This window comes from Nocardia sp. NPDC055002 (assembly GCF_053608825.1).
The window spans coordinates 57,672-173,014 of record NZ_JBSGWE010000003.1 but is presented as its reverse complement, the minus strand read 5'-3'; the positions used below and the strand labels follow the sequence as shown (position 1 = coordinate 173,014).

Annotated in this window: 103 protein-coding genes and 2 tRNA genes (2 of these 105 cut by a window edge); 52 read left to right on the top strand and 53 right to left on the bottom strand. The window is 67.6% G+C overall.

All coding sequences use genetic code 11. From position 1 onward, the window contains the following. Positions 1 to 465, top strand: partial view of a helix-turn-helix transcriptional regulator gene (locus ACWF99_RS13100; protein WP_378635579.1) — the 3' portion only. 300 nt of this gene lie to the left of the window's left edge; the window shows 465 of its 765 coding nt (coding positions 301–765); the start codon falls outside the window, past its left edge; the stop codon is at positions 463 to 465. On the opposite strand, the gene ACWF99_RS13095 is transcribed toward ACWF99_RS13100, so the two are convergent. The 3 genes from ACWF99_RS13095 to ACWF99_RS13085 all read right to left on the bottom strand — a co-directional run bounded on the left by ACWF99_RS13095 (position 391) and on the right by ACWF99_RS13085 (position 3,253). Further along, positions 391 to 1,026, bottom strand: a complete 636-nt coding sequence (locus tag ACWF99_RS13095) for a nucleoside triphosphate pyrophosphatase (protein ID WP_452536600.1) — start codon at positions 1,024 to 1,026, stop codon at positions 391 to 393. The two genes, ACWF99_RS13100 and ACWF99_RS13095, sit on opposite strands and share 75 nt — an antisense overlap. 127 nt (positions 1,027 to 1,153) lie before the next feature. Beyond that, positions 1,154 to 1,483: an acyl-CoA carboxylase epsilon subunit gene (locus tag ACWF99_RS13090; RefSeq protein ID WP_378635581.1), complete on the bottom strand. Its 330-nt coding sequence runs from the start codon at positions 1,481 to 1,483 to the stop codon at positions 1,154 to 1,156. 129 nt (positions 1,484 to 1,612) lie between these two features. Continuing rightward, positions 1,613 to 3,253 (bottom strand): acyl-CoA carboxylase subunit beta, encoded by a 1,641-nt coding sequence (locus ACWF99_RS13085; protein ID WP_378635583.1) that lies wholly within the window; start codon positions 3,251 to 3,253, stop codon positions 1,613 to 1,615. A gap of 190 nt (positions 3,254 to 3,443) precedes the next feature. Between ACWF99_RS13085 and ACWF99_RS13080 the strand changes: the two genes are divergently transcribed. Beyond that, entirely contained in the window at positions 3,444 to 4,232 is a 789-nt protein-coding gene (locus ACWF99_RS13080) for a biotin--[acetyl-CoA-carboxylase] ligase (RefSeq protein ID WP_378635586.1), read from the top strand. 36 nt (positions 4,233 to 4,268) lie between these two features. Here ACWF99_RS13080 and ACWF99_RS13075 read toward each other — a convergent pair whose 3' ends face one another. Further along, the gene (locus tag ACWF99_RS13075) at positions 4,269 to 5,237 is read right to left on the bottom strand and encodes an acyl-ACP desaturase (RefSeq protein WP_452536035.1); all 969 of its coding nucleotides are present in this window, start codon (positions 5,235 to 5,237) and stop codon (positions 4,269 to 4,271) included. Between the two features lie 148 nt (positions 5,238 to 5,385). On the opposite strand from ACWF99_RS13075, the gene ACWF99_RS13070 reads away from it, so the two are divergent. Genes ACWF99_RS13070 through ACWF99_RS13060 form a run of 3 tightly spaced genes read left to right on the top strand, consistent with a single transcriptional unit; the run spans position 5,386 to position 7,972 of the window. Next, positions 5,386 to 5,919 carry a PH domain-containing protein gene (locus ACWF99_RS13070; protein ID WP_378635591.1) on the top strand — a complete coding sequence of 178 codons (534 nt, stop codon included), beginning with the start codon at positions 5,386 to 5,388 and terminating at the stop codon, positions 5,917 to 5,919. Positions 5,920 to 5,960: 41 nt separating this feature from the next. Continuing rightward, a complete protein-coding gene (locus ACWF99_RS13065; protein ID WP_056818039.1) occupies positions 5,961 to 6,659 on the top strand; it encodes a response regulator transcription factor in 699 nt (232 codons plus the stop codon). A gap of 5 nt (positions 6,660 to 6,664) precedes the next feature. Further along, entirely contained in the window at positions 6,665 to 7,972 is a 1,308-nt protein-coding gene (locus ACWF99_RS13060; protein WP_378635594.1) for a sensor histidine kinase, read from the top strand. Positions 7,973 to 7,988: 16 nt separating this feature from the next. Here the strand turns inward: ACWF99_RS13060 and ACWF99_RS13055 are convergent, their stop codons facing one another. Then, positions 7,989 to 8,531, bottom strand: coding sequence for a GtrA family protein (locus ACWF99_RS13055; RefSeq protein ID WP_378635597.1), 543 nt, complete (start codon positions 8,529 to 8,531; stop codon positions 7,989 to 7,991). A 39-nt stretch (positions 8,532 to 8,570) separates the two neighbouring features. On the opposite strand from ACWF99_RS13055, the gene ACWF99_RS13050 reads away from it, so the two are divergent. From ACWF99_RS13050 to ACWF99_RS13030, 5 genes are all read left to right on the top strand, one after another. After that, positions 8,571 to 9,794, top strand: coding sequence for a 5-(carboxyamino)imidazole ribonucleotide synthase (locus ACWF99_RS13050; protein ID WP_452536033.1), 1,224 nt, complete (start codon positions 8,571 to 8,573; stop codon positions 9,792 to 9,794). A gap of 44 nt (positions 9,795 to 9,838) precedes the next feature. Then, positions 9,839 to 10,345 carry a 5-(carboxyamino)imidazole ribonucleotide mutase gene (purE, locus tag ACWF99_RS13045; RefSeq protein ID WP_452536031.1) on the top strand — a complete coding sequence of 169 codons (507 nt, stop codon included), beginning with the start codon at positions 9,839 to 9,841 and terminating at the stop codon, positions 10,343 to 10,345. A 56-nt stretch (positions 10,346 to 10,401) separates the two neighbouring features. Further along, entirely contained in the window at positions 10,402 to 11,064 is a 663-nt protein-coding gene (locus ACWF99_RS13040; protein ID WP_378635605.1) for a TetR family transcriptional regulator, read from the top strand. A gap of 169 nt (positions 11,065 to 11,233) precedes the next feature. Further along, positions 11,234 to 12,394 carry an acyl-CoA dehydrogenase gene (locus tag ACWF99_RS13035; RefSeq protein WP_067447997.1) on the top strand — a complete coding sequence of 387 codons (1,161 nt, stop codon included), beginning with the start codon at positions 11,234 to 11,236 and terminating at the stop codon, positions 12,392 to 12,394. 144 nt (positions 12,395 to 12,538) lie between these two features. After that, a complete protein-coding gene (locus ACWF99_RS13030; RefSeq protein ID WP_452536029.1) occupies positions 12,539 to 12,976 on the top strand; it encodes an SgcJ/EcaC family oxidoreductase in 438 nt (145 codons plus the stop codon). Between the two features lie 3 nt (positions 12,977 to 12,979). On the opposite strand, the gene ACWF99_RS13025 is transcribed toward ACWF99_RS13030, so the two are convergent. Next, positions 12,980 to 13,264 carry a GNAT family N-acetyltransferase gene (locus ACWF99_RS13025; RefSeq protein WP_378635610.1) on the bottom strand — a complete coding sequence of 95 codons (285 nt, stop codon included), beginning with the start codon at positions 13,262 to 13,264 and terminating at the stop codon, positions 12,980 to 12,982. 19 nt (positions 13,265 to 13,283) lie between these two features. Then, positions 13,284 to 14,657 carry an FAD-binding oxidoreductase gene (locus ACWF99_RS13020; RefSeq protein ID WP_378635612.1) on the bottom strand — a complete coding sequence of 458 codons (1,374 nt, stop codon included), beginning with the start codon at positions 14,655 to 14,657 and terminating at the stop codon, positions 13,284 to 13,286. A gap of 339 nt (positions 14,658 to 14,996) precedes the next feature. Here ACWF99_RS13020 and ACWF99_RS13015 point away from each other — a divergent pair, with 339 nt between their 5' ends. Next, positions 14,997 to 15,308: a hypothetical protein gene (locus ACWF99_RS13015; RefSeq protein WP_378635615.1), complete on the top strand. Its 312-nt coding sequence runs from the start codon at positions 14,997 to 14,999 to the stop codon at positions 15,306 to 15,308. Positions 15,309 to 15,373: 65 nt separating this feature from the next. After that, positions 15,374 to 15,877, top strand: a complete 504-nt coding sequence (locus ACWF99_RS13010) for a GtrA family protein (protein ID WP_452536028.1) — start codon at positions 15,374 to 15,376, stop codon at positions 15,875 to 15,877. Between the two features lie 24 nt (positions 15,878 to 15,901). Here ACWF99_RS13010 and ACWF99_RS13005 read toward each other — a convergent pair whose 3' ends face one another. From ACWF99_RS13005 to ACWF99_RS12995, 3 genes are read right to left on the bottom strand one after another with little or no spacing between them, the layout of a single operon-like run. Further along, a complete protein-coding gene (locus tag ACWF99_RS13005) occupies positions 15,902 to 16,543 on the bottom strand; it encodes a Type 1 glutamine amidotransferase-like domain-containing protein (RefSeq protein WP_378635620.1) in 642 nt (213 codons plus the stop codon). Next, a complete protein-coding gene (locus tag ACWF99_RS13000) occupies positions 16,543 to 17,382 on the bottom strand; it encodes a maleylpyruvate isomerase N-terminal domain-containing protein (RefSeq protein ID WP_452536026.1) in 840 nt (279 codons plus the stop codon). The genes ACWF99_RS13005 and ACWF99_RS13000 overlap by 1 nt, the downstream gene beginning before the upstream one ends. Beyond that, on the bottom strand, positions 17,379 to 17,831 hold the full coding sequence (locus tag ACWF99_RS12995; RefSeq protein WP_378635626.1) for an HIT family protein: 453 nt from the start codon (positions 17,829 to 17,831) through the stop codon (positions 17,379 to 17,381). The genes ACWF99_RS13000 and ACWF99_RS12995 overlap by 4 nt, the downstream gene beginning before the upstream one ends. Before the next feature lie 405 nt (positions 17,832 to 18,236). Here ACWF99_RS12995 and ACWF99_RS12990 point away from each other — a divergent pair, with 405 nt between their 5' ends. The 4 genes from ACWF99_RS12990 to ACWF99_RS12975 all read left to right on the top strand — a co-directional run bounded on the left by ACWF99_RS12990 (position 18,237) and on the right by ACWF99_RS12975 (position 22,362). After that, the gene (locus ACWF99_RS12990; protein WP_379220494.1) at positions 18,237 to 19,355 is read left to right on the top strand and encodes a Re/Si-specific NAD(P)(+) transhydrogenase subunit alpha; all 1,119 of its coding nucleotides are present in this window, start codon (positions 18,237 to 18,239) and stop codon (positions 19,353 to 19,355) included. Then, entirely contained in the window at positions 19,355 to 19,657 is a 303-nt protein-coding gene (locus ACWF99_RS12985; protein WP_056818017.1) for an NAD(P) transhydrogenase subunit alpha, read from the top strand. The genes ACWF99_RS12990 and ACWF99_RS12985 overlap by 1 nt, the downstream gene beginning before the upstream one ends. 17 nt (positions 19,658 to 19,674) lie before the next feature. Beyond that, positions 19,675 to 21,093, top strand: coding sequence for an NAD(P)(+) transhydrogenase (Re/Si-specific) subunit beta (locus ACWF99_RS12980; RefSeq protein WP_378635814.1), 1,419 nt, complete (start codon positions 19,675 to 19,677; stop codon positions 21,091 to 21,093). Between the two features lie 165 nt (positions 21,094 to 21,258). Continuing rightward, the gene (locus tag ACWF99_RS12975) at positions 21,259 to 22,362 is read left to right on the top strand and encodes a mechanosensitive ion channel family protein (protein ID WP_452536025.1); all 1,104 of its coding nucleotides are present in this window, start codon (positions 21,259 to 21,261) and stop codon (positions 22,360 to 22,362) included. Between the two features lie 24 nt (positions 22,363 to 22,386). On the opposite strand, the gene ACWF99_RS12970 is transcribed toward ACWF99_RS12975, so the two are convergent. From ACWF99_RS12970 to ACWF99_RS12955, 4 genes are all read right to left on the bottom strand, one after another. After that, positions 22,387 to 23,385 carry an ABC transporter substrate-binding protein gene (locus tag ACWF99_RS12970; protein ID WP_452536023.1) on the bottom strand — a complete coding sequence of 333 codons (999 nt, stop codon included), beginning with the start codon at positions 23,383 to 23,385 and terminating at the stop codon, positions 22,387 to 22,389. A gap of 102 nt (positions 23,386 to 23,487) precedes the next feature. Beyond that, entirely contained in the window at positions 23,488 to 24,156 is a 669-nt protein-coding gene (locus ACWF99_RS12965) for an isochorismatase family protein (RefSeq protein ID WP_378635635.1), read from the bottom strand. A gap of 33 nt (positions 24,157 to 24,189) precedes the next feature. Continuing rightward, complete coding sequence (locus ACWF99_RS12960) at positions 24,190 to 25,323, bottom strand: isochorismate synthase (RefSeq protein WP_452536022.1); 1,134 nt, start codon at positions 25,321 to 25,323, stop codon at positions 24,190 to 24,192. 9 nt (positions 25,324 to 25,332) lie between these two features. Further along, the gene (locus ACWF99_RS12955; RefSeq protein ID WP_452536021.1) at positions 25,333 to 26,118 is read right to left on the bottom strand and encodes an SDR family oxidoreductase; all 786 of its coding nucleotides are present in this window, start codon (positions 26,116 to 26,118) and stop codon (positions 25,333 to 25,335) included. An 87-nt stretch (positions 26,119 to 26,205) separates the two neighbouring features. Here ACWF99_RS12955 and ACWF99_RS12950 point away from each other — a divergent pair, with 87 nt between their 5' ends. Continuing rightward, complete coding sequence (locus ACWF99_RS12950) at positions 26,206 to 27,855, top strand: (2,3-dihydroxybenzoyl)adenylate synthase (protein WP_452536020.1); 1,650 nt, start codon at positions 26,206 to 26,208, stop codon at positions 27,853 to 27,855. Between the two features lie 52 nt (positions 27,856 to 27,907). On the opposite strand, the gene ACWF99_RS12945 is transcribed toward ACWF99_RS12950, so the two are convergent. From ACWF99_RS12945 to ACWF99_RS12910, 8 genes are all read right to left on the bottom strand, one after another. After that, positions 27,908 to 28,123 (bottom strand): phosphopantetheine-binding protein, encoded by a 216-nt coding sequence (locus tag ACWF99_RS12945; RefSeq protein WP_358061797.1) that lies wholly within the window; start codon positions 28,121 to 28,123, stop codon positions 27,908 to 27,910. 3 nt (positions 28,124 to 28,126) lie between these two features. Further along, complete coding sequence (locus ACWF99_RS12940) at positions 28,127 to 28,966, bottom strand: siderophore-interacting protein (protein ID WP_452536019.1); 840 nt, start codon at positions 28,964 to 28,966, stop codon at positions 28,127 to 28,129. Then, positions 28,963 to 30,192, bottom strand: coding sequence for an enterobactin transporter EntS (entS, locus tag ACWF99_RS12935; RefSeq protein WP_452536018.1), 1,230 nt, complete (start codon positions 30,190 to 30,192; stop codon positions 28,963 to 28,965). The genes ACWF99_RS12940 and entS overlap by 4 nt, the downstream gene beginning before the upstream one ends. Continuing rightward, entirely contained in the window at positions 30,189 to 31,187 is a 999-nt protein-coding gene (locus ACWF99_RS12930) for an ABC transporter substrate-binding protein (protein WP_378635651.1), read from the bottom strand. Before ACWF99_RS12930 ends, entS begins: the two co-directional genes overlap by 4 nt. Before the next feature lie 56 nt (positions 31,188 to 31,243). Further along, positions 31,244 to 38,554, bottom strand: a complete 7,311-nt coding sequence (locus ACWF99_RS12925) for an amino acid adenylation domain-containing protein (protein ID WP_452536017.1) — start codon at positions 38,552 to 38,554, stop codon at positions 31,244 to 31,246. 96 nt (positions 38,555 to 38,650) lie between these two features. Continuing rightward, positions 38,651 to 39,457, bottom strand: coding sequence for an ABC transporter ATP-binding protein (locus ACWF99_RS12920; RefSeq protein ID WP_452536016.1), 807 nt, complete (start codon positions 39,455 to 39,457; stop codon positions 38,651 to 38,653). A gap of 12 nt (positions 39,458 to 39,469) precedes the next feature. Then, positions 39,470 to 40,525: a FecCD family ABC transporter permease gene (locus ACWF99_RS12915; protein WP_378635657.1), complete on the bottom strand. Its 1,056-nt coding sequence runs from the start codon at positions 40,523 to 40,525 to the stop codon at positions 39,470 to 39,472. Continuing rightward, on the bottom strand, positions 40,522 to 41,520 hold the full coding sequence (locus ACWF99_RS12910; RefSeq protein ID WP_378635659.1) for an iron chelate uptake ABC transporter family permease subunit: 999 nt from the start codon (positions 41,518 to 41,520) through the stop codon (positions 40,522 to 40,524). The genes ACWF99_RS12915 and ACWF99_RS12910 overlap by 4 nt, the downstream gene beginning before the upstream one ends. Positions 41,521 to 41,676: 156 nt before the next feature. Between ACWF99_RS12910 and ACWF99_RS12905 the strand changes: the two genes are divergently transcribed. Further along, complete coding sequence (locus ACWF99_RS12905) at positions 41,677 to 42,393, top strand: hypothetical protein (protein ID WP_378635661.1); 717 nt, start codon at positions 41,677 to 41,679, stop codon at positions 42,391 to 42,393. Between the two features lie 119 nt (positions 42,394 to 42,512). Here ACWF99_RS12905 and ACWF99_RS12900 read toward each other — a convergent pair whose 3' ends face one another. Beyond that, a complete protein-coding gene (locus ACWF99_RS12900) occupies positions 42,513 to 44,078 on the bottom strand; it encodes an MFS transporter (protein ID WP_452536015.1) in 1,566 nt (521 codons plus the stop codon). Between the two features lie 97 nt (positions 44,079 to 44,175). Between ACWF99_RS12900 and ACWF99_RS12895 the strand changes: the two genes are divergently transcribed. Then, positions 44,176 to 45,333 carry a DUF5925 domain-containing protein gene (locus ACWF99_RS12895; RefSeq protein ID WP_452536598.1) on the top strand — a complete coding sequence of 386 codons (1,158 nt, stop codon included), beginning with the start codon at positions 44,176 to 44,178 and terminating at the stop codon, positions 45,331 to 45,333. 17 nt (positions 45,334 to 45,350) lie between these two features. Here ACWF99_RS12895 and ACWF99_RS12890 read toward each other — a convergent pair whose 3' ends face one another. Next, positions 45,351 to 45,926, bottom strand: a complete 576-nt coding sequence (locus ACWF99_RS12890) for a TetR/AcrR family transcriptional regulator (protein WP_378635667.1) — start codon at positions 45,924 to 45,926, stop codon at positions 45,351 to 45,353. A 104-nt stretch (positions 45,927 to 46,030) separates the two neighbouring features. On the opposite strand from ACWF99_RS12890, the gene ACWF99_RS12885 reads away from it, so the two are divergent. Then, on the top strand, positions 46,031 to 47,725 hold the full coding sequence (locus ACWF99_RS12885) for a nitroreductase family deazaflavin-dependent oxidoreductase (RefSeq protein WP_378635669.1): 1,695 nt from the start codon (positions 46,031 to 46,033) through the stop codon (positions 47,723 to 47,725). Here the strand turns inward: ACWF99_RS12885 and ACWF99_RS12880 are convergent. Next, complete coding sequence (locus ACWF99_RS12880; protein ID WP_452536014.1) at positions 47,715 to 48,968, bottom strand: MFS transporter; 1,254 nt, start codon at positions 48,966 to 48,968, stop codon at positions 47,715 to 47,717. The two genes, ACWF99_RS12885 and ACWF99_RS12880, sit on opposite strands and share 11 nt — an antisense overlap. 65 nt (positions 48,969 to 49,033) lie before the next feature. After that, positions 49,034 to 49,879 carry an NAD(P)H-binding protein gene (locus tag ACWF99_RS12875; RefSeq protein ID WP_378662352.1) on the bottom strand — a complete coding sequence of 282 codons (846 nt, stop codon included), beginning with the start codon at positions 49,877 to 49,879 and terminating at the stop codon, positions 49,034 to 49,036. 94 nt (positions 49,880 to 49,973) lie between these two features. Here ACWF99_RS12875 and ACWF99_RS12870 point away from each other — a divergent pair, with 94 nt between their 5' ends. Next, positions 49,974 to 50,906, top strand: coding sequence for an AraC family transcriptional regulator (locus ACWF99_RS12870; RefSeq protein ID WP_378635676.1), 933 nt, complete (start codon positions 49,974 to 49,976; stop codon positions 50,904 to 50,906). Positions 50,907 to 50,913: 7 nt separating this feature from the next. Continuing rightward, positions 50,914 to 51,330: an acyl-CoA thioesterase gene (locus ACWF99_RS12865; protein ID WP_378635679.1), complete on the top strand. Its 417-nt coding sequence runs from the start codon at positions 50,914 to 50,916 to the stop codon at positions 51,328 to 51,330. A gap of 24 nt (positions 51,331 to 51,354) precedes the next feature. Here the strand turns inward: ACWF99_RS12865 and ACWF99_RS12860 are convergent, their stop codons facing one another. From ACWF99_RS12860 to pdhA, 7 genes are all read right to left on the bottom strand, one after another. Then, positions 51,355 to 51,570, bottom strand: coding sequence for a hypothetical protein (locus tag ACWF99_RS12860; RefSeq protein ID WP_358179757.1), 216 nt, complete (start codon positions 51,568 to 51,570; stop codon positions 51,355 to 51,357). Between the two features lie 126 nt (positions 51,571 to 51,696). Next, positions 51,697 to 52,500, bottom strand: a complete 804-nt coding sequence (locus ACWF99_RS12855) for an SDR family oxidoreductase (RefSeq protein ID WP_452536013.1) — start codon at positions 52,498 to 52,500, stop codon at positions 51,697 to 51,699. A gap of 163 nt (positions 52,501 to 52,663) precedes the next feature. Further along, positions 52,664 to 54,040: a uracil-xanthine permease family protein gene (locus tag ACWF99_RS12850; RefSeq protein ID WP_452536012.1), complete on the bottom strand. Its 1,377-nt coding sequence runs from the start codon at positions 54,038 to 54,040 to the stop codon at positions 52,664 to 52,666. A gap of 85 nt (positions 54,041 to 54,125) precedes the next feature. Next, positions 54,126 to 54,824 (bottom strand): hypothetical protein, encoded by a 699-nt coding sequence (locus ACWF99_RS12845; RefSeq protein ID WP_452536011.1) that lies wholly within the window; start codon positions 54,822 to 54,824, stop codon positions 54,126 to 54,128. 107 nt (positions 54,825 to 54,931) lie between these two features. Beyond that, on the bottom strand, positions 54,932 to 56,266 hold the full coding sequence (locus tag ACWF99_RS12840) for a dihydrolipoamide acetyltransferase family protein (protein WP_452536596.1): 1,335 nt from the start codon (positions 56,264 to 56,266) through the stop codon (positions 54,932 to 54,934). Next, positions 56,266 to 57,240, bottom strand: a complete 975-nt coding sequence (locus tag ACWF99_RS12835; RefSeq protein ID WP_378635691.1) for an alpha-ketoacid dehydrogenase subunit beta — start codon at positions 57,238 to 57,240, stop codon at positions 56,266 to 56,268. Before ACWF99_RS12835 ends, ACWF99_RS12840 begins: the two co-directional genes overlap by 1 nt. Beyond that, the gene (pdhA, locus tag ACWF99_RS12830; RefSeq protein ID WP_378635693.1) at positions 57,237 to 58,319 is read right to left on the bottom strand and encodes a pyruvate dehydrogenase (acetyl-transferring) E1 component subunit alpha; all 1,083 of its coding nucleotides are present in this window, start codon (positions 58,317 to 58,319) and stop codon (positions 57,237 to 57,239) included. The genes ACWF99_RS12835 and pdhA overlap by 4 nt, the downstream gene beginning before the upstream one ends. 171 nt (positions 58,320 to 58,490) lie before the next feature. Between pdhA and ACWF99_RS12825 the strand changes: the two genes are divergently transcribed. Continuing rightward, positions 58,491 to 58,982, top strand: a complete 492-nt coding sequence (locus ACWF99_RS12825) for an Lrp/AsnC family transcriptional regulator (RefSeq protein ID WP_378635695.1) — start codon at positions 58,491 to 58,493, stop codon at positions 58,980 to 58,982. A 22-nt stretch (positions 58,983 to 59,004) separates the two neighbouring features. Here the strand turns inward: ACWF99_RS12825 and ACWF99_RS12820 are convergent, their stop codons facing one another. Further along, positions 59,005 to 60,207, bottom strand: coding sequence for a benzoate/H(+) symporter BenE family transporter (locus ACWF99_RS12820; RefSeq protein WP_452536010.1), 1,203 nt, complete (start codon positions 60,205 to 60,207; stop codon positions 59,005 to 59,007). Positions 60,208 to 60,494: 287 nt separating this feature from the next. Here ACWF99_RS12820 and ACWF99_RS12815 point away from each other — a divergent pair, with 287 nt between their 5' ends. Then, on the top strand, positions 60,495 to 61,301 hold the full coding sequence (locus tag ACWF99_RS12815; RefSeq protein ID WP_452536594.1) for a sulfurtransferase: 807 nt from the start codon (positions 60,495 to 60,497) through the stop codon (positions 61,299 to 61,301). 20 nt (positions 61,302 to 61,321) lie between these two features. On the opposite strand, the gene ACWF99_RS12810 is transcribed toward ACWF99_RS12815, so the two are convergent. After that, entirely contained in the window at positions 61,322 to 62,215 is an 894-nt protein-coding gene (locus tag ACWF99_RS12810) for an alpha/beta fold hydrolase (RefSeq protein ID WP_452536009.1), read from the bottom strand. 79 nt (positions 62,216 to 62,294) lie between these two features. Between ACWF99_RS12810 and ACWF99_RS12805 the strand changes: the two genes are divergently transcribed. After that, positions 62,295 to 63,068, top strand: a complete 774-nt coding sequence (locus ACWF99_RS12805; protein ID WP_378635703.1) for a helix-turn-helix domain-containing protein — start codon at positions 62,295 to 62,297, stop codon at positions 63,066 to 63,068. Between the two features lie 17 nt (positions 63,069 to 63,085). On the opposite strand, the gene ACWF99_RS12800 is transcribed toward ACWF99_RS12805, so the two are convergent. Then, positions 63,086 to 63,772, bottom strand: a complete 687-nt coding sequence (locus ACWF99_RS12800; protein ID WP_378635706.1) for an HNH endonuclease family protein — start codon at positions 63,770 to 63,772, stop codon at positions 63,086 to 63,088. An 89-nt stretch (positions 63,773 to 63,861) separates the two neighbouring features. Next, complete coding sequence (locus ACWF99_RS12795; RefSeq protein WP_378635708.1) at positions 63,862 to 64,224, bottom strand: hypothetical protein; 363 nt, start codon at positions 64,222 to 64,224, stop codon at positions 63,862 to 63,864. 197 nt (positions 64,225 to 64,421) lie between these two features. Between ACWF99_RS12795 and ACWF99_RS12790 the strand changes: the two genes are divergently transcribed. Further along, complete coding sequence (locus ACWF99_RS12790; RefSeq protein WP_452536008.1) at positions 64,422 to 67,295, top strand: SNF2-related protein; 2,874 nt, start codon at positions 64,422 to 64,424, stop codon at positions 67,293 to 67,295. Further along, entirely contained in the window at positions 67,296 to 68,045 is a 750-nt protein-coding gene (locus tag ACWF99_RS12785) for an SWIM zinc finger family protein (RefSeq protein WP_378635713.1), read from the top strand. It begins immediately after the preceding gene. A gap of 37 nt (positions 68,046 to 68,082) precedes the next feature. Here ACWF99_RS12785 and ACWF99_RS12780 read toward each other — a convergent pair whose 3' ends face one another. From ACWF99_RS12780 to icmF, 3 genes are all read right to left on the bottom strand, one after another. Then, on the bottom strand, positions 68,083 to 68,490 hold the full coding sequence (locus tag ACWF99_RS12780) for a DUF3224 domain-containing protein (RefSeq protein WP_378635715.1): 408 nt from the start codon (positions 68,488 to 68,490) through the stop codon (positions 68,083 to 68,085). Positions 68,491 to 68,543: 53 nt separating this feature from the next. Continuing rightward, positions 68,544 to 69,611 carry an amidohydrolase family protein gene (locus ACWF99_RS12775; RefSeq protein WP_452536007.1) on the bottom strand — a complete coding sequence of 356 codons (1,068 nt, stop codon included), beginning with the start codon at positions 69,609 to 69,611 and terminating at the stop codon, positions 68,544 to 68,546. Positions 69,612 to 69,692: 81 nt separating this feature from the next. Then, positions 69,693 to 72,902 carry a fused isobutyryl-CoA mutase/GTPase IcmF gene (gene icmF, locus ACWF99_RS12770; protein ID WP_452536006.1) on the bottom strand — a complete coding sequence of 1,070 codons (3,210 nt, stop codon included), beginning with the start codon at positions 72,900 to 72,902 and terminating at the stop codon, positions 69,693 to 69,695. A 135-nt stretch (positions 72,903 to 73,037) separates the two neighbouring features. Here icmF and ACWF99_RS12765 point away from each other — a divergent pair, with 135 nt between their 5' ends. Further along, the gene (locus ACWF99_RS12765; protein ID WP_452536005.1) at positions 73,038 to 73,997 is read left to right on the top strand and encodes a DUF2157 domain-containing protein; all 960 of its coding nucleotides are present in this window, start codon (positions 73,038 to 73,040) and stop codon (positions 73,995 to 73,997) included. A 32-nt stretch (positions 73,998 to 74,029) separates the two neighbouring features. On the opposite strand, the gene ACWF99_RS12760 is transcribed toward ACWF99_RS12765, so the two are convergent. Beyond that, entirely contained in the window at positions 74,030 to 74,581 is a 552-nt protein-coding gene (locus tag ACWF99_RS12760; protein ID WP_378635724.1) for a hypothetical protein, read from the bottom strand. A 140-nt stretch (positions 74,582 to 74,721) separates the two neighbouring features. Between ACWF99_RS12760 and ACWF99_RS12755 the strand changes: the two genes are divergently transcribed. Then, positions 74,722 to 75,516, top strand: coding sequence for an enoyl-CoA hydratase (locus ACWF99_RS12755; protein WP_378635726.1), 795 nt, complete (start codon positions 74,722 to 74,724; stop codon positions 75,514 to 75,516). Here the strand turns inward: ACWF99_RS12755 and ACWF99_RS12750 are convergent. From ACWF99_RS12750 to ACWF99_RS12715, 8 genes are all read right to left on the bottom strand, one after another. Continuing rightward, the gene (locus ACWF99_RS12750; protein WP_378635728.1) at positions 75,513 to 76,565 is read right to left on the bottom strand and encodes a hypothetical protein; all 1,053 of its coding nucleotides are present in this window, start codon (positions 76,563 to 76,565) and stop codon (positions 75,513 to 75,515) included. The genes ACWF99_RS12755 and ACWF99_RS12750 overlap by 4 nt on opposite strands. Before the next feature lie 25 nt (positions 76,566 to 76,590). Then, positions 76,591 to 77,178 (bottom strand): MarR family winged helix-turn-helix transcriptional regulator, encoded by a 588-nt coding sequence (locus ACWF99_RS12745; protein ID WP_378663174.1) that lies wholly within the window; start codon positions 77,176 to 77,178, stop codon positions 76,591 to 76,593. A gap of 38 nt (positions 77,179 to 77,216) precedes the next feature. Continuing rightward, positions 77,217 to 77,288 (bottom strand) — tRNA-Cys (locus tag ACWF99_RS12740). 65 nt (positions 77,289 to 77,353) lie between these two features. Continuing rightward, complete coding sequence (locus ACWF99_RS12735) at positions 77,354 to 78,412, bottom strand: ABC transporter ATP-binding protein (RefSeq protein WP_452536004.1); 1,059 nt, start codon at positions 78,410 to 78,412, stop codon at positions 77,354 to 77,356. Further along, entirely contained in the window at positions 78,409 to 79,962 is a 1,554-nt protein-coding gene (locus ACWF99_RS12730) for an ABC transporter permease (RefSeq protein ID WP_452536003.1), read from the bottom strand. Before ACWF99_RS12730 ends, ACWF99_RS12735 begins: the two co-directional genes overlap by 4 nt. Continuing rightward, a complete protein-coding gene (locus ACWF99_RS12725; protein ID WP_452536002.1) occupies positions 79,963 to 80,985 on the bottom strand; it encodes an iron ABC transporter substrate-binding protein in 1,023 nt (340 codons plus the stop codon). Positions 80,986 to 81,078: 93 nt separating this feature from the next. Further along, complete coding sequence (locus ACWF99_RS12720) at positions 81,079 to 82,434, bottom strand: metallophosphoesterase (RefSeq protein ID WP_452536001.1); 1,356 nt, start codon at positions 82,432 to 82,434, stop codon at positions 81,079 to 81,081. Between the two features lie 57 nt (positions 82,435 to 82,491). Continuing rightward, positions 82,492 to 83,118, bottom strand: coding sequence for an Rv0361 family membrane protein (locus ACWF99_RS12715; protein WP_378635744.1), 627 nt, complete (start codon positions 83,116 to 83,118; stop codon positions 82,492 to 82,494). A 157-nt stretch (positions 83,119 to 83,275) separates the two neighbouring features. Here ACWF99_RS12715 and ACWF99_RS12710 point away from each other — a divergent pair, with 157 nt between their 5' ends. Then, positions 83,276 to 83,671 carry an antibiotic biosynthesis monooxygenase family protein gene (locus ACWF99_RS12710; protein WP_452536000.1) on the top strand — a complete coding sequence of 132 codons (396 nt, stop codon included), beginning with the start codon at positions 83,276 to 83,278 and terminating at the stop codon, positions 83,669 to 83,671. Between the two features lie 84 nt (positions 83,672 to 83,755). Here the strand turns inward: ACWF99_RS12710 and ACWF99_RS12705 are convergent. The 3 genes from ACWF99_RS12705 to ACWF99_RS12695 all read right to left on the bottom strand — a co-directional run bounded on the left by ACWF99_RS12705 (position 83,756) and on the right by ACWF99_RS12695 (position 85,551). Continuing rightward, positions 83,756 to 83,828: transfer RNA gene (locus ACWF99_RS12705), tRNA-Arg, on the bottom strand. A gap of 113 nt (positions 83,829 to 83,941) precedes the next feature. After that, positions 83,942 to 84,664, bottom strand: coding sequence for a DUF305 domain-containing protein (locus ACWF99_RS12700; RefSeq protein ID WP_452535999.1), 723 nt, complete (start codon positions 84,662 to 84,664; stop codon positions 83,942 to 83,944). Beyond that, positions 84,664 to 85,551, bottom strand: a complete 888-nt coding sequence (locus tag ACWF99_RS12695; protein WP_378635748.1) for a DUF3105 domain-containing protein — start codon at positions 85,549 to 85,551, stop codon at positions 84,664 to 84,666. Before ACWF99_RS12695 ends, ACWF99_RS12700 begins: the two co-directional genes overlap by 1 nt. A gap of 89 nt (positions 85,552 to 85,640) precedes the next feature. Here ACWF99_RS12695 and argS point away from each other — a divergent pair, with 89 nt between their 5' ends. From argS to ACWF99_RS12595, 20 genes are all read left to right on the top strand, one after another. Beyond that, positions 85,641 to 87,302 carry an arginine--tRNA ligase gene (argS, locus tag ACWF99_RS12690; protein ID WP_378663186.1) on the top strand — a complete coding sequence of 554 codons (1,662 nt, stop codon included), beginning with the start codon at positions 85,641 to 85,643 and terminating at the stop codon, positions 87,300 to 87,302. Positions 87,303 to 87,336: 34 nt separating this feature from the next. Then, a complete protein-coding gene (gene lysA / locus ACWF99_RS12685; protein ID WP_378635753.1) occupies positions 87,337 to 88,758 on the top strand; it encodes a diaminopimelate decarboxylase in 1,422 nt (473 codons plus the stop codon). Continuing rightward, complete coding sequence (locus ACWF99_RS12680) at positions 88,755 to 90,095, top strand: homoserine dehydrogenase (RefSeq protein WP_358071802.1); 1,341 nt, start codon at positions 88,755 to 88,757, stop codon at positions 90,093 to 90,095. Before lysA ends, ACWF99_RS12680 begins: the two co-directional genes overlap by 4 nt. Further along, complete coding sequence (thrC, locus tag ACWF99_RS12675) at positions 90,092 to 91,183, top strand: threonine synthase (RefSeq protein ID WP_452535998.1); 1,092 nt, start codon at positions 90,092 to 90,094, stop codon at positions 91,181 to 91,183. The genes ACWF99_RS12680 and thrC overlap by 4 nt, the downstream gene beginning before the upstream one ends. Before the next feature lie 25 nt (positions 91,184 to 91,208). Then, positions 91,209 to 92,135: a homoserine kinase gene (gene thrB / locus ACWF99_RS12670; protein WP_378635758.1), complete on the top strand. Its 927-nt coding sequence runs from the start codon at positions 91,209 to 91,211 to the stop codon at positions 92,133 to 92,135. 267 nt (positions 92,136 to 92,402) lie between these two features. Further along, a complete protein-coding gene (gene rho, locus ACWF99_RS12665; protein WP_452535997.1) occupies positions 92,403 to 94,583 on the top strand; it encodes a transcription termination factor Rho in 2,181 nt (726 codons plus the stop codon). Between the two features lie 221 nt (positions 94,584 to 94,804). Beyond that, a complete protein-coding gene (gene rpmE, locus ACWF99_RS12660; RefSeq protein ID WP_067447685.1) occupies positions 94,805 to 95,041 on the top strand; it encodes a 50S ribosomal protein L31 in 237 nt (78 codons plus the stop codon). Positions 95,042 to 95,135: 94 nt separating this feature from the next. Beyond that, positions 95,136 to 96,206 (top strand): peptide chain release factor 1, encoded by a 1,071-nt coding sequence (prfA, locus tag ACWF99_RS12655; protein WP_062984459.1) that lies wholly within the window; start codon positions 95,136 to 95,138, stop codon positions 96,204 to 96,206. Between the two features lie 37 nt (positions 96,207 to 96,243). After that, on the top strand, positions 96,244 to 97,122 hold the full coding sequence (prmC, locus tag ACWF99_RS12650) for a peptide chain release factor N(5)-glutamine methyltransferase (RefSeq protein WP_452535996.1): 879 nt from the start codon (positions 96,244 to 96,246) through the stop codon (positions 97,120 to 97,122). Positions 97,123 to 97,371: 249 nt separating this feature from the next. Further along, positions 97,372 to 98,037 carry an L-threonylcarbamoyladenylate synthase gene (locus ACWF99_RS12645; RefSeq protein ID WP_358117219.1) on the top strand — a complete coding sequence of 222 codons (666 nt, stop codon included), beginning with the start codon at positions 97,372 to 97,374 and terminating at the stop codon, positions 98,035 to 98,037. A gap of 13 nt (positions 98,038 to 98,050) precedes the next feature. Then, positions 98,051 to 99,181, top strand: a complete 1,131-nt coding sequence (locus ACWF99_RS12640; protein WP_378635767.1) for an MraY family glycosyltransferase — start codon at positions 98,051 to 98,053, stop codon at positions 99,179 to 99,181. Between the two features lie 28 nt (positions 99,182 to 99,209). After that, a complete protein-coding gene (locus ACWF99_RS12635; protein WP_378635768.1) occupies positions 99,210 to 99,668 on the top strand; it encodes a hypothetical protein in 459 nt (152 codons plus the stop codon). A 383-nt stretch (positions 99,669 to 100,051) separates the two neighbouring features. Further along, positions 100,052 to 100,777, top strand: coding sequence for a F0F1 ATP synthase subunit A (gene atpB, locus ACWF99_RS12630; protein WP_378635819.1), 726 nt, complete (start codon positions 100,052 to 100,054; stop codon positions 100,775 to 100,777). Between the two features lie 78 nt (positions 100,778 to 100,855). Then, positions 100,856 to 101,104 (top strand): ATP synthase F0 subunit C, encoded by a 249-nt coding sequence (locus ACWF99_RS12625; RefSeq protein WP_378635771.1) that lies wholly within the window; start codon positions 100,856 to 100,858, stop codon positions 101,102 to 101,104. 5 nt (positions 101,105 to 101,109) lie between these two features. After that, entirely contained in the window at positions 101,110 to 101,667 is a 558-nt protein-coding gene (locus tag ACWF99_RS12620) for a F0F1 ATP synthase subunit B (protein ID WP_378635774.1), read from the top strand. 19 nt (positions 101,668 to 101,686) lie between these two features. Further along, positions 101,687 to 102,499 (top strand): F0F1 ATP synthase subunit delta, encoded by an 813-nt coding sequence (locus tag ACWF99_RS12615; protein ID WP_378635776.1) that lies wholly within the window; start codon positions 101,687 to 101,689, stop codon positions 102,497 to 102,499. Between the two features lie 67 nt (positions 102,500 to 102,566). After that, a complete protein-coding gene (gene atpA, locus ACWF99_RS12610; protein WP_101464193.1) occupies positions 102,567 to 104,207 on the top strand; it encodes a F0F1 ATP synthase subunit alpha in 1,641 nt (546 codons plus the stop codon). 59 nt (positions 104,208 to 104,266) lie between these two features. Further along, positions 104,267 to 105,238 carry a F0F1 ATP synthase subunit gamma gene (locus ACWF99_RS12605; protein WP_452535995.1) on the top strand — a complete coding sequence of 324 codons (972 nt, stop codon included), beginning with the start codon at positions 104,267 to 104,269 and terminating at the stop codon, positions 105,236 to 105,238. 25 nt (positions 105,239 to 105,263) lie between these two features. Then, entirely contained in the window at positions 105,264 to 106,712 is a 1,449-nt protein-coding gene (gene atpD, locus ACWF99_RS12600) for a F0F1 ATP synthase subunit beta (RefSeq protein ID WP_056817894.1), read from the top strand. A gap of 6 nt (positions 106,713 to 106,718) precedes the next feature. After that, positions 106,719 to 107,096, top strand: coding sequence for a F0F1 ATP synthase subunit epsilon (locus tag ACWF99_RS12595; RefSeq protein ID WP_452535994.1), 378 nt, complete (start codon positions 106,719 to 106,721; stop codon positions 107,094 to 107,096). 156 nt (positions 107,097 to 107,252) lie between these two features. Here ACWF99_RS12595 and ACWF99_RS12590 read toward each other — a convergent pair whose 3' ends face one another. Then, complete coding sequence (locus tag ACWF99_RS12590) at positions 107,253 to 110,756, bottom strand: indolepyruvate ferredoxin oxidoreductase family protein (RefSeq protein WP_452535993.1); 3,504 nt, start codon at positions 110,754 to 110,756, stop codon at positions 107,253 to 107,255. A 1,160-nt stretch (positions 110,757 to 111,916) separates the two neighbouring features. On the opposite strand from ACWF99_RS12590, the gene ACWF99_RS12585 reads away from it, so the two are divergent. Both ACWF99_RS12585 and ACWF99_RS12580 read left to right on the top strand, forming a co-directional pair. Then, positions 111,917 to 114,715: an AAA family ATPase gene (locus tag ACWF99_RS12585; RefSeq protein ID WP_452535992.1), complete on the top strand. Its 2,799-nt coding sequence runs from the start codon at positions 111,917 to 111,919 to the stop codon at positions 114,713 to 114,715. Between the two features lie 222 nt (positions 114,716 to 114,937). Next, positions 114,938 to 115,343, top strand: partial view of an SDR family NAD(P)-dependent oxidoreductase gene (locus tag ACWF99_RS12580; RefSeq protein ID WP_452535991.1) — the start only. It continues 20,381 nt past the right edge of the window; the window shows 406 of its 20,787 coding nt (coding positions 1–406); its start codon is at positions 114,938 to 114,940; its stop codon lies off the right edge, out of view.

The following is a 115,343-nucleotide window of genomic DNA, read 5'->3' as shown; positions in this document are numbered from 1 at the left end:
GCAGGTCGCGCCTGGGGTGCCCGGATGGACATCGGTACCCAGCCGGTGGAAACCCTCGCCGACGCCAGGGACATCACCATGTCGCTGATGTCGGAGCTCGGGTTCGCACCCGAGAAGGAACCCGCCGGTGAGACCTCGGAGCACGTCCAGATCAACCTGACGGCCTGCCCGCTGCGGGAACTGGCCCGCTCACACGCCGAGGTAGTGTGCGGTGTGCACATGGGCCTCATGCGGGAGGTGCTCGAACGCAACGGCGCCCGTGGCCGGGTGGACGTGCAGCTGCACCCCTTCGTCGAGCCCGAGCTGTGCACGGCCCGGCTCGATCTGACGATGACCGCGCCCGACCGCACCCCGGCCGTGGAGCCGGGGGATCAGCACGTGGTCGCGCCGTCAGTCCCGCGGGTCCCGCCACAGTTGCGTGACACCGACGCCGACGTCTTCGAGCAGTCGGCGCAACAGCGGTAATCCGATCCCGATGACGCTGGACGGATCGCCTTCGATCCGGTCGACGAACCAGCCGCCCAGCCCGTCCAGGGTGAACGCGCCGGCGACCTTCAGCGGCTCACCGGAAGCGATATAGGTATCGAGCTCGTCCGGTGTCGGCTTCGCGAAATGCACCGTGGTGCTGCTGCATTCGGCCGACTCGGCGACGATCTCGCCGTCGCGCAGCCGCAGCACGCAGTGCCCGGTGATCAGATCCGCGCTGCGGCCCGCCATCGTGGCCCAGCGCTCGCGCGCCACCTCTGGGGTGTGCGGTTTGCCTTGGAGCTGCCCGTCGACGAGCAGCATCGAATCGCAGCCGACGACGACACAGTCGGCACTGAATTCGGGAATCGACGCGGCGACGTCGGCCGCCTTGGCGCGAGCCAGGGCGACGACGACATCGTGCGAGGAGGTACCGGCGGGCAGTGCCGCCGACACCGCGTCCTCGTCTACGCCCGAGACCTGCACCACGGGGTCGATGCCCGCGGTGCGCAGGATCCCGAGCCGGGCAGGCGAGGCTGACGCCAGAACCAGCCTGGTCACCACAGCATCAGCTCCGGTGACCGCCGCACCAGCTTCGGTCACCTCAGCACCAGCTTCGGTCACCTCAGCACCAGCTCCGGTGACCGCCGCACCAGCTTCGGTCACCTCAGCACCAGCTTCGGTCACCTCAGCGCAGGTGCGACAGCATCGGGTACACGTACGGCGAGAACGGGTTCGTGCCCCGATGCATCATCGTCGATGTGCCCCACGCGTCGGCCGGTCCGTTCGATCCGCCGACGGGTGCGCTGGCGGCCGCCGCGCTCAGGACGGCGACCAGCGCCGCGATGTCCTGATCGGTGGGCGAACCCTTGAGAATGCGGAACAGCGGTTCCCCCGCGGCATCGACGGGGGCTTGCGCCTCCGTGCCCGCCGGCAGTTCGACCTCTTCGACGAGCGGTTCGACGACGAGCTCGAGCTCGGCGACTGTCAACACGTCTTCTTCTGCCACAGTTGTCACAGTGCCAGATCCTTCCTGCACTTACTTCGCTTCACAGCGCGGTTGCCGCGATCATTCCCGGTGCGGCCGCGCCGATCAATAGTTGTGTTCCACAACAAGTGTGCGCGGCCTATCCGGGATATCGCGTTTTCAGAGCGGAATGTTGCCGTGTTTCTTCGGCGGCATGGTCACCATTTTGCGCTCGAGGAGCCGCAGCGCCGACACGATCTGGCCACGGGTGTGCGAGGGCGGGATGACCGCGTCCACGTAACCGCGCTCGGCGGCGACGTACGGGTTCACGAGAGTGTCCTCGTACTCGTTCTGCAGCTCGAGGCGCAGCGCGTCGACGTCGTCGCCGTTCTTGGCGGCTTCGAGCAGCTGCTTGCGGTAGACGAATCCGACGGCGCCGGAGGCACCCATCACGGCGATCTGGGCGGTGGGCCATGCCAGGTTCACATCGGCACCCATGTGCTTGGAACCCATGACGTCGTAGGCGCCGCCGTAAGCCTTGCGAGTGATGATCGTGATCTTGCCCACAGTGGCCTCACCGTAGGCGTAGAGCAGCTTCGCGCCACGGCGGATGATGCCGTTGTATTCCTGGCCGGTGCCGGGCAGGAAGCCGGGCACGTCGACCAGGGTGATGATCGGGATGTTGAAGGCGTCGCAGGTGCGCACGAAGCGCGCGGCCTTCTCCGAGGCGTCGATGTCGAGGCAGCCGGCGAACTGGGTCGGCTGGTTGGCGACGATGCCGACGCTGCGCCCGTCCACCCGGCCGAAGCCGCAGATGATGTTCATCGCGCGCTCGGCCTGGACCTCGAGGAACTCGTCGTCGTCGAGTAGACGACGGATGACCTCGTGCATGTCGTAGGGCTGGTTCGGCGAGTCCGGGATGATCGTGTCGAGCTCGATGTCCTCGTCGGTCAGCGAATCTTCGATCGCCCCGTTGATCGGGTCGGTGGGCGCGTGGCGCGGGGACTCGGCGCGGTTGTTGCTCGGCAGGTAGCTCAGCAGGTCCTTGACGTAGTCGAGGGCGTCCTGCTCGCCGGAGGCCACGTAGTGGGCCACACCGGACTTCACCATGTGGGTGTGCGCGCCACCCAGGTCCTCCATCGAGACCTCTTCGCCGGTGACGGTCTTGATCACGTCGGGTCCGGTGACGAACATCTGCGAGGTCTGATCGACCATCACCACGAAGTCGGTGAGCGCGGGGGAGTACACGTGACCACCGGCGGCGGCGCCCATGATCAGCGAGATCTGCGGGATCACGCCGGAGGCCTGCACGTTGCGGTGGAAGATCTCGCCGTAGAGGCCGAGGGAGACGACGCCCTCCTGGATGCGCGCGCCCGCGCCCTCGTTGATGCCGACCAGCGGACGGCCGGTCTTGATCGCCAGGTCCATCACCTTGACGATCTTCTCGCCGTAGACCTCGCCGAGGGAGCCACCGAACACGGTGACGTCCTGGGAGAAGATGCACACGTCGCGGCCGTCGATGGTGCCGTAGCCGGTGACGACGCCGTCGCCGAGCGGGCGGTTGTGCTCCAGGCCGAAATTCACGCTGCGGTGCTTGGCGAGGGCATCGAGTTCGACGAAGGAGCCTTCGTCGACCAGGGCGAGGATGCGCTCACGCGCGGTCATCTTGCCCTTGGCGTGCACCTTGTCGACCGCGGTCTCACCCATCGGGTGTTGCGCTTCTTCCAGCCGATTCCGCAGATCAGCCAGCTTCCCGGCGGTGGTGTGGATATCGGGGGCGCCCGCCGATTCCGATGCGGGCTGCTGCTGGACACTCGTCATGGGTTGCGAGTGTAACGAGTGACACCTCCGCGCACCACGGCAGTCTCGCTTACCGGCCAGTAGAGAAACCCCAGCTAGGCGTACCTCCGCATTCGCTCCGGCCATGCGCAGTCTGAGGATGGGCTACGCCCACAGCGCCATTTCGGTACGGTCATGATCGTTCACAGAGAACTCCAGTAACGTGCCGAGAATGAACAGGGCACCCATCGATGTACCGCGTCTGCGCAGCTCGCAGGGACTGTCGTTCTACGACCGGATCGATGTAGTCGAATCGACAGGATCGACCAACGCCGACCTGGTCGCTCGCGCCGCCGACCCGTCCGCCGACCGTCAGGCTCTGCTCGCCGAGGAACAGGTGAGCGGTCGCGGCAGACATGCCCGCGCGTGGGTGAGTCCGCCCCGCGCGCAGATCTCGTTGTCGATCCTGGTGCGCCTGCCCGGCATCGACCCCGCCGCGCTCGGCTGGTTGCCGCTGCTCACCGGCATCGCGGTGGTCGACGCGCTGCGCGGCACGGCCGGTGTCGCACCGGAATTGAAATGGCCCAACGATGTCCTGCTCGACGGCCGCAAACTCGCGGGCATCCTGGCCGAGGTCGCCGCGACCGGAATCGCGCCCGCGGTGGTGGTCGGCATCGGGATGAACGTCGACCTCGCCGAATCGGAACTGCCTGTCGCCCACGCGACTTCGCTGAGCTTGGCCGGTGCGCAGAACGTCGACCGCACCGCGCTGGTCGCGGCGATCCTGGCCGAGTTCTCGCGCCGCTTCACCGCGTGGGAGCGGTCGGGCTGGGACACCGTCGATCTGGTGGCCGAATACCGTGAGCGGTGCGCCACCATCGGTATGGAAGTGCGAGCCGAACTCCCCGGCGGGACGGTACTCACCGGGGTGGCGAGCGATGTCGACGACACCGGGCGGCTGCTCATCGGTGAGCGGGCGGTGTCGGCCGGCGACGTTTCCCACCTGCGCGGACAGTACTGACGACGGGCCCGCAGCCGGGCCCGTCGCCGAGACGGATCAGTGTGCGCCCGCACCCGCGGTCGCGCGCTCGGCCACCTCGCGCTCGCGCGCCAGCAGCCGGTCGCGCTGCTCCTCGAACCGCAGCACGTCCTTCTCCAGCTTGTCGATGAACAGCGCGAGTTCATCGCGCGCTGCCTCACCACGCGCACCGAAGTCGTTGCGGTCGAAGACGTTCCACTGCTTGAGCACCGGGCGTACCACCTCGTCGAGGTGCTGGCGCAGATCGTAGATGCCGTGCTTGGCCATCAGCACGCCGTTGCGCCGCCAGTTGGGCATGCCCGCGCCCGGCATCTGGAAATTGGTGAGCACCTTGGTGATCGCGGGCATCGCCTGGTCGGGAGCCAGGTCGAGGGCCGCCGCGCACAGGTTGCGGTAGAAGATCATGTGCAGGTTCTCGTCGGTGGCGACGCGGGCCAGCATCTTGTCGGCGATCGGGTCGTCGCACACGCGACCGGTATTGCGGTGGCTCACCCGGGTGGCCAGCTCCTGGAACGTCACATACGCGACGTTCACCAGGAATCCACCCCAGTTCGCCGGTGCGTGCGCGCCCTGGGTCATGTGGACCATCCGCGCTTCCTCCAGCGCCACCGGGTCGACGCCGCGGGTGACGACGAGGTAGTCGCGGATCACGATGCCGTGGCGGTTCTCCTCGGCGGTCCAGCGGCCCACCCAGGTGCCCCACGCGCCGTCGAGGGAGAAGTTCTCGGCGATCTCGCGGTGGTAGGACGGCAGGTTGTCCTCGGTGAGCAGATTGGTGATCATCGCCGCCTTGGCGACATCGGTGAGCCTGGATTGTGATGGCTCCCAATCGCTTCCGCCCATCGCGGCGAAATTGCGGCCTTCCTCCCACGGGACGTAATCGTGCGGATTCCAGTCCTTGGCGATGGAAAGGTGCCGGTTGAGGTTCTGTTCGGCCACAGGTTCGAGGGCCGTGAGGATTTCGAGCTGAGTCAGATCTTCGGTCACGCGTGCCTCCACTGTCGGTGTCGAGCAAGCAGATAAGGACAAAACCTGGCATCTAGCGTGTAATCCACAGTATCGCCTCGGCAGTGGCATCGAGAAATGCGGTGTGACTGTCACCGGACTCGATGTGCCAGCGCGGTACTGTCGCATCATGGGTTACCCGGAGGATGTCCTCGCGCCCGACGAGCAGTTGATCCTGCACCGCCACCCGCACTGGAAAATGTTGGTGTGGCCCATCGTCACTCTCATCGTCGTGACCGCGATCGCCGGTTTCCTCGGCGGCCTGGCCTGGCGCAACACCACCGGTCACGTGCGCACGGTGTTGCTGATCCTGATCGGGCTGGCCTGGCTCGGGCTGGTCGCGTGGCGGGTCGTCGCGCGCGTGATCGCCTGGAAGTCGACGCATTTCATCGTCACCGGGCGGCGGGTGCTGGTGCGCCAGGGCGTGCTCACCCACACCGGCATCGATATCCCGCTCAGCCGGATCTCCAGCGTGCAGTTCCGCCACGGTCTGCTGGACCGGGCGCTCGGCACCGGCACCCTGATCATCGGCTCCTCGTCGGAGGAGCCGCTCGAGTACGACGACGTGCCCCAGGTCCAGCAGGTCCATTCGCTGCTCTACCACCAGGTCTTCGAGGCGGGACGTTCCGCCAACGAGCAGCACTGGGGCGGCGGCTACCGGTGAGCTGCCCGTCCTCGCTGATCAGAAACATTTAACCTGTGCAGATGACCGCTGTTCTGCTGGCCGAAGACGACGAGGCGATCGCCGCACCCCTGTCGCGTGCACTGGGGCGTGAGGGCTACACCGTCACCGTCGAGCGCTTCGGCCCGGCGGTGTTGCGCCGCGCCCTCGAGGGCAACCACGACCTGCTGATCCTCGATCTCGGCCTGCCCGGCATGGACGGGCTGGAAGTGTGCCGGCAGGTGCGTGCGAGCGGGGCCGATCTGGCCGTGCTGATGCTCACCGCCCGCACCGACGAGGTCGACTTCGTGGTCGGTCTCGACGCGGGCGCCGACGACTACGTGGGCAAACCGTTCCGGCTGGCCGAACTCCTCGCCCGCGTGCGAGCCCTGTTGCGGCGCAGCGGGATCGGGGACGACGCGGTGGAGGTCGGCGCGATCCGGCTCGAACCCGCGGCGCGGCGCGTGCTGGTCAACGGGGCCGAGGTGAACCTGGCCAACAAGGAGTACGAGCTGCTCAAGGTCCTCATCGACCGGGCGGGCCAGGTGGTGGCGCGCGAGACCATCCTGCGCGAGGTCTGGGGCGACGCCGACCTGCGCGGCTCCAAGACGCTCGACATGCACATGTCCTGGTTGCGTCGCAAGATCGGCGACGAGGGCCCGATGGCGGAGCGTCGCATCGTCACCGTGCGCGGTGTGGGGTTCCGGCTCAATACCGACGGACCCACCTCGCACCGAGGCTGACGGGCGTGCGCCGTCGCATCCTGCGCTCGATCCTGACCGTGCTGACCATCACCACGGTGGTGCTCGGCGTGCCGCTGATCTACACCGCGTGGCTGTGGGTCGAAGACATCACCCGCAACGATCTGCAGAGTCGCCTCGACCGGATCTCGACCGAGGTGATCGCCCAGGAACGGGTCGACGGGACCGTCCACGACGGTCTCGACGTGCGCGCCATGAGCGCGCTGGTGCCCGAGGGCGGCAAGCTCACCATCGTCTATCCGGCGCCGCACGACAATGCCGCGCGCACCGATATCGGCGTCGCGGAGGTGGCGGATCCGCTGGTCGAATCGCTGTCGATGGGCACGTCCGGTTCGCTGCGGCTCGAGGTGCCCGCCGGGCCGATGCATTCCCGCCAGGAGCAGGCGGTGGCCGCGGTGGCGCTGGCCGTGCTCGCCTCGCTGGGTGCGGCGTTCTCGGTCGCGGTGGTGACCGCGCGCCGCGTCGCCGACCCGCTGCGCGATGTGGCCGCCAGGGCGGCCCGGCTGGCGATGGGTGACTTCCGGCCCGATCCGCGCCGCCACGGCATCGCCGAACTGGACCGGGTCTCCGATGTGCTCGATTCGGCGACCGTCGAGATCGCGGGCCGCCTGCAACGCGAGCACGCGCTGGTGGCCGACGTTTCCCACCAGCTACGCAGCCGCCTGACCGCCGTTCGCCTGCGCCTGGACGAGTTGTCCACCCACGCCGACCCGGAGGTGGTGCACGAGGCCGAGGAGGCGATGGCGCAGGTCGACCGGCTCACCGATGCCATCGACGACCTGGTCCGCGCGTCCCGCGACGAAGACGCCACCGACCGCGATCCGGTGCCGGTGATGGCGGAACTGCGCGGTGTCGTCACCGAGTGGACCCACCCGTTCCACGAGACCGGGCGCGAACTGCTGCTGCTCGGCGACGAGTCCCTGCAGGCCCCGATCACCGGTTCGCGGCTGCGCGAGGCCGTCGCGGTGCTGGTCGACAATGCCCTGATGCACGGCGGCGGCACCTGCACGATCTCGGTGCGCACGGTCCCGACGATGAGCTCTCGCGACCCGCTGATCTGTGTGGAGGTGTCCGACGAGGGCGAGGGGGTGCGCGACGAACTGGCGCCGCACATCTTCGATCGTGGTTTCTCCGCGGGCGGTTCGACCGGTGTCGGTCTCGCGCTGGCCCGCGCGCTGGTCGAGGCCGACGGTGGTCGGCTCGAGTTGCAGCGTCGCCGTCCGGCCCTGTTCGCGGTGTTCCTCGGTTCCAAGCTCAAAGGCCCGCAGAACGCGACCCTAACCGAGCCGCGCTGACTCAGGATTGGCCGACTCAGGATTGACCGAGGGGCTCTTCTTCGATCAGTTCCTCGAACTCGGCGACGATCTCGTCGATCTCGTCGGGGAACACCCAGCGCCGCATGGCCCAGAAGCGGAACGCCATCTGCAGCAGGTTGCCGATGATGAACGCGCTGAAGAAATCGGCCACGTTCGCGACGACGAAGCTCACATGCGGTTCGCGGAGGTCGAGTCCATAGATCGAGATCCACAGCGGGATATTGGCCAGAACCACCCCGATCCCGCTCACCGCGAAGAACAGCAGCGCCTCGTGATGCTTCTCCCGGCCGCCCCGATTCTTGAACGACCATTCTCGGTTGAGGATGTAGGAAGCGATCACCGCCACCACGCCCGAGATGATCTTGGCGGTGAGCGGTTTGTCGGCGAGAATCGTCCATTTCAGGAGGTAGTACAGGCCGCTGTCGATCACGAACGTCGTGGCGCCGACGAGGGCGAATTTGATCAGCTCTTTATGCCTGATCGCGATTTCTCGCAGGCGCGGGGGAAGGACGCTGACCACGTCGTCGACGATTGACACGAGTTCTGAGTGTACCGGTCGCAAACATTCGCATTCGACATGACAACATTGCACGACGTGAGTGCACGTTCATTCGATCCGTCAGCCATGCCCACCGTCACGATGGTCGGTGGGGGCCAGCTCGCGCGTATGACGCACCAGGCCGCGGTAGCCCTGGGCCAGCGTCTACGGGTGCTCGCCGAGCGGCCGGACGACCCCGCCGCCCAGGTCACCCCCGACGTCGTGCTCGGCAGCCACGACGACCTGTCCGCGCTGCGAAAGGCCGCGCGCGGTTCGCACGCGCTGACCTTCGATCACGAGCACGTGCCGACCGAGCACCTCGACGTGCTGGTCGCCGAGGGCGTGAACGTGGCGCCGCCGCCGCAGGCGCTGATCTTCGCCCAGGACAAGCTGGCCATGCGGACGAAGCTGTCCGCGCTGGGTCTGCCGGTTCCGGCGTTCGTCGAGGTCGCCGCGCCCGCGGACGCGGTGGCCTTCGGCGACGAACACGGCTGGCCGTTCGTGCTGAAGGCCGTGCGCGGCGGGTACGACGGTCGTGGCGTGTGGATGCCCGCCGACGCGGCCGAGGCCACCCGGCTGGTCACCGACCAGCTCGCGCACGGTGTGCAGTTGCTGGCCGAGTCGAAGGTCTCCTTGAAGCGGGAGCTGTCGGCGATGGTCGCGCGGTCGCCGTTCGGCCAGGCCGCGACCTGGCCGGTCGTGGAGACCGTGCAGCGCAACGGTCAGTGCGCCGTGGTGATCGCCCCTGCCCAGGACCTGGACGAGGACCTCGCCGCGCGCGCCGAGACCATGGCGCTGGAGCTCGCCGCGGGTCTGGGTGTGGTGGGCGTCATGGCCGTCGAGCTGTTCGAGACCCACGACGGCGAACTCCTGGTGAACGAGCTCGCGATGCGCCCGCACAACTCGGGTCACTGGGGCATGGACGGTGCCTGCACCGGCCAGTTCGAGCAGCACCTGCGCGCGGTCCTGGACTACCCGCTCGGTGATACGACACCGCTCGCCCCGGTGACGGTGATGGCGAACATCCTCGGTGCGGCCGAGGCTCCCGAGATGTCGATGGACGAGCGCCTGCACCACCTGTTCGCCCGCCTGCCCGAGGCCAAGGTGCACCTCTACGGCAAGGGCGAACGGCCCGACCGCAAGATCGGTCACCTCAATATCCTCGGTGACGACGCCGTCGAGGTCCGCGAAAAGGCCGAGCGGGCGGCGCACTGGATGTCGCATGCCGTCTGGACCGACGGCTGGGACCCGCACGGCGCGTGAAACCGCTTCGACCACAACGCTTTCGACCACTTTAAGGAACCCACGTGAGCACCAACGGACCCCAGGTCGGCCTGATCATGGGCAGCGACTCCGACTGGCCCACCATGGAAGCCGCCGCCGAGGCCCTCGCCGAATTCGGCATCCGCTTCGAAGTGGGCGTCGTCTCAGCCCACCGCACCCCCCAGCGCATGCTCGATTACGCCCGTGAAGCCGCAGGCCGCGGCCTGAAGGTGATCATCGCGGGCGCGGGCGGCGCAGCCCACCTCCCCGGCATGGTCGCCTCGGCCACCCCCCTGCCCGTCATCGGCGTCCCCGTCCCCCTGAAGTACCTCGACGGCATGGACTCCCTGCTCTCCATCGTCCAGATGCCCGCAGGCGTCCCGGTAGCCACCGTCTCCATCGGCGGCGCCCGCAACGCGGGCCTGCTGGCCGCCCGCATCCTCGGCACCTCCGACGACTCCCTGTGCACCCGCATGGAACAGTTCCAGGCCGGCCTCGAGAAAATGGTCCTCGACAAGGACGAAGCCCTGCGCACCAAACTCCTCGGCTGACGACGTTCCCGACGTCAGGTGAGGCGCTTGCGGAGCAGTGACTACGGTTGACCCCCGTGGCACACGATGACGCGGCGCAGTTTCGGCTCACGGTGGTTGATCAGGCGTTGCGATTGTTCGCCGAGCGGGGGTACGAGGCGACGACGGTGGATGAGATCGCGGTGGCGGCGGGGATCTCGCGGCGGACCTTCTTTCGGCAGTTCCGGTCCAAAGAGGATGTGATCTTCGCTGATCACGAGTTCCAGCTGGCCTCGGCGCAGGAATTTCTCGAGGGGGTCGGCGACGGGGATCCGTGGGAAGCGGTGTGCGAGGCTGTGATCGGGGTGTTCGAGCGGTTCACGCAGTGGCGCGACATCGCGGCGCGGCGGTATCAGGTGGTGCGGCGGGTGCCCGCGTTGCGTGAGCGCGAGATCGTCACGGTGTTCCGGTACGAGCGGCTGTTCACCGAGTTCCTGCGCGGCCGGTTGCCGGAGGTGCCCGATCTGGTCCGGGTGCAGTACACGGCCGCTGTCACCGCCACGCACAACTACTTGCTGCGGCGGATGGTGCGCGGCGAATCGGGGGCGGCGGTCGCCGATCTGCGCACTGAACTGGCCATGATCCCGCGCGGCCGCAGGGCGCCGAGCGAGTCCGACGACATGGTGCTCGCCGTGTTCCCCCGCGACATGCCGCCGCGCAAGGTGGCCGATCTTCTCACCGCGCGCCTCGGTAACCTGTGAGCGCCACCTGAGCCGAAGCGCTCGACAGTGACACTGAGTGCCAACCATATATCCGCATGTAGCGATAGAGTGCCGCGCGTATAATCCTCGGTAGATTGGCACTGCGTGCCGACGCCACACGCGCTGTGAGACCGCAGCGATCACGACCACGACCAGGAGTGTGCCCCCGATGGCTGGTAACCCCGATTTCGATCTGTTCAAGCTCGAGGACTTCCACGACGAGCTGCGCGGCGCCATCCGCGGCCTCGCCGAGAAGGAAATCGCTCCTTACGCCAAGGACGTCGACGGCAACGCCCGCTTCCCGGAGGAGGCGCTCACCGCGCTGAACGCCGCGGGCTTCAACGCCGTGCACGTGCCGGAGGCCTACGGCGGCCAGGGCGCCGACTCGGTCGCCACTTGTATCGTGATCGAGGAAGTCGCCCGCGTCTGCGGCTCGTCCTCGCTGATCCCCGCCGTGAACAAGCTCGGCACCATGGGCCTGATCCTCAACGGCTCCGAAGAGCTCAAGACCAAGGTCCTGGCCGATATCGTCAACGGCGAGATGGCCTCCTACGCGCTGTCCGAGCGTGAGGCCGGTTCCGACGCCGCCGCGATGCGCACCCGCGCCAAGGCCGACGGCGACGACTGGATCCTCAACGGCTCCAAGTGCTGGATCACCAACGGCGGCAAGTCCTCCTGGTACACCGTGATGGCCGTGACCGACGCCGACAAGGGCGCCAACGGCATCTCCTCGTTCCTGGTCCACAAGGACGACGAGGGCTTCGTGGTCGGCCCGCTCGAGCACAAGCTGGGCATCAAGGGTTCGCCCACCGCCGAGCTGTACTTCGAGAACTGCCGCATCCCCGGCGACCGCATCGTCGGCGAGCCCGGCACCGGTTTCAAGACCGCGCTGCAGACCCTCGACCACACCCGCCCGACCATCGGCGCGCAGGCCGTCGGCCTGGCCCAGGGCGCGCTGGACGCCGCGATCGCCTACACCAAGGATCGCAAGCAGTTCGGCAAGACCATCGCCAGCTTCCAGAACACCGAGTTCATGCTGGCCGACATGGCCATGAAGATCGAGGCCGCCCGCCTGATGGTCTACACCTCGGCCGCCCGCGCCGAGCGTGGCGAGAAGAACCTCGGCTTCATCTCCGCCGCCGCCAAGTGCTTCGCCTCGGACGTGGCCATGGAGGTCACCACCAACGCCGTCCAGCTCTTCGGTGGCGCCGGCTACACCACCGACTTCCCGGTCGAGCGCATGATGCGCGACGCGAAGATCACCCAGATCTACGAGGGCACCAACCAGATCCAGCGCCTGGTGATGGCTCGTAACCTGCTCAAGGGCTGATTCCCGCACCCGACCGGGTGTTCCACATCGCCTGCTTCTCCTCGTCCAGGTCGTTTACGAGGGGCAGGCCGGAACACCCGGTCGATTGCTGTGCGGGGCACGCGGATTCGGGTCGGCAGACGGCGACATACGTATGTTGGAACGATGACTGTTGACGCATCTGGCGCGCGCCCGAGGGCTGCCGTAGTCGCACAGGATCAAGACATCGCTCTGGCCGCGATCACCGGCGTGTTCGGAAGTCTCGAAGCCGCACTCGCGGCAAAAGACGCCGACGCCTTCGACAGTGTCTTCACCGACGACGTCGCTTTCGTCAACCCGGCGGGCAGTGTCTTTCTGGGCTGGGACGAACTGCACGCCTATCACCGGACGGCGATGCGCAACAGCCCGGACGCCGAAGCGCGCTACACGATTCTCGCCGCGCGTTTCCTTTCCGGCGGGCACGCGATCGTCACTGTCGAGCAGACACTGCGCACCCCGAATTTCTCGGTAACCAACCGCGGCACATGGGTTTTCACCGAACACAACGACACCTGGTGGGTCAGTTCGGTACACAACACGAATGTGGCGGGCAGCGCCGTGTAGCTATTACGGGACGAGGTCGGCGTATTCGGGGTGTTCGGCGATGTATTTTTCGACGTACCAGCAGGTGGGGATGATCTGATAGCCGTGTTCGCGGGAGTCGTCGAGCCCGTATTTCACGACTTCGGCCGCTACTCCCCGGCCGCGGAATTCGGGGAAGGTCATGGTGTGGTGGAAGTCGCGGAGTTCGGTGTCTTCGCGTTCGGCGTAGTCGGCGTATCCCGCGAGGACATCGTCGTGGTAGATCTCGTAGCGGGTGTCGGCGACGTTGTGCTCGAGCCTGGTGGTCATGCCTCGGATGCTAACCCGGTCAGAGGACCGCGCCGGGGTTGAGGATGCCTTCGGGGTCGAGTGCGTCCTTGATGCGGCGGGTCAGCGCCATGACGTCGGGGCCGACCTGGTCGGGCAGCCAGGCCTTTTTCAAGCGGCCGACGCCGTGTTCGCCGGTGATGGTGCCGCCGAGGGCGATGGCCAGGTCCATGATCTCGCCGAAGGCGCGGTGGGCGCGTGCGGTGTTGTCGGGGTCGGTGGGGTCGTGCACGATCAGCGGGTGGGTGTTGCCGTCGCCCGCGTGCGCGATGAGCGAGACGAGCACGTCGTTGCGTTCGCCGATGGCGGTGACGCCGGCGATCAGGTCGCCGAGCCGGGGCAACGGCACGCCGACGTCTTCGAGCAGCAGCGGCCCGATCTTCTCCACGGCGGGAATCGCGAATCGTCGGGCGGCGGTGAAGGCCTCACCTTCGGTGGCATCGGCGGTGTGGAAAACCTCGGTCGCACCGGCCTTCTCGCACAGCCCCACCATCACCTGCGCTTCGTGCCCGGCGAATTCGCCGGGGGCGTCGGAGCGGGCGACCAGCAGCGCGGCGGCGGTGCGGTCCAACCCCATCCGCATCTCGTCCTCGACGGCGTTGATCGCGACGGTGTCCATGAATTCGAGCATGGCGGGGCGCAGGGTCGAGGTGATCGCCAGGATCGCGTCGGTCGCCGCGGTGAGCGAGCCGAAACTCGCCACGACGGTCGACTGCGGAGGCTGCGCCGGCAGCAGGCGCAGGGTGAGTTCGGTGATCACGCCGAGCGTGCCCTCGCTCCCGACGAACAGTTTCGTCAGCGACAACCCGGCCGAGTCCTTGAGTCGCGGCCCGCCGAGCCGCACCACGGTCCCGTCGGCCAGCACCACTTCCATGCCGAGCACATAGTCGGTGGTCACGCCGTACTTCACGCAGCACAGCCCGCCGGCGTTGGTCGCCGCGTTGCCGCCGATCGAGCAGATCTCGAACGAGGACGGGTCCGGCGGATACCACAGCCCCTCCGCGGCGACGGCCCGCTTCACCTCGGCGTTGAGCAGCCCGGGCTGGGCCACCGCGATCCGGGTCACCGCGTCGACGTGGATCTCCCGCATCAGCTCGGTGCTGAGCACGATCCCGCCGTCCACCGCGGTGGCCCCACCGGACAGGCCCGTCCCGGCCCCCCGCGGCACCACCGGGACCTTGTTCGCGTGCGCCCACCGCAGCGTGGCGGCGACATCGGCGGTGCCGCGCGCCCGCACCACCGCCAGCGGCGTGCCCGCGTCGGGATCGCGCGCCCAGTCCTGTCGGTAGCCCGCCAGCAGATCGGGGTCGATGACGACCGCCCCGTCCGACAACGCCGAAATCAACGAATCGAGGTCACCGCTGCGCTCGTCCACCTGTTCACGCTAACCCGCGCACCCCGTCCGTCGCGGGCAGTTCGTCCTGGCCGATCGCGGACCGGGCGCGCACGTGAACCACGCCAGGGCAGAAGAATGCCTGGTGATCGACCGGATGTGATGTGGGCCCGAACAAGGAAATCCACGCATAGGTGTGATCTGGCGCGCCCCGTTGGTATATACGCCGTCCAATCCGTCACAATGCCCTGACAGGGTGTGTTCGACGGTGAATCGCCTCGCCGCCCAGCGTGTTTCGAGTTCTGCTCCACGGGTGCGCTCCGCGCGCATCGATCATGCGACGTTGTTGCGCCGCACCGCTTTTCGTAGGGAGGACTGGCGATGATGAAGGAACCGCAGGACCGCGGCGAGCTGGTGGGTGCTCTGCTGGCCGCGGAGTTCGCCGACGCGGGCATCGACACCGAGGTGATGCGTTGTGTGCACACCGGCGCACATCACGAATGGCTGTCCGCGCTGGAATCGACCGGGATGTTCGATGCCCGGGCGCTGGCCGAGATCGCCGCACGCTGGGCGGCCGACCCCGCGTTGCTGCGGGACGCTCTGCTCGCCGAGGCCGATGAGCTCACCCGTCGCCGCTGCCTCGCCGCGTGGGCCTCGTTCGATACTCGCCCGATCGCGGCGGTCAGCCGCTAGCTGCTCGGCCCACCCGTTTGCCGGTTGCTCACCCTGGCTTCATCTGCCGCTGGCAGGCTGGCCGCGTGGAGCATCAGGCGAGCGTCACCGAATCGGTGGCCGATCGATTCACCCGTTGGTGTGAGGCGGTCGTCGCCCGGTTGCCGTGGGGGCTCGACCGGTATGTGCCCGCGACGTTCCTCGGCTTCGCGCTGATCAACAGCTTCACCTTCGGTGTCGACCTGCTGCTGCTCACACTGCTGCACGGCGGTTTCGGTGTGCCCGTCTGGCTGTCGATCACCCTCGCCTACATTGTGGCGTTCGGGCTGAGCTTCCTGCTCAACCGCACGTTCAACTTCCACTCCCACGCGCCGATGGGCAAGCAGGCGGCGGTGTACGTGGTCGTGGTCCTGGTGAACTACCTGGCGTTCATCCTCGGCGTCGGCTCTGGTCTCACCGCGCTCGGCCTGGAGTATCACCTGGCCAGGTTGCTCGCGGGCGGTTGCGAGGCCGTGTACATGTACTGCGCGATGCGCTGGCTCGTCTTCCGCCGCCGGTCAGCGGTGGCGGCGACGACGACCGCCGCGTGATCGCGCGTCGGTGTGCCCGCGGCGTCAACCCCGGAGCACCTCGGTGCGATCGCCGTCGACCAGGACGACGTCGTTGTCGGTGAGCGCCCAGTGCGGAATGTCCTCGGCGACGCAGTGGGCCAGCATCGCGGCAGAGTCGCCATCCGGGTCGGTGGGGGAGTCGAGGTGGACGATCAGGCGACGATCGACCAAACCCAGTCCGTCCCACTGTGGTTCGATGCCGGTGGTGGGTAGCACCTCGGCGGGGTCATCCATGGTTTCCAGCCCGTGCAGATCGGGTCCGAGCAGGCACGCGCCCGCGCTGTAGCCCGCGTAGACCAGCGCGTCCTCGCGCAACAACGCGGGCAGCACGGAATCGGCTCCACTGCGGGCGAATTGGGCGCGGAGAACGAACGTGTTGCCGCCGCGCACCCAGACCATCGGGAACCCGCGCAGGTGCCGTTCCAGCCGCTCCGGCTGCCCGGCGTACTCGCGCAGATCCAGCACGTCCGGCGAATAGCCCTGTTGCTCCAGCGGTTTCACATCGCTCGTCACCGCCGACGACCAGGCATCGGGCCACGCGTCACACGCGTTCGGAATCACCGCGACGCGTCCCGGCGCACCGACGAGCCCGACGAGCCGATCGGCGAAACCACCGAACCTGTACGACGCCAGGAAAAGCCGCATCAGATGGTGAACGCCAGATTCCGTACGAGCCGCTCACCGAGCGCGGTATCGCCCTCGACGACGACTTCGCCGGGGTGCCGGTCGGCGGTGGTGCGCCCACCGCGCAGTCGCGCGAAAAGCCCGGAGTCCACGCGGATCACGGTGGTCGGCTCGTCGGAAACCTCGTCGAGAACCGATCCGCGCCCACCGGCGACCGACAGGTGCACCTGCCTGGTCACCGGACCGGTCAGGTCCAGCGTGATCAGCGAACCATCCGGCGCCTTGGCGCCTTTCACCACCGCGCGGCCGAGACCGATGGTCAGTTCGGCAAACGCGGCCTCGGCCCGCGCGCCACCCTCGGGCACGCTGCGCCCGATCCCGTCGGCGAGGTCGAGTTCGTGCATCCAGCAATCGAACAGCCGCACCCGCATGAACCGCCCGTAAGGGACCTGCCCCACCGGCGAAACGGTCGGCGCCTGCCAGGCGTCGTCGTCCATGGCGGCCAGTGCCGCCCGGCGACGCTCGGTGGTCTCGTCGAACAGCGCGAGCAGCCGCTTGCCGGAGAGCGGGCGCAACCGGTCGACCCAGATCTCGTTGAGCACGGCCACTTCGTTGCGGACATGCGGCAGGGTTCGCACGTCGGTCTTGGGACGCAGGGGATCGTGCGGCGGCGGTGTCTCGCCGAGTAACCACGACTCGGTGCCGATCACGTGCGCGACCACGTCGAACAGGGTCCAGCCGGGCAGCGGAGATGTTCGGCGCCAAGCCTTTTCGTCGAGGTCGGTGACCAGCAGCGCGATGGCTTCCCACTGCTCGGCGAGCAGGTCGATGAGTTGTTCGCGCCCCGGCGTCTCGATCATCCCTGTGCTCCTTCTGCTTCGCTCTGGTCGAGCGCGGTGAGGCCGGCGCGGATCGCCGCTGCGGTCGAATTCGGTTCGTGCGGGCGACGCAGCAGGAAACCCTTGGCGAAGGTGAGTTTGTCACCGTGCTTGCGGGGGACCACGTGCAGGTGGACGTGGCCGACGGTCTGGAACGCGGCGGTGCCGTCGTTGAGGATGAGGTTGGCGCCGTCGCTCGCCAGCCCGCTCAGGCGCAGGGCGCGGGCCAGACGGTGGCCGGTGCGGAAGATCCGGGCGCCGAGGTCGGGATCGAGATCGTCGAGTTCGGTCGCGTGGACCTTGGGAACGATCAGGGTATGGCCACGGGTGATGGGACGGATGTCGAGGAACGCGCAGACCGCGTCGTCGGAGTAGACCATGGTTGCCGGTGCGGCACCCGCCACGATCAGACAGAAGGCGCAGTCGTTCACGGCCTCGACCCTACGGTGTGATCTGGGTCGCGCAACAGCCCGAACGGGTCACTACCATGACGCGCATCACGTCTCGTCGGATGCGCGGGCGTCCGGCCCGGAGTCGGACGTCGAGGTAAGTAACCGACGTGGATGTGCGCTCTTGCGTGTCCCACCTGCGGCGACGAATCTCGGTGTGGGCACCGACCGGTGTCTGCCGGGCCGGGAGCTGGTTGTCACTGCTGACGAGGGCCGCGGTGTCCGTTTTGTGGTCGTCAGTCCAGTTCTCCGTTGTGACGGGCATCTCCGCTAGGCTCACCGCGAGCCGAGTACAGTTGCCAGGATTTCAGTCGAACTTACTCACAGGTAACTTCGGCGCCCCGTTGTTCCCAGGCTCGAAGCCAGCACGAAAAGGAAGTCTGACTAGTGGAGACAACGCAAAACGTGGGCGAGGGTTCGCCGCGCGGAGCGCGTGTCGGAGTCGTTCGCGAGTCCGGCCCGGGTGAGCGGCGAGTCGCATTGGTGCCCAAGATCATCCCCGCCCTGTCCAAGCAGGGTGTCGAGGTGATCGTGGAAGCCGGTGCCGGCCTCGGCGCTCTCATTCCCGACGCTGCCTATGTAGAGGCAGGCGCGACCATCGGTGACCCATGGTCGGCCGAGGTCGTCGTCAAGGTCGCCCCGCCCAGTGATGCCGAGGTGGGCAAGCTGTCCTCCGGGCAGACCCTGATCGGTTTCCTGGCGCCGCGCAATGCCGAGAATCAGATCGGCGCGCTGAAGTCCGCCGGTGTGCAGGCTTTCGCCGTCGAGGCGATTCCGCGTATCTCGCGCGCCCAGGTGATGGATGCCCTGTCCTCGCAGGCGAACGTGGCCGGGTACAAGGCCGTGCTGCTCGCCGCGTCGGAGTCGACCCGGTTCTTCCCGATGCTGACCACCGCCGCGGGCACCGTGAAGCCGGCCACCGTGCTGGTGCTCGGTGTCGGTGTCGCCGGTCTGCAGGCGCTGGCCACGGCCAAGCGGCTCGGCGGGCGGACCACCGGTTACGACGTGCGTCCCGAGGTCGCCGATCAGGTGCGCTCGGTCGGTGCGCAGTGGCTGGATCTGGGGATCGACGCCGCCGGTGAGGGTGGGTACGCCCGCGAACTCACCGACGAGGAGAAGGCCCAGCAGCAGAAGGCGCTCGAAGACGCCATCAAGGGCTTCGACGTCGTGATCACCACCGCGCTGGTGCCGGGTCGCCCCGCACCGCGCCTGGTCACCGCGGCCGCTGTCGAGGGCATGAAGCCCGGCAGCGTGATCGTCGACCTGGCCGGTGAGACCGGTGGCAACTGCGAGCTCACCGAGCCCGGCGAGGTCGTGGTCAAGCACGAGGTGACCATCGCCTCGCCGCTGAACCTGCCCGCCACGATGCCCGAGCACGCTTCCGAGCTGTACTCGAAGAACATCTCGGCGCTGCTGGAACTGATGCTGGTCGACGGCAAGCTCGCCCCCGACTTCGAAGATCAGGTCCTGGCGGATTCCTGCGTCACCCGTGAGGTGGAAGCCTGATGTACACCGAACTTCTCGCCAACATCGCGATCCTCGTGCTTTCCGGCTTCGTCGGTTTCGCCGTGATCTCCAAGGTCCCCAACACCCTGCACACCCCGCTGATGTCGGGCACCAACGCCATTCACGGCATCGTCGTGCTCGGTGCGCTGGTGACCCTGGGCAATGTGAAGGACCCCTCGCTGCTCGTACAGGTGATCCTGTTCGTCGCGGTGGTGTTCGGAACACTGAACGTCATCGGTGGCTTCGTGGTCACCGACCGCATGCTCGGCATGTTCAAGGGTAAGAAGAAGGCGGCCGAGTGATGCACGCAGTCGACAACATGACCTACCTGGTCAACGGCCTCTACATCGTGGCCTTCTCCATGTTCATCTACGGTCTGATGGGCCTGACCGGCCCGAAGACGGCCGTGCGCGGCAACCAGATCGCCGCTGTCGGTATGGGTATCGCGGTGGTCGCCACCTTGATCTCGGTGCGGCACGCGGCCCTGCTCAACTGGATTCTCATCGCCGCCGGTCTGATCGTCGGTGTGGCACTGGGTGTTCCGCCCGCCATCCGCACCAAGATGACCGAGATGCCGCAGCTGGTCGCGGCGTTCAACGGCGTCGGTGGTGGCACCGTCGCGTTGATCGCGTGGGCCGAATTCGTCGACAGCGCGGGCTTCTCGCAGCTGCACGAAGAGCCGACCATCCACATCATCATCGGTTCGCTGTTCGCCGCGGTGATCGGCTCGATCTCCTTCTGGGGCTCGATCATCGCCTTCGCGAAGCTGCAGGAACTCCTGTCCGGCAAGCCGATCAGCGTCGGCCGCTTGCAGCAGCCGCTGAACCTGATCCTGCTCGTCGGCGCGATCGTGTGCGCCGTCGTGATCGGCCTCGGTGCCGACAACGGTGGCGTTTCGCAGCTGTGGATGATCGGCCTGCTCGTGCTCGCCGGTGTGCTCGGCCTGATGGTCGTGCTGCCCATCGGTGGCGCGGACATGCCGGTCGTCATCTCGCTGCTCAACGCCCTGACCGGTCTGTCGGCCGCGGCCGCGGGTCTGGCGCTGAACAACACCGCGATGATCGTCGCGGGCATGATCGTCGGCGCCTCGGGCACCATCCTCACCAACCTGATGGCCAAGGCCATGAACCGCTCCATCCCCGCGATCGTGGCCGGTGGCTTCGGTGGCGGCGGCGCTGTGGCAGGTGCGGGTGACGGTGAGGCCAAGACCGCGAAGGCCACCTCCGCCGCCGACGCCGCGATCCAGATGGCCTACGCCAACCAGGTGATCGTGGTCCCGGGCTACGGCATGGCCGTGGCGCAGGCCCAGCACGCGGTCAAGGAGATGGCGCTGCTGCTCGAGGGCAAGGGTGTCGAGGTCAAGTACGCGATCCACCCGGTCGCCGGTCGCATGCCCGGTCACATGAACGTGCTGCTGGCCGAGGCCGAGGTGTCCTACGACGCGATGAAGGAAATGGACGACATCAACGGTGAGTTCAACCGTACCGATGTGGTCCTGGTCATCGGCGCCAACGACGTCACCAACCCGGCGGCCCGCGACGACAAGTCCAGCCCGATCTACGGCATGCCGGTGCTCAATGTCGACCAGGCCAAGAGCGTCATCGTGCTCAAGCGCTCGATGAACTCCGGCTTCGCCGGTATCGACAACCCGCTGTTCTACGCCGACCACACCTCGATGCTGTTCGGTGATGCGAAGAAGTCCGTCGGTGCGGTCACCGAGGAACTGAAGGCGCTGTAAGACAGCCGAATACAACCGCAAGAGGCTCCGCTGTTCGCGTTGAACAGCGGAGCCTCTTGTCGTTGTGCCGACCCTACGACTCGCAATCAGACGGTCATGTCTGTGGCCGGCGGGTGTGGGTATGCCGCAGCTGAGGCAAGCCGGCAACGAGAGGAGTTCGATCTCGTGGAGGAGATATTACGGCCGATCATCGTGCTGCTCGCTACGGTGGCGATCACGGTGTCGGTGGGTTTGCTGGTAGAGCGGGTGCTGCGCTACGCGGCGCGCCGCAGTCCCAGCGTCCATCTGCCGTCGCTGCGGCGACTGCAACTGCCGCTTCAGGTTCTGCTCGGGACGGTCACCCTGCACGCGGTCTACCCGCTTGCCGAGCTCGACCTGCGCCAGGACGTGGTGATCCGGAGCTTCCTGGCGACGGCGGCCATCATCGCCGCGGTGTGGTTGGTCATCCGGGCTACCGATGTGGTCGCCGAAAGTCTGCTGGGCCGCTATGCCCAACGCGCCAGCGAGGTTTCGCGCGTGCGCCAGTTGCGCACCCAGCTCGGACTGGTGCGTCGCATCGTCACCTCGGTGCTGGTGGTCACCACCGCCGCGGTGGCCATCCTGCTGCTGTTCCCGAGTCTGCGGACCCTCGGCACGTCGATGTTGGCCTCGGCGGGCGTGATCGGCATCATCGTCGGTGTTGCCGCCCAGTCGACATTGAGCAATCTCATGGCCGGGTTGCAGATCGCCTTCGGCGACTCGGTCAAGATCGGCGATACCGTTGTCGTGGAAGGGGAGTGGGGAACTGTCGAGGAGATCACCCTGGCCTTCCTGACCGTGCGGATCTGGGACGACCGCAGGCTCACCATGCCGGTGTCCTACTTCAACAGCCAGCCCTACGAGAACTGGTCGCGGGGCGGCTCGCAGGTCACCGGCACAGTACTGCTGCACCTCGACCACAGCACCCCGGTGCCCGCGCTGCGTGAGCACCTGCACACCTACCTGCGCGAGTGCCGGGAATGGGACGGCCGCAACTGGAACCTGCTGGTGACCGACAGCACGCCGACCGACATCGTCGTCCGCGCGACGATGTCGGCCGCCGATGCCGACGACGCGTGGACCCTGCGCTGCGCGGTCCGCGAGGAGCTGCTCACCTGGATCGGGCGCCACCACGCCCACGCGTTTCCCAAGATCCCGACTTCGATCACCCACTCTGCCGAGCAGGCAGGTGATCGCGTCGACGACCAGACGGTGCGGGCCACCGAGCCCTGGGCTTCGTCGGCGCGCTAGGTCAGCGGGCCGCCGACGGCTGTCTCACTTGAAGCGCTCGGCCAACAGGTCGAGGGTCGCCATGGCAACCCGGTAGTCCGGCCGTTTGCTGTCCGCGGGCAGCTCGTAGACCTGACCCTTCTGGAAGGCTGGGAGTATCGCGAGCGCCGGATCTGCCTTCAGCTGGGCGATATCGCGGCCGTTGTCGACCGAGAGCACGAACAGCACCGGAGCGTCGACGACGGTGCTCAGTAGTTCGGGGCTGAAGGTCACCCAGTCGCCCGCCGCGGGCCGGGGCGGGTTGCCCGCTTTCGCTTCGATCTTGTCGTCGATGGTGAATCCGACGTCGGCGAGCAGTGTGGCCAGCGGGGTGTTGGTGGCGAGCAGGATGGGCTTGCCGTCCGATTGGGACTGCATCACGGCCGTCGCGCCCTGCGGCAGCTTCACGCCGGACTTCACCTTCGCGACCTTGTCGTTGTAGGTGGTGATCATGCTGTCCACCTTGCCGGGGCGGTTCACGATGTCGGCCACCGACTTCAACTGGTCCTGCCAGTTGGCGGCGTCGGAGGGTACGAGCGCGGTAGGCGCGACGGCCGTGAGCTTGTCGTAGTTCTTGATCGACTGCATGCCCGGGAAGCCGGGGCCGCCGCCGATGATCAGGTCCGGCCGCTGGGCGGCGATGAACTCCAGGTTCAGGTCCTCACCGGAGGGCACCGCCTCGGTGCCCTGCTCCGCGGCATCCGCCGCCCAGGACGGGGGAAACTCGTCGGGCTTCAGCGTGATGCCCAGAATGCGGGGGTCCGCGGCTTTCACCTTGGCATCCAGGTCGAAGAGGTAGCCGGCGAGAGCGCCGTTGAGGACCACGATGCGCTGCGGGTCGGCCGGCACGGTGACGAGGCCCTTGGCGGTGTCCACCTGGCGAGTGCCTGCGCCGGCGGCCTGGTCGGCGGTGGAGCTGCCGCAGCCCGCTGCCGTCGCGGCCACCGCGACGATCAGGAGTGCGACGGCGGCACGCATGCGCGCCGTCATTCGATGAACTGACATGAAAGGTGTTCCTTCTACTTCTCTTGGGCAGGTTCAGGGGTGACTCGGCGGGCAAAAGGCCCTGCCGTCGATCGGAACGGCAGGGCCTTTGGTCGGTACCGATCAGGCGGATCGGCGTTCGGTGGATTCCACCTTCGTGGTGTCGAGCTGACGGATCAGATCGTCGGTGCTGGTGACGGCACCGCAGCGGCGGGCGACGTAGTTCAGCGCCATGATGTGTTCGTCGCGGCTGAAATCGGCGGTGGCATCGTGGACGAGGAAGGGGCGCACGTCGCCCATGAACGCTTCCGCGGCACTGAGCATGCAGCCCATGTGGGTGTAGACGCCGGTGATGAGGAGTTGATCGCGACCGTAGTAGCCGAGTAGCTCACGCAGATCGGTGCGTTGGAAGGCGGAGTAGCGCCACTTGGTGACCTGGATGTCCTGCGGGTCGGGGGCGATGGCGTTGATCACCTCGGTATCGGCGCCCTCGGACATGCCGGTGCCCCAGAAGTCGGCGAGTATTCCGCGCCGTGACGGATGCTGGTCGCCGGGCTGCATCGTGTAGATGACCGGGATGTCGAACCGGTGGCAGTGATCTCGCAGAGTGGCGATGTTGGCGATGAGGGTGCGCGCGGGATCGCGGTAGAGGTCGTAGGCGTCGAGGAAGTACTGCTGCATGTCGTGGATCAGCAGTGCGCTGCGGCCGGCCTCGGCGGTCCAGTCGACCTGGTCGGCGGTGAACTCGTCCGCGGTCGGCATGGGATAGGGCGCGATCGGGGGAATGGGCATGGGGAGTCTCCGTTGAGCGTTGGGTCGGCGGGGTCAGCCGACGGTGACGGGCAGATCGGCGATACCGAGCGGCCCGAGGATGCGCTGGAATTTGCCGGTGGTCTCGGCCAATTCGGCGGCGGGGTCGGAGGCGGCGACGATCCCGCCGCCCGCGTGCGCGAGCAGGGTGGTGCCGTCGGCGGACAGCTCGGCGCAGCGAATGCTCACCATCCACTCACCGTTGCCGTCGGCGTCGCACCAGCCGACCGCACCGGCGTAGAAGCCGCGTTCGCCCTCGAGTTCGGCGATCACGCGGGCGGCCGCCGCGGTGGGTGTGCCGCAGATCGCGGGGGTCGGGTGCAGTGCTACTGCCAACTCCAGTGCCGATGGCCCGGCGAGCGGGACTGTCGCGGTGATCGGCGTGCCCAGATGCCACATTGCCGGTGTGGCCGTGAGTTCTGGTGCGGGAGTTTGTACTTCGGCGCACCGGTCACGCAGGACGGCGGAAACCTGGTCGGTCACGAAGCGGTGCTCGGCATGGTCTTTGGTGGAGGCGAGCAGTGCGTCGGCGGCGGCTCGGTCGGCGCCGCTGTCGTCGAGGATTCGCCGGGCCGAGCCTGCCAGCGGGTGGCTCAGGACCTGACTTCCGGTGCGGCGTACCAGGATCTCGGGGCTGGAGCCGACCAGGTGGCGGCCGGGGTAGCGCCCGCCCGCGGCGGAGAGGTCGACCAGGAATCCGTTGGACATCGGGTCCGAGGCGACCATCAGGTCCAGGATATCCAGTGCTCGAACAGGTTTCGGTGCCCGAGCGCGAACAGCGCGGGCCAGCACCACCTTTCGCAACGGATGCGCGGGATCGGCGAGCAGTTCGACAGCGGTGGCGACGCGCTGGCGGTGCTCCTCCGGCGCGGGCAGCGCGGCATCGAGGTCGAAGCGGGGGAGCGCCCGGGAACCGGGGTGGTGCGGCGCCTCGGTGATCGTCACCGAGTCCGGCGCCCACAGCGCGGTCGGAGCACCGGGGGTGAACGGTAGCGCGCCGACGATGTGGCTGATCCGGCCGCTGCGCAGTGCGGTGATCGCGTCGTGTGCCGAGCGGAAGACGGTCCCGCCCGCGGTGGCGGACACGGTCCGCTGCGGGCGGGACAGCAGGAAAGCGGGGTCTGAGCTGTCGGTACTGATGGTGATCATTCCTCTCGGTCACATGTCGAGCGTTGCGCCACCGTCGACCCGCAGGTCGTGCATCGTGATGTGGCGGGCGTCCTCGGACGCCAGGAAGTGGACTGAGCCCGCGATATCGGCGGGAGTGGCGATGCGGCGCAACGGAATTCCGAGGCGGTAGATACTCGGGTCGCCGTCGAGCAGCGCATTCTCGGCCGCGTCGTCGACGGTGCCGCCGAACATCTCGCGCAGCATCGGGGTATCGGTGGAACCGGGCGAGACCAGGTTCACCCGCACGCCGAACGGCGCGACTTGCAGAGCCAGCGAGCGGGTGAAGGCGGTGGCGGCGGCCTTGGCGGCGCCGTAGGCGGCCATCGCGACGCGTGGCGTGGCGGCCGCGTTCGAGGAGACGACCACGATCGCGCCGCGACCGGCGCGGACCATTTCGGCGGCCGCGCGCTGGGTGACCAGCATCGTGCCGGTGGCGTTGACGGTCAGGCAGCGTGCCCAGTCCTGGGGGTCGAGTTCGAGTGCGGAGCCGCCGACCATGTGCCCGGCCGCGTGCACGACGACATCGGGTGTTCCGAATTCCGTGGTGAGCCGGTCGAAGGCGGCCTGTACTTGGGCGCCGTCGCTGACATCCAGTTCGATGCCATGAGCCGATCGTGCCGTCAGATCGGCGGCGACCTTGTGGACGGCGGGGTCGCGGTCCCACAGCGAGAGAACTCCCGCTTCGCCGGCGAAACGGGCGGCGATCGCGGCGCCGATTCCCCCGGCGGCGCCGGTGACGACAACGATTCGCCCTCTGGACTCACCACTATGCATGAGGTTAGCCTAACCTGATTTCGTCGTCGGTTGGTTAGCTTCCCTTACAGCTTCCGGCGAGGAACTTCGAAGATCCGCTGGAAAGAGGTGCTCGACTTGACCGATCCCGTGCTCCCCGGATTCACTCCGTGGCCCGCTGAGCTGGCACAACGATATCGAGAGCAGAACTGTTGGACCGGTGAGACATTCGGCGATGTGCTCACCGCGCGCGCGGTCGCGGCGCCGGACCGGATCGCGGTCATGGACGACGCGAACAGCTGGACCTACGCCGAGCTCGAGCATCGTTCCCGCTCGCTCGCCACCGGTTTGGCCCGCCTGGGCATCGCGCCCGGTGACCGGGTGCTGGTGCAGCTCCCCAATCGCGCGGAGTTCGTCGAGGTGATCTTCGCGCTGTTCGAGCTCGGCGCGCTGCCGGTGTTCTGTCTGCCCGCCCATCGCAAGGCCGAGCTGGTGCCGATCGCCGATGCCGCCGCGGCGAAGGCCATGATCACCTGCGGCACTCACCAGCGTTTCGACTACGCGGCGCTGGCCGCCGAGGTGCGCGGCGAGGTCGAGAGCCTGCGTCACCTGGTGCTGGTCGATTGTGAGTCGCTGCCCGAGGACGCGCACGACATCGACGAATTCCGCGACACTCCCACCGAGTTGGCGGGCCCGTCGCCGAGCGATGTGGCGTTCCTGCAACTGTCCGGCGGGAGTACGGGTATCCCGAAGCTCATCGCGCGTACCCACGACGACTACCTCTACAGCGTGCGCCGTAGCGCCGAGATCTGTGAACTCGACAGCGCCACGGTCTATCTCGCGACACTGCCGGTCGCGCACAACTTCCCGATGAGTTCGCCGGGCATCCTCGGTGCGCTGTGGGCGGGTGGTGCGGTCGCGATGACGCCCGATCCGACTCCGGCGACGGCCTTTCCGCTGATCGAGCGATTCGGCGTCACCATCACAGGTCTGGTCCCCCCGCTGGCGCGGCTGTGGACCGAGCGCGCCGAGGCAGGCGAGACCGCGGATCTGTCCAGTCTGCGCGTACTCCAGGTGGGCGGGGCGCGGTGCCAGGACGAGCTCGCCCGCCGGATCGGTCCCGCGCTCGGTGTGACCTTGCAGCAGGTGTTCGGCATGGCCGAGGGGCTGGTCTGCTACACGCGGCTCGACGACCCGATCGACGTGGTGGTCAGCACGCAGGGCCGGCCGATGTCGGAGTACGACCAGCTCGCCGTCGTCGACGACAACGGCGCCGAGGTGGCGCCGGGTTCCACCGGCAACCTGATCACGCAGGGCCCGTACACCATTCGCGGGTACTACGACAACCCCGACGCCGATGCCCGCAGCTTCACCGCCGACGGCTGGTACCGCACCGGCGACCTCGTGTCCGTGCGCCCCGACGGCAATCTCGTGGTCGCGGGCCGCGCGGGCGACTGGGTGAACCGGGGCGGCGAGAAGGTATCGGCCGAAGAGCTCGAGGCGCACCTGCTCGAACACCCCGCGGTCCGCGACGCTGTCATCGTGGGAACGCCGGATCCTGTGCTGGGTCAGCGCATTTGCGCCTTCGTTCAGCCGATCGACCCGGCGCAGCGGCCCACGCTGATCTCGGTGCGCAAGTTCGTCCGCTCGCGCGGCGTGGCGGCGTGGAAGATGCCCGACACGGTCGTGGTCGTCGACGAATTCCCGGAAACCGGCGTCGGCAAGACCAGCCGCAAGGATCTGCGGCAGGCACTCGCCGACGGTGCGCACGGCAACTGACCGAGCCGGGGGCGGCGCGGATTTCGAGCCGCCCCCGGCGCGCACCACGCGATCAGGCCAGCAGTTCGATCCACGACCCGAGCACGGGATCACCTGCGAGCGTGGGGAAGTCGATGTCTGCATGTCCGGCCGACCGCCATTTCTCCACGAGCGACATGATGCGAACCGAGTCCAGCCCCGCGTCGAGCAGGTCGGTGTCGGTGGCCAGTTCCGAGCGGTCGACGCCGAGCGCCGTTGCCACATCTGTGATGACTTGTTCGTCGGTCATCGCTCATTCCTCTCGATCGAAGTCGGCGACGCCGCGCTTCCAGTAACCGGCGATCAGTGAGTCCTTCGGCCCGATCCCGAGCTCGCCGCGCACGACCTTGCGGATGTCGCGCAGGCAGCCGGCCTCGCCGGCGACCCAGGCGTAAACCCGCTGTCCGGCAGCTACTTCCACACCGCGTACGGCCTTCTCCAGCGCGTCACCGGTGCCCGGCTCGAGATCGCCGCGGTGCAGCCAGCGCACCTCGATACCCGCGGGCGCATCGATCTCGATCTCTTCCTCTGGTCCGGTCACCTCGATGAACGCCCAGCCCTGCGCGCTCCGCCGCAGTCGTTCCAGCCAGCGCGCGATGGCGGGCAGCGCGGTGATGTCACCGACGAAGAGGAACTTGTCGTAGGACTCCGGGACGACGACGCCACCGGGAGGGCCCGCGATGTGGATCTTGGTGCCCGGGGTCGCCGCGCTCGCCCACTCCGAGGCCAACCCGCCGGGGTGGATCGCGAAATCGATATCGAGTTCGTTGTCGGCGACGCTGTGGCGGCGCACGGTGTACTCGCGTGACACCGGGCGCGGGTTGCCCCATTCGAGCGACTGACCGTCGCGCGCGGGCAGTCGCAGTATCCCGTCCTCGCACGGAAAGACCAGGCGCACATGCTCATCCGGCACATAGCTGTGGAAGGACGCGATATCGGGCCCGCCGAAGGTGATCCTGAGCAGGCCGGCCCCGATCGCGACCGTGCGGATCACCTCCACTTCCTGCAATCCGATCGGGTACGGGACCTTCGCGCCGTGCTCGCCGGCGAGCACTTCGGCGATGCGCGCGGCATAGCCACTGCGATCTGTCACTGCTGTTCCTTTCCGTGCAGCGGCCCGGCGGCAAGCGCCACCACGCCGGTGAGAACCAGGACCGCGACGCCGTAGAACACGAGCGCGGAACCCGGTGCGAAGAATTGGCCGACGAGTCCGGCGGCCATCGAACCGATCGCGGTGCCGGTCACCGACTGCACCATGAGAAGTCCGGCCATCCGGCCGCGCAGTTCCTCGGGCGCCTGCTGTTGCAGCAGGGTGTAGCGCAGCACGATGTTCACCGCCCTGGCCAGGCCGAAGCCGGCCAGTCCGAGGAACACCAGCGCCGCGTGCGACCACAGCCCGGCGGCGATCACGCCCAGCGGCATGAGGGCCAGCGAGATCAGCAGGGCGAGCTCGTTGTAGCGGGTGCGGCTCATCCAGCCGCTGGTGAGCGAGCCGATGACCGCACCGGCGCCTGGCGCGGCGTAGAGCAGGCCGAGGGTGCCGGGGCCCGCGCCGAGTTCGACTTCGGCGAAGGCGGGCAGCAGCACCAGCGGGCCGCTGACCAGCATGGCGAGCAAGCCGGTGAGCAGGATGATGCGAATGGTTTTGTGCTGCACCGCGAATCGAATGCCGATCGCCAGCTCGCGCACCGGGTTCTGCAGGTCGCGGGCCGGTGGCGGCGCGGGCCCGATCGCGGTGATCAACCCGACCGTGGCGACGGTGGCGCCCGCGCACAGGAAGAACGCGACCGACACCCCCGCCTGCGCGACGAGCACACCGGCGATCGCGGGCGTGATCATGGTGCCGAGGTCGGTGGTGAGCGCGGTCAAAGCGCCTGCCGCCGCGATCTTCTCGCGACCGACCAACATCGGGACCAGAGCCATCAACGCGGAGCCGCTGACGCCGCCCGCGAGTCCGTCGATGACGGCGGCCAGATAGATCACCGACAGCATCGGATCCGGCAGCACCGCGTTGATACCGAGGATCAGGAACCCGAAACCCGCGGCGCTGCGCGACCATTGGATCACGTTGCGCCGGTCGTAACGGTCGGCGATCACACCGCCCGCGAGGCTGCCGGCGAACAACGCGGCAGCGGTGGTTGTCGCGATGCCGGCGACCTGCAGGGTCGACCCGGTCAGTTGATAGACCTGCAACGGCAGGGCCACCATGAGCAGCCCGAGCCCCAGCACCGACACCAGCCGCGCCGCGAACGCGCACCGGAACGGACGCGAGGTCCGCAGCGGGCTGATGTCGATGAGCAGGCTGCCGACCGCTGTCACTTGAAGCGTTCCACGAGCAGATCGAGCGTGGTCATGACCGTGCGGTAGTCAGGACGTGAGCTGGTCGCGGGCAGCTCGAAGACGGTGTTCGCCTTGAACGAGGGCAGCGACGCGTACATCGGGTCGGCCCGCAGCTCGGCCAGGCTCCGGCCGCCGTTGAGCGGGATCATGAACAGCACGGGCGCGTCGACGGCGGTGTTCAGCAGCTCCGGGCTGAAGCTGATGAAATCGGCGCTGCCTTCGCGAGCGGGGTTGCCCGCCTTGGCTTCGAGCTGCTGGTCCAGGGTGAACCCGACCTCCGAGAGCAGCGTGGGCAGTGCGGCGGTGGGCACGAACGCGGTCGGCTTCTGGCTCTTGAGCGACTGCATGATGACGGTGTTGCCCGCGGGCGCCTTGATGGCGGCCTTGGCCTTGGCCAGCTTGTCCTTGTAGTTGGTGATGAGCTGGTCGACCTTGGACGGCTTGCCGACCACGTCGGCGATCACTCGCAGCTGGTCCTGCCAGTAGGTGGTCTCGGTCGGCACCAGCACGGTCGGGGCGATCGCGCTGAGCTGGTCGTAGGCGTTCACCGACTGCTGCGCCGGGTAGCCCTGGCCGCCGCCGATGATCAGGTCGGGGCGCTGGGCGGCGATGAACTCCAGGTTGATGTTCTCACCGGTGGGCAGGGCCTTCGTGCCCTGCTTCGCCGCGTCCTCGGCCCAGCCGGACGGGAACTCACCCGGCTTGCTGGCGACGCCGAGCAGCCGCGGGTCGGCGGCGACGACCGGCGCCTCGAGGTCGTAGAGGTAGCCGGCCAGGGTGCCGTTGAGCACGACGATGCGCTGCGGATCCGCGGGGACGGAGACCGGGCCCTTCGGGGTCTGGACCTCGCGGGGGCCGCTGGGTGCGGCGGTGTCGCCCGAAGAGGTGCTGCAGCCGGTGAGCGCTGCGATCAGCGCGAGAACCAGCAGGGCGAGGGTGGCGCGGAGCCTGCCCGATGATCGTGTGGTGAACATGGAAGGAGTTGTCCTCATCTTTCTTTTCGAACGGTGAAAAGCGGTGCGCTGCATGCTCAGCCGCCGATCACCGGGTCTGTGTCGAGAAGTGCCGCGACCTCGGCCCAGCCGGCGGGCGACACGATCTCGAAGTGGGAGTAGGGCAGTCGGCGCACCACGAGCCGGGCCCGTGCGGACCGCCAGCCCGCCAGTTGCGCCTCGGTGCGGCCCGGTGTGGTTCCGGTGTCGGCGGCGTAGAGCGCCATCGGGCCGTCGTAGTCGGCCGCGGTGGACGCGGTGACCATGCCGAGCAGGGTTGTCGCGGCCTCGCGCAGTTTCGTCGCCAGTTCTGGTGCGTCGTCCGGGATGCCGGGCAGCAACCGGTCCAGATCGGCGGGGTCGGTGAGGGCGCGGGTCGCCTGTTCGGTGAGATCGGACAGGGCGAACGCGTCGACCAGTCCGGTGAAGGCGACCTGCTCGCCCCCGGCCGTCAGTGCGGCTGCCATGGCGTGGGCGACGGTGCCGCCGAGGGAGTAACCGAGCAGGTGGTAGGGGCCGTGCGGTTGGATTCGGCGGATGGTGGCCACGTAGTGCGCGGCCAGGTCGTCGATGGTCTCGGCACGGAAGGTGGTGTCGCTCAGAGTCGGGAGCTGTAGGCCGATGAGCGGGCGGTCGGCTCGCAGCAGTGTGGCGAGGGGGCCGAACTGCCAGGCGGTGCCGCCGACCGGGTGAACGCAGAACAGTGGCTCGCGCGAACCGGTGGTGCGGAGTTCGAGGACGTGATCGAGCCGGGAACCCCAGGCATCGCCGGCCTTCGCGTCGTGTGCTCGGGAAGACGCGCGAGAGGCATTGTCGCTCTGGGCGATCCGCTCGGCGAGTGCCCGTGGGGTCGGCGCCTCGAAGACGTCGTCGAGGACGACCGCGAGACCTGCCCGCCGCAGCCTGCCCATCACGCGGACGGCGGTCAGGGAGTGACCGCCTGCCTCGAAGAAGTCGGCGTCGGCACCGATGTCGGTAATGGACAGGACGGCTGCCATCGCCGAACGGATGGCGCTGATCAGCTCGGCGTCCTGGCGCGGGCCGCTGCCGGTCGCCGTCGCGGTGCCGACCGCGAAGTGGGAGCCGACGGCACCGTTGGCCGTGTTCGTTTCGGCTACCGGCCCACCGCTCGGGTCGGCGTCGTAGGCCGGGATCGGCAGGGCCTTGCGGTCGATCTTCTCGCTGGTCGTGCGGGGGATGTGGTCGAGCACGACGAACGCGGCCGGGACCATGTAGGCGGGCACCCGTGCTCGCAAGCCGGAACGGACCGCGACGATGTCGATGCCGGTGTCCGCCTTGGCCACCAGGTAGGCGGCGAGGCGCTGATCGCCGGGGGTGTCTTCGCGCAGGATCACCGCCGCGTGGGCGACGCCGGGGCAGCTCAGCAGGGCTGCCTCGATCTCGCCGAGTTCGATGCGCTGACCGCGTAGCTTCACCTGGCTGTCGGCGCGGCCCACGTAGTCGAGTTCGCCGTGCGGGCCCCAGCTCACGAGATCGCCGGTGCGGTACATGCGTTCGCCGTGTCCCAGCGGGTCGGCGACGAACGAACCCGCGGTCCGGGCCGGGCGGGCGAGGTAGCCGCGCGCCAATTGCGTTCCCGTGAGGTACAGCTCGCCGATCACACCGACCGCGACCGGGCGCAGTTCGGGGTCGAGAACACGCACATCGGCGCCGGTGGCGGGCAGACCGATCGGGACATTGCCGCGGTCGGCGTCGGAGGTCTCGTGGTGGGTGATGCAGACCGCGGCCTCGGTGGGACCGTACAGGTTGTGGACGCGGGCGCCGGTGAGCGCTCTGATCCGCGCCGCGGTCGGCGGCGGTAGCGGTTCGCCGCCGGTGATCACGCAGCGCAGCGCGGTGCAGCCGCTCAGGTCGGCTTCCTCGGCGAGCACGGTGAGCATCGACGAGGTGAGCTGGACCATGCCGACCCGCTCGGTCGCCATCAGGTCGGCCAGGTAGTGCGGGTCGCGGTCGAGTCGACCCGACACCGGTGCCGCGACGACGCGCGCACCGACCAGCAGCGGCAGGAATAGCTCGAGCAGGGAGGCGTCGAACGTCGCCGCGGTGCGGTACAAGACGGTGTCGCCCGCGCCGAACCGGTGCCGTCGCTGCATCCACTCGAAGGTGTTGGCGATGGCCTCGTGCGAGACGCTCACGCCCTTGGGTTCGCCGGTGGAGCCCGAGGTGAACAGCAGGTACGCGGCGTTGCGGGGGAGCAGTGGCGCGAGTCGGTCGAGGTCGGAGACCGGGGTATCGGCGAAACCGGACAGATCCAATGTTTCGACCTGCGCCACAGGTGCGCGATCGGTCGTGAAGCCGTCGGCCGCGGTGGTGAGAACCAGCGCCGCGCGCGATGTTCCGAGGATCCTGTCGGCGCGCTGCGCGGGACTGTGTGGATCCAGCGGCAGGTAGACCCCGCCGGCCCGGCACACCGCGTGCGCGGCGACGATGGACTCGATGCCACGCGTCATCGCCACCGCGACCACGGTTTCGGGCCGAATGCCCTCGTCGATGAGCCAGCGCGCGAGCCGATGGACCCGGCTGTCGAATTCACCGAACGAGATCGTCACGCCGTTCGCGGTGACGGCGGGCGCGTCGGCGGAGATCGTCGCCGTCACCGACCAGTCGGCCAGCGTGCTGCCGCGTGTTTCCGACGGCATCGCGGCAGCCATGGCTTCCTCGACGGAACCGTCGAGATCGGCGGCCAGCGTGGACAATACGGCGCCGAGGCGATCACTGAGCCGGGTGGCGACCGGGCCGGGCACTGCGGCCGCATCGTGGTGCAGCATCAGCGCGAACTCGGCACCGGGCAACGCGGTCACCGTGACCGGGAAGTCGGTCAGCCCGTCCACATCGACGTCCACCACCTGAACACCACCGGGATCCGGCTGCAACAGACCGGCTTTCGGGAAGTTCTGGAACACGACGAGCGAATCGAACAGCCGTCCGATTCCCAGCGCCCGCTCGATGGTGGCCAACCCGAGGTATCCCCGGGCCTGGCCGTCGAACGAGGTCTGCTGCAATTGCCCGAACTGCTCGGCCACCGGCCGGCCGGCCCCGAGCGACACCCGCACCGGCACGGTATTGCTGAACAATCCGACCATCCCGCCGACTCCGGCGAGATCAGCGGGCCGCCCGGAAACCACGGTCCCGAACACCACATCGGTGCGCCCGAAGTGATCCGCGAGCACCATCGCCCACGCGCCCTGCAGCACGGTATTCACGGTCAGCCCGTGCCGCCGGGCGTTCTCGGCCAAGGCCGTCGCCACGTCGGCGGCGAGCGGAACCCGCAGTCCGACCGGACGCTGTCGCTGGGCCGTCGTCGAATCCACCGGATCGGTTGCGGATGTAGGGGTGGCGGCGAGCAGGGTCGGTGTGCGCAGGCCGGTGAGGCTTTCGGTCCACCAGTGCAGGGTCGCTGTGGTGTCGCGGGTGGCGAGCCAGGTGAGGTAGTCGCCGAAGTAGGCGGGGGGCGAGAGGGTCTCGCCGGTGTAGAGGGCGAGGGTTTCCCGGACCATCGTCGGTACCGACCAGCCGTCGGCCAGGAGGTGATGGGCGATCAGAACCAGCCAGTGCGAGGTGTCGGTGAGGCGGATCAGGAGGCCGCGGATCAGCGGCGGCTGATCGATGTCGAACGGTTCGGAGCCGGCGCGCCGCACCGAAAGCCGTGCTCGTGCTTCGGGATCAGGTGTCTCGCGCAGATCCTCGACCTGCCACGAGACCCCCGGTACCTGCGGCACGATCTGCACCGGCTGGTCGAACTGTTCATAGCTGAACGCCGCGCCGAGGTTCGGATGCCGCCGCAGCATGCTCGCGAACGCCGCACCCATGCGCTCCGGATCGACGACGCCGTCGAGGCTGAAGCGGGCCGTCATCGTGTACACGTCGTCGGTGCCGTCGCGCAGTGCGTGGAACAGCAATCCCTCCTGCAAGGGGGACAGCGGGAGCACGTCGGCGACCGGTCCGTAGGTAGCGCTGAACTCGTCCACGTCGCTCTGCGCGAGCGCTGCGATCAGGCGGCCGGGCGCTGTCGGGAGCGACGACGAGACAGCGGGTGCCGACTCGAATCCCACGGCGGTCGTGGGATGGTGCGGCTCGGGGGCCGCCTCCGCGGCCAGCGCGGCGAGGCTGCGCCGGGTCAATAGTTGCTGGGGGAGGAGGGTGAGGCCCTCGGCGCGCAGGCCGCTGCTGACGGTGATGGCGGTGATGCTGTCGCCGCCGACGGCGAAGAAGTCGTCGTCCATGCTGACGGTGTCGAGGCCGAGGGTGGTCGAGATCGCCTGGTGGACTGCATGTTCGGCAGCGGTAGCCGGCGCGCGTCCGGACTCGTCCGTTGCCGGGTCCGGGAGCGCCGTGCGGTCGAGTTTTCCGTTGACCGTGGTGGGCAGGGCGTCGAGGACGACGAGTCGCGCAGGCACCATGTGCTCGGGGACCAGGTCGGCCAGGCGGGTGCGGGCGGCCGAGGTATCGAGCTCGCCGGTCGCGGCGACGACGTAGCCGATCAGGGTGGGGCGCCCGGCGATGTCCCGGATATCGGCTGCCGCGGTACGGATCTCGGTCAGACCTTCGAGTGCCGCTGCCACATCACCGAGTTCGACGCGGTGGCCGCGGATCTTCACCTGGTTGTCGACCCGGCCCAGGTATTCGTAGCCGAGCCCGGGAACCCAGCGCGCCCGGTCGCCGGTGCGGTACATCCGCGCTCCCGGCGGACCGTACGGATCGGCGACGAAAGACTGCGCGGTAGTGGCGAATCGGCCGAGGTAGCCCCGCGCGATCTGCGGACCTGCGAGGTACAGCTCGCCGACCTGTCCGTCGGCGACGATCTGCAATCCGTTGTCCAACAGGTGAGCCCGTGAGCCCGCGACCGGCATCCCGATCCGTGGACCAGCGCCGTCGATCGGAGCCCCGATCACATCCACCGTCGCCTCGGTCGGGCCGTACAGATTGACCGCCGCGAACCCGCCGCGATCGATCGCGCCCCACAGCTCCGCCGAGCAGGCATCGCCGCCGATCACCAGCGTCAGTGGCGGGCGAGCTGTCTCATCGGCGCTCGCGAGATCCGTCGCTGTCGAGATCTGCCCGATCACCTCGGTGCTCGCTGTCGCCGACTTCCGGCCGACCGGGCTCGACTGTGCCGACGACGGTAGTTCGCTGGTCAAGCCGTATTCCAGCAGGGCGGCGACCAACGACGGAGTGCCGTCGACGACGTCGATACCGTCCAGGGCGAAAGCCTCGACCAGGGCGGCCGGGTCACGCCGGGTATCGCTGTCGTACACGTGGATTCGATGTCCGGCGGTCATCCACAGCAGTGGGTCGAGCGAGGCGTCGAAGGCGAAGGAGGTGGTGTGCGCGATGGTCAGCTGACGGTCGCCCGCGCGCCTCGCGGCGGCGGCGTGGATCCCGGCGCGGTGCGCGGCGACGAGTGCGGCCAGGGAGCCGTGCTGTACGACAACACCTTTCGGCTGTCCGGTCGAGCCCGAGGTGTAGATCACGTAGGCCGCGTGCTCGGGCCGCACCGCGAGAGCGAAATCGGTGTCCGCGTTGTCGTCGAGCCGCGCACGGAAGTCGGCGTTGTCGATCGCGATGGCGTCTGCGCCGAGCTGGGCCGCCAACTCACCGGCGCTGAGCACCACGGCGGGGCCCGCGTCCGCGATCGTGGCGCGCAGCCGGGCGACCGGATGTTCCGGATCCAGAGGCAGATAGGCGCCGCCGGCCCGCCAGACGGCGAGCACCGCGACGACGAATTCCACATCGCGGGGTAGCGCGAGGCCGACGATCGCGTCCGGCCCGACCCCGGCCTCGCGCAGCAAGCGCGCGAGCCGGTTCACTCGGAGCCGAAGTTCGGCGGCGGTGTACTCGGCCTGCGCCGAACTCAGCACCACGGCGTCCGGTTGCTCGGTGAGCACCTGTTCGAGAATGTCGGGGACCATCGCGACCGACTGCTCGTCGTCGTGAAGAGCCCGGGTTTCGGTGTCCGGCAGCTGCATTGCCGTCGAGCGCGCGGCCAGCAGCCGCGTGCGCTCGGCCGGATCGAGCAGTTCGAGCGCACCCACCGCGATCTTGTCCGACCCGGTGAAGGACTCGATCACCCGGACCAACCGGCCGATCCGCCCGCGCACCGTGTCCGCGTCGTTGGTTCGCGCATCGGATTCGAATCCGAGCAGCACCGTGCCGTCGGGCAGCGGAGTGACGGTCAGCCCGAGGTCCTCCGGTGGCCCGCCTGCCACATTGCGCAGCACACCACGCGCGCCGTCGAAATCGAGGGTGAAGTCGAAAACCTTGAGGTTGATGCCGATTCCGTGCAGGAGTTCGCCCGCGCCGTGGCCGTGGAAGTCGCGGGCGAGGTCGTCGCCGCTGTAGCGCTGGTGCTTGCGGACCTCGCGCAGGATGTCGGCGATGCGGGGACCCAGTTCACCGAGCCGGTCGCCCGCGCTCACCGTGACCCGTAGGGGAAGCACGTTCACCGCCATGGCGGGTGTGCGCAGGGCGGCACGGCCGACCCGGCCCATCAGCAGCATCGACACCACCATATCGGCGGTGCCGAGTTGGCGGTGCAGGAACGCGGCGTAGCAGGCGACGAGCGCGTCGGCCCACGTGATGCCGTGCCGTTCGGCGCTTTCGCGCAGTGCCGCGAGCAGTTCGGTGGACAGGATGGCTTCGGCGCGGATCGTCCGCTCGACCGCACCGCCCAGGTGGCGACCGCGACCGTCGAGATCCGGCCAGGGGGTGAGCTGGTCGCGCCAGTAGGCGCGGTCGGCCTCGAATTCGGGCCCGGCCCGGTAGGCCTGCTCCTCGGCGACCAGCTCGGCGATGGTTCCGAAAGTTTGTTTCGGCGAGGGTGTTCCGCGTCGGAGGGAGGTGTAGTGGGCGGCGACCCGGCGCGAGAGCAGCGCCGCGCTGTAACCGTCGACGATGAGGTGGTGGTAGAGCTGCACGCACCAGACCACGCAGTCGGAGATCCGGATCAGCGTGTAGTTGTAGAGCTGCCGGTCGACCATGCCCCGGCACCGTTGCGCGGCCTGCTCGCGCTCCAGCGCGACGGCCTCGTAGGCCAAAGCCATCGGCTCCGCAGCTGCCCGGAGATCGACGGTCGGTCGCAGCACCGCTTCGGCATTGCTCACGAATTGCCTTGGCCCGTCAGCGGTTTCGGTGAACCGCAACCGCATGTTCTCGGCCTCGGTGACGGTGCGACGGATCGCCTCGCTCAGCAGGCCGACATCGATCGGAGCGTCCCCGGTGATCTCGAGGACCTCGCCGACCAGGTAGCGCCCGGACTCGGGATCGAAGCGCTGGGCGTTCCAGATGCCGAGCTGCGGTCCGGTCAGCGGCAACTCGAGACCATCTGTCACGGCAACTCCCTCCCTCGTCACATTCACAATCAGTTAGGTTAGCCTAACTTAACTAATTGCGGAATACCTATGTTCGGCTGCCGCATCGCCGCAGGTCTAGCGCACCTTGGCGGCATCCTGTGCCAGCGGAATCACCAGTGGCGTACCGGTTTCCGGGTCGTCGACGATTCGGCACCGCAACGAGAAGACCTCGTCGACGAGCTCGGCGGTCACGATGTCGGCGGGTGCTCCCGTCGCGACCACCCGCCCGTCGCGCATGGCGACGAGGTGATCGGCGTAGCGGAAGGCGTGGTTGAGGTCGTGCAACACGGCCACGACGGTCCGCCCGGATTCGCGGTTCAGTGACCGGCACAGATCGAGCAACTGGATCTGATAGGCGATGTCGAGATAGGTCGTCGGCTCGTCGAGCAGGATCAGCGGGGTGTCCTGGGCGAGCACCATCGCGATCCACACCCGCTGGCGCTGACCGCCCGAGAGCTCATCGACCATCCGCGCCGACAACTCGGTGACACCGGTCGCCGCCATCGCCGAGGTGACGGCTTCCTCGTCGGCCTTGGACCACTGCCGCAGCAGCGTCTGATGCGGATAGCGGCCGCGGGCAACGAGATCGGCGACCCGGATGCCGTCCGGCGCGGTGGAGGTCTGGGGCAGCAGACCGATCTGCCTGGCCACCTGCTTCGCCGGGTAGGAACTGATCGGTTTGCCGTCGAGCAGCACGGTTCCCGACTCGGGGGTGAGCAGCCGGGCCAGCGCGCGCAGCAGCGTGGACTTGCCGCACGCGTTCGGGCCGATGATCACCGTGAACTTGCTGTCCGGGATATCCACCGACAGCTGGTCGCTGATCGTGGTGCCCTTGTAGCCGAGGCGGACCCGGTCGGCGCGTAGCCGTGAAGTGTCGTTCATCTTTTCGCTTTCCTAGTTCCGGCGCGCCTCGGCGACCAGCAGATATGCCAGGTACAGGCCACCGACCGAGACGGTGACGAGGCCGACCGGCACGGTGGTCGGGGCGAACGCGTGCTGGGCGATCCAGTCGCAGGTGATCAGCAACATCGCTCCCATCGCCGCCGAGGGCGCGAGCGCGATCGACGGTGTGCGGGCCAGCTTGCGCGCCAGATGCGGTGCGGCGAGGGCGACGAACGCGATCGGGCCCGCGACCGCCGTCGCCACCGCGGTGAACGCGACGCTGAGCACGATCAGCCACAGCATCGCCCGGCTGACATTCAGACCGAACGCCCGGGCGGTGTCGTCACCGAGTTCGAGGATCTGCAAGCGGGGTGCCGCCGGGATCAGCGCGATCGCCAGCAGCGCGAGGATCACCACCGCGGGACCGACCTGCGGCCACGAGAGTCCGTTGAGCGTGCCCGCACCCCAGGCCGCCGCCGACATCGCCGCGTCCAGGTCGGCGCGCAGGATCAGCCAGGTGTTGATCGAGGCGAGCATGGCGCTGACGCCGATGCCGACGATGATCAGCCGGAACCCGGCCACGTTGTGCCGGAACGCGAGTAGGTGGATGACCAGGGCGGCGCCGAGCCCGCCGATCACCGCACCGGTCGCGGTCTGCAGGTGCCCACCGCCCAGGGTCAGGATGGCGATCAGCGCGCCGGTGTAGGCGCCGGTGTTGAACCCGACGATGTCCGGGCTGCCCAGCGGATTCCTGGTCACCGATTGCAGAATGGCGCCGCTCACGCCCAGCGCGGCGCCGAGGATCAGGGCGAGCAGGATGCGCGGCAGCCGCCAGTCCCACACCACCAGCCGGTCGAACCGCTCGTCGCCGATCACCAGCGCGCGCAGCACCCGCAGTGGCGGGATCAGGTAGTCACCGCTGCCGAGGGCCAGCACCGCCGTCACCACCGAGATCGTGAGCAGGACAGCGCAGACCACCAGGGTGCGCACGCCGATCCGGGCGGAGAAACGTGTTCCGCGCGGCCGGACCACCAGCATCGCGCGGCCGAAATCGATCGTCGAACTCATGCGGCGGCACCTACCCTTGCGCGACGGGCCAGCCAGATCAGTACCGGCGCCCCGAGGAACGCGGTGACCAGGCCGGCGGGGACTTCATCGGGACGAATGACGAGGCGGCCCACGATGTCGGCCGACAGCACCAGGATCGGTGCCAGCACCAGCGAATAGGCGAAGATCCAGCGCTGATCGGGTCCGATCAGCCACCGGGCCACATGCGGAACCGCGAGACCGACGAACGCGATCGGGCCCACCGCGGCGGTGGCGGTGCCGCACAGCAGCACCACCGCCAGCGCGGTGAACAGGCGTGTGCGGCCCACGTGCACACCCAGCGAGTGCGCCAGATCGTCGCCGAGCGCGACCGCGTTGAGCGAGCGCGCGCATAGCGCCGCGATGATCAGGCCCGCCGCGATGAACGGGGCCGCGCCGTAGAGGATCTCGAATCCGCGTCCGGTGAGTCCGCCGGAATCCCACTGACGCATTTCGTCGAAAGCCTTGGGGTGCATGAGGATCAAGCCCCTGGTCAGGCCGCCGAGAACCGCGGTGGCGGCGACGCCGGCCAGCGTCAGCCGCACCGGGTCGGTGCCGGATCGTCCGGCGGTGCCCACGCGGTAGACGACCACCGACACCAGCGCGGCGCCGAGAAATCCGAACCAGACGTACGAGGTGATCTCGCTCACGCCGAACATCGCGACGGCGATGGTGATCGCGAAGGCCGCTCCCGCGTTGACGCCGAGCAGGCCGGGGTCCGCCAGCGGGTTGCGGGTCAGGCCCTGCATCAAGCAGCCCGCGACGCCGAGCGCGAGCCCGACCAGCAGCCCGAGCAGAGTGCGTGGCACGCGGTACTCGGTGACGGTCACGTGATCGGGAGTGGTGCTCACGCCGAACAGTGCCTGCCAGACATCGCCGATCGCAATGGCTTTCGTGCCGACCAGCAGGCTGAGAGCACATACTGCGACCAGCGCGAATGCGGCAAGAAGCCACCCGCACCAACGCGGATTTCTCATCAGGTGTTCTCTCTCGCGGCGAAACTGGGTCGTCTTGGAGGTTAGCCTAAGCAAGGTCTTGATAGGTGAGGCTTACCTCGCTATGGTCACATCTCGCCCGGACCGCAGCTTGTGCGCCGCGCATCTCACCACGAGGAACACGAAAGGTTCACCCCCGTGAAAATCACCAAGTTCGCCCTGCTGGCCTCCACCGTCAGCGTTGCCCTCGGCATCGCTGCCGGAACCAGCCACGCAGCACCTGCCGCGGATGAGCCGATCAACTTCACCTCCACCACCACCGAGACCTCGACGATCATCGGCACCGACGCGGGCTCGATGGTGGTCGAGGACGGCGTCTTCAAGATCAAGGCCGCCAACGGCACCACCGTCGCGGGTACCGAATTGGCCTTCCGCGTAGACGAATTCGTGTTCCCGATCGCCGCCGACATCTCCGGCCGCACCGCCACGCTGACCCCGCAGTTCGACCTGGCGCACGCCACCTACAAGCCGGTCGCGCTGCCCTTCGAGGACAAGGCGCCGTGGAAGAGCGAGTACGACCGTGAGCAGGCCGCCTGGAGCCGCATGACCGGCACCATCTCCCTGGGTGCCAGCATCGCCACCCTGGTCGGCGGCCTCGGCGGCGGCGCGGTCGGTTGTGTGCTCGGCGGCATCGCGGGCGCCACCATCGCCTCGGCCACCATCGTCGGCATGTTCGGCCCGTTCATCCCGGCCGCGGCCGTGGGCTGCGTCGCCGGCATCATGGCCATCGGCGCGCTCGGTACCCTCGCGGGCCAGATCTTCATCACCGCCCCCGTCGCGATCATGGCCGCGGTGCAGTACTTCACCACCATCAACTCGCCGATGCCGAACAACCCCGCCCCGGCTGCCAAGTAGGCGATCAGGACCTCGGCCGAATCGGCCGAATACGAACCTCGCGGAGGGGACAACTCAGCGAGAGACGAATCCCGCCCGGTCAGCATCGGGCGGGATTCGTTGTGTCCGAACCACTTCGGTCAGTCGGTGTCGGTCGTCTTCTCGTTCGGCGCGGGGATCTGCCGCAGCAGCCCCATGACCAGCCCGGCGGCAACGGCGGTGAGCCCGATGCCGACCACCGAGTTCACCTGCAGCGCTTGGGTGTAGGCCTCGCGTGCGACGGTGGACAACTCGGCGCCCAGCGTTTCGGGCAGCGTCGTCGCGACGTGCAGGGCGCCCGCGAGGGTGTCCTCGGCCACCTGCGCGACCTCCGGTGGGAGTCCGGCGGGCAGCTGCTCCGACATCTGCCCGCGGTAGACGGCGGTGCCGATGCTGCCGATCACCGCCACGCCCAGCGCCGCCGACAATTCCTGACCGGTTTCGGAGATGGCCGAGGCGGCACCGGCGCGTGCCGGGTCGACCGCGCCGACGATCAGGTCGAGGCCGAGGACGAACATCGGGCTCAGGCCGAGGGAGAACACCACCATGCCGGTGACGATCAACGCCAGGTCGTCGGCGCCGGAGAGCTGAGTGAACAGCGCGTACCCGGCCATGGCGATGATCAGGCCGCCGGTCATCAGGTAGGCGGGCCGGATCTTGGGCGCGAGCGCGCTCACCACCCCGGCCGCCACGACCATCGCCGCCGCCTGCGGCACGGTCCACAGACCGGCCTCGAACGCCGAAAGGCCGAGCACCAGTTGCAGATACTGCGCGAGCAGCAGGAACAGCCCACCCATCGCCAGCATGGCCACCATCAACGCGACCAGCGAGCCGCTGAACCGGACATTGCCGAACAGGCGCAGGTCGATCAGCGGATTGGTCAGGCGTTGCTGACGCAGGACGAACACCGTGCCGAGTACCAGACCACCCACCAGCACGCCGACGGCCTCGATCGACCAGCCGTCCTTGGCCAGCTCCTTGATGCCGTAGATGACGCCCATCACCGACAGCAGTGACAGGACCGCGCTGAGAATGTCGAGCTTGCCCGGATTCGGGTCCTTGTACTCGGGCAGCAGGAACGGGCCGGTCGCCAGCAGCAGCACCATCGCGGGCACCGCCACCAGGAATACCGAACCCCACCAGAAGTTCTCGAGCATCGCACCACCGACGAGCGGTCCGATCACCATGCCGACCATGAAACTGGTCATCCACACACTGATCGCGGCGGTGCGCTGGCGGTCGTCGTGGAACATGTTGCGGATCAGCGCCAGCGTGGACGGCATCAGCGTCGCCCCCGCGATGCCGAGCAGCGCGCGGGTGCCGATCAGCATGTTGGCGCTGGTCGAATACGCGGCGATCACGGAGGCGACGCCGAAGGCCAATGCGCCGATCATCAGGAGTTTGCGCCGGCCGATGCGGTCGCCGAGGGTGCCCATGGTGATGAGGAAGCCGGCGACGAGGAAGCCGTAGATGTCGAGGATCCACAGCAATTGGGAGCTGCTGGGTTCGAGTGCCTCGCTGATGCGCGGGATCGCCAGGTAGAGCACGCTCAGGTCCATCGAGATGAGCAGTGTCGGCAGGGCTAGGACGGCCAGTCCGATCCACTCCTTGATCCCGGCCGTCGTGGTGGATTCCGGCGGGGACTGGTCGCGCTGGGTGGACGTCACCCTACGACCGTACCGACGGATTCGCCTTCGGTGCCAGCGAGTTTTCCGGCGGTGCGCCCCGTAAGTCATTGGACATTCCGGACCGATGACCACGATCATGGGCTCGGTGTCCACACGTAATGAACAGCTCAGGCTTGTCGATTCGCCGCGTCAGCCGCAGGATCAGGGCGAGCCGTTTCCGTGGTCGGCGACCATCGACTCCACCTATTCGACCCGCGACGCGATCGATGCGCTCGCCCTCGCCCCGTTCCTGCGCGGCGACCAGCCGTTCGCCCGCCAGGCCCACCTCGACCGGGTGCGCCCCGACGCGGCGCTGCGGCCCGCCGACTCGCGGATCGTGCGCTCGGTCGCCGACGACGACAGCAGTGCCTTGCTCGCGGCCGGTGACGGCTGGGCATTGCGGGCAGTGCGGTGGGCGAGCGGTTCGGCCACGATCGAGGTCACCGCGGTGAGCGACGAACTCGCCGTCGACGTGCTGGCACAGGCCACCGATGGGGCTTCACTGTCACGTGACAGTGAAGCCACGGTCGAGATGGGATTCTGGCACATGGACATCCGGCGCCCCGCGCGCAGACGACGCCAGATCGCGGCGCCCGCGTGGGCGGAGATCCGTGGCAACTACACCGGCTCGGTGTCGGCGAGCATGGAGCGATTGATGGGGCTCGGCGTCGCCGATATCAAGGGACGGCTGGTGCTGCTGCACGGTGAGCCCGGTACCGGCAAGACCACCGCGCTGCGTACGCTCGCGCGGTCGTGGGCGCCGTGGTGTCAGGTCGACTGTGTCGTCGATCCGGAAGAACTGTTCAGCAATCCCGGCTACCTGATGGAGGTCGCGGCGGGCGCCGACGGCGACGACGAGGACGGCCGCTGGCGGCTGCTGGTGCTGGAGGACTGCGACGAACTGATCCGTGGCGAGGCGAAAGAAGCGGCGGGGCAGAAGCTTTCGCGTCTGCTCAATCTCACCGACGGCATGCTGGGCCAGGGCCGCAACGTGTTGATCGCGATCACCACCAACGAAGACCTCTCCCGGCTGCACCCCGCCGTGGTGCGGCCGGGCCGTTGCCTGGCCCAGCTCGAGGTCGGCCGCCTCTCGGCGACGGAAGCCCACGAGTGGCTGGCCCGCCACAACGGCGCTCCCGTCGAGTCGAGCTTCCCGGACGGTGCGACCCTCGCCGAACTGGTCGCCCACCGCGACGGCGGGATCCAGATCCGATCCACCATCGACCACTCCACCGACGTCGGCATGTACCTGTAGCGCTGCGGGCGTGCTGGTCAGGGCGTGCCGACCGGGCGGATGTGCGCCCTGACCAGCTCGGTGAGGTGACGGCCGACGCGGTCGAGCGGCTCGGTGCTGTGCTTGGCCAGCGACATCACCACCGCGCCCTCGATCGTGGCGATGACGGTCGTCGCCAAGGAACTGGCGGTGTCGGGGTCGATGTTCTCCGCGCGCAGCCGGGTCTCCAGTGTCCGCTCCCAGTCGTCGAACGCCTCGCCTGCCGCGTCGGCCGCGGCGGGTGACTCCGAGCGTCCGAGTGCCGCGGCCACGATCGGGCAGCCGGCGAGGAAGTCGCTGGACTCGACGACCTGTTTCCACGCGTCGGCGAACGACGCGATGGTCTCCTCCGGCTTGGTGTTCTTGCTGAAGGTCTCGATCAGCGTGGTCATCGCCCGGCCCGCGACCCGGGTGGCCTCGGTGATCAACTCGGACTTGCCGCCGGGGAAGTTCAGATAGATCGTCCGGCGGGAGAGCCCGCTGTGGTCGAGCAGGTTCGCGACACCGGTCCCGGCCACGCCGTTGCGGCGCACGAGGTCGATCGTGCTCTGGACGAGTCCGTCGCGTGCTGCCATCGACATCCTTTCGATCGGTCCGATTGAAGTATACCGATCGGTGTACTACCGTCGGGTAAGTACACCGATCGGTGTACTCGACGTGATCCGCGGAGGAGCCGACGATGACAGCCCTGAGCGATCCGCTCGCCCTGCCGTGCGGCCAGGTACTGCCCAACCGGCTGATGAAAGCCGCGCTCAGCGAGGGGCTCGGTACCGCCGCCGGCGCGCCGGACGAACGGCTCGAGCGGCTCTACAGCCGGTGGGGCACCGGCGGTTTCGGTCTGGTGGTCACCGGCAACGTGATGGTCGACCACGACCATCTCGGTGAGCCCGGCAATGTCGTGATCGCCGACGAACGCCACCTCGACGACCTGCGCCGCTGGGCACGAACCGCCAAGGACGGTGGCACCCGGCTCTGGATGCAGATCAATCACCCCGGGAGGCAAGCTAATCCGCTCGCGACCCGGTCGCAGCCGGTAGCGCCCTCGGCGATCGGGCTGGGTCTGCCCGGTATCCCGGCGCCGCGCGCGCTCACCGACGCCGAGATCGTCGACATCGTGCACCGATTCGCCACCACCGCGCGGATCGCCGAGCGCGCGGGCTTCGACGGCGTGCAGATCCACGGCGCGCACGGCTACCTCGTCTCACAGTTCCTCTCGCCGCTGGCCAATCAGCGCGACGACCGCTGGGGTGGTGACCCGCAACGGCGCGCGCGATTCGTGCTGGAGGTGGTGCGCGCGATCAGGGCCGAGGTATCGACGTCGTTCGCCGTCGCGATCAAGCTCAACTCCGCGGACTTCCAGCGCGGCGGCTTCACCGAGGACGAGTCGCGCGAGGTGGTGCGCCGCCTCGCCGCCGAGCAGCTGGATCTGATCGAGATCAGCGGCGGCAGTTACGAATCGCCCGCGATGATGGGCAGGCCGGCGGCGCGTTCGGCGAGCACCGTCGCGCGCGAGGCGTACTTCCTCGAGTACGCCGAGTCGGTCCGGGCGGCCGCCGGGTCGGTGCCGCTGGCCGTCACCGGCGGATTCCGTTCCCGCGTGGCCATGGTCGACGCGGTCGAGTCGGGAGAATGCGATGTCGTGGGCCTCGGCAGGCCCAGCGCGGTGTCACCCGACGCCGCGGGCGACATCCTGCACGCGCGCACAGCCCGGCTGCATTCGCCGCAGATCTCGCTGCGCCTGCCCGCGCGCGTGTCCACACTGTCCAACGTCAAGAGCCTCGAAGGTGCCCTCGACCTGCAGTGGCACACCGATCAGCTGCATCTGCTCGGGGCGGGCGACGAGCCCGACCCCGACCGCACACCGTGGCTCACGGTAGCGGCCATGCTGAAACATCACGGCGTCGACGCGTTCCGTAGCAGAAGGGGATCGACAATGAACAACAAGGACCCGAAGCGGCGCAAATTCGAGGTCGAGCGGGCGGTGGGTCGCTATGTCGCCAACCCGGCGGTCCGCGCGCTGAGCCGGATCGGCATCCGCACCTCGTTCGCGACCGAGCTCGAGACGATCGGACGCAAGTCCGGGCAGGCCAGGGTGGTGCCGGTCTCGGTGGCGTTCGACGACAGCGGCGCGTGGGTGATCAGCCAGCACGGAACCAGGTCGGGGTGGGCCGCCAATATCGGCGCGGAACCGAAAGTACGGGTCCGCCAGGGGAAGCGGTGGCGAACCGGGACCGCTGAGCTGCGCCCGGACGACGATGTCGTCGCGCGGGCTCGCGCCTTCGCGCCCAATCCGGTGTTCGCCGGGCTGACCGCGGCGAGCTTCCGCGCGTTGCAGAGCACGCCGGTCTCGGTCCGGATCACCTTCACCGACTGACGACCTTCGCTGTGGCCGCGCAGGCCAGGGTGAGTACCAGCGGAACGGCCAGTGCCGCGGTGAGCGGGATCACGGCGGTGAGCCAGCCGATCATCGCGGGGCCCGCGAGCAGGCCGAGGTAGCCGATGGTGAAGACGCGCGACATATCCGTGGCCGCTGTCGTGCCGCCGAGATTGCCCGCGGTGGAGAAGATCTGGGGGACGCCGCCCGCCAGGCCGAGGCCGCACATCGCCCAGCCGAGAAGGGTGAGTGGCAACCACGGCGATCCGATGACCACCGCGAATCCCGCTGCGGCGAGCAGGCTTCCGTAGCGAACCATCGCGACGGGGCCGACGGCCGCGCTGATCCGGTCGGCGATGAATCGGCCGAGGGTCATGGTGGCGGAGAAGGCGCCGAAGGCGAGGGCGGCGCTCGCCTCGGACGCGTCGAGGTGTTCGCGTACCTGCAGCGCGCTCCAGTCGGCCGCGACGCCCTCGGCGAGGAGAAGGACGAACGCGATACACCCGAGCGAGAACACTTTGCGTGACCGCCGGCGCCGCTCGCTCCGCTGATCGATGCGGAGGCGAGTCGTGTCGGCGGGAACGGCGGATGTCGCACCCTGGCTCGCACCGTCAACGGCTCGGCTGTCGGCACTGTCGTAATGCTCTGCATGCGAGGGTGATTCGGCCTCGCTGTGGCCGAGCAAGTGCGGCACCAGCAGTGCGGTGACGCACAATCCGCCGATTCCGGCGCAGAGCAGCGTCATCTGGGATGCCCACCCCGCGTGCTGGGCGGCGGCCCCCACCAGCGAACCGGCGAACGCGCCCGCCGAGAACATCGCATGGAACGCCGACATGATCGGTCGGCGGTACGCACGTTCGACGTGGACGGCCTGGGTGTTCATCGACACGTCGAGCGCGCCCATGCCGAACCCGAAGCAGGCCAGGGCAATCGCCAAGGTGATCGGACCGGTCGCCAGGCCCGGGCCGATCACTGTCACGGAGATGGCCGATGCGGCCAGGGCGACCAGCGTGCGGCTGCCGAACCGGTCGGCGGCGGGGCCTGCCAGCCGCATGCCGACGAGCGCGGAGCCCGACATCAGCAGCACGAGCACGCTGAGCGTCGAGGGTGACACCCCGGTCCGGTCGGTGATCGCCGGAATGTGGACCACCCACATCGCGAGCAGGAACCCGTTCAGCGTGAAAGCCGCGAATACCGCGGCCCTGGCCGGCAGAAACCCGCGGTCGATCGTCGCTGCACTCACCACTTCGACGGTACCGGCCACGAGAACCCGGTATTTCGAGATCACCGGGCCCTGGTGGTCGACTGCTACGGCTGGGGTGTCCAGGCTCCGGTGGCGGCGGTCTCCTTGGCGTAGTCGGTGAAGTCGCGCGCCTCGCGGCCGAGGGCTCGGCGGACACCGTCGGCGGTGGGGGTGTTGCGGCCGTCGAGGATGGTGCCGAACAGGTAGTCGAGCAGGCTGATCACGTCATCGGGAACCTGGTATTCACTAAGGGCCGCAACGAATTCCGGCCTCGAGACGGGAACGAAGGCGATCTCGCGACCGGTGGCCGCGGCGATCTCGCCGACCGCGTCGGCGAAGGTCAGGGCGCGCGGGCCGGTGAGCTCGTAGAGCTGACCCGCGTGGCGCGAGTCGGTGAGCGCGGCCGCCGCCACCTCGGCGATGTCGTCGACGTGTACGAACGGTTCCGGCACATCACCGTTGGGCAGCGCCACCGCACCGGCGAGCACGTCGTCGACGAAGGCGCCTTCGCTGAAGTTGTGCGCGAAGAAGGCGCAGCGCACGATGGTCCAGCTCAGACCCGAATTCCGCACGATCTCTTCGCATTCGAGCGCTTCGGGTTCGCCGCGACCGGACAGCAGCACCACCGAGCGCGCGCCCGCGGCTCGGGCGGCGGCGGTGAACGCGCGGATGATGTCCGGGGCCCCGGGCACGGCGAGGTCGGGCTGGAAGGCGAGATAGACGGAGTCGACACCGGCGAGCGCGGGCGCCCAGGTCTGCCGGTCGGTCCAATCGAAGGGGATCGCCGCGGTGCGCGAGCCGTGGCGGACCGGCCGGCCCGCGGCTTCGAGGAGGGCCGCCACCCGGCTGCCGGTCTTGCCGGTAGCGCCGGTGATGAGGGAAAGCTGCTGGTGAGAAGCGGTGTTTGTCATGAGATAAGTACACCGTCGCGCCGCCCGCGGCGACATCGTCGTGCCGCTCACGAACATGCGTTGTCGTCTACGGGTTGTCGTCTACTGTGGAGTGGTGGATGCGTTAGCCGGTCTGCTCGAAGGTCCACGCGCCCGCGGTGCGTTCCTCATGTGTTCGCTGCTGAACCCACCGTGGTCGCTGCGCGTGCAGGACGAAGCCCCGCTCACGGTGCTCGCGATGATCCGCGGAAAGGCTTGGGTCAGTACCGATTCCATGCCGCCGCGGCAACTCGGCGCGGGTGATGTCGCGGTCTTTCGTGGGCCGCAGCCGTATACGGTGGCCGACGATCCGGCGACCGAACCCCAGGTCGTCATCCAGCCGGGGCAGGTCACCACCACGCCCGAGGGCGAGATCCTGTGCGAGACACTGAGTCTCGGTGTCCGCCAGTGGGGCACCGATATCGACGGTGAGACGCTGATGGTCACCGGAACCTACGAATCCGCGGGCGCGGTGAGCAGACGATTGCTGCGTGCGCTGCCGCGGGTCGCGGTGCTGCCGCGCGGCGAGCTCGATACCCGCCTGCTCGATCTGCTCGTCGACGAGGCGACCAAGGACCTGCCCGCGCAAACCGCCGTTCTCGACCGCCTGCTCGACCTGCTGCTCATCGCCGCCCTGCGTGCCTGGTTCGCCCGCGACGACGCCCCCGCCTGGTACCACGCCTACAGCGATCCGCTGGTCGGCAAGGCCCTGCGCCTGCTCCAGCACAATCCGGCCCATCCGTGGACGGTGGTCGCCCTGGCCGAAGCGGTCGGCATGTCCCGTGCCGCGCTGGCCCGCCGGTTCAGCGAGCTGGTCGGGGAACCACCGATGAGCTTCCTGACCGAATGGCGGCTCTCGCTCGCCGCCGATCTGCTCGCCGAATCCGACGCGACCGTGGAATCCATCGCTCACCAGGTCGGATACGGCAGCGCCTTCGCCCTCAGCACCGCCTTCAAACGGCACTTCGGGGTGAGCCCGCGCGATCACCGGCAGGGGAGCGCGGCATGATGGCCCGATGAGCTATCCCGTCCTGTGGCCGATGCCGACCCGGTGGGCCGACAACGACCAGTACGGCCACGTGAACAACGTGACCTACTACTCCTACTTCGACACCGCCGTGAACGCCTGGCTGATGCGCGCCACCGGTACCGACATCACCGAGCTGCCCGCGCTCGGCGTCGTCGCGCAGACTTCGTGCCGATTCCACGGTTCGGTCAGCTTTCCCGACCAGCTCCAGGTGGGCCTGCGGATCGCCCGCCTGGGCACCTCGAGCATCACCTACGACCTGGCGATCTTCCGTGCGGGCGACGACGGTCCCGAGCTCGCCGCCACCGGCGAATTCGTCCACGTCTATGTCGACGCCGACACCCGCAAACCGGTGGCGATCCCCGAGGTGGTGCGGACCGCGGCCGCGGAGCTCGTCACCGACTAGGGAAAGCCCGTCGCGGTACAGCGTTCAGGACGCTATGACGCCTACCTCGGGCCACTCGCTGCCGCGCCGGGCGCGCAGGATGATCTGGCCGGCGGGCGAGTCGGGTGGTCCGGGTAGGGCGGCGAAGGTCGTTTTGTCGATCACCAGGGACGAGTCGAGTTGTTCTCGGCTCGGCCCCCAGAGGTACTCGACCTCGGTGAGCTCGTCGCGAATCTTCTTGAAGTACATCAGGTGCGCCATCGCCGGATCTCCGCGTAGACCTCCGCCGATCAGCGGATCGTGACCGGCAGCTAGGGACCATCGTGGCAGGAATCGAGCGATCTCGCCGCTACCTCGCCGAATTTTTTCGGGCGCACCGTCCGCTGTTCACGCGCGCAGCATGGTCTGGAACCGGCGCATACCGGAAATCCACCGGTCGTAGTCCGAACCCTTGTTGCGGTACATCTGCAGTACCTCGGGGTGCGGCAGGATCAGGAAGTGTTCGGCGGCCATCGCCTCGACGACGGTGTCGGCGACCTCCTCGGGGGAGAGCACCGCGCCCGCCGTCTTCACGGCCTTGATCGCCAGCGCGCCCGCCTCCGGGTCGTCGGGGATGAGCGCGCCGGTGAGCAGCTGGGTGTCCACACCCATCGGACACAGGCAGCTCACGCGAATTCCCTTGTCGCCGTAAGTAACCGAGAGCCATTCCGCGAAGCCCACCGCGGCGTGCTTGGTCACCGAGTATGGGGCGGAACCGATTTGGGTGAGCAGCCCCGCGGCGGAGGCGGTGGAGACGAAATAGCCGCTGCCACGCTCGAGCCAACCGGGAACGAGTAGTTTCGCGGCCCGCACGTGGGCCATCACATTCACCTCGATGGTGCTCGCCCACTGGGCCTCTGTACTGTCCAGACCGGGACCGCCGCCGATGCCCGCGTTCGCGAAATACAGGTCAACCGGACCGAATTCGCGTTCGGCGGTGGTGATCAATTCCGCCACGACCTGCTCGTCGGCCACATCGCCACCGACCGCGATCGCGTTGTCGCCGAGGTCGGCCGCTACCTTCGCCGCGCTGTTCGCATCGAGATCGGCGACGACGACCCGCGCGTCGCCGGCGACGAGGCGATAGGCGAGTGCGGCACCGATACCCGCACCCGCGCCGGTGACGATCGCGACCTTGCCTGCTATCTCCATCCCCGCACAGTAACTATTGGAGCGCTGGCGCGCTCGAGTTCGCGCCCCGGGACGGGCGCGAACCGCCGACTTCGTCGGCGATCCCTCCTCGGGGTCGGGATGTGCGGGCTGGGAATGTGGCGCCGGCTGCGCGGTGACCGCCGGCCTGGTGCTCTCGGCTCGATCAGATAGCGGCGGCGGGTTTCGGCGTGGTGGGCAGGGAAGCCGGTGACGGTGGTGGTGGGGTCGAACCGCGCGCGAGGGTGCCCAGGCGGGTGTGGTTGAAGACCAGGTTCAGCAGGAACGCGGTGGCCGCACCGAGGGTGACGCCGCTGTCGAGAAGGATCTGGGCGGAGGTGGGGAACTTGTCGAACATGTCCTTGGTGAACACCGGCAGCAGGCCGATGCCGATGGCGGTGGCCGCGACGGTCGCGTTGACCCGGTCCGTCAGATCGGCTTTGAGCAGCGTGGTGATGCCGACGACGGCGACTGTCGCGAACAACACCAGCCCGACCCCGCCGACCACCGGCTTCGGAATCACCGCCACCACCTCGCCGATGCGGGGCACCAGCCCGAGCACCACCAGGATCGCGCCGCTCACCGCGGTGACATACCGGCTGAAGACCCTGGTCGTGGCGACCGCGCCGACGTTCTGATTGAAGATCGTGTCGACGAACGCGGTAAAGATGCCGCCGAGCACACCCGACAGGCCGTCGCCCACCAGGCCGCGCGCGAGATCGCCCCTGCTCAGCGGTTTTCCAGTGATCTCGCTGATCGCCAGCATGCTCGCGGTCGACTCGGCGAACACCACGGCCATCACGATGCTCATCGCCACCACGGCGGTCACCGGGAACTGTGGCGACCCGAAGTGGAACGGCTGCGGGATCCCTACCCAGTCGGCGGTACCGATCCCGGCGGTGGTGATCAGTCCCATCGGCAGCGCGATCACGATGCCCGCGACCAGCGCGATCAGCACGCCGAGCTGCGACCACACGCCGCGTCCGAGGCAGACGAAGCCCACCGCGATCAGCACCACCACCGCCGCCAGGCCGATATTGGAGGGCGAGGCGAAGCCGGCCGACTTCGGGTCGGTCCCGATGATCAGGCCCCCGGCGACCCCGATCAGCGAGACGCCCACCACCGTCAGCACGGTCCCGGTGACCAGCGGCGGGAAGAACCGCACTACCCGCGCGAACGGCCACGCCAGCGCGACACCGGCCACACCGCCGATCAGCATCGACCCGTACACGGCGTCGAGGCCGTACTCCTTGGCGATCAGGATCATCGGGTTGAGCCCGACGAACGTAGCGCCGCAGACGATCGGCAACCGCGCACCCGCCAGCTTGCCGACACCGAGGCTCTGCACCAGCGTGATGATGCCCGCGACCAGCAGATCCGCACTGATCAACAGCGCGATCGTCGCCCGGTCCAGCCCCGCGGCCGCGCCGAAGACCAGCGGCACGGTGATGCAGCCGGTGTACATGATCAGGACGTGCTGGATGCCGAAAGCCAGTTGCCGAGCGAACGGCAACCGGGTGTCGACGGGATGCGCCTCACTCATGTAACAGGTTGTAGTCCCCGATTTTTACCGTGAGTGAGCGCCGTGTTTCGTCGGAGTTGCGGGTCGGATATATCACCCGGTGGGTTCAATACCGCTGGTAACCGCCCTGCGGGTAGTTCGGTCGCTGCTGTGCTGCCCGGATCCAGCGCCCGGTCGACGATGCCGCGGCAAGGCTGAGCATCAAGACCGCGACCGCGGCTTGGACGAGCCCGATCGCCACACTCGCGCCGGATGTCACCGAGGATGACGCGGAGGTCGCGAGGGAGAGGAGGCTACCGAGTGCGCTGAGCGCCGCCACGGAAATGACGATCACCCGGCCCGCTGTCTTGCGGAGGAACAGCAGGATAGAGCCGGTGAGGAGCAACAGGCCCAGCGCGGCGCCGGTGACGACGAAGGTCATCACCAGCGGCGAGACGGACGTGCTCGAACACTCGAAGCTGCCGTCCGGCTTCTGGACGAATTTGCCGGAGCATTCGTAAGCGCGTGTGGCGTTATAGCTGACCACCGCACCAACAAGGGAAACCAGCGAAAGCAGAAGGGCTAGAACGGCAGCGATGATCCCGGTAGCGCCCGAGGCGGCAGGCTGGGGATAGCCGTATCCGGGCGCACCGGGGCCGGGCGTCGCGTATCCGGGAGCGCCATAGCCGGGCACAGGAGCGCCGTACCCGGGAACGCCGGGGCCCGGTGCGCCGTACCCGGGAGCGGCTTGGCCGTACGGGTGGTAGCCCTGCTGGCCGTTCGGCGGATAGCCCTGACCTTGCTGCTGCCCATACGGATACCCCATGACGCCCCCCTTTTCCTCGGATACACCTGCCGAAATTCGTTCGCACGGTGCGCGGTCCGGTCGGACACGCACCGGCCCGAACTATACGGCCGGGTCCCGACGCGTGCTCAGATGCGGCTGAGCAGCGTCAACGGGTCCTCCAGGAAACCCGCGGTAGTGGCGAGGAAGCGGGCGCCGAGCTCGCCGTCGACCATGCGGTGATCGAAGCTGAGGCCGAGGGTGGTGACCCAGCGGACGGCCAGTTCGTCACGGAAGACCCAGGGGCGCTTGCGGATCGAGCCGAGGCACAGGATCGCGGCCTCGCCCGGATTCACCAGCGGGACGCCGCTGTCGACACCGAAGACGCCCACGTTGGTGAGGGTGAAGGTGCCGCCGCGCAGGTCGTTCGGGGTGGCGTTGCCGGAGCGGGCGGTGTCGGCCGCCCAGCTGATCTCGCGGCACAGCTCGCGCAGGCTCAGCGACTGAGCCTCCTTGAGATTGGGCACCATCAGGCCGCGATCCGAGGCGACCGCGATCCCCAGGTTCACATAGTGCTTGGTGACGATCTCCTGGTTCTGCTCGTCCCACGCGGTATTGATCCCCGGATACTCCGCGATCGCCGCCAGCGTGGCCTTGGCGACCAGCGCCAGTGGCGTGAGCGTGAGTCCTTCGAAGGACTTGGTGGTGCGCAGGTGGTCGAGCAGCTCCATCGACGCGGTGCAGTCGACGGTGACGAAGGTGCTGGCCTGGGGAATCGTGCGCGAACTGGCCTGCATCGCGGCGGCGGTGCGCTTCCGGATGCCCGCGATGGGCGTGCGTTCTTCGCGGGCGGTGGGCTCGATCAGGCCGTCCCCGTCGGTGACGTGGCCGTTCGACGGAGCGGGCACGACATCGCCGAGGCGGGCGGGGGTGCGTGGCTGGGTCACCGGCACGGCCGAGCGCACGTCGTCGACGGTGACCGCGCCCTCGGGTCCCGACCCCGCGACGAACCACAGGTCGATGCCGAGTTCCTTGGCCAGTTTGCGTGCCGCGGGGGTCGCGGCGGCGCGATGGGAGCTCGGCGTGCTCGAGGCCATGGACGGCGTGGCTTTCCTTCTCCGCGAGGTCGATTCGGCCTCGGGCCCATACCCCACCAGCACGTTCGTGTGAGGCTCCGCGGTCGGTGGGGCCGACACCTCGAGATCGTTGCGTACCCGGATCAGCGGCGCGCCGACCGGGACGGTGTCACCGGGCTGAGCCAGCAGTTCGACCACGACCCCGGAGAACGGCGACGGCAGCGCGACCACCGCCTTCGCGGTCTCCACCTCGGCGATGGTCTGGTTCAGTTCCACCGTGTCGCCGACCGCGACGGCCCAGGACACCAGGTCGCCGTCGGCCAGGCCTTCACCCAGGTCGGGAAGGCGGAACTCGAGAACATGACCGTCGTCGTCGGCGGCTGGTTCCGGCACGAGGGCACCTTTCATCACGCGGCTAGACAGCGGTCGACCGCCGCCAGAATGCGGTCGGGGTCGGGCAGGTGGTGCTTTTCGAGCTTAGCCGGGGGGTAGGGGATGTCGTAGCCACCGACGCGCAGCACCGGCGCCTCGAGGTGATAGAAGCAGCGTTCGGTGACGCGGGCCGCGATCTCGGCGCCGAGCCCGGCGAACACGGGCGCCTCGTGCACGATGACCAGCCTGCCGGTCTTGTCCACCGATTCCGCGATCGTGTCGACGTCGATCGGCGAGAGACTGCGCAGGTCGATCACCTCGAGCGAATGTCCTTCCTCGGCGGCGATCTTCGCCGCGGTGAGTGCGGTGGCAACGGTGCCGCCGTAGGCGACGACGGTGGCGTCGGCGCCGCGGGTGCAGACCCTGGCCTTGTGCAGGGGCAGATCCGGTTCGCCTTCGAAATCTACGTCGGCCTTGTCCCAATAGCGACGTTTCGGTTCGAAGAAAATGACCGGGTCGTCCAGTGAGATCGCCTGGCGAATCATCGAATACGCGTCGGCGGGCGTACTCGGTGATACAACGCGAAGGCCCGCGGTATGCGCGAAATACACCTCGGGTGATTCCGAATGGTGCTCGACCGCGCCGATGCCACCGCCGAACGGAATGCGGATCGTCAACGGTGCCTTCACTTTTCCGCCGGTACGGTTGTGGATCTTGGCCACCTGCGAAACGATCTGGTCGAAGGCCGGATAGACGAAACCGTCGAACTGGATCTCCACCACGGGACGGTATCCGCGCAACGCCATCCCGAAAGCCGTTCCGACGATGCCGGATTCGGCCAGCGGTGTGTCGATGACGCGATTGTCGCCGAAATCCTTCTGCAAGGTGTCGGTCACGCGGAACACGCCACCGAGCCGGCCGATGTCCTCGCCGAGCAGGACGACTTTGGCGTCGTCTTCCATCGCGCTGCGCAGGCCGACGTTGAGGGCGCCGGCGAAGGTGGTGATCATGACTGCGCTCCTTCGGCGAGGTAGGCCGAGAGCTGTTGGCGCTCTTCGGTCATCAGTGGATGCTCGGTCGCGTAGACGTTGTCGAACATCCGCACGGGATCGGGGTCGGGCATCTCGATTGTCGCGGTGCGCAGCCGGCGGGCGACCTCGTCGGCCTCGTCGGTGACCTGCCGGGCGAATTCGGGGGAGAGGTCGCCTTCGCCGTCGAGGAGTAGACGCACGCGCTCGATGGGGTCGCGCTGGGCCCAGTACTCGGTGTCGGCGGCGGTGCGGTAGCGGGTCGGGTCGTCGGCGGTGGTGTGCGGGCCCATCCGGTAGGTCATCGCCTCGATGAAGGTGGGGCCGCCGCCGGTGCGCGCGCGTTCGACGGCCTGGCGGGTGACCGCGAGGACCGCGAGCACATCGTTGCCGTCGACCTGCACGCCCGGAATCCCGTAGCCATCGGCTCGGCGCACCAGCGGGGTATGGCTCTGCACGGCCACCGGTTCGCTGATCGCCCACTGATTGTTCTGGCAGAAGAACACGACCGGCGCGCTCCACGCCGCGGCGAATCCGAGTGCCTCGGCGAGGTCGCCCTGGCTCGTCGCGCCGTCGCCGAAGTAGGCGATGGTGGCGATATCGGCGCCGTCGAGGTGGGCGGCGAAGGCGTAACCGGTCGCGTGCAGCCCCTGGGATCCGACGACGATATTGGCATTGGTCATCTTGACCTCGTGGGGGTCCCAGCAGTGGTGCGAGACGCCGCGCCAGAGGGCGGTGAGCTGCTCGGGCGGGACGCCACGGCAGTAGGCGACGGCGGTTTCGCGGTAGGAGCAGAACACGTAGTCGTCGGGGTGCAGCGCGTGCGCCGAGCCGACCTGCGCGGCTTCCTGGCCGAGCAGCGGCGGCCACAATCCGAGCTGGCCCTGGCGTTGCAATGCGGTCGCTTCGATGTCGATCCGGCGGGTGATCACCATGTCCCGATACAGCTGCCGCAACCGCTCGGCATCGATGTCGGCGACCAGCGCGCCGTGCTCCCTGTCGAACACCCGACGGCCGTCGGGCTGAACCAGCTGGACCGGGTAGGTCTGCTTCTGCGACATCGTGATCGCCTCCTCGCTACCGCGCCTTGTGGGCCGATGCAGGTACGCCACTCCGCTGAGTGCGATGTGTATCACTCAGCATCCACCATAATGCGGTGTGCGCAAGCGGTACACGCGCACCTGAGCAGAATGCATGGTCTGAGGGGGTAGTGCGCTGTCATACTGCGTTGTATGACCAGTCGCGAACCGGACGTGACACTCGACGCCACCGACGCGCGTTTGCTGCGCGAGCTGAACGCCAACCCCCGTGCGACCGGGGTGGAGCTCGCGGCGCGCCTCGGCCTGTCGCGCAACACGGTGCAGGCGCGTCTGGCGCGCTGGGACAGCGGCGGGGTGCTCGGCAGCTTCGAACGCCGGGTGGAACCGCGCGCCCTCGGCTACCCACTGGCGGCGTTCGTCGCGGTCGTGGTCGACCAGCATCGACTCGACAGCGTGGTGGACGAGCTGGCCGATGTTGCCGAGGTCACCGAGGTCTGCGGGATGACCGGCGCCACCGATCTCACCGTCCGCATCGTCGCCCGCGACGCCGACGACCTCTACCGCATCGCGGGCCGAATCCTGAAGATCCCCGGGGTGGAGCGCACCAACATGGCCCTGGTCATGCGTGAGCTGGTGGGACCGCGGACCGGCCCGTTGCTCGACCGGCTGGCAGGCCCGAACTGAACTCGGCCCTGCCGCCGGACCCTCAGGTGCCGGTGGGCAGGAAGCGGCGCACGACGAGGCCGGCTACCAGGGCCCAGAAGGCGCCGCCGATGCCGAAGAGAGTGGTGCCGGAGGCAGCGACGAGGAAGGTGACCAGGGCTGCCATGCGGTGGGCGGGGTCGCTGAGCGCACCGGTCAGGGCGGCGGCGAGGGTGGCGAGCAGGGCAAGGCCCGCGACGGTTTCGATGGTGCCCTCCGGCGCGGCGGCGATGAGAGTGACCAGGGCGGCGGAGGCGAGGCCGAGGACGAGGTAGCTGGCGCCCGCTGTCGCCGCGGCGATCCACCGCCGTTTGGGGTCGGGGCTCGCCGACGGTGCGGCGGCGAGGGCGGCGCTGATCGCGGCGAGGTTGATCGCGTGGCCGCCCGCTGCCGCGCCGAGGATGGTGCCGATACCGGTGACGAGCATGGCGGGACGCCACGGGACCTGGAAGTCGAACGAGCGCATCACCGCGACGCCCGGAATGTTCTGCGAGGCCATGGTGACGATGTAGAGCGGGATGGCGATGCCGACGACGGCCTGCCAATGCCACTGGGGGACAGTCCATTCCACAGTCGGAACCATGGCGGACAATTCCAGGTGCCGGTTGTTCACCACGATGTCGATGCCCGTACCGACGGCCGCCGTGGCGAAGGCGACGAGCACCGCCCACTTGGGTGCGAACCGTTGCAGGACCAGCCACACCACGATGACCGGGACGACCACGGCGGGCGAGGTGCGCAGCGCCTGCACCGGGGCCAGGCACAACGGAACGAGGACACCGGCCAGCATCGCCTGCGCGATCGGCACGGGGATCGCGGCCACCAGCGAGCCGAGCCGCTGCCACAACCCGGTGATCACGATCAGCACGCCGGTCACCGCGAAGGCCGCGACCGCGCCCGGCCAGCCGCCCGCGACCAGTCCGGTGCTCGCGAGCAGGGCGGCACCCGGCGTGGACCAGGCCAGCGTGATCGGGATCCGGTACCGCACACTCAGCAGCAGAATGCCGATGCCCTGGGTGAAGCACAGGATCAGCAGGCCCGACGCGGCCTGCGCCGGACTCGCCCCCACCGCGCGCAAACCACTCAGCACCACCGCGAACGAGCTCGTGAAGCCGACCAGCGCGGTGATAGCGCCCGCACCGAGCGGCTGTGCGATGCCCGCCGGTTTGTCGGCGATATCGGGCGAAGTGGTGGAGACCTGCGACATTGTGCCGATAATGCCCGACGAAGCAGGGGTCGTCGCCTGCCAGTCTCACGAAAGTGGACTGATTCGCGCTGGGTGCGAGCCGGTCCAGTTGGGTGATCGGCCCGCGAACGCTCCCCCCGGCGATACGTCCTGCGGGCATCGATGCCGGCCATCGCGGCAGGCCGTCCGGGTTGGCGTTCGGCCGCGAAATTGCGTGCACGGGTGCCGCTGCGCCGGTTCGATGCGTAGGGTGTCGAGAACGGTTTCGCAGGCGGGGACTCGGAGTAGGAGTGGGATTGGGCGCGGTGTTGATTTCCTCGGGCGAGCTGCGGGAAGAGCTGGCCGACAAGCCGATTCATCTGCTCGATGTGCGGTGGGCGCTGGGCGATCCCAACGGCCCGCAGCACTATCTCGACGGACACATCCCGGGCGCGGTGTTCGTCGACCTGGAGACCGAACTGGCCGCCGCGCCATCGCCCGCCCGTGGCAGGCATCCGCTACCCGACCCGGGCACCTTCGAGAAATGCGCGCGCAGCTGGGGATTGAGCGCGGGGGATCCGGTGGTGGTCTATGACGCGACCGGGGGAACGGCGGCCGCGAGGGCATGGTGGCTGCTGCGCTGGGCCGGTGTGGACAACGTGCGCATCCTCGACGGCGGGTTGCCCGCGTGGATCGCGGCCGGTGGCGAGATCGCGACCGGCGCCGAAGCCGACCCTCTCGACGGCGACCTGGTGGTACGGCCAGGCGGTCTGCCGGTGATCGACGCCGACGCCGCCGCGAAATGGTCGGGAGTGCTGCTCGACGCTCGCGCGGGTGAGCGGTATCGCGGCGAGGTCGAACCGATCGATCCGCGTCCCGGACACATACCGGGCGCGATCAGTGCGCCGACGGCCGAAAACCTGGACGGCACACAGCATTTCCGGAGCGCCGAAGAGCTGCGCGCACGTTTCGCCGGATTCGGCGAAGGCCCGGTCGCGGTGTACTGCGGATCCGGCGTCACCGCCGCCCACCAGATCGCGGCTCTCGCCGTCGCGGGCATCGACGCCGCCCTCTACCCGGGTTCGTACTCGCAGTGGTCGAACGATCCGAAACGGGCCGTGGCGACCGGAGAATGAGCGCCTGCGGTGCGATTCGCCTACGAGGGCTGGTCGGCGTGCAGGGGTGTCGTGCCGATGAACTGATCGATCACTGCCGCGGTGCGAGCGGGTTGGTCCTCGGCGACCCAGGTCAGCGAGTTCGTGATCGATGCGAGGCGGGCGTTCGGAAAGTCTTCCGCGAGTCGTCGCGCGTGTTCGAACGGGAAGAATCGGTCCTGTTCGGCCCATGCGATGAGCACTGGAAGAGTGGCCGACCTGAAGCGAGCGGCAGCATCGAGGGTGTCCTTGTTGTCTACGGCGCGAAGGAATTTGAGACTGTCGCGCACGATCGCGCGATCGTGTGTCATTCCGTGCAGGTAGTGGTCTATCAGCTCGCCGCAGATCGGGTTGTTCGACAGGCCACCGAATCCGAACCGCGAGCGTGCGTACGTCTGCCGAACCGTGGGGAACCGAAGGAGCAAGCCTGTGAGTGATCCAGTCCCCGGTGTGCGGGCCATCCAGCACAGGTAGTCGAACAGCGGTGGCGGGAAGTTCTCGTAGGCGTCGCACGGTGTCAGCACCAGCCGGGCGATTCGTTCGGGCCGGTGGGTCACCACGAGCTGGGAGAGCATGCCGCCGCCGTCGTTGCCGACCAGCGTCACAGCATCCAGATCGACAGTCTCGATCACATCGGCGATCGTCTCGGCGATGCCCAGCGGGGTCAGATCCGCATCGGGAGTCATCGGTATCCGGTGCGCTCCGAAAGGCCAGTCGGCGGTGATGCACCGATATGAATCGGCCAGTCGTGGAACAACTTTGCGCCATGCCGCCGCATTGGCGAACAAGCCGTGCACGAACAGCACCGGCTCACCCTGCCCGCGTTCGTAGATCCGGACAGTGCCCTGGGGCAGGTGCACAAGGCGAGACTCGCCGAGTTCGGAGACAACACTCATCACGTTTCCTGTTCGATCGCAGCGCGAGCACGATGCGGTGCTCGTTCATCCCGGTTGATCTCGTGCAAGCATGGCGGGCATGGGTCAGCGACCGCTTCCAGAAACGTGCTACCCGTCGGCAGCGAGCGCGGACGTGTGGTTGTGGATAGGCCACGCCGTCTACCGGGGGCCTTCGCTGCGGCTCGACCGCCACTCAGGGTCGGTGCACTGCCTCGCTGTCGGCGTCGACGGCCCGTTCGCCCTGCACGCCGATTCGTTCGGTCGGCGCACCGTTCGCAGCGCGTTGATACCCCCACGCACGCTGCACCAGGTAGTCGCGCAGCAGACCCGAATGCTGTTCTGCTACATCGACCCCGGGTCGCCCCGCGCCCACGGGTGCTGGGAGCAGATGACCGAGCGCGTGCACGAATTCGGCGTCCACCACCACCACGAAACCGCCCTGATCCGCCTCGCCGCCCGCGACGACATGGACCCGGCCGAGGTGATGGACATCGCGTGCGGTCCCGCGCGGATCCGACTCGATCCGAGGATTGCCGCCGCGACCGCGATCGTGCGCGCGCACCCGACCCGATCGATCACCGCGGAAGAACTCGCGGCCGAGGTGCAGCTGTCGAAATCCCGGCTGCTGCACCTGTTCACCGAACACGCGGGCACCACCTTCCGCCGCTATCGTGTCTGGGCGCGCATGCTCGCCGTCGGCCGGGCTGTCGCCAAAGGTGCCGACCTCACCACCGCCGCGGCCGACGCCGGATTCGCCAGCCCCTCACACTTCAGCGACACTTTCCACGCCATGTGCGGGCTCTCCGCGACTGATCTGCTCAGCGCCGGCGCGCGGATCAACGTCCTGGACTGAACGCCTTCTCGCGGTCCTCACGGGCAGCCGCGGGCGATGTCGTGCAGAGTCGCGTTGTCGGCGGCGGTGATGGGCAGGTCGTAGTCGAGGGCCACGGTGAGGTACTTGGCGGCGTAGAAGCAGTGGTTGGGTCGCGCGGGCGGCAGCCATGCGGCGGGGGTGTCGTCACCCTTGGCCTGGTTGGTGGCGGCGCCCGTCGCGAGGAGGTTCACCGCGAGGTCGTTGGCGAAGCGGCGACGTTTGTCCGGGGTCCAGGTCGCGGCGCCCATATCCCAGGCGGCGGCCAGTGGGTAGACATGGTCGATCTGGATCCGGCCGCCGTCGGACTTGCTGAAGCGGATATCGGTGGCGGTGTAGGGGTCGGTGAGGATGCCTTCCACCACCACGCAGCGGCCCCGATGCACCACCTCGCGCAGCTGCATCGCCAGCACGTTGTTGCGGGTATCGCAGCCGTCGTGGCTGCCGGGGGCGTCGGAATCGTCGGTCCAGGCCGGGCCGAACACGCAGGCCTGACCCGCCTTGCACCCACGTTCGTAGCCGCCGGGCCGAGGACGCGCGGCGATCACGCGCACCGTGTCGAGCAAAGCGGTGAGCTCGGCGCGCGTCGGACTACCGGGTGCGGGTGTGACCGGCTGTTCCGGTCCGATCACCGCGCACCCGGCAACCGCGAGCACTGTGACGAGCAACCACGCCGGTTTCCCCATACCCGCATGTTGTAGCCGGTGGTACCGACAACAATCGCGCTTCGAGCGGCGCCGGGCTCGGGGAAGGCCGCCTCAGTCGACGATGTGGCCTATAACCACGCCCGGGCCAGCAGGTCGTCCGCGGCTTGCTCGGCCGGGTTGGGCGGGAATCGGGTGGCTGCTATCGAGGAGACGTGCGCGCCGTCATGGCCGACCAGCCACGAACCGCCACGGTCTTCGCATTCGGCGATCTTGGCGAAGACGGTGAGCAGGAAGGTGATGGATTCGCTGGGGTCGATGGTGTGCGCCAGGCGCTGGGATTCGCCTGGCCGCGACAGATCGAGCCAGACGCCTGCCTGGCCGTCCAGCCGCATGCCGAGGATCTTCGTGGTGTCGATGAAGGTGAATTTGCGCCGTTCCCAAGGGGTGTTGGGTGTGTAGCTCTGCTCGAGAACCTGGAGCAGAATCGTCATCGCTGCCCTCCGCACGAATTACAAGGGGTCATCGGTCGAACCGGATCGTCCGGTCCGCCTGGGTCCATATGGAGTTGTCGCCGGTGGGTGTTCCGGCCCGTGACCTGGGGTTATTTCATTATGTTCTCGTTGCGGCGAGAAATCCAGGGGTATGGCGGCCGTGATCGGTGTCGGTGCCGCCTGCTTGGATGGAGCTCATGCTGCACGGTCTGTGGTCCCCCGAATCGGGCCTACTGCTGTGGCACGACGCGGAGCCGGTCGCCGTGGGGTCGGTGCTCGGCGACATCCTGGATCGCGCGAGGTTCCGGCACCGGGCCCAGGTGCTCGTCGTCGATGCCGAGGGACAGTCCGGGACCGCCGAGGTGCGCGCGCACGCGCTCGCGCCACCGACGGCGGCCGTTGTGCTGCGCAGCCGACTGCCGCGCGAGCACATCTCCGGCGATCTGCGGTTCCTCGCGCACGTCGCGCGCGGCATCGAACGGTGGGTGCGGGCCGGGCGCGTGGTGCCCCAGATCGAGCGGGCCGACGGCCAGTGGTGGGTGCGCTGGCGGCTCGTCGGCGGACAACGTCAACGGGCGTGGCTGGCCGAGCTGGCCGCCGCGATGCCGCCGGCGCTGCGGGTGGCGGGCCCGCCCGCCGCCGTGCTCGACGACCTGTGCGCACATCTCACCGACCCGATCGCCCGCGAATATCTCGCGCACCGCACGATGACGCACCCGCTGCTGGCCGCGCTGGTCGCCGACACCCCGTTGGACGTCGGCTCCTACCGCCTGTCGGAAACGCTGACGCAGTGGCGGGAAGGCTATGCCGCCGATGAGCCGGAGCTGGTGTTGCGCCTGTGCGAACCCGACGGCGAATTCGGCACAGCCGACGAATCGGTGGCGCTGTGGCGACTCCAGGTGTGCCTGCGCCCGGTCGACGACGCACCCAAACCCGTTGTCTTCGAAGATGATCCGGTGCTCGTGCGCACGGCGGCGGAGAAGCTCGGCCAGGCGCGCAAGGCCTATCCGCGCCTGCGCGACCTCCCCACCGATCCGCGCGGCCTCGACCTGCTGCTCCCCACCGAGGTGGTGGCCGACCTGGTGGCCCACGGTGCACATGCCTTGCAGGAAGCCGGTATTCGGCTGCTCCTGCCACGGGCCTGGAACATCGCCGAACCGAGCATGCGATTGCGCGTGAGCAGTCCCGCCGCCGCCGAATCCACCGTCGGCCTCAGCGGCCTGCTCTCCTACCGGTGGGAGTTGGCGCTCGGCGATCTGGTGCTCACCCAGGCCGAGATGGAACGGCTGATCAGCAGCAAATCCGACCTGGTCCAGCTGCGCGGCGAGTGGGTGCAGGCCGACCATCGAGCACTGGCCGCCGCTGCCCGCTACGTCGCGCAGCATGCCGACGACAGCCCGATCACCCTGGCCGACATGATCGGTGAACTCGCCGCCGAGCGGGTCGACAATGTCCCGGTCACCGAGGTCACCGCCGACGGCTGGGCGGCCGAATTGTTCGCCAGGGAAAGCGAACCCGAGCCGGTTCCGGTTCCGGTCGGCCTGAAAGCCGAGCTACGGCCCTACCAGGAACGTGGCCTGAGCTGGCTGGCCACGATGAGCAGGCTGAACTGCGGCGCGATCCTGGCCGACGACATGGGCCTCGGCAAGACTGTGCAGGTGCTGGCGCTGCTCGTACACGAGCGCGAGGTCGGCGCAGCTGCCGTGGTGCGTGAGAAGACGCAGCCCGCGGTGGTCGACGAGCTCGCCGCCCTCGCGACCTACGACGCCGCGGCGCGCGTCGGACCGACGCTGCTGGTGTGTCCGATGTCGGTGGTCGGCAACTGGCAGCGGGAGACGCAACGGTTCGCGCCGGACCTCCGGGTGCTCGTGCATCACGGTCCCGGTCGGCTCCAGGGCGCGGAATTCGCTGCGGCGGTGGCTGATTCGGATCTGGTGATCACCACCTACGCACTGCTCGCCCGCGATATCACGCTGCTGAACGAACAGCAGTGGGAGCGGATCGTGCTCGACGAAGCCCAGCACATCAAGAACGCGGTGACCCGGCAGGCGCGTGCGGCCAGGGCGCTCACCGCGCGACATCGGCTGGCGCTCACCGGAACTCCGGTCGAGAACCGGCTGGAAGAACTGCGGGCGCTGTTCGACTTCGCCATGCCGAAACTGCTCGGCAGCCCGCAATCGTTCCGCGCCAAGTTCGCGGTGCCGATCGAGCGCGAACGCGATCAGCAGGCCATCGATCGGCTGCGCCTGATCACCGATCCGTTCGTGCTGCGCAGGCTCAAAACCGATCCGGCGGTGATCAGCGACCTGCCGGAGAAGCTGGAGATGACGGTGCGGGCCAACCTCACCGTCGAACAGGCCGCCCTCTACCAGGCCGTCGTCGACGACATGCTGGAGAAACTCAAAGACGCGAAGGGCATGGCGCGCAAGGGCGCTGTGCTCGGCGCGCTGACCCGCCTCAAACAGGTCTGCAACCACCCCGCGCACTATCTGGGTGACGGTTCGCCGATCCTGCGACGCGGCGGCCACCGCTCCGGCAAGCTGGCGCTGGTCGAGGACGTGCTCGACGCGGTGCTCGCCGACAGCGAGAAGGCCCTGCTCTTCACCCAGTTCCGTGAGTTCGGCGACCTGATCCTGCCCTACCTCACCGAACGGTTCGGCACCCCGATCCCGTTCTTGCACGGCGGCGTGGCCAAGCAGCGCCGCGACGATATGGTGACCGGCTTCCAGGGGGAGAACGGCCCGCCGCTGATGTTGCTCTCGCTCAAAGCGGGCGGCACCGGGCTGAACCTCACCGCCGCCAATCACGTGATCCACCTGGACCGCTGGTGGAATCCGGCCGTCGAGAACCAGGCCACCGATCGCGCGTTCCGGATCGGCCAGCAGCGCGCGGTGCAGGTCCGCAAGCTGGTGTGCGTCGACACCATCGAAGAGCGGATCGACGAAATGATCAACGGGAAGAAGCAATTGGCCGATCTGGCGGTCGGCGCGGGCGAGAACTGGATCACCGAGATGAGCACCGACGAACTGCGCGAGCTGTTCACCCTCGGCGCCGAGGCGGTGGGTGAGTAGATGGCCGACTTCAGCCAGTTCGGTCCGCGCAAACCGGTGCGCGGCGGCGCCCAGGCTCGCGGCGGTTTCGGCCGGACCTGGTGGGGCAAATCGCTGCTCGACGCGGTGGAGAAGGTCGCCGACGCGGGCAGGCTCTCGCGCGGACGCACCTACGCCAGGGTCGGGCAGGTGGTGAACTACCGGATCGAACGCGGCGCGGTGACCGCGGAGGTGCAGGGCAGCCAACCGAGCCCGTTCACCTCGGTGCTGTCGATCCGGCCGCTGCGCGAGGACGAGGTGGACCTGCTGCTCGCCGAGATCAGGGAGGCGCCCGGCATGCTGGCCGAGATCGCCTCGGGCGCGCTCCCACCCGCGCTCGGCCCGCACCTGCTGCCGACCACGGCCTCCGAACTGGACTTCGCCTGCAGCTGCCCGGACATGGGCTGGCCGTGCAAGCACGTAGCGGCGGTCTGCTATCTGCTCGCCGAGCGCCTGGACGAGCAGCCCAGCGAGATCCTCACCCTGCGAGGGCTCGACCTCGACACCCTCATCGGCGGTGTCGAGAAGTCCTCGCGCACCGCCGATTCCGACGACCCCTACGGCGACGAGCTGGTCCTACCCGAGCTGCCCCGCGTCGAATTCCACGCCGTCATCGACGACCTCGACGCGATTCCGCTGCGTCGCGCGCTGCGGATGTCGGCCGAGGACGAACCGACCGCGGCAACCGGTTTACGCGAATTGCGCTCGCTCTATACCGAATTCGACGACTGAGTCGACGGCTCGGCCCGGTCTGCTGTTGGACCTGGCATCAGCCCAGCTCGTACTCGAACCAGATATGGTGTCCGCCTTCGGCATCCACGTACAGCGCGCCGGTACCGGCGATGCCGGTCAGTTCCCCGGTGCCGCTGCGGGGGACGATGTGGAAGAACTCGTCGGTGCGGTCGGTACCACCGGTGGTGGCGGAGTGGACGAAGTTGAACGCACCGGCCTTGCCGTTCAGCGCACCCTCGAAGGACTCCATCGCGAGATAGGTGCCCGCGCCGGTGCTCATGTCGAAGGCGGCGGTGAACAGCGTGGCCGAGAGCCCTTCGATCTCGCCCGCGTAGGCCTTCGTCATGGTCGAGATGCCGACCGGCATCCCGGTGACGATGGGCGGCTGCGGCGTCAGCTCGGTGGGATCGAACGCGGTGACCTCGAAGGTGCCGATGGCTTTCATGCGCCGATGCTAAACCCGGCCACCGACAGAAACCGGCTCGTGGACGCGGCGATTCACGCGGTGGGTTCGATCCGGTAGAACCGGACGGCATTGCCGCCGAACACCTTCCGCAGGTCGTCGGTGCTCGCGCCCGCCTCGCTCAGCGCGGTGGCCACGGTCTCGGCCGCGCCGCCGAGGCTCGTGATCGGCTTGTCGACCGGAAAGTTCGACCCCCAGATCAGCCGGTCGGCGCCGAACACCGCCAGCGCGTGCGCCAGCAGCGGCCCCACCCGTCTCAGCAGTGTGGGGACAGGTGTCGGAGCACCGCGTCGTGGCACCGGATGTCCGAGCACCGGCATCATCAGCCCGCTCACCTTGGCCACTACGTTGGGCTGCGCGGCCAGATCGGTGAGGTCCTCGCGCCACCGATCGAACAGGACCTCCCGCTGTCCGGCGGTGTGCCCGGTGTCCTTGCCGACCGGCCCGAAGATGCCCGCGGGCGTCCCCAGATGATCGAGCACGATCGGTACCTCGGGGAACCGTTCGGCCAGCGCCGTCACCTCGGGGAGCTGCCCCGAGTACACCCAGGCGTCGAACGAGAGCCCCCGCTCGGCGAGCTGCCCGAAGCCGTGCAGGAACGCCGGGGCGGTGAGTGCGCCGTCGTGGGCGGCGAAGGACTTCACGGCGGGATCGGGGTGGTGGGCGACCATCGTCCGGATACCACGGAACAGCGGCGACGCGGACTGATGCGCATCGAGCACCGCGCCGAAATCCGCGCCGGCGGGGTCGGCCGAGCCGATGATCGTGGCCAAGGCGGGCGTGTCGACACCGAACGGCAGGCTCGCCACCCAGCGCGTCTCGTCGGGCTTCCAGCCCGTCCACTGCACCTCGATTTCCACCACGGATTCGACCGGCGTATTTCCCCGGTCCGCGCGGTAGTCGGCGGGCAGATAAGGCTGGAGGTAGGCGCTGGGCTCGCCGACGAATTGGCGGTCACGCAGCGGGGCCAGCTTCGCCGCGATATCGACCGGTAAAGGCAGATAGCGCATCAATTTCGCGAGCTTGCTGAACTCGCGTGGGGTGGCATGCGGATCCCACTGGTGAATATGGGCATCGATGATGTCGAAGTCGGTCAGATCCATGCTGTGCGTCCCATCGCCGCCGCTGGCAGAGCTCACGGCGATTGTCACACGCCAACGGCGCGCCGCGACGGATTACGCGGTTCACACAGTGCGCCGATACTGTCCGCCCACCGCGAAGAAGGCATCGGTGACCTGCTGCAATGTGCACACCCGCGCCGCGTCCATGAGCACTTCGAAAATATTTCCGTCGGTGTGCGCTACCTCGGTCAGCCGCGCCAGCGCGCGATGGGATTCCTCGGCGTGATCAGCCTGGAAACTGTGCAGCCGGTCCAGCTGGGAGCGGCGTTCGGTTTCGGTGCCGCGAGCCAGTTCCAGCGGGGCGTGTTCGGGGCCGTCGTCGCGGCCGCGGAAGGTGTTCACCCCCACGATCGGCAGAGATCCGTCGTGTTTGCGCTGCTCGTAACGCATCGACTCGTCCTGGATGCGACCGCGCTGATAGCCGGTCTCCATCGCGCCGAGCACTCCGCCGCGTTCGCTGATCCGCTCGAATTCGACCAGCACGGCCTCTTCGACGAGATCGGTGAGTTCGTCGACGATGAAACTGCCCTGGAGCGGATTCTCGTTGACGGCGAGCCCCCATTCTTTGGCGATGATGAGCTGAATCGCCAGCGCGCGGCGCACCGAATCCTCGGTCGGGGTGGTCACCGCCTCGTCGAAGGCATTGGTGTGCAGGCTGTTGCAATTGTCGTAGACCGCGATCAGCGCCTGCAGGGTGGTGCGAATGTCGTTGAACTGCATTTCCTGCGCGTGTAGTGATCGACCCGAGGTCTGCACGTGGTACTTGAGTTTCTGGGCGCGTTCGCCCGCACCGTACCGGTCGCGCATCGCGATCGCCCAGATCCGGCGGGCCACCCGGCCGATCACCGTGTACTCGGGATCCATGCCATTGGAGAAGAAGAACGACAGATTCGGGGCGAAGTCGTCGATCGCCAGCCCGCGCGCGAGGTAGGTCTCCACATAGGTGAATCCGTTGGCGAGGGTGAAAGCGAGCTGGCTGATGGGATTCGCGCCTGCCTCGGCGATGTGATATCCCGAAATCGAGACCGAATAGAAGTTCCGGACGTCGTTGCGTACGAACCATTCCTGGACGTCGGCCATCATGCGCAGGCTGAATTCGGTGGAGAACAAGCAGGTGTTCTGGCCCTGGTCCTCCTTGAGGATGTCGGCCTGCACCGTGCCGCGCACGGTCGACAGCGTGCGTGCCCGGATATCGGCGGCTTCCGCCGATGTCGGTTCGCGCCCTTCGGCATCGGAGAAGCGCTGCAGCGCCTGATCGATCGCGGTGTTGAGGAAGAAGGCGAGGATGGTCGGGGCGGGGCCGTTGATGGTCATCGAGACCGAGGTGGTCGGGGCGCCGAGATCGAAACCGTCGAACAGGGTGCGCATGTCCTCGACGGTGGCCACCGAGACTCCCGAGGTGCCGACCTTGCCGTAGATGTCGGGGCGTTCGGCCGGGTCGTGGCCGTAGAGGGTGACGGAGTCGAACGCGGTGGACAGGCGGGTGGCTTCGGCATGGGCGCTGAGGACCTTGAATCGCCGGTTGGTGCGGGCCGGATCACCCTCACCCGCGAACATCCTGGCGGGGTCCTCGTTCTCGCGTTTGAACGGGAAAACGCCCGCGGTGAACGGGAATCGGCCGGGCAGGTTCTCGGCGCGCAGAAAACGCAGGAGGTCGCCGTCGTCGGTGCAGCGGGGGAGGGCCACACGGGGAATGCTGGTCCCGGACAGGGATTCGCGGCGCAGCGGCGTGCGCAGTTCGCGGTCGCGGATGCGCACCACCTGTTCGTCGCCGCGGTAGCTCGCCGCGACCGCCGGCCATTCGGCCAGTGCCGCGGTCGAGGCCGCGGAGAGGGCGGGACGGGCCTGTGTGAGCAGGTCGGTGACGGCCGTGTCGTCGGGGAGCTCGTCGTGTACCAGTGCCAGTCGTTGAATCCGTTGGGCGGCAGCGGCTTCGCGCTGGGTGTCGGCGTGGTAGCCGCGGACCGTGTCGGCGATGTCGGCCAGATACCGGACCCGTGACGGGGGCACGAGCTGGGCGAAGCGGGTGGAGACCGAGGTGTCGACGCGGGGCAGGACGCCGGGCTCGAGCGTCAGGCCGTGTTCGGTGAGCAGGCCGGTGAGGTGCTGGTACAGGGCGGTGACCCCGTCGTCGTCGAACGTCGCCGCGCTGGTGCCGAAGACTGGCATGTCAGCGGGGCTCGCGCCGAATTCCGCACGGTTGCGGATCAATTGGCGCGCCACATCGCGGACCGCGTCGGCCGCGCCACGGCGCTCGTACTTGTTGATCGCGACGACATCGGCGTAGTCGAGCATGTCGATCTTCTCGAGCTGGGACGCGGCGCCGAACTCCGGCGTCATCACATACAGCGCCACGTCCACGTGGTCGACGATGCCCGCGTCGCCCTGTCCGATGCCGGGGGTCTCGAGGATGACCAGGTCGTGACCGGCGGCCCGGCAGGCGGCGATCATGGCGTCGATATCGTCGGGCAGTTCGTGATTGCCGCGGGTGGCCAGTGACCGGAAATACACGTGATCGCCGTCGAGGGCGTTCATCCGGATCCGGTCACCGAGCAGGGCGCCGCCGGCTCGCCTGCGGGTCGGGTCCACCGCGAGCACGGCGATGCGCAGCTTGTCCTGCTGGTCGGTGCGGAGCCTGCGCACCAATTCATCGGTGAGGGAGGACTTTCCGGACCCGCCGGTGCCGGTGATGCCGAGCACGGGAACACGCCGTGTGGTCGCGGCCGCGAGGATCGCCGCCCGATCGGATTCGGGCAGCGAGCCCTGCTGCAGGCAGGTGATGGTGCGCGCCAGGGCGTTTCGATCGCCGGTGTAGAGCGCGTCGAGATCGGGGGCGGTGCGCGCGGGGTCGACATCGCAGAGCTGGATCAGTTCGTTGATCATGCCCGGCAGGCCGAGGCGCTGGCCGTCCTCGGGGGAGAAGATCCGCACGCCGCTCGCCGCGAGCCGCTCGATCTCCTCGGCGACGATCACCCCGCCGCCACCGCCGAAGATCCGCACCTCACCGGCGCCCGCCTCGCGCAGTGCCCGCGCCAGGTATTCGAAGAACTCGATGTGCCCACCCTGATACGAGCTCACCGCGACGCCCTGCACGTCTTCCTCGATCACCGCGTCGACGATCTCGCGTACCGACCGGTTGTGCCCGAGATGGATCACCTCGGCGCCCTGTGCCTGCAGAATCCGCCGCATGATGTTGATCGCCGCGTCGTGCCCGTCGAACAGTGCCGCCGAGGTCACGAAGCGCACGGGATTCACCGGAACATGCAGGCTCATGACTGCCTCCGCCATTGATAGATCGCCCGATACTAGGACATCAAAGTAATTCTACTGTGAACCGCGTCACTTGGCCGCGAAACGCCCCGCCCGGCTTGCGGCGGAATCATCACCGCAGGTCGACATACTCGACGGATGGTTCGCGAGCACCGGGTGGATGTGGCGTTGGAGCGACTGGTGGCGTCCGCGGTGATCAGTGGGGAGCAGCGGGGAGCGGTGCTACGGGCGGTCGACGAGCAGGAGCGGGCCGGGCGCGCGAGCGGGGGACGGGTGGCCGCCGAGATCGTGGCGTACCTGGGGGCCGCGCTGGTGGCCGCGGGTTTGGGGCTGTTCATCGACAAGGCGTGGGCGCAGGTGGCGCAATCGGGGCGGGTGGTGTTGCTGGTGGTGGTCGCCGGGTGCGCGATGTGGGGAGCGGTGGTACTGGCCGAAGGATGTGTGGGCGTGTTCCGCCGGGTGCCGATCGCGTCGGCGGGGCGGGTGCGGCTGGCGGCGGTGCTGCTCGTGCTGGCGGCGGTGGCGGTGACCGGTGCGGTGGCGACGGCGTTCGACGGGCATCATGGCGACGCGACGGCCGTCGCGGCCTCGATCGCGGGACTGTTCACCGCCGTTCTCGGATATCTGCTGGTGCCGAGCGTGCTCGGAACGGTCGCGGTGGCCTGCTTCGGTGTCGCGAGCATTCTGAGCGTCACCTCGGAGCTGTTCGATGTCCGGTCGCCGTGGCAGGGGATCGCGCTGATGGCATTCGGTGCGCTGTGGTTCGGACTCGCGTCGGCTCGCCTGCTGGTGGCCGAATGGGCCGGATATGTCCTCGGCGGGGTGATCGCGGTGATCGGGGCGCAATCGGTGACGTTCGGCGAATCGCTGTGGCGGCCCTGCCTGACCGCGCTGATCGGGGTGCTCTGCTTCGTGCTGTACGTGCTGCGCCGCGACGCCGTGCTGGTGCTCGGCGGGGCGGCGGGGATCGCGATCGCGGTCGTGCAGGTGGTGGCCGACTACACCGCTGGTGGGCCGGTCGTCGCCTGCGTGGTGTTGGGGATCGGCGCGCTGGTGCTCACCGCGGGGGTGGTGGTCGTGGTCGGCAAGCAGCGATGACCTGCGGTGGGCCTCGGGCGGGTCGGTTCAGGTCAGCGGATCAGGGTGGTTTCCTGGGCGCGGATCGTGCGGAAGAATCGGGGACCCACATCGGCGCCGTCGTGGTTGTAGCTGTCGATGATCTCGGCGAGTTCGTCGGCGAGCCGGCGCAGGTCCTCGGTGGCGGTGATGCGGTCGAATTCGTCGGGTTCCCAGCCCCACGCGGGGGGTATGTCGGTGATGGTGACGACGATCTGGTCGGCGAACGGGGTCGTCACGGCCACGGTGAGCTCGGCGGGAGCCGCGGCGAGGGGGCTGTGGACGGTGACCTCGCCGGGCGCGCCCGCGGCGACGAAAGTGCGGGCGAAGGCGATGTCCTCGCGGACCGATTCCACGATCGAGGCGGTGCTCGCGTGCCTGCCCGCACGGTGGTGCCGCGAACCGTAGACGCGGTCCGGCGCGGCGCCCGAAGCAGTGTGGTCCGCGGCTTTTCGGAGCAATCGGTCCAGCATCCGCTCCGCGGTGGCGCGCTCGCCCGCGCCGGTGTTCTCGTGGTCGATCAGTGCGCGCAGGCGGGTGATCCGCACGAAGTGGTCGCTGCCCATGGCGACGATTGTGCCGCAAATCGGGCGCGGTGGAATGCGTCACAGACGGCGTGCCACAGTTCAGATCCAGGTCACTGCAGAGCGGCGCGGCTCGGTATGGTCTGCACCATCCGTGACCGTTGATTGACAAGAGGGTGGCTGTGACCGAATTCGAGACGATTCTGCTGGAGCGCAAGGGCGGCACCGACGGTAAGGGCGGGGTCGGCTGGATCACCCTGAACCGGCCCAAGGCACTCAATGCTCTCAATGCCCAGGTCCTCGACGACGTCATCGCCGCGCTCGACGAGCTCGACCGCGATGATTCCATCGGCGCCGTCGTGATCACCGGCTCGGCGAAGGCCTTCGCGGCGGGCGCCGACATCAAGGAGATGGCGCCCAAGTCGTACATGGACATGTTCCTGGCCGACTATTTCGCCCGCTGGGACCGCCTGGCCAACTTCCGCAAGCCCACCATCGCCGCCGTCTCCGGGTACGCGCTCGGTGGCGGCTGTGAGCTGGCGATGCTGTGCGACATCCTGATCGCAGCCGACAACGCCAAGTTCGGCCAGCCCGAGATCACCCTCGGCGTCATCCCCGGCATCGGCGGCTCGCAGCGTCTCACCCGCGCGATCGGCAAGGCCAAGGCGATGGATCTGATCCTGACCGGCCGGATGATCGGTGCCGAGGAAGCCGAGCGCTCCGGGCTCGTCTCGCGGGTCGTGCCCGCCGACGAACTGCTCGACACCGCGCTGGAGGCCGCGCAGACCATCGCGTCGATGTCGCTGCCGGTCGCGATGGTCGCCAAGGAAGCGGTGAACCGCTCGTTCGAGAGCACGCTCGCCGAGGGGCTGCTGTTCGAACGCCGGGTGTTCCATTCGCTGTTCGCGACCGAGGATCAGAAGGAAGGCATGGCCGCCTTCGTCGAGAAGCGGCCGCCGAACTTCACCAACCGCTAGTTCGGTTTCCAGCGCGGCGCACCGTCGATGAAGTGCGCGGTACTCGGCGCGGTGCCCTGTTCAGGGGACCGCGCCGAGGGGTTGTCGTTGCTGAGCAGGCCGGCGACCGTGCCACCGAGGGTGGCCGTCACCGCGACCGCCGCGAGAAGTTTTCGGCGACCCTGGCGCGGCGGCACTCCGATGACCCCCGCACCTCCACGCGGCATCCGTAACCGCGCCGAGGGGCGACGGGCGCACAGCAGCACCGCGCCGCGCGCCGAAACATATTCCGGCTCAGGGTCGTACACGATCGGCAGGCCGATCAGCCGGGCCAGATCCGCGCGCATGCTCGGGTTGCGGGTGCAGCCGCCCAGTAGTGCCAGCGCTCCCGGCTGCACCCCGGTCTCCTCGATCAGCAGGCGCACGAACGACGCCGAATGATGCAGTCCCGCTTCGCAGAGAGCGGCCAGATCGCTGCGGGTGAGCACGGCACGGCCGCCGGTGTCGGCATCGGCGGCGGTGACAACTCTGGTGCGGCTCAACGATTCCCGATGTTCGCGGCTGGCGTGCGCGTCGGCCGAGACGCCACTGCGCGCGAGTTGCCGGCGCAGCAGCGCGTCGTAGCCGTTGCCGCTGATGACGGTGCTGCGTTTGCCCGCGAGGATGGTTTCGGTACGGCAATCGGCGTGGGTGATGGTCAAACCGGAATTGCCCAGGTCGTAGAGCATCACCGAGTCGGTGGCGGGCAGCAGGCCGCTGAAACGCAGATAGCGTAACTGGGCCAGTGGTTCGTCGACGATCGCGAAGTCGGCCTGGCCCGCTGCCGCTCTGATCGCATCGGCCTGTAACTCGCTGCGGCAGGTGACCGCGGTGCCGGAAATGTACTCGTCGCGTTCGGCGGCCGCGGCGCGCATGCGATGGATCGCGGTGAGTACCGATTCCTCCACCGATCCGCCCGCCCGGCGCGGTACGTGGATCCGGTCGATGGGCGGCATGTGGGGCTGATCGGAATGGGTCAGCAGCGCACGGGCTCCACCCGCGCCCGCCGACACCCCGAGGATCAGCACCATGCGCTACATCGTGAACCTTTTCGGGCTAGCTGCCAAGGGGATCGGCAGAAGATTCTCCGGTCGATTGCCAGGTCGCGTGGAATGCGAGGTTTTCCGGGTCGTCGACCTCGAAATCGCCCGCGTCGTGACGGAATTGTGCCAGCAGTCGTAACAGGTCGCGGCCCTGGTCGGCGGGCAGGCCGGGTTCGGCGAACACCTCAGCGTTCAGTGCCGCCGTGGCTTCGGCCACGGATTTCCTTCCCGCGCTGGTGATTTCGATGAGAGTTGCCCGTCGGTCACTGGGGTGCGGGACGCGGACCACCAGCCCCGCGGCTTCGAGCCGATCGACGGTATTGGTCACGCTCGTCGGATGCACCTGCAGACGCGCACTCGCCTTGGCCATCGGCAGCGCGCCGGTGCGGCTGAAACTGAGCAGCTGCAGGAGTTCGTAGCGGGAGAACGTCAGCCCGGACGGTTTGAGCGCCTCGTCGACGCGCGCCATCACGATCTGCTGCGCCCGAACCAGCGAGGTCACCAGGGCCATCCCATCGGCGACCGACTCCCAGCCGTGGGCGACCCACTGCCGGTAAGCCTCGGCGATAGGGTCCTGGGAAAGCGGTCTGGGCCGTGACATGAAAACGATCATTCCACGACCCAGCCGCTTTCCCACAGAGCGAGCGGCGGGAATTGAACCCGCGTTAACGGCTTTGCAGACCGTTGCCTAAACCACTCAGCCACGCCCGCCTCGCCATTGATAGTGCCGTGCTCCGGCGTTCGCGGCGAGGGTTGGGATCAGCGTGATCACAATGTCAGTAGGCGACGGCGGGGCCGTGGACGGTGAGGCGGACGCGGTTGCCGGTCGCGGGTGCGTCGATGCCGGTGCGGCGGACGCGGACGGTGCCCGCGCCCTCGGCGAGGTCGATGGTGACGATCACGTCGGGGCCACGGAAGTCGACGGCGGTGACGTGACCGGAATGCGGTTCGTCGTCGGCGATCACCTGGGCGGCGAGCTGTTCGGGGCGGATCATCAGGGTCACTTCGCCGGTGGGGGCGCCCGGCTGCACCGGGACGGGCCCCAGGACCGACTTGGCGGTGTCGGCTTCACAGAGGGCGTCGAGGAGCACGCAGTCCCCGAGGAAGCGGGCGGTGAACAGGTCGGCGGGCCGGTGGTAGACCTGCTGCGGCGGCCCGACCTGGGTGAACCGCCCCGCGCGCATGACGGCGACCTGCTCGGCGAAGCTGAGCGCTTCCTCCTGATCGTGGGTGACCAGGATGCTGGTCATGCCCGCGGCGCGCAGCGTGTCGGCCACGGCCTGGCGGGTGGTGGCGCGCAGGCCCGTGTCGAGGGCACTGAACGGCTCGTCGAGCAGCATGAGATCCGGTTTGCGGGCGAGTGCGCGGGCCAGGGCGACACGCTGTTGCTGGCCACCGGAGAGTTGATGGGGTTTGCGGTCGGCGTAGTCGGGGTCGAGGGAGACCATGGCCAGGAGTTCGATGACACGGGGGCGGTCGCGGTGTGGGCGCAGGCGGTCGACGGCGCCGCGCAGCCCGGTGTGCAGGCCGTAGGCGATATTGTCGGCGACGCTCAGGTGCGGGAACAGGGCGCCGTCCTGGGCCACGTAACCGATTCTCCTGCGCTGCGGCGGTACACAAATATCTTGGTGGACAACAGTGTCCGAGCCGAGCCGCACCGAACCTGTATCCGGGCCCTCGAATCCGGCGATCACCCGCAGCAAGGTGGTCTTGCCGCAGCCCGACGCGCCGACCACCGCCGTTGCCGTGCCGTTCGGTACGTCGAGGTCGATGTGATCGAGCACCGTGGTGCCACCGAAACTCTTCGAAACCCCTTCGACAACAAGCCGACTCATATCCCGGCCGCCTTTCGTGACTGGGTGAACAGCAGATAGGTCACCGGGACGGCGGCGATGATCATGATCAACGCGTACGGCGCCGCGGCCGCGTAATCGAGTTCGCCCGACTTCGCCCAGAACTGCATGGCCAGGGTGCGTGTGCCGGTGGGCGCCAGCAGTAGCGTCGCGGTGAGTTCTGTTGATACCGCGACGAAGACGAGTGCGGCGGCCGACGCGGCGGCAGGCGCCGTCATCCGCAGGGTGACCCGGAAGAAGGTGGTCGAGGCCGATTCGCCCAGCGACCGCGACACCTCTTCGAGGCCGACCGGGACCTGCGCCAGTCCGGCTCGCACGCTCACCAGCGCACGGGGCAGGAACATCAGCGCGTAGGCGATCACCACCAGCGACACCGTCTGGTACAGCGGCGGTGTCCAGCGAATGGTGACGGTCACCAGGGCGAGCGCGATCACGATGCCGGGCAGCGAACTGGTGATGTAGTTGGCGCCCTCGATCAGCCGGGCGAACGCGCTCGTCGAACGCACCGCGATCCAGGCGACGGGGAACGCGCACAGCGTGGTGACCAGCGCGGCCGCGGCCGCAAGGCCGATCGTCTGGCTCAGCGCCGCACCGATTTCCACGGAATCCCACACCGCCGAACCACCCAGCCACAGCCAGCGCCCGATCGTCCACAGCGGCACGCCGAGCGACCCGGCAACCACCGCCACGAGTACCCCGAACAATGGCACCCGCAGCCCACCCAACGCGATCGGCCGCGCCGCCCGCGCCGCACCACCACCCAGCCGGGCGTAGCGCGCGTCGCCGCGCAGCAGCGACTCACCACCGAGCAGCGCCAGACAGCACAGCACCAGCACCCCCGCGAGCATGCTGCCCGCCGGTCCGGCGAAACTGCTCTGGTACTGCTCGAAGATCGCCGTGGTGAAGGTGTCGAACCGCAACATCACGAACGCGCCGTATTCGGCGAGCAGATGCAGGCCGATCAGCAGGCCGCCGCCGAGAATCGCTAATCGCAACTGCGGCAGCGTAATTCGCCAGAACACCGCTACCGGCCCCGAGCCCAGCGCGCGCGCCGATTCCTCGATCGCCGGATCGAGTCGGCGCAGCGTGGCCGCGACCGGCAGGTACACCAGCGGAAAATACGACATCGTCGCCACGATCACCGCGGCCGACAGCCCGTGCATCGACGGGAAAACGCTCACCCATCCATAACTGTTGACGAACGCGGGCACCGCGAGCGGGGCGACCAGCACCGGCCCCCACCACGCCCGTCCCGGCACATCGGTGCGCTCGACGAGCCAGGCCGACCCGATGCCGAGCACCACGCAGACCGGCACCGTGCACACCACCAGCAGTGCCGTGTTCGTCAGCAGCTCGCCTACCCGGGGTCGGAACACCAGCGCGGCAGCCTCGCTCAGCCCGGTGTCGAACAGCACCGAGACGATATAGCCCAGCGGCACGAACGTCGCCGCCGTGAGTACCAGCGCGACGAGCGTGCTGAACACCCCGGGCCGACCGACCCGGGGTGCCGACCGCACGAGGGTGGTGCGCACCTAGAGCAGCCCGGCCTCGGTCATCAGCTGGGTGACCTTCTTCGCGTCGAGCTTGCTCGGGTCGATCGCCGGCGCCTGCAGGTCGGCCAGCGGGGGCAGCGCGGGGTTCGCGGCGACATCGCTCGCCACCGGGTACTCCATCGAATCGCCGTCGCGCAGCACCTCCTGGCCCTTCTTCGCGGTGATGAAGGCCAGGAACTTCTGCGCGGACTCCTGCTTCTTGCTCGACTTCAGCACCCCGCCACCCGACACGCTGACGAAGGCGCCGGGGTCCTGGTTCTTGAAGTAGTGCAGCGCCGTGTTCGCGCTGCCCTCCTTGGTCTTGGCCTGGTCGCGGTACCAGTAGTAGTGGTAGATCACGCCGCCGTCGGGATTGCCCGCGTTGACCGCCTTCATGGTCGCGACATTGTTCTGCAGGCTGGTCGCGTTGGCCTTCATGCCGCGCAGCCAGGCACGAGTGACGTCCTCGCCCTTCAGGGCGAGCAAACCGGCCACGATCGCCTGGAAGTCGGCGCCGGACGTGCCCGCCGCCCATCGGCCCTGCCACTGCGGCTGCGCGAGATCCAGCAGCGAGGCGGGCAGCCCCGCAGTGTTGAGCTTGTCCTTGTTGTAGACGAAAACCGTTGCGCGAGCGGCGACTCCGGTCCACTTGCCGGTCGACGGACGGTACCGTTCCGGCACCTGGTCGAGGGTGGCCTTGTCGACATCGGCGAACAGGCCCGCGTTCTCCACCAGCGCCATGGCCGGGGAGTTCTCGGTGAGGAAGGCATCGGCGGGGGAGTTGGCGCCCTCGGCGACGAGCTGATTGCCCAGCGCGGTGTCACCACCCTGCCTCAGAGTGACCTTGATGCCGGTCTCCTCGGTGAACGCCGCGACCCACTCCTTGGTGAGCGACTCGTGCTGGGCGTTGTAGACGGTGATCGCGTCGGCGCTGCCCGAGGAGGAGGAGCAGCCGCTCAGGCCGAGTGTCGCCACGGCGACCGCCATCAGTCCGGCCAGAGGTTTCCAACTGCGCGAGGTCATTCGCGTCCTTCCACCAAGGGTCCCCATCCTATGATGAGGCTTGCCTAAGGAAGATACCCCGCGTGACATGCGCGGATGCGGACGACCGGCGAATCAGAGTCCGGAGAGATCCCGGGTGACGGCGTGATTGCGGTCCTCGATCGTGCCGAGGAGATAGTCCGGTGCGGTGCCGAAATACTGGCCGCGAGTCAGGCTGCTCCAGCGGCGGGCATCCTCGGATCGGGTCTTGTGGAAGTTCACCCGGTAGCCACCCTCGTAGACGTGGAGCAGGCAGTAACCACCCGGATACTCCTTCACCGCACCGACTTCCAGGAATTCCACCGCGCAGGGCAGGTCGGGCCGGGTGCGCCTGGTTCGGTGGGTGTGACCGCTGTGGTGCAGGAACACGCCCGGCGACCGCTGGTAGAGGCGCTGTAGTTCGAGGGCGACCGCGCGGTCGAGAATGAAGCCGGGGCCGCCGATATTGGTGAAGCCCGCCTCGGCGGTGACGGGGTGGTGGCCGAACACGATGGTCGGCCGGTCCGGGTCGGCGCGCAGCGTTTCGGTGAGGGCGTCGAGTTGCGGGCGGTCCACGGTGCCGCCCGCGGCATCCGGGGCGCTGGTGTCGAGGCCGAGGATGCGCAGGTCACCGAGGTGGTGCTCGGTCAATTGCTGCCGGGGCAGGAAGTGATCGCCCCAGCAGTCGGCGCAGTCGGGATAGTCGTGCGGGCGGTCGTGGTTGCCGCGGGCGACCAGGTAATCGGTGCCGAGAGTCCCCCATGTGTCCAGATGTGCTCGGACAGAACGTGATTCGTCGACGGTGGCCTCGTTCGTGAGGTCGCCGGCCAACAGCAGGAGCGAGGCGTCGCGGGCGCTGATATCAGCGAGGAGGCCGTCGAGCATGAACCGTGGATAGGGCGGGTCACTCTGGTATCCGGGTGGGAAACCGGCGATCACGATGCCGCTCACCGTTTCGCCGTAGTGCACGTCGTTGGCCAGGGCGATGGTGTGTAGCAGGCGTCCGGGAGGTGGTGTGAGCGTGGTGAATTCGCCACGCGCTTCGGGAGCGCCGGGTGCCGCCGTGGTGAGCGTCGGGGCGGGGAGCGCGCGAATTCCGTTGGACAGGGCCTGGAATCGGTACGGGCGGCCGGGCTCGAGGTCGTCGATCTCGGCGTGATGGAACGGGGTTCTGGAGTCGTCGTGGTAGACGGTGACCGGCTCGCGGGGCGAATCCGCCGGGGCCAGGCGCACTTCGGTATCGGCGGGGACCGGGAACGGACGGCCTCCCGGATCGAGACCGAACGTGGTCCAGGTCAGCACCACGCCACGATCGGTCACGGTGACGATTTCCAGATCGAGCGCGATCAGCGGATCGACGTGCGCCCCGCCGGAACCCGGTATCGCCGCGGCGAGCGCCGCGCCCGCCGCGGCGGCCAGTACGGTTCGGCGCGACGCTCCGCAGCAGCCCATGGTGTCGAGCGTAACGGCGGCTCAGGGCGATACCGGGAGGCGTCACCGGCTGTTCGGTCAGTGTTTGTTGGCCGGTGCCGAGCAGATCTTCCAGGTGCCGTCTTCCTTGGTGAGGTGCTCCTCGGTACTCGACTCGGTATCGGGCTCCTCGCCCTCCACCGACAGCGTCAGCTGACCGGTGACCGTCGCTTTCGCGTCGTCGCCGGTGATGACGATGTCCTTGACCTCGTCGATCGTCACCTGCACCGTCGCCCGCTCGAACTGCGCCCGCTGCTCGGGGGTGAGATTGTCGATCTCCGTACGATCCGCCTGGCAGGCCAGCTGCGCGGCGGCGATGAAACCGTCGGCATCGAGTGTGTCGTAGAAGTCGCGCACCGCGACATCGATCTGCTTCTCGTCCGACGACAACGGCGTACGCCCCTGCAACGTGAGCACGACCCCCGTCACCAGCACACCGACGACCACCAACGCGACGATCCCCAACGCCACGAACAACCCGGTCCGCTTCTTCTTCGGCGCGGGCGGCGGCACGAACACATCGGGCCCACCCGGATACTCGGGCCCCGGCGGCCCCCCGGCCCCGAACCCCGCATGCGGATACCCCGGCGGCCCGGACGGCATCCCCGGATCGACGGGCGGCTGCTGACCGAAGGGAGGCTGTTGTCCCTCGGGCGGATTCGTCATGGCAACGCTCCTGATGTCATCGGGGGCGTTGACCCCCAAAACCTATGGAACCGTGCGAGATCAAACCTGAATATCGAACAAACGAGGCGAACCATAACCTTCGGGTCCAGCCCGATCTCATCCGGGGTTGGTGCCTTCGTCGAGGGAAGATGGGGCCATGACGACGTCGAGTGACGGCTTGCCCTTCGTCCGCGGAACTACTCCGCCTTACTATGCCGCGATCCTGACCACCGCTTTGTCGACGGATGCCGCAGACTTGGCTGGGTACGCCGAGGCGGCGGCGGAAATGGCAGATCTCGCAGCGCGGATCGACGGTTACCTGGGCATGGAGTTCGCTCGAGACGCGGGTTGCGGCATCACCGTGTCGTACTGGCGGGATCTGGACGCGCTACGGACCTGGCGTGACAACGTCGAGCATGTCGCAGTCCAACGCCTGGGCCGCGAACGGTTCTACCTGGGGTACCGCGCGCGGATATGCCACGTCGAACGCGAATACGAATGGACGCGCCCGGCGGAACTTGCTGCGCCCGTTCACGATGACCGCGAGTGCTGAAAAGGCAGCTCAGTGGCTGATCAGAACCTGGTCCTGGCTCGCGAACGAGAAAGGCCCCGACCAGGCGGTCGGGGCCTTCTTCGGTGCCCTCGGCAGGAATCGAACCTGCGGCCTTCTGCTCCGGAGGCAGACGCTCTATCCCCTGAGCTACGAGGGCGGGATAGATGCCGGTCGCGGTGAGGCGATCGGGCAGCGACAGCGTATCGCATCGAGTGCGGTGCGCCAAAAACTGTGCCGGACCGGGGGTTGGAGCCGGTCCGGCCGTGGTTGTCAGCTGAGGGGGAGGGGGGTGGCGTTGCGGGCGGCGAGCATGGTGGTCATCAGCTGCGATTCGCCCTCTTGGGTTTTCGACATCGTGGCGGCCAGGGTGCGGACCGCGGTGGTGTCGGCGTGCTCGGCGGCGTAGTCGAGCATCGGGACGCCGCCCTGGTGATGGCGCAGCATCAGTTGCAGGAACATCGTGTCCAGCGCGGGGCCGGTCGACTGGCGCAGCGCTGTCATCTCTTCCTGACTCGCCATACCGGGCATGGACTGCATCGGGCCCGACATCGCCGGCTCGGCGGTGGAACCGCCGTGGTGGCCGGTGTTGCCGTGGTCGTCGCTCATCCAGCCCATGTAGCCGTCGACGTTCTGGTTGGACTCGCCCCACAGCTGCAACCACGCCTGCATGCGGCCGATCTGGTTCTGCTGGGTGGTCAGGATGTCGTAGGCGAGGCGACGCACGTCGTTGTCGGTCGAGGCGATCAGCGCCACCCCGGCCATGTCGACGGCCTGAGCGTGGTGCGCCGACATGTCCTGACTGAAACCGATGTCGACCGCGCTCGGCTCCGGTTCGGCGTTCTTCTCCAGCGGCATCCGCAACAGCACGCCCGCCACCGCGCCGAGCAGCAGCAGACCGATCGCGCCGAGAACGAGCACCGCCCCGGCCGGGCGACGCGCGCTCGACTCGGGCGCGGTGTCGTCGGGTTCGACCGCGCTCTCGTCCGCGCTCACTACTGACCCGCGGGCAGGCCGCCCGGCATCGGGATGTTCGGCAGGCCGGGGATGCCCGAGCCCGTGCCGCCGCCACCGAGTTCGGTCTGGTCCTGCGTCAGGCCCTTGCCGTCCATCGGGACCGCTTCGGGACCGTAGGGCGAGGAGTCGAACGGCGGCGGGTTGTTCGCGTCGAAGATCGGGTTAGAGCAGCTCGCGCCGACCTCGGGGTAGGCGTAGGGGTTCTCGCGCAGGGCGGAGATGAACTGCTTGATCCGCGCGTCGTCGGCGTTGTCCAGCTTGAGCTGGTGTCCCCACGACTGCAGCGAGATCGCCGAGTCCAGACCCGGGTACGGCGACATCAGCGAGTACTGACGGCCCTTGACGAAGTTCGACAGCTTCTCGACACCGGCCGCGTCGACCTTGTCGGGGTTGTACGCGATCCAGACCGCGCCGTGCTCGAGCGAGTGCACCGCGTTCTCCATGCGGATCGGCTTGGCGTACACGGTGCCCGTGCAGTTCGCCCATGCGCCGTCGTGCGGGCCGCCGAAGGCGGGGGCCTTGTCGTAGGCCACGCGCTGGCTGGCGGTCACGTGCAGACCGGCCGGGTACTCCGACTTCACGACGCCGTCGATCTTCGCCGACGGGTCCTGGTTCTCCTTGGAGGGGACCCATTCCTTGAGGTCGGTCTGGGCTTCGCGGATCGCGGCCTGGTCCATGTACTTGGGCACCAGGCTGTAGGCCAGCAGCCCGATCAGCGCGACGATGGCGACGCCCGCGCCGAGCAGCACCCATGGGGTGTCGCGCTTCTTGCCCGGAAGGTTGCCCTTGCGGGTCTTGCGGGACGGAGACGACTTCCCCGCGGCCCGCACGGCCTTGGCTGATGTGGCGCTGGTCCTGCTAGGCATCGCTCGTTGTGCTCTTTCGACGTGTGGATCGGTGGGTTCGTGGCGGGCGGTCGTGGTTGCAAGGGGCCCAGCCAATAGGATAGAGACTCGTGACTCCAGCTGACCTTGCAGATCTCCTTCGTACCACCGCGGCGAAGGTGCTTGTCGAACGCGGACTGGACTCGTCGGTCCTGCCCGAGCAGGTCACAGTGGAGCGTCCGCGCAACCCCGAACACGGCGACTATGCCACGAATGTGGCCATGCAGGTGGCCAAGCGGGTCGGAACCAACCCTCGCGAGCTGGCAGGCTGGCTGGCCGAGGCGCTGTCGGCCACCGAGGGTATCGATGTGGCCGAGATCGCCGGGCCCGGCTTCCTGAACATCCGTCTCGCCGCTTCGGCGCAGGGCGCCATCGTCAGCCAGATCCTGGCCGCGGGGGAGATCTACGGCACCGGGTTCGCGCTGGCGGGTACCAAGATCAACCTCGAGTTCGTCTCCGCGAACCCGACCGGTCCGGTGCACCTGGGCGGTACCCGCTGGGCCGCCGTCGGTGACGCGCTGGGTCGCATCCTGGCCGCTCAGGGCGCCGACGTGACCCGGGAGTACTACTTCAACGACCACGGCGCGCAGATCGACCGCTTCGCGAAGTCGCTGGTCGCGTCCGCGCTGGGCGAACCGACTCCGGAGGACGGGTACGCGGGCGAGTACATCGCCGAGATCAGCGCGAGCATCGTCGCCGCGCATCCCGATGTGCTCACCCTGCCCGCCGACGAGCGGCACGAGGTGTTCCGCAGCGAGGGCGTGCAGCAGATGTTCGCCCAGATCCGCGCGGACCTGCACGAGTTCGGCACCGATTTCGACGTGTACTTCAACGAGAGCGAACTGTTCGCCTCCGGCGCCGTCGAACAGGCCGTCGAGCAGCTGAAGAACTCGGGCAACCTGTACGAGAAGGACGGTGCGTGGTGGATCGCCAGCACCGAATACGGCGACGACAAGGACCGCGTGGTCCTCAAGAGCGACGGCAACGCCGCCTACATCGCCGGTGACATCGCCTACTTCCAGAACAAGCGTGGCCGCGGCTTCGACCTGGCCATCTACATGCTCGGCGCCGACCACCACGGCTACATCGGCCGGTTGAAGGCTGCCGCCGCCGCGTTCGGCGACAATCCCGACACCGTCGAGGTGCTGATCGGGCAGATGGTGAACCTGGTGCGCGACGGCGTCGCCGTGAAGATGAGCAAGCGCGCGGGCACCGTGGTGACTCTCAACGACCTGGTCGAGCAGATCGGTGTCGACGCCTCGCGCTACTCGCTGGTGCGTTCCTCGGTGAACTCGAGCATCGACATCGACCTGGACCTGTGGACCAAGGCGAGCAGCGAGAACCCGGTCTACTACGTCCAGTACGCGCACTCGCGGACCAGCAGCATCATCGGCAATGCCGCGAAGTACCCCGAATTCGCTTCTGTCGAACCAGATTTCGCGCTGATGACCTCGGGTCGCGAAGGTGATCTGATCCGCACCCTCGGGGACTTCCCGCGCGTGGTCGCCACCGCGGCCGACACCCGCGAACCGCACCGCATCGCCCGCTACCTCGAAGAACTGGCCGGGGTCTACCACCCGTTCCAGTCCGACGACGACATGCGTGTGCTGCCCAAGGGCGACGACGCCGTCACCCCGCTCAACGCGGCTCGCCTCGAACTGGTCAAGGCGACCCGTCAGGTGCTGGCCAACGGCCTCGCCCTGCTCGGCGTGAGCGCACCGGAGCGCATGTGAACACCGGCAAGCTTTTCAGGAAGGACGCACCGCGATGAGTGCACACCCGGCCGGTCCCCGGCACGCAGAGATCCCGCACGCGCCGAGTCTGGCCGAGCGCCCGACCGACCCGAGGGAGATGATCGACCTCCCCGAGAACGTCTGGCCGCGCAATGCCTCACGCGGAGACGACGGTGTGGTCGCGCTGGCCGGCGTGCCCGTCACCGAGCTCGCCGAGCAGTACGGCACGCCGCTGTTCGTGATCGACGAGGACGACTTCCGCTCGCGCTGCCGCGACATGGTCGCCGCGTTCGGGCCGAACGCCCGCGTGCACTACGCGTCCAAGGCGTTCCTGTGTGGCGAGATCGCGCGCTGGATCCGTGACGAGGGCCTTTCCCTCGACGTGTGCTCCGGCGGCGAGCTCGCGGTCGCGCTGAACGCCGGTTTCCCGGCCGAGCGCATCGCGCTGCACGGCAACAACAAGTCGGTGCCCGAGCTCGAAGCGGCCGTCACGGCCGGTGTGGGGCACGTGGTCGTCGACTCGCTCTACGAGATCGAGCGGCTCGAAGCGGTCGCCGGTGCGGCGGGCGTGGTGCAGGACGTGCTGGTCCGCGTGACCGTCGGCGTCGAGGCACACACTCACGAGTACATCTCCACCGCGCACGAGGACCAGAAGTTCGGCTTCTCGATCGCGGGCGGCGACGCCATGGAAGCGCTCGCGCGCGTTTTCGAGGCCGACAACCTGCGTCTGGTCGGTCTGCACAGCCACATCGGCTCGCAGATCTTCGAACTCGACGGCTTCGAGATCGCCGCGCGCCGCATGCTCGGCCTGCTGCGCGAGGCCATCGACAAGTTCGGCATCGACCGCACCGCCCAGATCTCGACCCTGGATCTCGGCGGTGGTCTCGGCATTTCGTACCTGCCGAGCGACAACCCGCCGCCGCTGGGCGAATTCGCCACCAACCTGCGCGCGCTGGTCGCGGCCGAGGCCGCCCGTGCCGGGCTGCCCGAGCCGACCATCGCCGTGGAACCGGGTCGCGCCATCGCGGGTCCCGGCACCGTCACCCTGTACGAGGTCGGCACCATCAAGGATGTCGAACTCGACGGTGGCGCGCGCCGTCGCTACGTCAGCGTGGACGGCGGGATGAGCGACAATATCCGCCCCGCGCTGTATCAGGCCGACTACGATTGCCGTCTGGTCTCGCGCTCTTCGGACGCCCATGCGGTCGTCGCGCGCGTGGTCGGAAAGCATTGCGAGAGTGGCGATATCGTCATTCGTGACACGTGGATGCCCGCCGATGCGGCCCCCGGTGACCTGGTGGCCGTGGCGGCGACCGGTGCGTACTGCTACTCGATGTCGAGCCGCTACAACCTGCTCACCCGGCCCGCCGTGGTCGCGGTGCGTGACGGTGCGGCGCGACTGATTCTGCGCCGGGAAACGGTGGCGGACCTGCTCAGCCTGGAGGTGGAAGAATGAACGGCACCAAAGACGCGGGACGTCCGCTCGGCGTAGCCGTGCTCGGGATGGGCACTGTCGGCACCGAGGTGGTTCGCGTGCTGCGCGATCACGCCGATGACCTGCGTTCGCGCGTCGGAGCGCCGCTCGTGCTGCGCGGTGTCGCGGTGCGCGACATCAGCAAGGACCGCGGTCTGCCCGCCGAGCTGCTCACCACCGACGCCTCCGCGCTCGTCGCTCGCGACGACGTCGACCTGGTCGTCGAGGTCATGGGCGGCATCGACCCCGCCCGCAAACTGATCGGCGACGCCCTCAACGCGGGCAAGTCCGTCGTCACCGCCAACAAGGCGCTGCTGGCCGACTACACCGGCGAACTCGCCGCCGCCGCCGAGGGCAGCCGCGCCGACCTGTACTTCGAGGCCGCCGTCGCCGGTGCGATCCCGGTGGTCCGGCCGCTGATCCAGTCGCTGTCGGGTGACCGGGTGAACAAGGTCGTCGGCATCGTCAACGGCACCACCAACTTCATCCTCTCCGCGATGGACGAGACCGGCGCCGCCTACGACGACGTCCTCGCCGAGGCCACCGCGCTCGGCTACGCCGAGGCCGACCCCACCGCCGACGTCGAGGGCTACGACGCTGCCGCCAAGGCCGCGATCCTGGCCTCGCTGGCGTTCCACACCCGTGTGACCGCGGCCGATGTCTATCGCGAGGGCATCTCCAAGATCACCGCCGAAGACCTGGAGACCGCGTCGGCCGTCGGCTGCACGGTCAAGCTGCTCGCCATCTGCGAGCGCGTCTCGGCCGGTCCGGGCGAGCCCACGCTGGAAGAGGGCGGCAAGGATCGCGTCTCGGTGCGCGTCTACCCGGCGCTCATCCCGCGCAAGCACCCGCTGGCCTCGGTGAACGGCGCGTTCAACGCTGTCGTCGTGGAAGCCGACAACGCTGGTCGCCTGATGTTCTACGGGCAGGGTGCCGGTGGCGCCCCCACCGCGTCGGCCGTGCTCGGTGACCTGGTGATGGCCGCGCGTAACAAGTTCTACGGTGGTCGCGCGCCCGGCGAATCGGTCTATGCTGAGCTGCCGATCGCGCCGATCGGCGACACCCCCACCCGCTACCACGTGAACCTGCAGGTGGAGGACCGTCCCGGCGTGCTCGCCGCGGTCGCCGACACCTTCGCCCAGCACGGGGTGAGCATCTCGACCGTGCGTCAGCAGGGCCACGGCGACGGCGCCCGGCTCGTGGTCGTCACCCACCATGCGGTGGAGTCGTCGCTGGCAGATACTGTCGCCGTATTGGCGGACATGGAATCCGTCACCGCTGTGACCAGCGTTCTCAGATTGGAAGGCACCGAAGAATGACGAACGGCATCGCCCCCCAGACCGGCGTGCACTCGCGCTGGCCCGGTCTGATCGCTGCCTACCGCGACCGCTTGGCCGGTGCGGCCGACTGGGAGCCGGTGACCCTGTTCGAGGGCGGTACCCCGCTGGTCCCCGCGCCGCACCTGTCCGCGCTCACCGGATGCGAGGTGTATCTCAAGGTCGAAGGTGCCAACCCGACCGGTTCGTTCAAGGACCGCGGCATGACCATGGCGATGACCGACGCCAAGTACCGCGGCCAGAAGGCCGTGCTGTGCGCGTCGACCGGCAACACCTCGGCCTCGGCCGCGGCGTACGCCACCCGCGCGGGCATGGAATGCGCGGTGCTGATCCCGCAGGGCAAGATCGCGATGGGCAAGCTGGCCCAGGCCGTGATGCTCGGCGCCAAGATCATCCAGGTCGAGGGCAACTTCGACGACTGTCTCGAGCTGGCGCGCAAGGTGACCGCGGAGTTCCCGCAGGTCGGCCTCGTGAACTCGGTGAACCCGGCGCGGATCGAAGGCCAGAAGACCGCCTCGTTCGAGATCTGCGACGTCCTCGGCAAGGCGCCCGATGTGCACGTGCTTCCGGTCGGTAACGCCGGCAACATCACCGCCTACTGGCGTGGGTACCGCGAGTACTACGCCGACGGCATCACCTCGGTGCTGCCGCGCATGCTCGGCGTGCAGGCCGCCGGTGCCGCGCCACTGGTCAACGGCGCGCCGGTGAAGGACCCGGAGACCATCGCGACCGCCATCCGGATCGGCGCCCCGGCGTCGTGGAACGGTGCGATGGAAGCCAAGGAGCAGTCCGGTGGCGCGTTCCGCGCGGCCACCGACGACGAGATCCTGGCCGCCTATCGCCTCGTCGCCGCGAAGGAGGGCGTCTTCGTGGAGCCCGCGTCGGCCGCGAGCGTGGCCGGTCTGCTGGCCGCGCGCAAGGAAGGCTGGCTAAATTCGGGCCTGACCGTCGTGTGCACCGTGACCGGCAACGGTCTCAAGGACCCCGACAACGCGCTGGCCGGAATGCCCGAGGTGAAGCCGATCGCCGTCGACCCGGTCGCGATCGCCCGTGAACTCGAGCTGGCCTGAGTTGGCCGCATCCGAGCCCACGCTGATGACAGCGACGTTGCCCGCCGGTCTCGAAGTGACCGTGCGTGTTCCCGCCTCCACGGCCAATCTCGGTCCCGGATTCGATTGTCTGGGAATGGCATTGGGCATCTACGACGAAATCGTGGTACGCACCACCGAATCGGGTCTCGATATCCGTGTCGAGGGTGAAGGCGCCGACGACGTGCCTTGGGGCCCAACACATCTGGTGGTCCGCGCGATCGAGCGTGGACTGGAATCGCTGGGTGTGTGGGCCGACGGTCTCGACGTGGTGTGCCGCAACGTGATTCCGCACTCGCGTGGCCTGGGCTCCAGCGCGTCGGCCGTGGTCGGCGGGCTTGCCGCCGGCGTCGGGCTGGCCGCGAAGTTCGACCCCGAGCTGCGCGTCGACGACGAACGGCTGGTGCAGCTCGCCTCGGAGTTCGAAGGCCATCCCGACAATGCCGCGGCCAGCGTACTCGGCGCAATCGTGGTGTCGTGGACCGAAACCGATGCCGAGCGGGCCCGCGCCTACCGGGCGGTGCGGCTCACCCCGGCGTCGGCGCTGCGCCCGGTGGTGCTGATCCCCCAGGAACGCTCCTCCACGGCGCATACCCGGGGGCTGCTGCCCGAGCAGGTGCCCCACGGTGACGCGGCGTTCAACGTCAGCCGGGCGGCGCTGGCCGTCGTCGCGCTGACCGAACGTCCCGATCTGCTGATGTCGGCCACCGCCGACCGGTTGCACCAGACCCAGCGTGCCCCCGCGCTACCGCTCACCACGAAGTGGATCGAGCTGCTGCGCGCCGCGGGTATCGCGGCGACCGTCTCGGGCGCGGGCCCGACCGTTCTTGCCCTGACCACCGAGGAATTCCCCGATGACCTGCGTAAACAGGCTGAAGCGGACGGTCTGCGCGTGGTCGAACCCGGCATTGCCGAAGGTGTATCGATCGACTGACGGCGTGCCTGCCTTGCCGTTGTTCGCAATAGGCAGCTATTCTGAGCAAGTCCGTACATCGTGCGCATCAGACGCCGGTGCTTCATCAGGGCAATCGCTCCCCTCACCACTGTCTTCTGGTGGCGAAGGCCTCCGGTCCTCCCGCGGCGGGTAGTACGGCACAGGCGTCGAACATGGACGCATAATCCGAGCTCGGCATATGTTGCCGGTCTACGGAACGGAACCCTCGAATCAGCACACGGCATTCGAGGGAAGGAAAGGACTTCCGTGACAGAAACGGACCTGCTCGCGACACCCGGGGTGGATTCCAACCCTACGAACTCGGGCAGCCGCGAAAGTGAATCCGGACAGATTTCGAAAATGAGCGAACAAACCGACGTCGCACGATCGGGGCTGACTGGAATGCTGTTGCCGCAGTTGCGCGCACTGGCGGGGGAGCTCGGTATCCGAGGTACCTCCGGAATGCGTAAGGGCGATCTCATCGCCGCTATCAAGGAAAATCAATCCGGAGCGCCCGCCAAGGGGGACAAGCCCGCCGCCGCGCCCGTCGCGAACGACGCGCCCGCGAAGAACGAAGCGCCTGCCAAGAACGAAGCGCCTGCCAAGAACGAAGCGCCCGTCAAGAACGACGCGCCCGCGAAGGTGGAGAAGTCCGCCAAGGCCGACAAGCAGGCCGCGCCCGTCGAGAAGCAGGCTCCCGTCGAGAAGCAGGCTCCCGTCGAGGTCAAGGCTCCCGAGGCCAAGACCGTCGAGGCTCCGGCCGAGCAGGCCGCGACCGAGCAGGTCAAGACCGACGCCCCCGCCGACGCCGGCGAGGATTCCGGTCGCGACGGCGGTCAGCGTGGCCGCGGTCGGCAGCGTCGTGGACGTGACCAGGCCCGTTCCGGTGGTGGCGACAACGCCCCCGCCGAGAACCGCGCCCCGGCCGAGAACCGCGCCGAGGAGACCAAGCAGGCCGACAAGGCCGAGGGTGGCGACCAGGGCGAGCGTCGCCGCGAGCGTGGCGACCGCAACGGCGCCGAGCGTGGCGAGCGCACCGGTGGCGGCGACCGCAACGGCAACGACCGTGGCGAGCGCACCGGTGGCGACCGTAATCAGAACGAGCGCAACCAGAACCAGAGCCAGAACGGCAACAGCGGCGGCAATCGCGGACCCCGCGACGACCGCGGTGGTGACGACGAGGAAGGCGGCCGCGGTCGCCGGGGTCGTCGATTCCGCGAGCGTCGTCGTGGTCGTGACCGCGATGGTGGTCCCGCCGGTGGCGGCCAGTCCGAGGCGCGCGATTACGACATTCGCGAAGACGATGTGCTCCAGCCGGTCGCGGGCATCCTCGATGTCCTCGACAACTACGCGTTCGTGCGGACCTCCGGCTACCTCGCCGGCCCCAACGACGTGTACGTGTCGATGAACCTGGTCCGCAAGAACGGCCTGCGCCGCGGTGACGCGATCACCGGTGCGGTGCGCGCCCCGCGTGACGGCGAGCAGAACAACCAGCGGCAGAAGTTCGATCCGCTGGTTCGCCTGGACACCGTGAACGGTGGCGAGCTCGAAGCGGCGCGTCGTCGTCCGGACTTCCAGAAGCTCACTCCGCTGTACCCGAACGAGCGGCTGCGCCTGGAAACCGCGCAGAACAAGCTCACCACGCGCGTGATCGACCTGATCATGCCGATCGGTAAGGGCCAGCGTGCGCTGATCGTGTCTCCGCCCAAGGCGGGTAAGACCACGATCATGCAGGACATCGCGAACGCGATCGCGATCAACAACCCCGAGTGCTACCTCATGGTTGTCCTGGTCGACGAACGTCCCGAAGAGGTCACCGATATGCAGCGTTCGGTGAAGGGTGAGGTCATCGCCTCCACCTTCGACCGCCCGCCGGGTGACCACACCTCCGTCGCCGAGCTCGCCATCGAGCGTGCCAAGCGCCTGGTGGAAATGGGCAAAGACGTTGTGGTGCTGCTCGATTCGATCACCCGATTGGGCCGTGCGTACAACAACTCCTCGCCTGCCTCGGGCCGCATCCTCTCCGGTGGTGTCGACTCGACCGCGCTGTACCCGCCGAAGCGTTTCCTCGGCGCGGCCCGCAACATCGAGAACGGTGGCTCGCTCACCATCATCGCCACGGCGATGGTGGAGACCGGTTCCACCGGCGACACGGTGATCTTCGAAGAGTTCAAGGGCACCGGTAACGCCGAGCTCAAGCTCGACCGCAAGATCGCCGAGCGGCGCGTGTTCCCCGCGGTGGACATCAACCCGTCGAGCACCCGCCACGACGAGCTGCTGCTCTCGCCCGACGAGATGGCTGTGGTGCACAAGCTGCGGCGCGTGCTGTCGGGTCTGGACTCGCACCAGGCGATCGATCTGCTGATGGATCGTCTGCGCAAGTCCAAGAACAACCTCGAGTTCTTGATGACGGTCTCCAAGACCGCACCGAGCGCTCTCGACGAGTGATCGTCTAGAACCACCGGCAAGGGCCTCGCTTCGGCGGGGCCCTTGTTGTTTCCCCAGGGAACAAAGCGGAGGTGGGGGGTGTTCTGGGAGGGTGCGGTCTGCTCTGGCATACTGGACAACTGTGTGTCTGCGAGTTCGCAGACATCCCGCCTAGTCGGTTCCGGTTCACGTACTCCACTCCATGGGGCTACGACCCGGCGACCATTATCGAGAGGACGCCCATGAAGGCAGGAATCCACCCCACGTATGTCGAGACCACCGTTGTGTGTGGTTGCGGCAACACCTTCCAGACTCGCTCCACCAAGGAGTCCGGCCAGATCTCGGTCGAGGTCTGCTCGCAGTGCCACCCGTTCTACACGGGCAAGCAGAAGATCCTCGACACCGGCGGCCGCGTGGCTCGCTTCGAGGCTCGCTACGGCAAGCGCGCGGGTGCCAAGAAGGCCGAAGACGCCTCCTAGTTACCTCTCCCGACGCCCGGTACTGCATCAGCAGGCCGGGCGTCGGTGGTTTCTCTGCCCGAGGTAATCGCTTTCCACACATAAGGAACTCTCTGTGACGCAGCCGTCCGCTATCGACGACATCCTGGCCGAGTACGCCGGCCTGGAGATGCAGCTCGCCGATCCGTCGTTGCACAACGACGCGGGTGCGGCGCGACGGGTGGGCAAGCGGTTCGCCGAGCTGGCGCCGGTGATGAGCACCTATCGCAAACTCGAGACCGTGCGTGACGATCTGGAAGCCGCCCGGGAACTGGCCTCCGACGACGCGTCGTTCGCCGCCGAGGTGCCCGGCCTGGAGACGCAGCTGGTGGAGCTGGAACAGGCTCTCGCCGACTTGCTCGCCCCGCGCGACCCGCACGACGGAGACGACGTGGTGCTCGAGGTGAAGTCCGGCGAGGGTGGCGAGGAATCCGCGCTGTTCGCCGCCGATCTGGCCCGCATGTACATCCGGTACGCCGAGCGGCACGGCTGGAAGGTGGAGACGCTCGACGTCACCTATTCCGACCTGGGCGGATACAAGGACGCGACGCTGTCGATCAAGAGCAAGGACGCCGCGCGCGACGGGGTGTGGTCGCGATTCAAGTTCGAGGGCGGGGTGCACCGGGTGCAGCGCGTGCCGGTGACCGAATCGCAGGGCCGCATTCACACCTCGGCCGCGGGCGTGCTGATCTACCCCGAGCCCGACGAGGTCGAGCAGGTGCAGATCGACGAGACCGACCTGCGCATCGACGTCTACCGGTCCTCCGGAAAGGGCGGTCAGGGCGTCAACACCACCGACTCCGCGGTCCGCATCACCCACCTGCCCTCGGGCATCGTGGTGACCTGCCAGAACGAACGCTCCCAGCTACAGAACAAGGCGCGCGCCATGCAGGTACTCGCCGCCCGGCTGCAAGCGCTGGCCGAGGAGCAGGCCGACCAGGAAGCCGCGGCCGGTCGCGCCAGCCAGATCCGTACGGTCGACCGCTCCGAGCGGATCCGCACCTACAACTTCCCGGAGAACCGGATCGCCGACCATCGCATCGGTTTCAAGTCACACAATCTGGATGCCGTCCTCGACGGTGACCTCGACCCGCTGCTCGACGCGCTCGGCAAGGCCGACCGCGACGCCCGAATGGCTGCCGAGTAATCGGCATGCGGGGCGCTCGAGTGCGCGGGGTGATCCAGTGACCGAACGACTCCGGTTGCGTCCGCTGATCGTCGAAGCCGCCGCGCGCCTGGCCGAGGCGGGCGTCGGTTCGCCACTGCCGGACGCGGAGAACCTCGCGGCCCATGTGCTCGGCACCGAGCGCATGCGGTTGGCGCTGATCCCGATGGTCGAGCTCGAGGTCGCCGATCGGTACCGTGCGCTGATCGAGCAGCGGGCCGCGCGAATTCCCTTGCAGCACTTGACCGGAACGGCGGCGATGGGCGAGATCGACCTCGCTGTCGGCCCCGGCGTGTTCGTCCCGCGCCCGGAGACCGAGCTGCTGTTCGCGTGGGCGCTGGGCTATCTCGGGACACTCACCCACGACCACACTCCGATCGTCGTCGACCTGTGCACAGGCTCGGGCGCCCTGGCGCTGGCCATCGCGCACGCTCGCCCCGACGCCGAGGTCCATGCCGTCGAACTCGACCCCGACGCCCTCTCCTGGGCCCGTCGCAACGCCGGCACCCGCATCGCCGAGGGCGACACCCCGATCACCCTGTATGCCGACGACGTCACCGACCCGGCCCTGCTCACCCCGCTGACGGGCCGCGTCGACCTGGTCGTCGCCAACCCGCCCTACATCCCCGACGCGGCGATCCTGGACCCCGAGGTTGCCGACCACGACCCTCACCGCGCCCTCTTCGGCGGCCAGGACGGCCTCGACATCATTCGGGCGATGGTCCCCACCATTGCCCGCCTGCTGCGCCCCGGCGGCGCGACCGCCATCGAGCACGACGACACCAACGGCGGGGGAGTGGCGACTCTGCTCGCGGCAGCCGGCTTCACCGGCATCGTCGAACACACCGACCTCGCCGACAAGCCCCGCTTCGTTGTCGCGGGCACGGCTCATCCCTGACCGAGTCCGGCGGCGACGCAGTGTCTGCTGTTCGTAACCGGCAAACATCGAACGCCGCCGAATCGCATGGTCGGGCGAGCACGGTGCCACCCAGCACACTCCGGGCATCTGATGCCACGACTGATCCGCGCACGGGCAGGAGCAGCCCGCCGGGGACGGCCAAAAGTCCCCCTACATCCGGCCGTCGGCTCGAGAGCTACACTCTTGCCGCACCTAAGACCGGCTAAATATTCGGAGAGGCGGAACAGCGTGAGTACCGTCTATGACTGTGCCGAGAGCGATTCGCGGGCCGCGGGGATTACGGCGGCTACCAGCGCGTTGAAGTCCGGTCGTCTGGTCGTGATGCCGACCGACACGCTCTACGGCCTCGCCGCCGACGCGTTCGATTCCGCCGCGGTGAGTGATCTGCTGGCCGCCAAGCGGCGCGGGCGGGATATGCCGGTGCCGGTGCTCGTCGGGTCGTGGCACACGATCGACGGTCTGGTTTTCTCGGTGCGTCCGCAGGCCCGGGAGCTGATCCGCGCGTTCTGGCCCGGTGCGCTGAGTCTTGTCGTGCAGGCCGCGCCCTCGCTCGCGTGGGATCTCGGTGATACCCGTGGCACGGTGATGTTGCGGATGCCGTTGCATCCCGTAGCGCTCGAATTGTTGCGTGAGGTCGGGCCGCTGGCGGTGTCGAGCGCCAATGTGTCGGGGCAGCCGCCCGCGACCACCGCCGCGCAGGCGCGCGAGCAGCTGGGGTCGCTGGCGAGCGTGTATCTCGACGGCGGTCCGGCCGAACACGCTGTGGCCTCGACGATCGTCGATCTCACCGCGGATCAGCCGCGGGTGTTGCGGGAGGGTGCTGTGCCGGTGGCCGATATCGCGGAGGTGCTCGGGATGGTGCCGGAAGCCCTGATCAGCTCCGCACAGCGGTGATCGCACGCCGCTGATGAGCTCAGTCGTTCCCCTGCGCGAGCTACTACTCGTGCTGCTCGTCTCCGCCACGGTGACTTTCCTGGCCACCGGAGGTGTGCGGGTGCTCGCCATCGCGTTCGGCGCCGTGGCGGTGCCACGTGAGCGTGATGTGCACGTGAAGCCGGTGCCGCGGATGGGTGGTGTCGGCATGTATGTCGGCGTCGTCGCCGCGGTGTTGTTCGCGCACCAGTTGCCCGCGCTGCGAAGAGGTTTCGACTACGCCCCGGATATCCCGGCGGTGCTGGTCGCCGCGACGATCATCGTGCTGGTCGGCATCGTCGACGACCGGTGGGGATTGGACGCGCTCACCAAATTCGTCGGTCAGATCACCGCCGCGGGCGTGATGGCCGTGATGGGCCTGAGCTGGTACGTGATCTACAACCCCTTCAACGACACCACCGTTGTGCTCGACGCGTTGCAGGGCGGCCTGGTGACCGTCGGCATCACCGTCACCCTGGTGAACGCGATGAACTTCGTCGACGGTTTGGACGGTCTCGCCGCCGGTCTCGGTTTGATCTGCGCGAGCGCGGTTTTCGTGTTCTCCATCGGTTTGCTCTACGACCAGGGCGGTTCGGTCGACACCTATCCGCCCGCGTTGCTGGCCGCCGCGCTGGCCGGCGCCTGTCTCGGATTTCTGCCGCACAATTTCTCGCCCGCGCGAATATTCATGGGCGATACCGGCTCCATGATGATCGGTTTGATCTTGGCCGCGGTATCCACCGGCGCCTCCGGCCGAATTCCCCTACAGGGTTACGGCCCGCGCGACATTGTCGGTTTGCTGTCGCCGCTGTTGCTGGTCGGCGCGGTGATGTTCATTCCGGTCCTCGACCTGTTGCTGGCGATCGTGCGCCGGGTGCGCGCCGGCGTGAGTTTCTCCACACCGGACAAAATGCATCTGCACCACCGATTGCTCCAGATCGGACATTCGCACCGTCGCGTGGTCTTGCTGATCTATTTATGGGTCGGCGTACTCGCGTTCGGCGCGGTGGGAACTTCCCTGATGGACCGGCGACTCGTTGTTCTGCTGGTAGCGGGCGGATTGGTGTTCGCGCTGCTGGTGACCGCGATCCCGTCGGTGCGCAGGACCGAGTCGGCAAAGAGCTGACAACGGCGCGCAAGGTAAAGTTCGGCGCGTGAGCTTTACACCCGAAACCGTGCCAGGCCCCGACGCCCCCCTGCGCGCCGCGCTGCGCTACGGCCTGATCGGCCTCGGTGTGCTCGTCGTGCTCTCGATCGCCATCGCCGGTGCGGTTGCGGGCGCACCGGGAATATGGGGCGCGGTGCTCGGGTCGGCGATCGGCGGCGCGTTCATCCTGACGACAGTCGTGGTCGTACTGCTCGGCGCGAAGCTGCCGCCGAGCACCGCGGGCCTGGCAATGTTGGCGGGCTGGGTGGGCAAGATGCTGGTCGGACTGCTGGTCATCGCCGTTTTGCGGCAGTTCGACTTCTACAGCAGGCCCGCGCTGTTCTTCACCGTTGTCGGTGCTCTGGTCATCGTGCTGGGTGCCGAGGTGTACGGAGTTGCGCGCCAGAAGGTTCCGTACGTGACGACACGCGCGGGGGACGGCGAAACGGCTTCCGAGCAGGAATAATCCCACCCAGCTACACACTGTCGTAGATAGCTTGGTAAAGTGTTGGTAAGCAAGCAGCCAAGCTGGGGCCGAACCCCACTACTTGGGGGGATCGTCGCGATCCCGCCTGGTGCCGCTATGCTTACTGCCGAGTCCGGGCTGATTGCCCGGCGGAGGCATATCGACGATGTCGCCGACACCGCGCAGGTGCTATGCGGACTTTTGCCGCGGAGCCCGTTGTGGCCACGTTCGAGCGTTTGAGTTGATAGCACCTGATCGTCAATGTCCGATCGAACCGACGGGATGATGTTCCCGCGGCCCGAACACGGGAGAGAACGCTGAGCGCCACAACATGGGCGGGCGAGTTCCATACGCCATCACTAATCGACTTCTTCCCTCCAGCGATCTTGTTCGAGGGCACGTTCATCGAGATCGACCGCCTGGTGCTCGTTCGCGTCTTGATGACCGCGGTGCTGTTCGGATTCATGCTCGCAGCATTTCGGAGCCCGCGGATCATTCCCGGCCGGCTGCAGAACATCGCCGAGTTCGGTCTGGTCTTCGTCAAGGAGCAGATTTGCGACGAGGTGCTGGGTAAGGAATCCGGGCGGAAGTTCTTCCCGCTGATCGCGACGATCTTCTTCACGGTCCTTTTCCTGAACTTTTCGGGCGTCGTTCCCGGCTTGAACATCTCCACCAACGGCCGGATCGCCATGCCGCTGGTCCTGGCCGTGATCGCGTACATCGCGTTCAACTACGTCGGCATCAGGAAGTACGGCTTCATCAAGTACATGCGCAGCAGCATCGTGGTTCCGGGTGTTCCGCCTGCGCTCCATGTGCTTCTGATCCCGATCGAGTTCATGTCGACCTTCCTGCTGCGTCCCTTCACGCTGACCGTCCGACTCATGGCCAACATGCTCGCGGGTCACATCCTGCTGGTGATGTTCTTCGCCGCGACGCAGTTCTTCCTGTTCGACGCGGACAACTGGATGAAGGTCTTCGCACCGTTCTCGCTCCTCGCGGGCATCGCGTTCACGCTCTTCGAGCTGCTCGTCGTCCTGCTGCAGGCCTACGTTTTCGCGCTGCTGGTTGCGATCTACATCGGACAAGCCGAGCACGTCGATTCACACTGATCCGACTAGCCACTTACACGAAACCCCTGCTGCACCACGCCGTCCGGCGGGTGAGCAACAGAAAGGAATGGAAGACTCATGAGCCTCTCGTACTTGGCCCAGGAAGCCGTCAACACCACCTCCACCAACAAGGGCTTCGGTGCCATCGGCTATGGTCTGGCCGCGATCGGCCCCGGCGTCGGCATCGGCATCCTCGTGGGTAAGACGATCGAAGGTATCGCCCGTCAGCCCGAGCTGGCCGGTCAGCTCCGGACCACCATGTTCCTCGGCATCGCGCTGACCGAGGCCCTTGCCCTGCTCGGCCTCGTCGCCGGCTTCATTTTCTGATTCCCATGCCTCAGTACACACTGCTGGCTGCAGAGGAAGCAGAGACCGTCAATCCTCTGATCCCAGCCACATACGACATCGTGTGGTCGGCGATCTGCGTCGCCATCATCGCGGTCCTGTTCTACAAGTTCGTGGCACCGCGCCTGACCAAGGTGCTCGATGAGCGTGCTGAAAAGATCCAGGGCGGTATCGCCAGGGCCGAAGCAGCTCAAGAAGAAGCACAGCACACGCTGCAGCAGTACCAGCAGCAGCTTGCCGAAGCCCGGCTCGAGGCCGCGCGCATCCGCGAGGAAGCACGCACCCAGGGTCAGCAGATCCTCGCGCAGATGCGCACGGATGCCCAGGCCGAAAGCGACCGCATCGTCGCCGCCGGTCACTCCCAGCTGGAAGCCCAGCGCCAGCAGATCCTGACGGAGCTGCGTTCCGAGGTCGGCCGTACGGCCGTCGATCTGGCCGAGAAGATCATCGGTCAGTCTGTTTCGGACGAAGCCAAGCAGGCGGCGTCGATCGACAAGTTCCTCCGCGAACTCGACGACACCGACGCCATCGGGGTCGGAAGGTAGCGACGCGAAAGTGAGAAGCATGTACGCAGCGAGCCGCGAGGCCAGTACCCGGTCTCGCGAGGCGCTTCGGGTCGCTCTGACCGGAAGCGAAACTGTTGCGGCCACAACGGGGTCGGAACTGTTCGCCGTTGTCGCCGTGCTGGACGACCAGCGTTCGCTGCGTGTGGCGCTCGCGGACGCCTCGGTACCGGGTTCGGCGCGCGCTGAGCTCAGTGAACGGGTCTTCGGCGGCAAGGTCAGCGCTGCCACGCAGGCAGTGCTGACCACCGCGGTGGCGCAGGACTGGTCACGCACCCGCGACCTGGTCGACACCTTGGTGCTGCTCGGGCAGGAGGCTCTGCTGGAGTCTGCCGCCGTCGGTGGCCGACAGGACGCGGTGGAGGACGAGCTGTTCCGGCTCGGACGCATCATCGCCGACAACCCGCAGCTCGAGCAGGCACTGTCCGATCAGGGAAAGCCCGCGCACGCGCGCCGCGAACTGATCGAGCGGCTGCTCACCGGCAAGGTCGAGCCGGTCACCCTGGCGCTGGCCGAGCAGGCGGCGACCCGGCTGCGGACCAACAACATCGGCGTCGCCTTCGACGCCCTGTCCGATCTGGCGGCGGCCCGTCGTGACCAGATCGTCGCCCACGTGAACTCGGCGGTCGAGCTGAACGATCAGCAGAAGGAGAAGCTGTCGGCTTCCCTGCAGCGGATCTACGGCAAGGCGGTCACCGTGCACGTGCAGGTCGACCCGACGCTGCTGAGCGGCGTCGTCGTGCGCGTCGGAGACGACGTGATCGACGGCAGCGCCACCGGCCGACTGGAGAAGCTGCGTCGGGCTCTGTCGTAATCGACAAGGCCCTGACTCCACTTCCCCCATCCCCGACATTCGAGACCACAGCGAGAGCAGGAACAACATGGCGGAGCTGACGATCTCCTCCGACGAGATCCGTAGCGCGATCGAGAGCTACACCCAGAGCTACACCCCGGAAACCTCCATCGAAGAAGTCGGCGTCGTGACCGATACCGGCGACGGTATCGCGCACGTCAGCGGCCTGCCTTCGGCGATGGCCAACGAGCTGCTCGAGTTCCCCGGCGGGGTTCTCGGCGTCGCGCTGAACCTCGAGGACACCAACATCGGTGCCGTCATTCTCGGCGAGTACGCCTCGCTGGAAGAGGGCCAGCAGGTCCGTCGCACCGGCGACGTGCTCTCCGTCCCCGTGGGTGACAAGTTCCTCGGTCGCGTCGTCAACCCGCTCGGCCAGCCGATCGACGGCCTGGGCGAGATCGAGTCCGACGAGCGCCGCGTGCTGGAGCTGCAGGCCGCGTCCGTGCTGGAACGTCAGCCGGTCGAAGAGCCCCTCGCCACCGGTATCACCGCGATCGACGCGCTGACCGCCATCGGTCGCGGCCAGCGTCAGCTGATCATCGGCGACCGCAAGACGGGCAAGACCGCCGTCGCGATCGACGCGATCCTGAACCAGAAGGCGAACTGGGAGACCGGCGACGCCGACAAGCAGGTTCGCTGCATCTACGTCGCGATCGGCCAGAAGGGCTCCACCATCGCGGGCGTCAAGACCGCGCTCGAGGAGCACGGCGCGATGGAGTACACCACCATCGTCGCGGCCCCGGCCTCCGACTCCGCCGGCTTCAAGTGGCTGGCTCCGTACACCGGTTCGGCCATCGGCCAGCACTGGATGTACCAGGGCAAGCACGTCCTCATCGTGTTCGACGACCTGACCAAGCAGGCCGAGGCGTACCGCGCCATCTCGCTGCTGCTGCGTCGTCCGCCGGGCCGCGAGGCGTACCCCGGTGACGTCTTCTACCTGCACTCCCGTCTGCTGGAGCGTTGCGCGAAGCTGTCCGACGAGATGGGTGCCGGCTCGATGACCGGTCTGCCGATCATCGAGACCAAGGCCAACGACGTCTCGGCGTTCATCCCGACCAACGTCATCTCCATCACCGACGGCCAGGTCTTCCTCGAGTCCGACCTGTTCAACAAGGGCGTCCGCCCGGCGATCAACGTCGGTACCTCGGTCTCCCGTGTCGGTGGCGCCGCCCAGACCAAGGCCATGAAGAAGGTCGCCGGTTCGCTGCGTCTGGAAATGGCGCAGTACCGCGAGCTGGAGGCGTTCTCCGCCTTCGCCTCCGACCTCGACGCCGCGTCGCTGGCGCAGCTCGAGCGTGGTGCCCGCTGGGTGGAGCTGCTCAAGCAGGATCAGTACTCCCCGGTCTCGGTCGAGGATCAGGTCGTCTCGATCTTCCTGGTCGACGCCGGTTACTACGAGTCGGTGCCCGTCGAAGACGTGCGTCGCTTCACCGCCGAGCTGCTCGAGTACCTGCACGGTGCGACCCAGAGCTCGTTCGACGCGCTCGAGGGTGGCAAGAAGCCGCTCGCCGGCGAGGCTGCCGACGCGATCAAGGCCGAGACCGACAAGTTCAAGCAGGGCTTCCTCGATTCGAACGGCAATCGCATCGTGAACGAGGCTGCCGCGGGCGAGCTGGACCACGAAGAGGTCGAGTCGCTGTCGGTCACCCGCAAGCACGTCGACAAGTAAGCCGGGTCCATGATGTCGGCAATTTCCGATCTGGCGAATGAAGGGAGTGTGAACCGCTAGTGGCAAGTTTGCGCGAATTGCGCTCCCGCATTCGTGGTGTGAATTCGATCAAGAAGATCACCAAGGCTCAGGAACTGATCGCGACCTCGCGAATTTCCAAGGCCCAGGCCAGGGTTGCGGCTGCCAAGCCGTACGCCGAGGAGATCACCAAGGTCCTCGGCGAACTGGCGAGCGCTTCGAAGAACCTGTCGCACCCGCTGCTGACCGAGCGTCCCAACGCTCGTCGGGCCGCCGTCCTGGTGATCACCAGTGACAGCGGTATGTGCGGTGGCTACAACTCGAACGTGCTCAAGCGCGCCGAAGAGCTCATGACCACGCTGCGTGGCGACGGCAAGGAACCCGTTCTGTACGTGATGGGCAGTAAGGGCATCACGTACTACAAGTTCCGCAACCGTCCGTTCCAGGCGTCGTGGTTCGGCTTCTCCCAGCAGCCCAAGTACACCGATGCCTCGGCCGCGTGCCAGCACCTGGTCGAGGCCTTCATGGCCGGTTCCGCCGGCGAGGTCCCCTCGCTGGACGGCACCGGAACCATCGAGGGTGTCGACGAGCTGCACATCGTGTACACGAAGTTCGTCTCGATGCTGACCCAGAACCCGGAGGTGCGCCGCCTGGCGCCGATCCAGGTCAGCTACGTCGACGAGAACTACGAGCTCGGCGACGACATCATGTCGGACTCGCCGAACGCGGTGGTGTCGGCACAGTACGAGTTCGAGCCGGACGCCGATGTGCTGCTCGGGGCATTGCTGCCCAAGTACATCAACACGCGTATCTACGCATCGTTGCTCGAGGCAGCGGCATCCGAGTCCGCGGCTCGGCGCACCGCAATGAAGGCGGCGACCGATAACGCCAACGAGCTGGCCAATGTGCTCCAGCGCGAGGCGAACTCGGTGCGTCAGGCCCAGATCACGCAGGAAATCAGCGAAATCGTCGGCGGCGTCAATGCGCTGGCGTCGAGCTCGGACCGCGACTAAGTAGCGCAGGAAGAGAACCAATCTAATGACCGCAGCTGTCACTCAGGACAACGCGAAGAAGGCGGGCGAAACCGCTGGTCGCGTCGTCCGTGTCATCGGCCCCGTCGTGGACGTCGAGTTCCCGCGTGGCGCCATCCCCGAGCTGTTCAACGCTCTGAACTCCGACATCGAGCTCCCGTCGGTGGCCAAGACCCTCACCCTCGAGGTCGCCCAGCACCTCGGCGACAACATCGTGCGCACCATCTCGATGCAGCCGACCGACGGCCTGGTCCGTGGCGCGACTGTCACCGACACCGGCAAGCCGATCTCGGTGCCCGTCGGCGACATCGTCAAGGGCCACGTGTTCAACGCCCTCGGTGACTGCCTCGACACCCCCGGCCTCGGCCGGGACGGCGAGCAGTGGGGCATCCACCGTCAGCCGCCGAGCTTCGACCAGCTCGAGGGCAAGACCGAGATCCTCGAGACCGGCGTCAAGGTCATCGACCTGCTGACCCCGTACGTCAAGGGCGGCAAGATCGGTCTGTTCGGTGGTGCCGGTGTCGGCAAGACCGTTCTGATCCAGGAGATGATCACCCGTATCGCTCGCGAGTTCTCGGGCACCTCGGTGTTCGCGGGCGTCGGTGAGCGTACTCGTGAGGGCACCGACCTCCGTCTGGAAATGGAAGAGATGGGCGTCCTTCCGGACACCGCCCTCGTCTTCGGCCAGATGGACGAGCCGCCGGGCACGCGTATGCGCGTGGCCCTGTCGGCGCTGACCATGGCGGAGTACTTCCGCGATGTCCAGCACCAGGACGTGCTGCTCTTCATCGACAACATCTTCCGTTTCACCCAGGCCGGTTCCGAGGTCTCGACCCTGCTGGGTCGCATGCCTTCGGCCGTGGGTTACCAGCCGACGCTGGCGGACGAGATGGGTCAGCTCCAGGAGCGCATCACCTCGACCAAGGGTCGCTCGATCACCTCGCTGCAGGCGATCTACGTCCCCGCCGACGACTACACCGACCCGGCGCCGGCGACCACCTTCGCCCACCTGGATGCGACGACCGAGCTTTCGCGCCCGATCTCGCAGAAGGGCATCTACCCGGCCGTCGACCCGCTGACCTCGACCTCTCGTATCCTCGAGGCTTCGATCGTCGGCGAGCGCCACTTCCGGGTTGCCAACGAGGTCAAGCGGATCCTGCAGAAGTACAAGGAACTGCAGGACATCATCGCCATCCTCGGCATGGACGAGCTCTCCGAAGAGGACAAGGTCCTCGTCGGTCGCGCCCGTCGCCTGGAGAAGTTCCTCGGTCAGAACTTCATCGTCGCCGAGAAGTTCACCGGCCAGGTCGGCTCGGTCGTTCCGCTGGAGCAGACCATCGACGACTTCGACCGTGTCTGCAAGGGCGAGTTCGACCACTACCCGGAGCAGGCGTTCAACTCCTGCGGTGGTCTCGACGACGTCGAGGCAGCCGCGAAGAAGATCCTCGGGAAGTAGTCCACTATGGCGGAGATGACAGTTGATCTCGTAGCTGTGGAACGCAAGCTCTGGTCCGGCCAGGCTACGTTCGTCAGCGCGCAGACCACCGAAGGTGGGATCGGCATCATGGCGGGCCATGAGCCGCTGCTGGGTCAGCTCGTCGAGGGTGGCACGGTTTCGATCGTGTCGACCGACGGCGAGCGGATCGTCGCCGCGGTGCACGGTGGCTTCTTCTCGGTCACCGCCGATACCGTGCGTGTGCTGGCCGAGTCCGCGGAACTCGCGGGTGAGGTCGACATCGACGCGGCGCGCAAGGTGCTGGCCGACGCGAGTGCTTCGGATGAAGAGCTGCGCTCGGCACAGGGCAGGGTGCGCGCCGTCGAGGCGACCGCAACGGACTGAATCGTTGCCGATCGGCCGACTCCCAGTCGATCATGAGTGAATTACGGTGAACCGGTGTCTCCCTGAATGGGAGGCACCGGTTTCCTGGTTCTCCTGCTGGACGCGCGGCAGGCGGAAGGGGCACGACGACCCGATCCGCCTGCTACTACCGACGGCTCACTCGAGCACGCGTGCCGCCCGCGCGGTAAGGGCACCGAGCTCGGGGGTCTCGATCGCCAAGGCCCGAAGCCGGCGCCGATAGGCCTCGACGCTACGGAGTTTCACCGAGTCGTATCCGCGGATCAGATCGGGCGCTCGGGCGATCTCGACCGCAGTGGCGTAGGTCTGTTCGGTCATGGCCGCGGCGGTGTCGTGAACCATCTCCTGGTATTGAGCGAGGATCGCCCGTTCCAGGCGGCGCATGTGGGCGTATCCGAACGGGTCGAACACGGTGCCACGCAGGACCTTTCCCCGTGCGAGCAGTCTGAGCGCGGCGTGGGTGCGTGGCCGGAACCCGACCTTGGTCTTGCGGCCGAGAGCTCGCAGTACCGGCGGATGAAGGCGGAAGGTGAGGTTCACGCCGCCGGGCACAAGGGCGCCGGTCATCGCACGAAAAGCCGGGTCGACGAGCAGACGCGCCACCTCGTATTCGTCCTTGTAAGCCATCAGTTTGAACAGGCTGTGCGCTACGCCTTCGCTGAAATCCGTGGTCGTGACCGTCGTTCGCTCGGTATCCCAGACACGCTGTACGGCCGTGAGATATTTTGCCGCGACCTTCTCGTTCTGAAAAGCGACCAGTTCGGCGGCTCGACGCTCGACTACCCGTCGCAGCTCACCGTCGATGGTGATCCCGGTGAGTAGGTGATCCGGCGTCGCGGGGACAGTCCGGGCAGGCGATGTCGCGCCGCCGGCTACAGCCCGAGCGAATCGGTCGGGCGACGCGACGGCTACCCGACCCCATCCGAAGGCTGCGAGGTTGACCGGGACCGCGACGCCGTTGGCGCGGATGGCGTCTTCGATGGCGGCGGCGGGAACAGCGAGTGCACCGTACTGGTAGGCGGCCCCGACGAGCAGGAAGTTCGCCGAGGCCGTATCGCCGAACAGGGCAGTCGCCGCGCCGAGGGTGTCGAGGGCGAACAGCCGGTGCGACGACGTCTCCAACCGGGACAAGAGATCCTCGGTCGCGGGATAGGACACGGACGGGTCGTACACCATTTCAGCGGTCGGGGTGGGACTGGTCGAGGCCACCATCACGGTGCGCTGCGGATCGGCCTGGGCGAGGTTCGAAAGATCTGCGGCGGTGAGCAGATCGAACGCCAGCACAGTGTCGGCGGAACCAGGGCCGATCCGGTTGGTCGCGGCCGGATCCTCGAGGCTCAGCCGAAGGTGCGATGTCACCGGGCCCGCCTTTTGGCTGAGGCCGGTCTGATCGAGCCCGGCGACATGCAGTCCGGCTCGCAGCGCGGCTACACCGAGTACCTGGTTGACCGTGACAATGCCGGTGCCGCCGATTCCGGCCAGGAACAGATTGTGTGGGGTTGCGGCGGTCGATTCGGGCGCGGGCGGCACCGCTGGAGGTTCAGGTACCGATTGCTTCGTAGTGGCCCCGGAGTCCGGCAGATCGACAGTGACGAACGCCGGGCACTCGCCGTCGAGGCAGGTGTAATCGGAGTTGCAGGAACTCTGGTCGATGCGTGTTTTGCGGCCGAACTCCGTTTCCACCGGCTGGACGGACAAGCAGTTGCTCTTCACTCCGCAGTCGCCACAGCCTTCGCAGACGGCTTCGTTGATGAGTACTCGGGTACGCGGAACCGGCAGGAGTCCCCGCTTGCGTTCTCTGCGCGCCTCGGCGGCGCACTGCTGATCGTAGATGAGGACGGTGACACCCTTGGTGTCACGGAGCACCCGCTGAGCCTCGTCGAGACGGTCTCGGTCCCAGACCAGGGCGCCGTCGGCCGGTCGGCTTCGCGCGTACCGCGCGGGATCGTCGGTGCAAATGATGATCTTGGTGACCCCTTCGACGGTGAGCTTGTGCGTGAGATCGGTGACGCTCAAAGCCCCCTCGGCGTCCTGGGCTCCGGTCATGGCGACGGCGGAGTTGTAGAGGATCTTGTAGGTGATGTCCACGCCGGCGGCTACGCACGCTTGTACAGCGAGTTGTCCTGAGTGGAAGTAGGTTCCGTCACCGATGTTCTGGAAGATGTGGCCTACATCGGTGAACGGCGACTGGCCGATCCACTGGGCGCCTTCGCCACCCATCTGCGTCGTTCCGGTGACCTGAGAATCGGTACGCGATGACATCGTCACCAGGATGTGGCATCCGATGCCGCCGCCGACCAGAGACCCTTCGGGCGCCGCGGTCGAACGATTATGCGGGCATCCTGAACAGAAGGAAGCTGTTCGGCGAGTCGGGAGCAGCGTCAACTCACGAGAGAGGGGTGGCTGACGGACCTCGACCCGATCACGGAGAACCCGGTACAGGGGAGCCGACAGCCGCGCGGCGGTGAGCTGCCCGTCGGACGGCACCAGGGGAACGCCGTTGGTGTCGCTCTTTCCGATGACTGTCGGCGGCGCGGGCGTGCCGTAGAGAGCCCGGGTGACCTGGAGCTCGACGAAGTCGGTCTTGTCCTCGATCACCAGGACGGTATCCACGCCCCGAGCGAGGCGGCGCACCTTGTCCGCTCCCAGCGGGTAGGGCATGCCGACACGTAGTACCCGGATGCCCGCCTGAGCGAGATCGTCGACGCCGAGCCCGAGGGTGGCCGCGGCCTCGCGAACGCTGTCGTACGCAGTTCCGACAGCGATGATGCCGAGCCACGCCTGTTCTGGGTCGATCTCGATGCGATCGATGTCGTTGGCGGCATTGAATGCTTCCACCATCGCCCAGCGCGGCCCGTAGAGATCGGCCTCCGCGTACAAACTGTCCGGTGGCGCCCCGAGCACACGTTGCCGATAATTCCAAGGCGCCCCTTGCCATTCGATCTCCGGTATTGCGATATCGAAGGAGGCGAAGTCGCGATCGAGAGTCCATATTCCGTCGGCCACATCCGCGACGATCTTCATCGCCGAAAGACAGCCCGAAGCGCGGGAAAGTGCGATTCCGTACAGCCCGAAAGCGATGATCTCCTCGGCATCGCGTGGAAAGAAGACCGGCATACTGAACGCGGCGAGGGATCGCTCGCTGGCTGCGGGGACGGTCGACGATTTCGCTGCCGGATCGTCACCGACGACAACCAGTACGCCTCCGGTGGGGTGGGCGCCGTACATGGCCGCGTGGCGCAATACGTCGCCCGCCCGGTCGAGTCCGGGGGCTTTCCCGTACCACACGCCAACTACTCCGTCGTGGGTGCGCGCGCCCTGGGGGAGCTCGAGCTGGCTTCCCCATACCGCGGTCGCGGCCAGCTCTTCGTTCAGCCCGGGAACGAGGTGCACGTCGTGGTCGGAGGACAGCTCGGTGATGCCGGCGAGTAGTCGGTCCAAGCCGGCCAAAGGGCTTCCCGGGTACCCGGACACGAAGGTTGCCACGGAGCGGCCCGCGCGCTGATCCCGCTCGTGTTGTTCCACCAATTGGCGAGCGATGGCTTGGATGCCGGTCAGCATGACCGGCCCCGAATCGACCCGATATCGATCGGTCAGGTCTATCGGTGCCGAGGATGTATCAGGTGTATGGGTTCGAGTCATCTGACGACCTCTGGTTTCACGCAGCGGTGTGCCGCAGTTGTCTTTCACGAAAGAGGGATGATCCGGCCCAGCTATGGGCACACGGATGGGGCATCGAACATTGTTCCACTCGGGCTCCGGTAACGCTAACCATTCTGATCTCGTACCGTCAAGTCGAAATTAAGCTAGGTCTTCCGAGTATTTACCGGGTGCCTGGGTTCGAATTAATAGACGAATTATGGGTGCGAACTCAGGGGGCTGATAGGGGTTGTTTTTAGGGGTCATCGGCGTTTATGTTTCAGTCATTCCCCTGTGTAATGAGCACACTCACCATGGGTCGCGATCGTCCCCTCCGTCCAAGCTGCGTGGGGCGAGATCGGCAGGATGGCAGGCCGCAAGCCGCTGCTCGGTCAGCTGAGCGAGGGTGGCACGGTGAACATCGCGTCCGACAGCGGCGCGCGCATCGTCACGGCCGTACACTGCGGCTGCCGCTCCGTCGCCGGCATCTGTGTATCGGTCGAACATATTGACGCACAAGCGAACTCGGTGAGACAGCTGACGAGGGCGTGCTCGGCGATCCAGAGGCGAGCGGGTCGATGGGGCCACGGCCGAAGGCTGGATCCGCACGATCGCCGAGGCTTGATCCATCGCGAGAACCAACGGGCACCACCCGTTTGGGTCAGGGCGACTGAAAGCCCTGCTCATATGTGATCTATCTTACTGCCGGGCGTGTGGTGCGAATCATCTGGGGATTTGGCGATAGTCGACGTCTATCTGCTGTGTCAATGGGTTGCGGGCCACTTCTGCTTCGGTTAGCCTCGAGTGGGAAGTCGATCATTTGAGTCGCCGGGCGATCCGGCTCGGCACTTCGAGCGATTCTCCAACTGTTCTTTCGGGTGGTTTTTCTCTATCTGTCGTTTTTATGCATGGTTACGGCGAGAGATGTAGTGGGGGCGATAGTAGGTCGACAATTTCCGCATGCGTTGATTGTCGGATTGACGCAGAGTAGACTCGGTCCAATTTCTATTTCCAACTGGAAAGTCCAGCTCGCGTGGAGTTACTGGCCCGGTTCTGGATTGATTCAACGAGAGTTTTATCGGCGTATCTCCGGATTTCTTATCGGGAAAGCGGCAGCTATGCCTCTGTGAATGGTTTCGGTTCGAGTTCTATGGGTGGGGTATATGCTTTCGAATCATATCGCCGAACGCAGCGGGGAGCTACGTTCTCTGGCGACAGTACTGACCGAAGTGTCCAGCGGCCGGGGCGGTGAGCTGGTGGTTATCTCCGGCGCCGGTGGAATCGGAAAATCGACACTTCTCCAGGAATTCGGCAGGCAAGTACCGAGCGAGGTCGACTTGTTGTCGGCTACTTGTTCTCTCGATGAACAGGCGATGCAATTCGGTGTGATCGGTCAACTTCTGCAGAGTTCACCGTCGGAAACGCGATCGGGTCGCTGGGGGTCGGTCCTCGAGGTGATGTCCGAAATCGGTCATGATCCGGAATATGTCTCCAATGCCGCAGTGGTTCGATTGGGTGCTGCCTTCGCGGAAGTGATGCGGGAGCGAACGGTCGTTGTCTCGATCGATGACAGTCACTTCGGCGACCGTGCTTCTCTCATGATACTTTCGTATCTTCTCCGGCGCATGTCGGTGTTACGCGCACTGATCGTCGTGACAAACCCACTGGCCTCCTCGCTCCTGCAGTCTCCTTTTCAGTCCGACCTGATGCGCCATCCCAATGTTTCCCGTATCCGGCTGAGTCCTTTGACTCGGAAAGGGGTTGATCAAGCAATTGCCTGTTATGTCGGCGATCGCCGTTCGAAAGCTATCTCGGACGAGGCGTACTCGGTTACCGGTGGTAGTCCGCTATTGGTCCGGGAGCTTGTCGAGGAGTTCTGCCGGCATATCGAGTCCGAGGAAGAGGACCGCGCCGTTCGTGAGGGCGGCATCTCCAGATTCGTCGTCGGCGGTGTGCTGGGCGGGGCGGTACTGGCATGTCTCCACGGCGGTACGGATCATGTCCGGGTGACCTATGGGCTCGCTGTGCTCGGCGAGGACGCAACTCCTGAACGTGTGGCGCGGCTGACCGGTATCCCGACGCACATGGCGGACGAGACCATCCAGCAGTTGTCGGAATCGGGGTTGGTGTTAGGCGCTCGTTTGCGAAGTCCGCTACTGGCCAGGTCGGTCGTCGAGCAGATGTCGGCGAAGGAACGGCTTCACCTGCACCAGGGAGCGGCATGGCTGCTGTATGACGAGGGTCAGCCGTCCATCAAGATCGCCCGCCATCTCGTTGCCGCCGGTACAGCTGTTGAGCCGTGGGCTTTTCAGGTCCTGAGGGACGCCGCGATTCAGGCGGTACAAGTCGATGAAATGGAGTTCGCACTCGAAACCCTGCACCTGGCAGGAACCGCGTGCACCGCGGAGCGGGACCGGAATGCCATCCGCCTGACCCGGGTCGCCGTCGCGAGCTGGCAAGATCCTGCGGCCACGGTACGCTGGCTCGATCCCTTGGTCACCGCGTTGAGAGAGGGCCACCTGCAGGGTGCGGACGCGCTGCAGCTGATGCACAACCTCACCTGGCACGGACGACTCGACGACACCGCTGCGAGTTTGGTTCTGCTCGCCACGACCCTCGACCCTGGTGATTGGCGTGCAGCGGCGGCGATGCGCTCGTATCGCGCGTGGCTCGAATTCGTCAGCCCTGCACTGGTCGATTCGGAAGCGAGCAGAAGGCTGTTCGAATCCCAGCCCGGATCGTCGCTGGTCCTACTCGACAGACAGACCAGGGCCACGGAACTGCTGCTGACCGTGCTCAGGGGTGGCGCGCAGGAGCAAACCATCGCAATCGCCGAGGAGATAATCGAAGGCTGTTCCTTCGATGCCGAATTCGTGGAGACCTCTTGTAGTGCCCTCCTCGCGCTCGTGTATGCGGGCAGGCTGGATATCGCGCAGAGTCGCTGCGATTCTCTGCTCACAATGGTCGCGGCCCGCCGAGCCTCCAGCTGGGAGGCGTTCTTGATCTGCATCCGGGCGCTGATCGCCGAGCATCAAGGTGATCCGATCGCTGCCGAACATTATGCGCGCGAAGCCCTGGATCGCATATCAGGAAACGGCTGGGGTATCGGAATCGGCGAGGTTCTGGCGATCCTGGTTTCGGCGAATACGGCGCTGGGGAAGACCGACACGGCGGCCAAGTGGCTGAGCCATCCAGTGCCGGACATGCTTTTCCAGACGTTCTTCGGTGTGAAATACCTGCATGCCAGGGGTGAATATCACCTCGCCGTCGGCCGCACGGATGCCGCACTGGCGGATTTCGTGGCCTGCGGTGATCTGATGGTCCGCTGGGGCATCGACATGCCCGCGTGTGTGCCCTGGCGGGCGTCGGCCGCTCGGGCCTGTCTCGCACTCGGTGATATTGCCGGGGCGCGCACCTACCTCGACGAGCAGAGCTGCCGACCGGGAGCGAACGTGCCCTGGGTTCGCGCGGTCTCCTTGCGTGTCGCCGCCACCACCCGGCCGCTGCGTGACCGGCCCGCGTTGCTGCAGGAGGCGCTGGTGCAGCTCTCCCGCGCGGAACACACGATCGAGACGATTCGGGTGCTGACCGACCTGAGCCAGGTCTTTCGCGAGCTCGGCTTGTCGGGGCGGGCCAGATCCACGGTGTGGAAGGCATGGAAGGTGGCCCAAGCGTCTGGTCTCGAAGCGCTCTGCAGTAAACAGTTGCCGTCCGACTTGACCGCCCACCTGCATGTTGTCGAGGAGGCGGAAGCAGACGAGATGGTCACCCTGACCGATTCGGAGATGGCGGTTGCGCGATTGGCTGCATTGGAGCATACGAATCGCGAAATCGGCAGAAAGATGAACATTACCGTAAGCACGGTCGAACAACATCTCACTCGCGTGTATCGAAAACTCGGTGTCAATGGTCGTAAGGAGATCGGCCTTGTTCTCCGAATGTATCCGGCCGACAGCGCATAATTTCCCGATCTCATCGGTTGTCTGCAGATCTGCTCCCCGCACCGTATGGCGTGGGGAGCAGATCTATTTCAATATCGAGAGTTTCCGCCGGGTGCCGTGACAGGGGCCTGTTAGGGGTTGGGCTTAGGGGTGTTTCGGGCCTATCTTTCGAATATTCACGGTTTGTTGGAGCTGTGTCTCGTCGAAATGCACAGTGCCAGGTAGTAATGAAAAGGGGCCTCCGTGGCGGACGAAGCGAAGCTTGTCGAATACCTCCGCCGGATGACGGCGGATCTACGGCAGGCCAATCGCCGTATCGAGGACATGGAAGCGAGCGAGCACGAGCCCATCGCGATCGTCGGCATGTCCTGCCGGTTCCCCGGTGGCGCCGACTCCCCTGCGCGACTGTGGGATCTGACGACCCGAGGCGAAGACGCGGTCACCGAGTTCCCCACCGACCGCGGCTGGGACGTGGCGACCCTGTTCGACCCGGACTCCGGCCGCCCGGGCACCTCGTCCACGAACCTGGGTGCGTTTCTGCACGACGCCGGTGACTTCGACCCCGCGCTGTTCGGGATCTCGCCCCGTGAGGCCCTGGCGATGGATCCGCAGCAGCGGTTGTTGCTGGAGCTGTCCTGGGAGGTTTTCG

Bases quoted from the DNA above. Each gene is read 5' to 3' on its own strand.
- ACWF99_RS13085 (WP_378635583.1), bottom strand. From the start codon at position 3,253: ATGACGAGTGTCCAGCAGCAGCCCGCATCGGAATCGGCGGGCGCCCCC.
- ACWF99_RS13080 (WP_378635586.1), top strand. From the start codon at position 3,444: ATGAACAGGGCACCCATCGATGTACCGCGTCTGCGCAGCTCGCAGGGA.
- ACWF99_RS13070 (WP_378635591.1), top strand. From the start codon at position 5,386: ATGGGTTACCCGGAGGATGTCCTCGCGCCCGACGAGCAGTTGATCCTG.
- ACWF99_RS13065 (WP_056818039.1), top strand. From the start codon at position 5,961: ATGACCGCTGTTCTGCTGGCCGAAGACGACGAGGCGATCGCCGCACCC.
- ACWF99_RS13050 (WP_452536033.1), top strand. From the start codon at position 8,571: ATGACAACATTGCACGACGTGAGTGCACGTTCATTCGATCCGTCAGCC.
- ACWF99_RS13035 (WP_067447997.1), top strand. From the start codon at position 11,234: ATGGCTGGTAACCCCGATTTCGATCTGTTCAAGCTCGAGGACTTCCAC.
- ACWF99_RS13030 (WP_452536029.1), top strand. From the start codon at position 12,539: ATGACTGTTGACGCATCTGGCGCGCGCCCGAGGGCTGCCGTAGTCGCA.
- ACWF99_RS13025 (WP_378635610.1), bottom strand. From the start codon at position 13,264: ATGACCACCAGGCTCGAGCACAACGTCGCCGACACCCGCTACGAGATC.
- ACWF99_RS13015 (WP_378635615.1), top strand. From the start codon at position 14,997: ATGATGAAGGAACCGCAGGACCGCGGCGAGCTGGTGGGTGCTCTGCTG.
- ACWF99_RS13005 (WP_378635620.1), bottom strand. From the start codon at position 16,543: ATGCGGCTTTTCCTGGCGTCGTACAGGTTCGGTGGTTTCGCCGATCGG.
- ACWF99_RS13000 (WP_452536026.1), bottom strand. From the start codon at position 17,382: ATGATCGAGACGCCGGGGCGCGAACAACTCATCGACCTGCTCGCCGAG.
- ACWF99_RS12985 (WP_056818017.1), top strand. From the start codon at position 19,355: ATGTACACCGAACTTCTCGCCAACATCGCGATCCTCGTGCTTTCCGGC.
- ACWF99_RS12980 (WP_378635814.1), top strand. From the start codon at position 19,675: ATGACCTACCTGGTCAACGGCCTCTACATCGTGGCCTTCTCCATGTTC.
- ACWF99_RS12970 (WP_452536023.1), bottom strand. From the start codon at position 23,385: ATGTCAGTTCATCGAATGACGGCGCGCATGCGTGCCGCCGTCGCACTC.
- ACWF99_RS12965 (WP_378635635.1), bottom strand. From the start codon at position 24,156: ATGCCCATTCCCCCGATCGCGCCCTATCCCATGCCGACCGCGGACGAG.
- ACWF99_RS12960 (WP_452536022.1), bottom strand. From the start codon at position 25,323: ATGATCACCATCAGTACCGACAGCTCAGACCCCGCTTTCCTGCTGTCC.
- ACWF99_RS12955 (WP_452536021.1), bottom strand. From the start codon at position 26,118: ATGCATAGTGGTGAGTCCAGAGGGCGAATCGTTGTCGTCACCGGCGCC.
- ACWF99_RS12945 (WP_358061797.1), bottom strand. From the start codon at position 28,123: ATGACCGACGAACAAGTCATCACAGATGTGGCAACGGCGCTCGGCGTC.
- ACWF99_RS12930 (WP_378635651.1), bottom strand. From the start codon at position 31,187: ATGTTCACCACACGATCATCGGGCAGGCTCCGCGCCACCCTCGCCCTG.
- ACWF99_RS12920 (WP_452536016.1), bottom strand. From the start codon at position 39,457: ATGAACGACACTTCACGGCTACGCGCCGACCGGGTCCGCCTCGGCTAC.
- ACWF99_RS12915 (WP_378635657.1), bottom strand. From the start codon at position 40,525: ATGAGTTCGACGATCGATTTCGGCCGCGCGATGCTGGTGGTCCGGCCG.
- ACWF99_RS12910 (WP_378635659.1), bottom strand. From the start codon at position 41,520: ATGAGAAATCCGCGTTGGTGCGGGTGGCTTCTTGCCGCATTCGCGCTG.
- ACWF99_RS12895 (WP_452536598.1), top strand. From the start codon at position 44,176: ATGGGCTCGGTGTCCACACGTAATGAACAGCTCAGGCTTGTCGATTCG.
- ACWF99_RS12890 (WP_378635667.1), bottom strand. From the start codon at position 45,926: ATGGCAGCACGCGACGGACTCGTCCAGAGCACGATCGACCTCGTGCGC.
- ACWF99_RS12885 (WP_378635669.1), top strand. From the start codon at position 46,031: ATGACAGCCCTGAGCGATCCGCTCGCCCTGCCGTGCGGCCAGGTACTG.
- ACWF99_RS12875 (WP_378662352.1), bottom strand. From the start codon at position 49,879: ATGACAAACACCGCTTCTCACCAGCAGCTTTCCCTCATCACCGGCGCT.
- ACWF99_RS12865 (WP_378635679.1), top strand. From the start codon at position 50,914: ATGAGCTATCCCGTCCTGTGGCCGATGCCGACCCGGTGGGCCGACAAC.
- ACWF99_RS12860 (WP_358179757.1), bottom strand. From the start codon at position 51,570: ATGGCGCACCTGATGTACTTCAAGAAGATTCGCGACGAGCTCACCGAG.
- ACWF99_RS12855 (WP_452536013.1), bottom strand. From the start codon at position 52,500: ATGGAGATAGCAGGCAAGGTCGCGATCGTCACCGGCGCGGGTGCGGGT.
- ACWF99_RS12850 (WP_452536012.1), bottom strand. From the start codon at position 54,040: ATGAGTGAGGCGCATCCCGTCGACACCCGGTTGCCGTTCGCTCGGCAA.
- ACWF99_RS12845 (WP_452536011.1), bottom strand. From the start codon at position 54,824: ATGGGGTATCCGTATGGGCAGCAGCAAGGTCAGGGCTATCCGCCGAAC.
- ACWF99_RS12840 (WP_452536596.1), bottom strand. From the start codon at position 56,266: ATGAAAGGTGCCCTCGTGCCGGAACCAGCCGCCGACGACGACGGTCAT.
- ACWF99_RS12835 (WP_378635691.1), bottom strand. From the start codon at position 57,240: ATGATCACCACCTTCGCCGGCGCCCTCAACGTCGGCCTGCGCAGCGCG.
- pdhA (WP_378635693.1), bottom strand. From the start codon at position 58,319: ATGTCGCAGAAGCAGACCTACCCGGTCCAGCTGGTTCAGCCCGACGGC.
- ACWF99_RS12825 (WP_378635695.1), top strand. From the start codon at position 58,491: ATGACCAGTCGCGAACCGGACGTGACACTCGACGCCACCGACGCGCGT.
- ACWF99_RS12820 (WP_452536010.1), bottom strand. From the start codon at position 60,207: ATGTCGCAGGTCTCCACCACTTCGCCCGATATCGCCGACAAACCGGCG.
- ACWF99_RS12810 (WP_452536009.1), bottom strand. From the start codon at position 62,215: ATGAGTGTTGTCTCCGAACTCGGCGAGTCTCGCCTTGTGCACCTGCCC.
- ACWF99_RS12805 (WP_378635703.1), top strand. From the start codon at position 62,295: ATGGGTCAGCGACCGCTTCCAGAAACGTGCTACCCGTCGGCAGCGAGC.
- ACWF99_RS12800 (WP_378635706.1), bottom strand. From the start codon at position 63,772: ATGGGGAAACCGGCGTGGTTGCTCGTCACAGTGCTCGCGGTTGCCGGG.
- ACWF99_RS12795 (WP_378635708.1), bottom strand. From the start codon at position 64,224: ATGACGATTCTGCTCCAGGTTCTCGAGCAGAGCTACACACCCAACACC.
- ACWF99_RS12790 (WP_452536008.1), top strand. From the start codon at position 64,422: ATGCTGCACGGTCTGTGGTCCCCCGAATCGGGCCTACTGCTGTGGCAC.
- ACWF99_RS12785 (WP_378635713.1), top strand. From the start codon at position 67,296: ATGGCCGACTTCAGCCAGTTCGGTCCGCGCAAACCGGTGCGCGGCGGC.
- ACWF99_RS12780 (WP_378635715.1), bottom strand. From the start codon at position 68,490: ATGAAAGCCATCGGCACCTTCGAGGTCACCGCGTTCGATCCCACCGAG.
- ACWF99_RS12775 (WP_452536007.1), bottom strand. From the start codon at position 69,611: ATGGATCTGACCGACTTCGACATCATCGATGCCCATATTCACCAGTGG.
- icmF (WP_452536006.1), bottom strand. From the start codon at position 72,902: ATGAGCCTGCATGTTCCGGTGAATCCCGTGCGCTTCGTGACCTCGGCG.
- ACWF99_RS12765 (WP_452536005.1), top strand. From the start codon at position 73,038: ATGGTTCGCGAGCACCGGGTGGATGTGGCGTTGGAGCGACTGGTGGCG.
- ACWF99_RS12760 (WP_378635724.1), bottom strand. From the start codon at position 74,581: ATGGGCAGCGACCACTTCGTGCGGATCACCCGCCTGCGCGCACTGATC.
- ACWF99_RS12750 (WP_378635728.1), bottom strand. From the start codon at position 76,565: ATGGTGCTGATCCTCGGGGTGTCGGCGGGCGCGGGTGGAGCCCGTGCG.
- ACWF99_RS12745 (WP_378663174.1), bottom strand. From the start codon at position 77,178: ATGTCACGGCCCAGACCGCTTTCCCAGGACCCTATCGCCGAGGCTTAC.
- ACWF99_RS12735 (WP_452536004.1), bottom strand. From the start codon at position 78,412: ATGAGTCGGCTTGTTGTCGAAGGGGTTTCGAAGAGTTTCGGTGGCACC.
- ACWF99_RS12725 (WP_452536002.1), bottom strand. From the start codon at position 80,985: ATGACCTCGCGCAGTTGGAAACCTCTGGCCGGACTGATGGCGGTCGCC.
- ACWF99_RS12720 (WP_452536001.1), bottom strand. From the start codon at position 82,434: ATGGGCTGCTGCGGAGCGTCGCGCCGAACCGTACTGGCCGCCGCGGCG.
- ACWF99_RS12715 (WP_378635744.1), bottom strand. From the start codon at position 83,118: ATGACGAATCCGCCCGAGGGACAACAGCCTCCCTTCGGTCAGCAGCCG.
- ACWF99_RS12710 (WP_452536000.1), top strand. From the start codon at position 83,276: ATGACGACGTCGAGTGACGGCTTGCCCTTCGTCCGCGGAACTACTCCG.
- ACWF99_RS12695 (WP_378635748.1), bottom strand. From the start codon at position 85,551: ATGCCTAGCAGGACCAGCGCCACATCAGCCAAGGCCGTGCGGGCCGCG.
- lysA (WP_378635753.1), top strand. From the start codon at position 87,337: ATGAGTGCACACCCGGCCGGTCCCCGGCACGCAGAGATCCCGCACGCG.
- ACWF99_RS12680 (WP_358071802.1), top strand. From the start codon at position 88,755: ATGAACGGCACCAAAGACGCGGGACGTCCGCTCGGCGTAGCCGTGCTC.
- thrC (WP_452535998.1), top strand. From the start codon at position 90,092: ATGACGAACGGCATCGCCCCCCAGACCGGCGTGCACTCGCGCTGGCCC.
- thrB (WP_378635758.1), top strand. From the start codon at position 91,209: ATGACAGCGACGTTGCCCGCCGGTCTCGAAGTGACCGTGCGTGTTCCC.
- rpmE (WP_067447685.1), top strand. From the start codon at position 94,805: ATGAAGGCAGGAATCCACCCCACGTATGTCGAGACCACCGTTGTGTGT.
- ACWF99_RS12640 (WP_378635767.1), top strand. From the start codon at position 98,051: ATGAGCTCAGTCGTTCCCCTGCGCGAGCTACTACTCGTGCTGCTCGTC.
- ACWF99_RS12625 (WP_378635771.1), top strand. From the start codon at position 100,856: ATGAGCCTCTCGTACTTGGCCCAGGAAGCCGTCAACACCACCTCCACC.
- ACWF99_RS12620 (WP_378635774.1), top strand. From the start codon at position 101,110: ATGCCTCAGTACACACTGCTGGCTGCAGAGGAAGCAGAGACCGTCAAT.
- ACWF99_RS12615 (WP_378635776.1), top strand. From the start codon at position 101,687: ATGTACGCAGCGAGCCGCGAGGCCAGTACCCGGTCTCGCGAGGCGCTT.
- atpA (WP_101464193.1), top strand. From the start codon at position 102,567: ATGGCGGAGCTGACGATCTCCTCCGACGAGATCCGTAGCGCGATCGAG.
- atpD (WP_056817894.1), top strand. From the start codon at position 105,264: ATGACCGCAGCTGTCACTCAGGACAACGCGAAGAAGGCGGGCGAAACC.
- ACWF99_RS12595 (WP_452535994.1), top strand. From the start codon at position 106,719: ATGGCGGAGATGACAGTTGATCTCGTAGCTGTGGAACGCAAGCTCTGG.
- ACWF99_RS12590 (WP_452535993.1), bottom strand. From the start codon at position 110,756: ATGACTCGAACCCATACACCTGATACATCCTCGGCACCGATAGACCTG.
- ACWF99_RS12585 (WP_452535992.1), top strand. From the start codon at position 111,917: ATGCTTTCGAATCATATCGCCGAACGCAGCGGGGAGCTACGTTCTCTG.